We start from the raw sequence: 91,900 nt of genomic DNA on the forward strand, positions 1-91,900 counted from the left end.
ACATGGAAATGTAAAAACTAAAAAGGCCAAAACGCGCATAACAGCTAGCTTTTGGCCTTTTTTTAATAAATTTTACTGCGAAACTCAAGATTTTAGAGCTGTTTGCAATTGAAAATACATAAAATTAAAAAAATGAAGATTTTATCTATATTTATTGTTTTTGTCTGATATTAATATTACGATTAAAAATTATTGATAAATTAAAATGTTTTAAATAAAAATAGAATGATGAATTATATTTTGAAGATGCTATCAAAATTAGAAATAATAATTAATTTAAAATAGATATTGTTGAAAGATGTCGAAAATGTTAAAATGTACAAGTATATTGGAGGAGTGATTGTGAGTAATAAGATTAAAGGTTCATTGTTATTAGTGTTAGCGGCAATGATTTGGGGCAGCTCTTTTATTGTGATGAAAAGTGCTGTAGATTTTTTAACGCCTAATGTGTTACTTTTTATTAGATTTTCATTAGCTACAGTAATCATGAGTATCATGTTTTATAAATATATTAAAGATATAAAATTAAAGGATCTTAAAGGTGGAATGATTACTGGTACATGTCTATTTTTAGCTTATTTGGTGCAAACATTGGGCTTGACTATGACAACTCCTGGTAAAAATGCATTTTTAACAGCTGTGTATTGTGCAATCGTACCATTTTTGGTTTGGATATTTTATCATAAACGACCTGATAATTATAATTTTATAGCGGCTGTACTATGTGTTTTAGGTGTTGGTTTAGTTTCTTTAGATGGTGATTTGTCCATTAATATGGGGGATCTATTGACACTTATAGGAGGTCTTTTTTATGCGTTTCATATTCTTGCAATCAAGAAATATTCTAAAGAGATGCATCCGATAAAACTGACAACTTTACAGTTTGCAATGACAGCAGTATTAGCTTTTCTAGGAGCTTTGTTCTTTGAGGATATTTCACTGATCAAACAAATTGATAGCAGTATTATTATGCAGATTGGTTATTTAGCTTTTTTTGCTACAGCAGTTACCTTGCTTTGTCAAAATGTTGGTCAACATTTAGTTAGTGAATGTAATGCTGCAATATTGTTAAGTTTAGAATCAGTATTTGGTGTCTTTTTTTCAGTTTTATTTTATGGGGAAGTATTAACATTAAAAGTATTTTTAGGATTTATTATAATTTTTGTTGCAATTATTGTTTCAGAGACAAAATTATCCTTTTTAAAGATAAAAGCCAGGGGAGGTGAATTAAATGTTTAAAAAAATTGTAAGTTTTATTATTGCTGGATTATGTTTACTTGCTTTAATTACTCCGCTACGGGCTCTTGAAAATAGTGAGGATATTGGTTTAACAGCACAATATGCAGTTGCCATCGATGCTAAAAGTGGATTAGTACTCTACAACAAGAATATGGATGAACGGATGTATCCTGCTAGCATGACAAAAGTTATGACGACGATCGTTGCTATTGAGATGATCAAAGATTTTAATGCAACGACCGTAATCACTCAAAGTGATATTGATACTGTTTGGGAAACAGGGGCTTCATCAGCTAATTTTGAAATAGGTGAAACAGTTACATATAATGATTTGCTGCTGGGGGCGATTTTACCAAGCGGTGCCGATGCTACAAGAGCATTAGCAAATAATTTATGCGGTAGCCAAGAAGAGTTTGTTAATAAAATGAATGAGTTGGCTGAAAAATTAGAGTTAAAAGATACTCATTTTGTTAATACGACAGGAATTCATGATGAAAATCATTATACAACCGCCCATGATATGGCGCTAATTGTTAAGTATGCTGTTGAAAATGAACAATTTAGAGAAATATATTCAAAACGCTTTGCTACTTCTTCAAATGGTTTACATCAATGGGTGAATAAGTCGATATATAATGCTAATAGAAGTCATATTGATACTAGCAGTATTTTAGGTTGTAAAAGTGGTTATACAGATGCTGCTAAAAACTGTTTATCAAGTTTGGATATAGTGGGTAATAATGAAATTATTACTATCGTAGGTAAGTCAATTAATAATGATCTTAAACCTCGTGCTGCAGTACAAGATACTTTGGATATTGTAAATTATGTTAGTCAAAATTATTCAATGCAGTCAATTTTAGCTAAGGGAACGCAAGTTAAAAATTTAGATGTAGAAGTAGCAAAGGACAATCAAAAGATCGTGATTGAAAATCAAAATGATGTTTCTGCTTTTTTACCTAATGATTTTAATAAAGATGATTTAAAATATAAGTATTCTTTTGAAAAGCTTGAAGCTCCTTTAGAAAAAGGAACTAAAGTTGGTAATTTAAGCATTTATTATGGTGATTATTTATTGTATCAAGAAGAGTATTTTAATGATATAATGATTGAACGTGATGCTGTAGGGGATGTTAAAGGGAAAATAATAGATTTTATTTTTCCTTATGGATTAGCAATCTTTTTAGTAATTCTTTATTTCTTTATATCTAAAATAAAAAAATATCAAAAAGTAACAGTTAAGTAGTGCTGTTACTATTTTAATATGATATATTTTAAATAGAATTATTAAAAAAATCGTTATTTTAGAATGGATAAAAATGAGAAAATGTTATCGTTGTGGTAGTGAAATGTTAGAAGAATATGGTTTGAAAATAAGCTCATTAATGGCGTGAGTCGCACTAGTATTGTTATCTAAAGGCCAGGAAATTATGACTGAGGAATTTGGTAAAGTAAAAGTAGCAGTTTGCCCTAAAAGTGGGGAAATATCATTATATATTGATAATTATAAGATATTAGAAGAAAAATAAGAGTAATTGAAATGTTTAAAAATGATATCAATAGAGAATGATTGATTCGAATATTGAAATAATAAATATTAATGATAATAGTCTTGAAATGTTAGAAAAAGACAGTCTTTATACTTCAAAAATCAAATTTATAGATGTCTATAACGAATGTTGAATATTATAGTGGTACGATTGATTTTTTAACAATGTAGGTAATCTTGAGATATAAGAAATATAAATGAAGAATATAGGTAAACTTTTAACATTATTTGATAATCTTTTTAAAGAAAATTATGTTTGATTATTTCTAGAAATATTAATGAAAAAATAGCTAAAAATATATGAAAAATAATTAATGATAGATAAATTGTTGAAGAATTATCACTGTGTTATCAAGAAAAGTATAAGCAATGGTAAACAAAAATTCAGGGAACTATTGCTAAATATCAAAATCTTGAGAAATGTCAAATTCATCTAAATATACTATAGATCATTTAAAATTAAGTGGATGAACAACCAAATAATAAAGGATTGAAATTATTGTTATTGCAATCCTTTTTAGTAGTATTATATATTTTTATCTTTATATAAAAAGAAGCTATAACTAATTTATTAATTATAGCTTCTTATAAATTTATTCATTTACATTTTCAAATGCTTGAGGAATTAATGGTGCAGGTTTTTTTATTCGATGGTCATAAATAAGAATCGTTAAAAGACTGCAAATAACGATAATTCCAATAAACACAATGATTTCATAACTTATTGAAACATTAGGCATACTGATAACTTTTCTAAAGCCATCAACACTATAAGTGAAAGGAACAAATGGATGAATAGCTTTAAAAATTGCTGAGGATGTTTCCAATGGATACGTACCTGCAGAACCACCCAAGTTGATTACCATAAAAACAAGTAAAATAAATTCACCAATTTTTCCACAGACAATACTTAATAAAGTTACTAAAGCCATCGATGCAGCACCAACAATAACCGCAAAGATAAATGTCATTAATAATTGCTGTGGAGCAAAATCACAAAATAACATCAAAGATCCAATCATTATAATTGCTGCGATAGTAGAAATAGTAAACCAGACAGTTGCTTTAGATAACCAGTACTTTAAGCCGCTTTCAGCTTTTTCAATATCATTAAATAATGGATACATTAAGGTAAATGCCATACAGGCAACATATAGTCCAACACTCATCATATATGGAGCCATACCGTGACCATTATTTTCAACTGTAGATATTTCTTGATGAGATAGTTTTACTGGTGTTGATAACATGTCAAATGTGTCATCACTGCTTTTAATTTCACTGACTTGTTTAGCACCATCACCTAATGATGAAGCCAATGTAGTAGTTCCGTCTTTCAAAGTTAGTAAACCATTATTTAAAGTATTTGAACCTTCATATAATTGATCAGCTCCAGAAGTAATTTGCTTAGCACCATCAGCTAACTGCTTACTACCATTAAAAATAGTTGGATTATTATTAATTAATGTATTGGTTCCAGCTAATAATTGATTAGAACCAGTTTTAGCACTATTTACACCATTGCTATAAGCAGTAAAACCATTACTTAAAGTTGTTGTTCCTTGATTAAGTGCTAAACTTCCCTGATAGATTGAGCTAGCTCCGTTAATTAAAGTATTTGATGTTATTTGGTCACCTAATCCCGCCTGAACTGTTTTTAAACCAGTATATAATTGTTTAATTGCCTGATTGGCACCTGGTAAAGCCTGAGCAGAACCGCCAGCAAGAGAACTAACAGTAAGTTGTAGATTATTAAATACAGTATCGGTAGTAATTTTAGCTGTTTTTACATTAGTGACTGCTTTTATATTGGCTTCATTAATATTTTGATCATTTTTTATACTTGAAATAATGTTATCAATCGTTTCTTGATCAAGTGTCTTACCAGCGTTGCTAGTTAAAGCGTTTTGTAAGGCTTGATTATAAGCATTGTTTATTTCTGTTATTGATGTTTGAGCACTGTCTAAAGTGTTATCGATGTTATTAAGATAGTCCTTTACATTAAGATTACTACTGTCGTTACTAGTTGTTTTAAGACTTTGATTTAATGCTTGAATACCATAATTTAAAGTTTCTAAAGCCGTTTTACCAGTTACTGGATTAGGAGTTATTAAAGCATTGATACCAGCTTCTGTTTCACTATTTAGTTGGTTATCTAGCGTTGCTTTAGCATTTGTAAGAGCAGTCTCTAACTGTTTGCTACCTTCTTTTAATTGTTCAACACCAGCATCGAGCTGATCAATACCACCGGATATGGCTTGAGTGTTGCTGTTTAATGTATCTAAACCGCTATTTAAATCTTTGACACCATTATTAACAGAGTTGACACCATCAAGATAAGAAGAAAGTCCATAACTTAGTGATGTTGCGCCATCGCTAAAAATCAGAGTACTATCAGCTAATGTTTTTAAATTTGTTGTAATTAAATTATTACCATCAATTAGTTGATTAGCACCATCATTTATTTGATTTGAACCATCAGCAGCTTCATTCATACCATTACCAATATTATTAATTTGTTCAAAAATAGTTTTAGCATATGTTTTAGTAACAGTTGCAGATACCTCATCCTTAATTTTTGTCACTGCAGAATCATCCATTTTTGAGGCAATATAACTTGTTCCTGGATTTGTTATATATGTCAAAATCATTTTTTTAGGCTCTTTTTCTAATAATGTTGTTGCATTTTTAGAAAAATCACGAGGAATAGTAATTATCATATAATAATCACCATCTTTTAGCCCCTGATTAGCTTTAGTGGCACTAACTAAGTTAAAATTCATGGAATCATTTTTTTCAAGATTATTAGCTAATTCTTTTCCTACATCTAAAACAGTTTGATTATATGTTACTTTTTGATCTTCGTTTACGACAGCTACAGGAATACTGCTTGTATTGCCATAGGGATCCCATATCGAACCAAGAAAAATCCCTGAATATATACTTGGAATTGCAATAATTGCTATTGCGACAATGATTAACCATCGGTTTTTTAAAAACGTTGACCATTCTTTTTTTATCATAAATTTTCTCCTTCCATTAGATTTTAATTTATTCTTGAAATCTAAATTATTAATGGATATAATTTATCCATGGATAAAGTTTATCTATTAACAAATACATATTTTAGCTATGTAGATATACTTTGTCAATTAATTTATAAATTATTTTTACAGAAATTAATTTATAAATTATTTTTACAGAAACTATTTTATTTATGATACAATAGATATAAAATATCACTAATAAAAATGAAATGATCAAGAAAGATAAATGTTAATGAAAAAAATAATAATATTTATTAAGTTAGAGGGCTAAAATGATGAAAGTTAAAAATAGTGTCGAACAGGCAATATGCTTATTAATAATGATTGCGCATAGTGATGAAGGAATACCGCTTAAAAGTTATAATATTTCTGAGAGTTTGGGAGTTTCCGACTCTTATCTAAAAAAAATTATTCGCCAATTAGTAGTAGCAGGTTTAATTTCTTCTGAAGCTGGTAAAAAGGGTGGAGTGTCTTTAAAAATGCCTCCAGAAAAAATAACTTTGTTAGATATATTTGAAGCAATTGAGGGGAAAGAACCGTTTGCCAAAGCAACAGGATTAGTTGAACGGGTATTTTTAAATGAATTAAAAGAAGTAAAAGAACAGAAGCAGGCAATGATTTTAGAGGCATTTAATCAAGCTGAATTAAGTTACAAGGAAAAGTTGAAAACAATTACATTAAAAATGGCAATGGTAGAAAGAAAAAAAGATTCTTGAAAATTTATTATATATATTAAAATATTTGAATTATGTAAAATTGAGAAGAGCTATATACAAAAAGTATATAGTTTTTTTTAAAAATTTAGTTGTAACTATTGAAATTACAATAAAAATGTTATATATTATAGTTGTAATAACAAACATTACAACAAATAAAATCTAGGAGGAAATTAAAATGAAAATAGCTGTTGTTTGTGCAAACGGGAAAGCCGGTAAATTGATCGTAAAAGAAGCAGTAGAAAGAGGTTTAGATGTTACTGCTATTGCAAGAGGGACTAATGAAAGTGTAGCGCAGAATTATATTGAAAAAGATTTATTCGCTCTAACGAAAGAAGATTTAGCGGATTTTGATATTATTATTGATGCCTTTGGAGCTTGGAGTGAAGAAAAACTGCCACTTCATAGCACTTCATTAAAGAAATTATGTGATTTGGTTAGTAATACCGATAAACGTCTTTTAGTTGTTGGAGGTGCTGGTAGTTTGTATGTAAATCCTGAACATACAATGCAGGTTATGGATGGCCCTGATTTCCCAGATATTTTTAAGCCATTGGCACATGCTCAAGGAAAAGCATTAGATGAATTAAGAAAAAGAACTGATGTTAAATGGACATTTGTAAGTCCAGCAGGTGATTTTCAACCTGAAGGAAAAAGAACTGGAAAATATATTCTTGGTGGCGAAGAATTGATATTAAATGCTAAAGGAGAAAGTACTATTAGCTATGCAGATTATGCAATTGCTATGGTTGATGAAGCTATAGAAGGAACGCATATTCAAGAAAGAATCAGTGTTGTCAGTGAATAAGATATATAAGAGCTTATAAGAAATCATGGACTTTTGACAAATCAGGAGATAAAAATGTTACAAGAAGAGCGCTTGGATTATTTAATTAGATATTTGTTAGAAAAAGAGCAAAATTATATTTTAGATATTCCGGGTCCAGAAATAGAGAAGGAAATTTTTTGCGAGCACTTATGAAAGTAAAATTGTGATTAAAAAAGCGAATAAGTATAGAGGTAGCGTTTAATAGTATATAAATGCTACCTCTAATTTTTGATTTTTATGATAGAATATTGGTAAAAAGTTATCATAAATCTTGACTTTAGAATTAAATATCGGATAAAAAGAGTGTTTTATGTGCTTATAATCGGCAATTTTTGAAGCGCTTTTTGTACTTTCTGTATTGTGTTTTTAGATATGTTTTCTAATATTTTAAAATTTTTTTGATTTTCTTTTTTGTTCTGTATTTTTTCTTGAGATCAATGCCTAGTTTTTTACCTCTATCATCTGTGATTTCATCACGATAGATGAACTGATATATATTTTTATCGAGGTTGATGCATTGATAATTCTTGGTGATATTTAGCATCATATATTAATTAAAAACAGATTATTGTAGATAACCTTTCATCTAATGAACTAATTTCAAAAGTATTAAAGTATATTATGAAAAAGCTAATCGAAAATGTGGAATTGATTCAGAGGAATGAAACAATATATTCATACTATTTTGAGTTTACAACACAATGACAAAAATATCTGAATACAAAAAACTATGGCAATATATCATGGCAGCAAAGTTAGAAATGTGGCTATGAAATTAGCCGGCAAAGCAGACAAAAGTAAAGATAGGTAAAACACAATGTCATAGTAAATAAAGATGCGATAGAATGTAATTTAATTTTATTGGATTCTTGTATTTTTATTATTGTGTGCAATGAATATAACACTCCAGTAATTATAAAATACCCTTTTTGGAAGATGAAAGCTAAAAATAAACATGCTGTATATGGGTGTATCAATTATCAGAATGTTTTTTGTCTAGTTTTAATTGAAAAACAGTCTATTTGTATTCAAGAAGATATTGGTAAAGCACATCAAGATTAAATAATATATATTATTAAAAATCTTATGGAAATAGTTTTAAACTAATAAGAAAATTATCCTGCAACAAAAAACGCATAAAGGCAAAATATATGCTATAATGTATTACGGAGTTGATTAGATGATTAATACAATTATATTTGATTTAGATGGAACATTGGTTAACTCATTAGGAGATTTAGCTGATACAACCAATTTATTATTAAAAAAGAGAGGGTATCCTACTTTTGAACTTGAGCAATATCGTTATTTTGTAGGAAATGGAGTAGCTAAATTAATTGAAAGAGCGCTGCCATTAGAACATAAAAATGAAGTAAAAGACATCAAGCAGGAATTTGATGAGATTTATGCACAAAACTGTTTAAATAAAACGAAACCCTATCCGGGTATTATTGAGCTATTGAATTATTTAAAAAATAATGATTATAATTTAGCTATTGTAACTAACAAGCCTCAAGTTCATGCTTCTAAAATTGCTAAGACATTATTTCCTGATTGTTTTAAATATATCTTTGGAAATAGTGAGATGCATCCTAAAAAACCCGATCCTTGTTTAACTAATCTTGTCATTAATTTATTTGATGTCAAAAAAGATCAGGTTGTTTATATTGGTGATAGTGATGTCGATATCCAAACAGCAAAAAATACTAAAGTTAAATCGATTGGAGCTGCGTGGGGATTTAGAGGGGCCCAGGAATTAACAAAATGTGGCGCAGATCAGATAGTTTATCATGCTAATGAAATATTGGAGGTGCTCGATGATTGGAGTAAGTAGTTGTTTAGCAGGAGTTAAATGTACTTATCGTGGAGATGATAATTTAATTGAAATCATAAAAGAAATGGTTGATCGTAAAAAAGCAGTTATAATTTGTCCGGAGGTATTAGGAGGATTGGGAATTCCTAGAAACCCTTGCGAAATCAGAAAAGATCGAGTCGTTGATATAACTGGTGAAGACAGGACAAAAGAATATGAATTAGGGGCTAAAAAGGCTTTAGAGATTTTAAAAAGGCATGATGTTGATGTTGTTTTACTTAAAGCTAATAGTCCTAGTTGTGGAAAGAATAAGATATATGATGGCAGTTTTAGTCATACTTTAATTAACGGTGATGGAATTACTTGCCAATTGTTGGAGAAGCATGGCATAATAGTATTTAATGAGGATAAAATTGATGAATTTTTTAAATTTATAGAAAGAAGGAGAGTAGAAAATGGGACATATTTTAAAAGTTGATCCTGTATTTAAAGAAATGATATGGGGAGGACATAAACTAAAAGATATTTATGGCTATGATATTCCAAGTAATCATACAGGGGAATGCTGGGCGATATCAGCGCATCAAAACGGTGACTGTACAATGGCTAATAGTGAATTTGCAGGTAAAAAATTATCTGAACTATGGGCTGAACATCGAGAATTATTCGGTAATATCGAAGGTGATCAATTTCCGTTGTTAGTTAAAATTATTGATGCCTGCAATGATCTATCAGTACAGGTTCATCCTAATGATGAATATGCGGCAGTTCATGAAAATTCTTTAGGTAAGACAGAATGCTGGTATGTTTTAGGAACTGATGAAAATACCCAAATGGTAATGGGACATCATGCTAAGACTAAAGAAGAATTTGTAGCAGCAATTGAAAATGATGATTATGATAATTTATTAAATAAGTTTGGAATCAAAGAAGGCGATTTTTTCTACATTCCTGCTGGAACGATTCATGCAATTTGTAGTGGTTCGTTAATTTATGAAGCACAGCAGTCATCAGATATCACATATCGTGTATATGATTATCATCGTAAAGATGCTAATGGTAATGAGCGGCAATTACATGTACAGCAGTCAATTGATGTAACACAAGTACCATATCAGCCATATACAAATGATAATCAAGTAGTTACAGCAATTGAAAACGGAACTGTTACAAAATTAATTGCTAGTGAATTTTTTACAGTTAATAAATATGACTTAACAGGTAAAAATACAATTATTAATGATAAACCATTTCAATTAGTGACAGTAATCAAAGGTGAAGGAAAAATTGCTGGTAGTGATGTAAAAATCGGTGATAATTTTATTGTGTGTGCTGATCAAAAAGAAGTTGATTATGATGGTAATATGTCAGTGATGATCTGCACATTATAGTGTAATTAATATGAATCAAGGATAATGAAGTAGAGCTGTTGTTCTACTTCATTTTATTAATGACAGAAAAAATAGTTTATGATAGAATGTATACAATTTAAAAGAAATGAGGTAGATTATGGCACATATAAAGTTTAAGTTTGATGTTTTAAATGCTTTTTGTAATGAAGCTTTTGAAAAATTTGGATTCACTCCAGAAGAAAGTAAGGTTATTACCGATGTCTTGTTATTATCAGACATTTATGGAATTGAATCACATGGAATGCAGAGACTTTCAAGATATCATAAAGGAATTGAAAAAGGAATGATCAAGGTTGATGCTAAGCCGGAAATAGTTTTTGAAACGCCTGTTTCGGCAGTAATTGATGGAAATGCGGGGATGGGTCAGTTAATAAGTAAATTTGCAATGGAAAAATGTATTGAAAAAGCTAAGAATGTAGGAATAGCAGTTGTAAGTGTTAGAAATTCTAATCATTATGGAATTGCGGGATATTATGCTAAGATGGCTTGTGACCAGGGGATGATAGGAATGTCTTTTACGAATTCTGAAGCTATCATGGTTCCAACTTTTGCGCGTAAAGCAATGTTAGGATCAAATCCCATTGCTTTAGCTATGCCTGCTAAACCATATCCGTTTTTTTTCGATGCTTCGACAACCGTTGTAACAAGAGGAAAACTGGAAATGTATCGAAAGGCTGAAAAACAGCTGCCTCAAGGATGGGCTTTGGATAAAGATGGTAATCCTTCAACTGATGCACCTGATGTTTTGACTAATATTGCTGATAAAGTTGGTGGCGGTATTATGCCTCTTGGTGGTTCTACAGAACAATTAGGAAGCCATAAAGGATATGGATATGGTATGTTTTGTGAAATTTTTTGTTCTATTTTATCTCAAGGATTGACATCAAATCATACACATACCGATGGTATTGGTGGAACTTGTCATGGTTTTATTGCTATAGATCCAAAAATATTTGGTGATCCTCAAGATATTGAGGCGCATTTTTCAACTTTTTTACAGGAATTAAGGGATGCCCCTAAAGCAGCTGGACAGACACGGATTTATACTCATGGTCAAAAAGAAGTTGAAGCGGTTAAAGATCGGATGGAAAATGGGATTGCAGTTGATGTAAAAACGGTCTTGGAAATGAAAGATTTATCTAATTTTGTTGGTGTTGATTTTGAAAAATATTTTGGTAAATTAGATATTGATGATGCAAATTATAAAACAGTTTATTAAGGAGGAAATTTATGGAATTTAAGTGTGTACATTGTAATATTAATATTACAAATATTGAAAAGAGTGTTTCGTTTTATCAAAAGGCTTTAGGGCTTAAAGTGGAAAGAACAAAAGAAGCTAGTGATGGAAGTTTTATTCTTACTTATTTAGGAGATGGAATAAGTAATTTTCAAATTGAGTTAACCTGGTTAAAAGATCATCCCCAGGCATATGATCTAGGAGAAAATGAAAGTCATATTTGTTTTGAAGTTGATGATTATGAAAAAGCCTATCAATTACATAAAGAGATGGGATGTATTTGTTTTGAAAATAAAGCGATGGGATTATACTTTATTAATGATCCTGATGATTATTGGATTGAAATTTTACCAAAAAAATAATGCTTATTCTATAACGGATAAGCATTTTTATTTTTTACTTTTTTAAATAACTGATCATATTCTGGCTTGATTTTCTTTAAACTAACAGGTTTACCATCTTTGTTAATAAAACAATGTTTTGAAGTGCCCGTTGTACAAAGAATATTATTTTGATTATAAATTTCATAACTACAAGCAAAACGAACACTGCTGTATTCATCAATTTTTACTTTAATAGTAGCGATATCATCAAAATACATCATTTGCAAGTATTTACAAGATACTTCTAATACGGGAGAAATAATGCCTTCTTTCTCCATTGTTTTATAAGTTAAACCGATTTGGTTCATAAAATCAATTCGCGCTTCTTCAAACCAGCGAATATAATTTGAATGATGAATGATGCCCATTTGATCAGTTTCATAGTATTTAGCAAGATGCTGGTATGGTTTAATGTTCATGGTCTTCTCCTAAGATAAAGATTTCACCTGGGTGATGAATCTTAATAATATTATGATATTGGTTTAGTGGTTCATAGTCAAGATAATCGAGCATTTTATTGATATCATTACCAAAATGCATTGGTAAAACATATTTAGTTTTAATATTTTTCAAGATATGATTCATGCCCCACCAGGTTGTTTCTTCAAGACGAGGATCTAAAGGAATCATCATTAGATCAAAATTTATATTAACCAGTTTGGCAATTTCTTTTTTAAAAGTAACGGCCTGGTATTCATTATCAGTTTCTGGTTCTCCCAGCCAATGCCACCAGTGCAAATCACCAGCATGATATAAATATTTGTTTTCAACTTTGACTACAAAGGCAACTCCTTCATCGGTTGAAAGTAGTGTTTGAAGATGAAGATCATCGATTTTATAAGTTTTATGAGGATATACTTTGATGCCTTTATTATCAATTTCATGATCAATAATATAAGTAATATTAGGATGATCAAGATCATAAATAACAGGATTATAATGATCATAATGTAAATGGGAAACAAAGACGTATAAAGCTTTATTTGAATCTAATTTAGGAAGCTTTCCTTTAAAGTAATCAAATAATAAAATATGTTTTTCTAATTCCACAATAAAACCACTATTATATAAATAAGTAATTTTCATATCTTAGCTCCTATACAACAAAAGGGAGTAATTATTCTCCCTCATCATAGTTTGCAACATTGTGATAGATTTGGTCAACATCATCACAATCATTTAAATTATTCATTAAGCGTTCAAATAATTCCATGTCTTCACCAGCAAGTTCTACAGTATCTTGAGGTAAAGTTTGAATTTCATCGATGTCAAAATCAACATCAGCTTTAATTCCTTCGATTGCTTCTTTGATTTTGTTTAAATCAGTTGGCTCACCAATAATTTTAATCGAACCATCATCTTCACTAATAATATCTTTTGCATCAATTTCAGCCATAACTAAAGCATCTAAAACAGTTTCTTCATCTAATCCCTTAAAACTAACAACACTAATGACATCATATAAATAAGTAACTGATCCTTCATTTCCTAATTTAGCTTTAGATTTAGTAAAGGCAGGACGTACTTGTGAAATTGTACGATTAATATTATCTGTTAAACATTTAACGATTATTGTAGCGCCACCGTTAGCATATCCTTCAAATACTTTTTCTTCATAATTTTCAGTAACACCACTTTTTACTTTATCAATTGCTCTTTTAATGACATCAGCAGGTACTTGTTCTTTTTTGGCTTTTTCAATCATTCGTCTTAAAGCTAAGTTACCATCTGGTTCAGGACCTCCAGCTTTAGCAATCAAGTAAATTTCTTTTCCATAGCGTGAATATAATTTAGCTTTTTTTGCTGCTGTTTTTGCCATTGCAACTTTACGCACTTCATGTGCTCTACCCATAAATAATTCCTCCTTAAAGTGATAAATCCTTTTAAATTATACACTTATCGATTAATATTATCAAGTATACTTTTTATTACTTATAATCATCTAAAGTGGAATTTAACACTTTACTTTAGATAATTAAAGTTTATTAGCACCATTTATTTTAAAAGATCATAGATTATGCTATAATCTAGGCATTATACAAGGAGATAAACGATGGAAACTACTGTAATTATTGGTGCTGGAGCAAGTGGATTGATATGTGGCCATGAATTAGCTGATCATCATGCTAATGTAATTATTCTTGAACAGTCGAATAAATCTGGAAGAAAGATCTTAGCTAGCGGTAATGGTCGCTGTAATCTTTCTAATACTAATTTAGATATGCGTTTCTATAACACAAATGATAAACGAATTGAAAAAATTATTCATGATTTTGATGCTAAGACTTATTTTGATCAAATTGGAGTATTAACTAGACAGGTTGGGACATTATTGTATCCCCGTTCAAATCAGAGTTTAACAATAAAGAATGCGTTGATGAATAATTTTGATCAAGTTGCTTTGATTGAAGAGTGCCAGGCTTTAAAAATAATCAAAAAACAAAAAGGATATCTTGTTAAAAGTACTAAAGGTAATTATGAATGTGATAATGTTGTTATTGCAACAGGTTCACCAGCTTCTTGTTTATCAGGAGAAAATAATTATGATTTGGTTAAGGACCTTGATTTAAAGATGATAAAGTTGTATCCTAGTCTAGTTCAAGTAAAAACTAAGCCGGCATACATGCAATTAAAGGGGGTACGAGTCAAATGTAAAGCTAGTTTATATCTCGATAATAAATTAATTGAAAGTCAATCTGGTGAAGTTCTGTTTACTGATCAAGGATTATCAGGGATTTGTATTATGCAGTTATCAAGGTTATTGCCAGGTAATTGTAATAATGCTGTAATAAGTTTGGATTTATTAGAAGATCTTGACGATAAAGAAGTTAAAATTTTATTGAAACAGCGCTTAGAGAAATATGGTAATTATTATCTTGAAGGAATATTTAATGATAAATTAGCCAAAGTATTAAAAAATGTAAAAAATTTAAAAGATGTTCATTTTAAAGTATTAGGAACATATGGTTATCAAAAAGCTCAAGTAATGCGAGGCGGTGTAAGCCTTGAGGAAATCGATGAAAATTTAGAAAGTTTGAAATATCCGGGAATTTATCTTGCAGGAGAAATATTAGATGTAGATGGCGACTGTGGCGGTTATAATCTGCATTTTGCGTTTGCTTCAGGATATCATATCGCTAAAACAATATTAAGTAAGGGAAGATACGATGATTAGAATTAATAATTTGAATGTTTCATTAGACACTAAAGATTATCGACAGGTAATCTCACAGCAATTAAATATTTCCAAGAATAAAATTAAAAATGTAAAGTTAGTAAAACAGGCTATTGATGCAAGAAGAAAGAATAAAGTTCATTTTGTCTGTAGTTTTGAATTTGAAATTGATAATGAGGAAATGGTAAAAAAAAAATATCCTAAATTACAGCTTAGCCAAGTAAAGCCATACCATTATCCAGTTTTAAAAGCTAATGATGAACATATTGTAGTGATAGGTAGTGGACCGGCGGGTTTATTTTGTGCGTATAACTTAGCCCGAGCTAAACAAAAAGTGACTTTGATCGAAAGAGGCAGCAAGGTAGATAAAAGAAAAGAAGATATTGATAATTTCTTTAAAACTGGTAAACTGCTTTTAAATAGTAATGTTCAATTTGGTGAAGGTGGTGCCGGAACTTTTAGTGATGGAAAACTTACCACAGGTGTCAAAGATAAAAGAAAACAATTTATTTTAGAAACTTTTGTAGCTCATGGTGCTAATGAAGATATTTTATATATGAATAAGCCGCATGTAGGTACAGACTATTTGATCAATGTTGTTAAAAGTATGCGTGAAAAGATAATTGAAAATGGGGGTACAGTATTATTTGATAGTCAGCTTGTTGATATCGAAATAAAAGATCAGCACTTAGTAAATATTAAAGTACGCCAGCAAGATCAAATCATGACGATGAAGCCAGACCGCTTAGTTTTAGCGATTGGGCATAGTGCTCGTGATACTTATGAAATGTTGTATCAAAGAGGATTGAAAATGGAACCGAAAGCTTTTGCTGTAGGACTTAGAATCGAACACCTGCAATCATTTATTAATGAACATCAATATGGTAAATATGCAAATCATCCTAAATTAAAAGCCGCAGATTATAAATTGGCTGTTAAAACAAGCAGCGGCCGGGGTGTTTATACATTTTGTATGTGTCCTGGAGGACGAGTTATTAATTCAAGTAGCGAATCAGGGGGTGTAGTAGTAAACGGAATGAGCAACCAGGCTCGTGATGATACTAATGCCAATAGTGCTATCTTAGTAACGGTGGGACCCGATGATTTTAAAGATGATCATCCGTTATCTGGAGTTACCTATCAACGTGAGTTAGAGCATAAAGCCTTTATACTTGGCGGTAGTAATTATCATATTCCTGTGATGAAAGTAGAAGATTATTTAATGAAACAAGTCAATGAAAGTACTGTTAAGTGCAGTGTTTTACCAGGCGTGAAAGAAGCAGATTTAAACGCTTTGTTTAGTCCCGAGATAAATGCTTCTTTAAAAGAAGGTTTAGAATTAATGAATCAAAAATTTTCTGGGTTTACAAGTAATGCAATTCTTTCTGGAGTAGAATCACGTAGTTCAGCACCGGTTCGATTTTATCGCGATGAATCATATCAAAGTAACATCAAAGGAATCTATCCAATCGGTGAGGGAGCTGGTTATGCTGGTGGAATCATGTCTAGTGCATTAGATGGATTAAAATGTAGTGAATTAATTTTAAAAGGGGAGAAAGAAAAATGTCAGTCATAGAAATTGCGATTATTGGAATTGGATTAGCGATGGATGCTTTTGCAGTCTCAATTTGTAAGGGACTTGCGATGAAGAAGATGAGTTATCGAAAAGCGGTTATAATTGCTTTATTTTTTGGCGGGTTTCAGGCACTGATGCCAGCAATAGGATATGTTTTAGGAACTACTTTTGCTTCTAAGATTGCAGCGATCGATCATTGGATTGCTTTTATCTTATTAGGATTAATTGGTGTGAATATGATCAAAGAGGCTTTAGGTAAAGAAGATGATGAGTGTTTAGATGATACTTTACGCTTTGGAGATTTGATCATGCTGTCGATTGCGACAAGTATCGATGCTTTAGCAGTAGGAATTACATTTTCTTTTTTTAATGTTTCAATTGTTTTATCATCTTCAATTATTGGTTTTATTACTTTTATTATTTGTATAATTGGAGTAAAAGTTGGAAATGTTTTTGGGGAAAAATATAAAAGTAAGGCTGAATTAACAGGTGGTATCTTGTTGATTGTTATGGGCTGTAAGATTTTGATTGATCACTTATTCTTTTAGGAAGGTCGAAAAATGGTATGAAATTCGAAATATTGAAAAAAAGACGTGAACATCATGCAATGCGTCCCACTAGACAGATTGCACTTAGTTTTTTAGCAGTAATTTTTATTGGATCGATTTTATTAAGTTTGCCGATTTGTAATAATGGAAGTCCGACATCATATTTAAATAATTTATTTATTGCGACCTCAGCAACATGTGTTACGGGATTAGTACCAGTTGTAATAAGTGAACAATTTAATTTGTTAGGACAATTGATCATTATTATTTTGATTCAAATTGGTGGTTTAGGTTTTTTAACATTTTTAAATTTACTTTTAATAATGGTCAACAAAAAGATTTCTTTGACTAATAAAATAGTTTTACAAGAAGCTCTTAATCAACCATCTTTAAATGCAATTCCTAAATTTGTAAAAAATGTAATCAAATATACTTTTATGATCGAAGGAATAGGTGCCGCTTTATTGTGCTTTGTTTTCGTTCCTGATTATGGCTTAGTTAAAGGAGTATATTTTGCTTTTTTTCATGCTGTTTCAGCATTTTGCAATGCCGGATTTGATGTTTTAGGAAGTAATTCGTTGATCGGTTATCAAAGTAATGTAATAATCAATATTGTTATTCCAGCTTTAATAATTATGGGTGGTTTAGGTTTTATTGTTTGGTTTGATGTAGCTAAAACAATAAAAAAAGAGCGTCATAAACCATCTAAATTTAACTTCCATCATTTATTTAAAAATTTCAGCCTACATACTAAGCTAGTCTTAGTAATGACTGCTATTCTATTAATTGCGGGAATGATCTTATTTTATTTATGTGAATTTTATAATCCTTATACTCTTGGTAAATTAAAGTTTTTAGATCAATTACAGGTGTCTTTTTTCCAATCGGCAACATTACGAACAGCAGGGTTTGCAACTGTAGATATAGCAAGTTTATATCCGTATACTAAATTCATGATGTGTATTCTCATGTTTATTGGTGGTTCACCTGCTGGTACAGCGGGCGGAATTAAAACAGTAACTTTTGCAATCAGTATTTTAATGGTCTATAATATATATCATGGTAGAAAAGAAGTAGCTGTGTTTGCTAGAAGAATTCCTAAACGTTTAATTATTCGGTCATTTGCGGTTATTACAATTGGGATTTCACTAGTATTAATGAGTATCTTTATTTTAAGCATTAGTGAAAATGCTCCATTTATTGATATTATGTTTGAAGCTATTTCAGCTTTTGCAACTGTAGGATTAAGTGCATCATTAACACCATCGCTTACAGTAATAGGCAAAGTGATAATTATTATTTTGATGTATATTGGTAGAATTGGACCAATTACTTTAATAATTTCATTTGCTAGAAAATCTTATATTAATGCAGGAAAAAAAGAAGTAAGATATACAGATGGTAATGTCTTGTTAGGTTAGGAGTAGAAAAAATGAAAAGTAAACAATATGCAGTATTAGGTTTAGGGGTGTTTGGATCAACTGTTGCAACAACATTGGCACAATATAATTGTGAAGTTATTGCAATCGATATAGATGAATCATGTGTCGAAAGAATTGCAGATGAAGTTACTAAAGCAGTTGTTGCTGATACTACAGATATTGAGCAATTGCGGGCATTAGGTTTAGATGATATTGATGTTGCTATTATAGCCATTGGTACTCATTTAGAAGAATCTGTTTTAACAACGATGAATGTAAAAGATCTGGGAGTTCCATATGTAATTGCCAAGGCAAAAAATAAGCAGTTTTCTAAAATATTAGAAAAAGTAGGGGCTGATAGGGTAATCAGAGCTGAAAAGGATATGGGAATCAAAGTGGCTAAATCATTACTTAGAAAAAATATTGTTGATTTAGTTGAATTAGATAAAGATTATTCTTTTGTTGAAATAAATGCACCAGTTGAATGGATCGGTAAAAGTGTTCAAGATTTAGATATTAGAAAAGCGTTTCATATGAATGTTATTGGGGTAAAAGATAGTACTGATAATATGACATTAAATATTGGGGCTAATTATATTGTGAAAAACGGAGATCGTTTTTTAGTTATTGGAAAAACTGTAGAATTGGAACGGTTTGATTATTTTATAAAATAGAAAAAATGGATAATAAATATTTACTAGAAAGTATGGAAATTTTGATTAATTTCCATACTTTTATTAAATAGGAATAGAATAATTTCGCTATAAATTCATTAAATAATAAATAATATTTAAGTATTTGTTAATTATCTTGTATTTTAGCTAAAATATGATAAACTTCTTTTGATGTCGTTGAGAAAATCTTAAAAATGAGCTACAATGGATGTATTAGGGGGTATCTTTAGATGAAGATTATTATTTTGGGTGCCGGTAAAGTAGGAAAAACGTTAACCCAATATATGGCTAATGAAGATCATGATATTATTGTTATTGATCAAAATGCAGCTAAGATCAATGATGTTGTAAATCAGTATGATGTAATTGGAGTTGTTGGAAATGGCGGGTCATATGATATTTTAATGGAAGCAAATGCTGATGAGGCAGATTTGATCATTTGTGTAACCGCTTCTGATGAATTAAATATTTTAGCTGGTTTAATGGCAAGAAGAATGGGAACGAAGCATACAATAGCCAGAGTTAGAAATCCAGATTATTCTAAGCAGCGTGATTTTATGAGAAATCAATTAGGATTTTCATTGATTATTAATCCAGAACTAGAAGCTGCAAATGAAATTAGAAGAACATTATCTTTTCCATCAGCAGTAAAAGTTGAAACTTTTGCTAGGGGAAAAGTTGAACTTGCTGAGTTTAATGTTGGTGAAGATAGTCAGCTTAATAATATCCAATTAAGTAAATTAAATAATATTTCTAGAGCTAATATTTTAATATGTGCAGTAAGTCGAGATGATGAAGTAATTATTCCTGATGGTAATTATGTGATTAAAACTGGCGATCATTTATATATCACGGGTGCTCATCGTGATTTAACGAGATTTTGTTTAGATATTGGAATCATTACTAAGCAAATAAAAAAAGTAATGATCATTGGTGGGGGAAAGATTGCATTTTATCTAGCTAAGCAATTGAGTGTTTTAGGAATACGTGTGAAAATAATTGAAAATAATATAGAAAATTGCAAGATATTAGCTAAAAAACTACCTTTTGTTACAGTTATTAATGCAGATGGTAGTGATGAAGAAATATTAGTTGAAGAAGGAATTGAAAATATTGATGCATTTTTAGCTTTAACAGGATTAGATGAGGAGAATTTAGTTTTATCTTTATATGCTAAAAAATTATATCATAAAAAAACAGTAGCTAAAGTTACCAGAATGGATTATGCAGGATTAGTTAATAGTCTTAACGGTTGATACGATTATTTCACCAAAAAGTGCTATTGCTGCTCAAATCATTCGTTATGTAAGAGCTAAAGTTAATAAAGATGATGATTCCAGCGTCAAAACTTTATATAAGATCGTTAATGGAGAAGTCGAAGCAAGTGAGTTTGTAGTTACTAATAAAATTTCTTTTTTAGGTAAGACGTTGAATGAATTAAAATTAAAAAATCATATTTTAGTAGCAGCTATTTCTAGGGGCAATGAAATGATCGTTCCTAAAGGGGGAACTACAATTGAATTAGGTGATCATGTAATTATTATATCTCGTGATGAAAAATTAAAAACATTAAATGATATTATAAGGAGATGATCAAGTGAATAAAAGAATGATTATTTTTACATTAGGAAAGTTATTACAAATAACTGGTTTACTAATGTATATACCAGTAATAGTTGCGATAATATATCAAGAAACTGAGGGAATAAGTTTTGCGGTTCTTGGTGCTTTGATCTTTTGTTTAGGAACAATTATTTCATATAAACGCCCAACAAAAAAAATATCTATGCCCGTGAAGGATTTGTCATAGTTGCTTTAAGCTGGATCATTATTTCAATTTTTGGTGCTTTACCATTTTGTTTGACTGGAGAAATTCCTTCATTTATTGATGCCCTTTTTGAGATGGTATCGGGCTTTACGACGACTGGTTCTTCGATCTTATCAGACATTGAGGCTTTAAGTCATGCAAGTTTATTTTGGCGCAGCTTTTCGCATTGGCTTGGTGGGATGGGAATTTTGGTTTTTGTGATTGCTTTTGTGCCTATTTCTTCGGGTCGTTCTTTACATATTTTAAGAGCTGAAGTTCCTGGACCGGTAGTTGGTAAGCTGGTTTCTAAAATTCGTTTAACGGCAAGAATTTTATATATTATCTATGCTGTTTTGACATTAATAGAGACTGTTTTATTGATGTTTGGAGGAATGCCATTATTTGATAGTCTTTTAAATTCATTTGGAACAGCTGGAACAGGTGGATTTGCAATCAAAAATGCCAGTATTGCAGCTTATGATAGTGCGTATATTGATATTGTGATTACAGTTTTTATGATTTTATTTGGAATTAATTTCAATTTGATTTATTTTGTAATCATTGGAAAAATCAAAGAAGTATTTAAGAGTGAGGAATTGCGCTGTTATCTTTTAATTATTATTGGTGCAACGGTTTTGATTACAATTAATATCTTACCAATGTATAAGTCAGTTTTATCAGCGTTGCGTTATTCGAGTTTTACAGTAGGTTCAATTATTACAACAACAGGATTTGTAACAGCTGATTATGGTAAATGGCCGATGTTTTCACAAATGATCATTATTATTTTAATGTTTATTGGTGCTTGTTCAGGATCAACTGGTGGGGGAATAAAAGTATCAAGAATCATTATTTGTTTGAAAAATGCTAAAAAAGAATTGAAACAATTATTGCATCCCCATAGTATTCAAACAGTTAAATTTGAAAATCAGTCAATAGATGATCATGTAATTGCCAATATTCATTCATATTTGGTTTTATATTTAGTTATCTTTGCAATATCATTGTTGATCTTAACAATCTTTAATTTGGATTTTAAAAGTGCGTTTTCAGCAGTTGCAACTTGCTTAAATAATGTGGGACCAGGTTTTGATGTGGTTGGGCCTGTAAGTAATTTTTCGTCATTATCAGATATCTCAAAACTTGTCTTATCTTTTGATATGTTGGCAGGTCGATTAGAAATTTTTCCAATTTTATTATTATTTGCCCCATCACAGTGGCGTAGATAGCATAAAAAATAATAAATTGTGTAGACTATAAAGAGGTGATTTGATGAAAAAAGAAGAACTTGTAATCAAAAATGCTCTTCGATTAACAAGAGAAGCAGATAAACATCTTTCTGTCTATGCAACTAAAAATAATGATTGTATTAAAATAAAACATATTATTAAGGATAAAGAAGAATTTGATATTCGCTGGCCTTTTGAAGAAGATATAGATCGGATTTTATATTGTAAATCATATCAGCGTTATGTCGATAAAACGCAGGCTTTATCCTTTTTTCGTAATGCTCATATTTCTAAACGTTCGATTCATGTTCAATGGGTCAGTCGGATTGCAAGACAGATAGGTAGAGGTCTAAGCTTGAATTTGGATTTAATTGAGGCAGCTGCTTTAGGTCATGATTTAGGTCATGCACCTTATGGTCATGTGGGAGAAAAAGCATTGAATGAAATTTTACAAGAAAAGGGTTATGGCTATTTTGCTCATAATGCAAATAGTGTACGAAATATTTTGTTTATTGAAAGAAAGGGAACAGGATATAATGTCTCGTTACAAGTTTTAGATGCTATTTTATGTCATAATGGTGAGATGTTATCAAAAAAATATATACCTGATACAAATAAAACAGTTAAACAATTTTGGCAGGAGTATGATGATTGCTGGCATAAGTGTGATACAAGTAAAAAAATTCGTCCAATGACATTAGAGGGCTGTGTGGTTAGAGTCTCTGATGTTATTTCATATATTGGTAAAGATATTGAAGACGCTATTCGGGTCGGAATCATTAAGCAAAGTGATCTACCTAAAGAGGTTACTGATGTTTTGGGTTTTGATAATAAATCGATGATCAATCGCTTGATTGGAGATTTAGTAATTCATAGTTATGAATTGCCCTATTTACGCTTTTCCAATGAAATTTTTGAGGCATTAAAAAGTTTATTAAATTTTTTAACAGTAAAAGTCCATCAACATCCTGTTTTAGTAAAAGAAAATGCTAAACTTATTAGAATAATTAAACAATTATATGACGTTTATTATGAAGAATTAACAGATCCATTAAATAAAGATTGTAAAATAAAAGCATTTGTTGCTAAGATGTCATCACAGTATCAACGTAATGATCCTGCTTTGATCGTTGCTGACTATTTATCAATGATGACAGATTCTTATGTTTTAAATGAATATGAAACAATTTTTTTACCAATTCAGCATAATAAAATAATATAAATTATTTTATTTGTATTATCTTTTTTAAATTCGTAGTATAATAATTTTATAAGGAGGAGTTACTATGAAACTAATTATTGCAATCATTAATTCTGATGACAGTTCAGCTGTTCAAGGAGCCCTTACGGAAAAGGGATATTTTGTTACTAAATTATCTACAACTGGGGGATTTTTAAAAAAAGGGAATACAACATTTTTTGTTGGAACTAATGATGATAAAGTTGAAGACTGTATTTCGATAATTAAAGCTAATGCTAAAAAACGAGTTGAAAAAGAACCAACTATTCCTCCAACTGAAATGGGAGAGTTTTTTACACCAATCATGGTAGATGTTCTAGTCGGTGGAGCAACTGTATTCGTACTTAATATTGATCAGTTTGAAAAATTCTAAAAAAGAAGTAGCGATGCTACTTCTTTTAGCATATAATGTTTTAAGGTGATAATAATGGAGTATAGGTTAATAAAAGAAAATGAAATAGAAGCAGTAATTAAATTGGTTTGGCAAGCTGCTCAAGAATTTATCTTTACTAATTTAGAAAGTAAGGGATCAAAAGAATTTGATCAGCTAAATACAAAAGAATTTTATTTAGATAAGTCTAATCTTACATATATTTGTTTAAACGATAATAAAATTATTGGTATGGTTAGTTTAAGTAACGGAAAGCATTTAAGTTTATTGTTCGTAGATAAACGATATCAAAAAAAGGGAATTGGTAAAAGATTAGTAGAAATAGTTGATAATTTAGTTTTAGGTGATCTTAAAGTTAATGCTAGTATTTATGCTAAATCATTTTATGAACAGATTGGATTTAAATTAGCAGGCAGTTTGGAAAAAAAAGATGGTATATTATATTATCCAATGATTAAAATTAGAAATGTTGAAAAACGTTTTTGCAATTATGATGAAGTTGTAGATTTTATTAGTAGTCAGAAAAATCGAGTTTACAGTCTGGATAATTTTAAACAGTACATGGAAGATTTAGGTAACCCGCAATTGATTTTAGATTGTGTTCACATTGGGGGAACTAATGGCAAAGGCTCAACAACTAATTATATTAAAGAAGTATTAAAACAGGCAGGTTATAAAATTGCCACTTTTACATCTCCAGCTTTATATTCAAGATTAGATATTATAAGAATCAATGATCAATTTATTGATGAACAGACGATGGTCAACTATTCTAATCGTTATGTTGATTTATGGTTAAAGTATGAGATTTCTATGTTTGAAATTGAAGTATTTATTGCGATTATGTATTTTATTGAACAAAAAGTAGATTTTGCGTTATTTGAAGTTGGATTAGGTGGTTTATTAGATGCAACGAATATTATTATGCCTAAATTAGCGATTAATACTAATATTGGTTTAGATCATGTCGATTATTTAGGTTACGATTACCAAAGTATTGCTTTGAATAAAGCAGGAATCATTAAAGATGGGATAGATTATTTAACTGGTGAAACAAAAGCTGAATGTTTAGCTGTATTTAATGATGTATGTCGCAAACATCATAGTAAACTGTTGACATTACAGCCAATTACAAATATTTTAGATAGTAACAATGTTAGTTATCGTTATCGTGGTTATGATATTATTTTAGATACACCAGCTTTATATCAAGTATATAATAGCGCTTTGGCGTTTGAATCATTATGGTATTTAAAAGAATATGGAATTGTTACTTTTAGTGATGATGATTTGTTACAGGGAATGTATAATGCGCACTGGGCTGGACGATTTGAAATCATCAATATTGAACCACTTATTATTATTGATGGTGCTCATAATAAGGAAGGAATTGATGCTTTTTATGAATGTGCTAAAAAATATGACAATATCAAAATAATTTTTAGTGCGCTTCGTGATAAAGATTATAAGCATATGATTGAAAAACTTTTACAGTTGACTGATGATATTACAATTTGTGAGTTTGAACACGTTAGAGCTAGTAATGCTAAAACTCTTGCTAGTGGTTTTGATGTTAAGATTGAACCTAATTATAAGGTGGCGATTGATGAGGCATTTGCTCATACGGGAACAGTGTTTGTTACAGGATCGCTATATTTTATTTCTAAAGTCAGGGAATATATTATGAATAAGTCAAGATAGAAATTTATAAAATTAATTTAAAATATGAAAATAAAGATGGTTTTAAGTTAAATTTAATAGTTTATATCATTATTTTTCATAGTAAGATAAGTATATAATATATTTTTAGTATATAATAACAAATTTTTAATTTTAATAAAAAACATTGACTATATTAATTAGAAATGGGATAATAACTTATGTAAGGATTGTTACTATTTAATTAGGCGAGACCTCAAAATATTTAAAATATTTTGAAGCTCGCTTTTTTGCATTTGTAAAAAATTTTATTTTAACAATGTTTATGGGAGGATTTAAAAAAAAGGAGGTATGTCTAATAAACATAATTTGGATTATTTATTACAAAAATATTATAAAAAAGGAGAAATAAAAGTGAAAAGGACTAAAGTTTTAAAAAGATTTTTTTGTTTTATGCTTAGTATTTTAGTTGTAACATTTCTTTTTCCAACTAAAATTAATGCAGTCCAAATTATTAATTGGGCTAGAATGGAAGGTGTTGTAGCAACTAGTGATTGTGCTGATGGTGATTTGACACCAGATAAAGCTATTGATGGTGAAGTAACAGAAAGAAAATCAAGGTGGTCAAGTAAAAATATTTGGACAACTGATAATCCAGCTGAGTACAATCATACAGCTTGTCATGATCATTGGTTACAACTTGAATTTCCTGGTGAAGTAAATATTCATAGTGTTAAAATTTATTGGGAACTTACTAATGCTGAGATTTATTCAATTGAGTCTTCATTAGATGGGGAAAATTGGGAAACAGTTAAACAATTTAATGAAACACCAGATGCAGTTCAAACAATTGAATTTGATGAGGTTGTTTCTTTAAAATACCTTCGTCTTCATACTGAAAAAATGGATATTACAGATACCGTAAATCCAATTCATCCATATTATCAAAATGTTTCATTATATGAAATGGAAGTTTATGGTGAAGCACCAGCTACAAAAGAAATTAATTTATCGATGATGAAAAATGTAGTTGCAACTAGTGATTGTTCAACTGGAACATATGCGCCAGAATTAACAATTGATGGGGATGCATCATTTAAATCAAAGTGGTCTTCTGAAAATATTTGGACAACTGATAATCCAGCTGAGTACAATCATACAGCTTGTCATGATCATTGGTTACAACTTGAATTTCCAGAAGTTGTTAAAGCTAATTCTGTAACTATACGATGGGAAAAAGCAAATGCAGAAATATATTATTTAGAATCTTCAATGGATGGCGAAAATTGGGAAACAATTAGAAAATTCACAGAAATGCCATCGCCTCTTCCAGAAGGAATTGATCCTGTCACTGCACCAGAAACGCCAGTGAATCAAGAAATTATTTTTGAAAATACGATACAATTAAAATATATTCGTTTAAGAACAGAAAAAATAAATATCGATGGTGATGTTAATATTTATTATCCATATCATCAAAATATAGTTATTTATGAATTTGAGGTTTATGGTGATGATCCAGATTTTGAAATTAGCGCAGTTGCTGCTGATGTAGAAGCACCATATATTATCAATAATCCAGATGGAACAAGAAAATTATCTATGCCAGAAGTACCAGAAGGTTATGAAATCGAATTGATGGGTGCTGATTATGAACAAGTTATTGGTGATGATGGAACTATTTATCAAACAATTGAAGATAAAACAATTACGCTTGGCTACGTTGTTAAAAAAGAGCATCGTAGTGTAGAAACGTCAGCTTTTGAAATTTTTGTACCAGCATCTGTTTCACCGTTGACTAATACCCCAAACGCTAAACCATTAGTATCACCAGAGTTAGCTGAGTGGCGAGGAAGTGTAGGAAATTTTGAAATAACTGAAAATTCGCAAATTATACTAGGTGATGATTGTCTTTATAAAACAGCTTTAGAATTTAGTAGTGATTATGAAGATATTACAGGAAGAAAATTACCAATTATAAAAGGAAAAGAATCAGATGTTAAAAAAGGAGATTTTTATTTAAATATTTCTAATGAAAAAAATGGACTTGGTAAAGAAGGATATTTTTGTAAAATCACAAATAATGTTCATCTTTATGGAGAAGATTCAACAGGAGTTTATTGGGGAACAAGAAGTATTTTACAAATTCTTAAACAAAATGGAACAAGTATTCCTCAAGGAGAAATTCGTGATTATCCAAAATATGAGATTCGTGGATTTGGAATTGATGTAGGACGTCAAACAATATCATTGAATATGTTAAAGGAAATTGCAAAAACAATGTCTTGGTATAAGATGAATGATTTACATATTCATTTAAATGATAATGAAATTTTAGGTTATTCTGGGAAAGTTGATTCTGTAGAAAATGCATTAACTGCATATTCTGGGTTCCGTTTAGAATCAGATATTCAAAATAGCAAGGGTGTCAAATTAACGTCAGAAGATATGTATTATACAAAAGAGGATTTTAAAAACTTTATTCAAGATTCACGTGGTATTGGTGTTAATATTGTTCCAGAAATTGATAGTCCTGCACATTCATTAGCATTTACTAAAGTATTTCCTGAGTATGCATTTACTTCTGATCCATCACATGTAGATCAGATTGATTTAAGTATACCTGGTGCTGTTGATTTAATGAAATCACTTTATAGTGAATATATCGATGGTGATGATCCAGTATTTGATAATGAGACAACTGTTCATATTGGAATGGATGAATATTTTGGAAATGGCGAACATTATCGCCAATATGGAAATACTTTAATTGATTTACTGGGTCAAAGAACAGTGCGTACATGGGGAAGTTTGAGTTATATTAAAGGTGCGACAAAAATAAATCCTGAAAATGTTCAAATGAATATTTGGCATACTATGTGGGCAAAACCAAATGCAATGTATGATTTGGGTTATGGACTAATTAATTCACAAAATGGAAAACTATATATTATTCCTGGTGGTGGCTGGGATTATCTAGATGATGAAAGAATTTATAATGAATGGACGCCTAATATTTTTGTTGACTCACAAAATAGTAATATTACTTATGAAATACCTTCATATTCTAAACAAATGTTAGGTGGGTCATATACGATGTGGCATGATATGAGTGGTAATATAGATTTTGGTTTATCAGAATATGATTCTTTTGATAGATTTGTAAAGCCACTTGCTGTTATTTGTGAAAAGTTATGGTCAGAGGGTCAAGATAAGACTTATGATGAAATAAAAAGTTTGTCAGAAATATTAGGGCTTGCACCAAATAGTAACCCTTATAATACAGTAACTTCAAAAACATTTACAAAACTTCAATATGATTTTGAGGATTTTGATTGTAAAGATAGTTCTGGAAATGACTATAATGCTATTACAAATAACGCAGAAATTGTAGCAGGAAAAAGAGGAAATGCTTTAGATCTTACAGGAAATAAAACTGTAACAACTCCTCTTAATACAATTGGTCCAGATAGTTTGATTTCGTTCTGGGTTAAACGTAATGAAAATTCAAGTGATAATGAACAGATTTTATTTGAAACAACAACACCATATGGAAAAGAAAATTCAAATGAAAAATTCCATGAATATCAATTTAAAGCCGTACAAAAAGATACTGGTAAAGTTGGATTCTCTCGAGAATATTATGATTATTCATTTGATTATACGCTCCCAAAAGGAGAATGGGTTTACTTAACAGTTGAATGTATTCAAAATATGACAAAATTATATGTTAATGGGGAATTAGTTGATACTTTAGGTAATAATAGTACACAAGAAACATATGCAACATTTTCATTTCCACTACATCAAATAGGCTCTAAAACAAAAGGATTTGAAGGAATGATTGACAAGTTAACTGTAACTGATGGCACATCACCAAAAGTTGCAGATACAACGCATCTTAGTGTAAAGCTACAAGAAGCAAAGGCTATTCAGCCAGATAATTATAGCGTAGATAGTTTTAATAATCTGCAATCAGTAATTGTAAATGCAGAAAAGGTATTAAATGATAATGCTGTTGATATTTTACAAAGTGACATAGATACACAAATTGAAATGTTAGAAAAAGCTATTGAAGGTTTGGTTGAAAAAGTTGATGAAACAAATAAATCAGCTTTACAAATTGCTATTGAAATGGCTGAAAATGCGGATCTAGAAAAAGTTGTACCAGCAGTTGTAGAAGAATTCAATGAAGCGCTTGCAAATGCTAAAACAGTATATGATGATGTTAAGGCAACGCAAGAAGAAGTAGATAATGCTTTTGATCGACTAGCTAATGTAATGCATATGTTACAGTTCTTCAAAGGTGATAAAACAGCTTTACAAAAACTGGTAGATCAAATTAATGGTTTAGAAACAAGTAAATATATTGAATCAACATGGAATGCTATGGTACCAGCATTAGATAGAGCAAATGATGTTTTAGCTAATGTTAATGCTATGCAAGAAGAAGTAGATGAAGTATATACAGAATTAGTAAAAGCGTTCTTGGATTTAAGATTAAAACCAAATAAAGACTTATTACAAGAGTTGATTAATAAAGCAAATGGATTAAATGCTGCAAGTTATAGTGCTAAGACATGGGATGTCGTAGCTAATGCATTAGAAGAAGCAGTTAATGTCTTAAATGATAGTGAAGCCAGTCAAGTACAAGTAGACAATGCTAAAGATGTTTTAACAAAGGCCATCGCTGGATTACAGACGGTAAATACTGTAAAATCAAGTGATACGACAACAAGTGTTAAAACTGGGGATAATGGATTAATTGGAATATTTGCTAGTTTATCTATTTTGAGTTTTGCTGGCTTAAGTTTATTAAGAAGAAAAGAGCAATATTAAATTTAAGATTTTATTAGTAAAATCGTGAGGCTTAATAACCTCACGATTTTTTAAGTGTGCCACGCATGGCATAAGACTAGATGGTGAAAGTCCATTGTGGGGGTTTCGTACTACCAACCACTAGCCAAAGATAAGGTATCCATCGTAAGATGCGAACGGGAGGAAGTTGGAGGCAAAGTCCTGACCCAAGGAATACGAACTATTTTAGGCATATGCTTACTGGATAAGGCTACTTAACAAACTAAAGTCCAATAGTACGATGGAGTAAGTGGTGTAAAGATAGTGGGTGCGTGGAATGAAAGTATTATGTCTTACTGTGGGAGGTCCTAGGAACATGATGAAAACGTAGTCATGGTGGAAACTGATAAGAACAAGATACAGAAACCTACAGAAATTAGATATCAACAAAAACAAGGTATGGGAATGGGCAAATACAAGAAAAAGCTACTGGAGAATATCCAATAGCTTCATACTCGCTAGAACACTAACCAATGATAGATTAAAATCATGGGGATATATAAGTGCTTTAGACTATTACAATTCTATAAACTTATGAAACACCGTATAGGGAACCCTACGTATGGTGTCGTGAAAGGGGCGAAAGATTTTAATTCTTAGCCTCTATTCTATTATTATTATTTGTTTTATATTTTGCTTTAATGACTAAATAACTTGATGTAGGCAATGATTTGTAGTATTATTTCAATTGTATACATTTTTGTATATAATTTAGAAAAAGGGGGAGTCTACTTTTTAGTAGCAATCGCATGTACGGTCATTGATCGGAATTAACGCCTGTGGACTAGAAATGAGGATGAAGCAGGAAAGATTGTAAATAAGTAGCAATCAGATTATGATTCAGATTATTTGCGGATTTATTTTAGTTTTGATCGGTATATTAGTATTTTGGAAATATCCGATTAAAAGTGACACTAAGTCACTTACGCTGGCGGCCTTATTTATTGTATTGGCAGCTGTATTAAAAAGATTATCAATTATGATACCGTTATTTGGTTTTGAGAGTTTAAAAATCTCTATTGAAGTTATTCCAATGCTGTTAGCGGGAATAATGTTAGCACCTGGTTATTGTTATATTATTGGAATTGCGGTAGATTTAGTTGGTTTAATTGTAACACCAACAGGTTTTCCATTCTTAGGATTTACACTAAGTGCTGTACTGCAAACGTTGATACCATCAATGGTGGTAGTAACTGTAAAAGAAAATCATACGCATCATTTAGAGAAAATTATTCAAGTGATTTTAGTATTTTTAGCACTTGGGGCATGCAGTTATGTTTTTAGCTTGGATCAGGTAACTATTTCTAAGAATGTTATAAATATTACACTTAACTATAAAATTATTATTAGTGTTATTTGTATTGTGATGATAAGTGTTTTATTTATAGTAATGTATTATTATAAAAGAAAGTTAAATGAATCAGACTATCATTTGTTTAATTTATGGCTTATTTCTGTGGTACTTGTTGAGATGGTAATTACATTTTGTTTAACGCCATACTGGCTGCAAGTGATGTATGGGATCCCGTTTACACTATCTTTGTTTATTCGCGTGATCAAAGAGTGTATTATGATTCCGGTTGATATTATTTTAGGATATAGTGTTTTAAGAGTATTGAAACGTTTTAGAGTCTTTTAATTAAGACTCTTTTTTGTTTATTTCTAGAAAAATTGGAAAAAATATTGTGAGGTGAAATTAATGAATACATCTAAATATAATCAGATTGCTGAAGATTTAAAGCCCCAAAAGTATGTAGGAAAGCATTGCTTAAGTGCTTTTATTTATGGAGGAATAATTGGAATTATTGGTCAAGGTTTATTAGAATTTTATATGATGATTTTTGATATTAATGAAAAAGAAGCAACACCGATGATGATTATTACAATTGTTTTAATAGCTGCTATTTTAACAGGATTAGGTATTTATGATCGTTTAGGTAAAAAAGCGGGAGCAGGAACCTTTATTCCAATTACTGGCTTTGCTAATAGTATGACATCAAGTGCTTTAGAAGCAAAAAGTGAAGGACTGGTAACTGGAATTGGGGCTAATATGTTCAAATTGGGTGGAACGGTAATAACATTTGGAATTGTGGCATCATTTTTTTTAGGAGGAATCCGTTATGTCATCAGTCTTATCTGGTAGTTCAATGACCTTAAAGAATGTTTATATTCGTTCGATTGGTACTACTTGTGGTATTGATGAATTTAATGGTCCTTTAGGTGATTATTTTGATCGGCATTATCCTGATTTTCATTTTGGAAATGATTCTTATGAACAAGCAGAAATTGCAATGTTGCAAGATGCTATAAGTATCGCTTTAAAAAAAGGAAAGTTGAAAAAAGAAGATATTAATGTATATTTAGGTGGTGATTTAAATAATCAAGTTACAGCTAGTAATTATACAGCTAAGGATTTTCAAAGGCCTTTTATGGCAATGTATGGAGCCTGTGCTACGATGGGGTTAGTTGTAAATACGGCATCAATGTTAATTGAAAATCATAGTTTCCATAATGCTAATTGTTTTGTTTGCAGCCATAATGCAACTGCAGAAAGACAATTTCGTTATCCAGTTGAATATGGAGTTCAACGCAAAGAAACAATGACAACTACGGCTACAGGAGCTGTGAGTGTCATTCTTGATAATAATCCTAGTTCAATTAGAGTTGAAGCTTTGACGATTGGTCGGGTCATTGATCTAGATCAAAGTGATCCTAATGATATGGGAAGAGCAATGGCACCAGCTGCTTTTGATACTTTATGTAATCATTTAACTGATTTAAATCGTCAAGCTAATTATTATGATTTAATCGTTACTGGAGATCTATCTAATTATGGTAAGACGATTATGAAAGAGTTAATGAAAGAAAATCATATTAGCTATAAAGAATATGATGATTGCGGCAGTCTTTTGTATAGCAGTGATCAGGATGTTAACCAAGGTGGTAGTGGGCCATCATGTAGTGCTTTGGTTACATTTGGATATTTATATCAAAAAATGTTAAAGCATAAGTATAAACGCATTCTTGTTATTACTACAGGAGCCTTATTATCACCAGTAATGACTAATCAAAAACAAAGTATTCCTTGTATTGGCCATGCTTTTAGTTTGGAGGTCGTAGAATAATGAATTATCTTTTAGCATTTATTTTTTGTGGCTTAGTTTGTGTAGTGGCTCAACTTATTTATGAGTATACTAAACTAACTCCTGGTCACATTACAAGTATGTTCGTGGTTATTGGAGCTTTTTTAGATTTATTTCACATTTACGATAAACTAGTTGAAATTTTTCATGCTGGAGCATTGCTTCCTATCACTAGTTTTGGACACTCATTAATGCATGGAGCATTAGCAGCAACAAAAGAATACGGTTTTTTTGGTCTTGCGTTAGGTATTTTTGACTTAACTGCAGCTGGAATCAGCAGTGCTATATTATTTGCTTTTTTAGTTGCTGTGTGTACTAAACCAAAATCATAATGAAGAATCCTTCTTTTGATTTTAATACCCGAACACTTGATTTTGAAAATGAAGAAGTAACAATTAATTATGTATCGAGCCTTTGTTCTGATGATTTAATTGCGTATTTAGTAGAAGGAATCATAAATCATCGCGGAGAAACTTTAAAAGACTGCTTAAATAATGGTGATGTTAAAGAGGAACCTGATCTTGAAAAAGCTCAATATGCCATGCTTACTGGTTGTGCGGTAGTAAGTTATCGCAATACACAATATGTATTAGATACAAGACACTTTCCAAGTCGGTCGGTAGAAGAACCAGAAACAGAAAAAAGTGTTAGAGGATCTAAAGATGGTTTTAATGAATCATTGCTTACATGTGCAGGATTAATTCGCCGTAGGATTAGGACAATTGATTTAGTGATGAATAAACAAACAATTGGTAAAAACAATCCTTTAGATATTTGTTTATGTTATTTAAATAATCAGGTTGATCAAGGAATGCTGCAAACTATTTTAGATCGGATCAAAGAAATTAAAAATGAGGATTTAGTTATGTCAGATCGGGCAGTTGAAGAGATGATCTTAGATCAGGGTTATAATCCTTTTCCACTAGTTCGTTATAGTGAACGACCAGATGTTGTAGCAACTCATATTTTACATGGTCATATTGCCATAATTTGTGATACATCTTCATCAGTTATGATGATACCAACGACTATATTTGAGATTTTAGAGCATGTAGAAGAACACCGTCAAACACCAATTATTGGGACTTTTATTCGGTTAATTCGTTTTAGTGCGGTATTATTATCGATTTATTTAGTTCCTTTATGGTTATTATTGACAAATGATGGAAATCTAGATTTGATATTTTTAGGTCAGGTACTATTAGTAGAACTTGCAATTGAATTACTTAGAATTGCAACGATTCATACGCCAACGTCATTATCTAATGCGATGGGGATGATTGCAGCGGTATTGTTGGGACAGTTTGCAATTGATCTTGGTATCTTCAGTGAAGAGATTTTACTTTTTTGTGCTATAGGTGATGTTGGTGGTTTTGCAACCCCTAATTATGAGCTATCGCTTACAAATAAGTATTTAAAGATCTTTCTAATTATTTTTGCTGGCTTTTTAAACTGGATCGGTTTTATTATTTTTCATATTATTTTAATTGGATATTTAGTTAGTTTAAAACCGTTAGGTACTTCTTATTTGTATCCTCTTTATCCTTTTGATGGTAAAGAGATGCTAAACTTTATTATTCGTAAACCAAAAAGTAAAAAAGGATCATAAAAACCTCAATTATTTGTAAGATTGAGGTTTTTTTGTTGAAAAAAGAATTCTTCTAATGCAGTAATTTATGTGTTATAATAACTAATGCATAATTAGGAGGTTTCATCATGGAATATCAAGTAGTAATTGAAGATTTTCAAGGTCCATTAGATTTATTATTACATCTTATCAAAGAAAAAGAAATGGATCTAGAATCATTGGAATTATCAGTTATAGCAGATCAATATTTACAATATATCCATGCCATGGATCCATCCTTATTAGAAGTAATGTCAGAGTATTTAGTTATGGCAGCTGATTTAATTGAAATGAAAAGTAAAATGCTTATTCCTAAAGAAAAAGTAATAATTAATGATGAATATCAAGAAGATCCTCGAGATGCATTAATAAGACGCTTGATTGAGTATAAGCGTTATAAAGATGTTCTTGATGAGATCCGTGAAAAATATGAGCAGCGTCAAAATATTATTATTAAACCAGCTGAGTCAATGGAGGAATATATTATCGATACTAGTTCAATGATTCCTGAAGGTTTAGAAGTATATGATTTAATGAAGGCAATGCAAAAAATGTTTCAACGTAAAGCAATGATGAAACCATTGGATACGCATATTGCCAAAAAGGATATTTCAATTGATGAAAGAACTGAACAGATTAGAGATTATTTTAAAACAAGGGTAAATAAAAAAGTGAAATTTGAAGATTTATTTGATCGTCATGATCGCTTCTATTTCATTGTTACTTTTATTGCTGTTTTGGTTTTAGCTAAGGATAAAGAAGTAGAAATAATTCAGGATGGGTTATTTGCAGATATATATGTAGAGGGGAAAGTTTAATGGAAGAAACGAATTATTTAGATATTATAGAAGGTATGTTATATCTTGCTGGTGATGATGGTATGGATATTAAACAGATTGCTGGAGTATTAGAAATAAGTAAAAAAGATGCTGTACTATTAATGGATAAATTTATGGAAAGATATGAAAAAAAGGAGCTAAAAGGAATTGTTTTAGTTAATTTTGGGGGACGTTATAAATTAGCTACTAATAGTGAATATTTTGCTTATTATCAAAAAATGGTGGAACAAAGTAGTGCTAATCTTTCTAATGCAGCTTTAGAGACTTTAGCGATTATTGCTTACAATCAGCCTATTACTAGAGTGGGAATTGAAGATATTCGTGGAGTAGGTTGTGATACGATGATTCGTAAATTAGCAGCTAAAGCATTAATTAAGGAAGTTGGACGTGAAGATAGCCCAGGAATGCCAATTTTATATGGTGTCACTGATGAATTCATGGATACGTTTGGTTTGACTTCGTTAGATGAATTACCTGATTTAGCGGATATTATAGAAGTTGATGAACAAGAAGATATTTTTGCAACAAAATATCATGAAGATACTAATGAAAAAATAGAGGGAAATAATGAAAGCCATTAAACATTTTAAAACGATAACTAAACATAAATATTATGTAATGAAATTATGTTTTCGTTTTGGTTTATATAAGCAAGGATTAAAACATGATTTATCAAAATATTCTTGGAGCGAATTTTCTACTGGTGCTAAATATTATTTAGGTTATAAATCACCTAATAGTAATGAAAGGGATACTATTGGTTATAGCAGTGCCTGGCTACATCATAAAGGGCGAAATAAACATCATTGGGAATATTGGATTGATTTTACTAGTCAAGGTATTATTGCAATTGAAATGCCAATTAAATATGTAGTTGAAATGTTTTGTGATCGAGTGGCGGCAACAATGGTTTATCGTGGTAAAGATTTTGATTTTACAGCACCGCTTGATTATTATAATAAAACAAGGTTTTATTATGTAATCAATGAAAATACTGATCGAATAATTAAGGATATGCTGGAACATTTAGCAAATTCTAATCTTGATGAAACAATAAAATATATTAAAGAAACATATTTAAATAGTAAATAAAAAAGAGCATTATCCAATGCCATTTTAGTTTAAAAGTGACATTGAAGGGAGGGGCTACATAAGGAAGTAGCTTCTCCCTTCGGCTTTGTAATCAGCCAGAGTGATTGAATTGTAGGGAAAATTCAAATCATAACGGAGGATTACAGCAATGGCAAAATCAATTTTTGAAGAAATGGGTGGCACTTATCATGAAGAAAACGGGTATCTTATTCCTGACCTTACCTTACCCACCGAAGAAGAAAAGCCCATCGGGATATGGGGACAGCGGCATTTACGGTATATCAAGGAGCATAAGCGGTTGTTCTATGTCAATCTGCTGACAAGCGGCAAGTTAAACAGTTATCTTGCTGAGATAAATGTGCAGGCAGAGGAATTGTTCTTTCGGCTGGTAAAGCAGCTTGCCGAAAAAGAAGGCATAACGGAAGAACTCAAAAGCACCAACCCGATGACTTGGATTGGTGCGATGAATAACATACAGGCAAGAACAAGAGAAATCGTTTATACAGACATCATTTACACATAATCACACTTCGGAAGCGGTATGGGGTTACTCATGCCGCTTCTTTCCTATCTGCACAGTAGAATTTTTCACAAATCTGTGGTATAATCGTTCCATATCTGAGAGACAACTCGGTATTGTAAAGGAGATATAAGATGAATATCAGGAAAGCAATAATAGATGATTTATCAAGAGTAGCTGAAATATATGTATTTAATAATAGGATAAATTTTTTCCCTATATTCAAAGATGAAAGTTTTTCTTTTGGTGAGTTGCAAGTCGTTTCATTGGTGGATAATTACTTCAAAAAAGAAGAAATTATTGAAAACATATATGTATATGATAACGGATTGATAAAAGGTTTTATTCAAATGAATGGAACAGAGATTTGTAAATTGTATGTAGATACGTTTTTTCAAAACGAGGGAATTGGCAATGAGCTAATTGAATTTGCAATTAAAGAACTCCACGCAAATAATTTATGGGCATTAGAAAAAAATGTTAGAGCAATTTCTTTTTACCAAAGGCATGGCTTTCATTTGACAGGTCAGAAAAAGTTTGAAGAAGATACCACCGAATATCTTGTTAAGTTAGAAAGATAAATTCGGATTTGCGGAGGATGCCTTTATGAAAAAGCTAATCATATACATACACGGAAAAGGTGGCAGCGCAGAGGAAGCAGAGCATTATAAATCGCTCTTTAGGGGCTGTGATGTAATTGGTCTTGACTATGCTGCACAGTCACCTTGGGACGCAAAAAAGGAGTTTCCGAGCCTTTTTGACTCGATATGCGGAGATCACGAATCGGTAACGGTCATCGCTAATAGCATCGGCGCTTATTTTACGATGATTTCCTTGAATGACAAGCGAATAAAGAAAGCGTTTTTCATCTCTCCCGTTGTGAATATGGAAAAGCTGATTACGGATATGATGATGTGGGCAAATGTAACCGAGGATGAACTCCGTGAAAAAGGCGAAATTGAAACAACCTTTGGTGAGACTCTTTCATGGAAATATCTCTGCTATGTAAGAGAGCATCCTGCAAGGTGGACTATTCCAACCCATATTTTGTACGGTGAAAAAGATAATTTAACATCGTATGAAACAATATCCGAATTTGTAAATCAGAGTAATGCGACATTGACTGTCATGAAAAATGGAGAGCATTGGTTTCACACAGAGGAACAGATGAAATATCTTGATAACTGGATAGAACAGTTTGCTTGATAAATGATAATTTACGGGGCGTGTATATGTTTGATAAAGTGAGTAGAGCACTTACAAGAGAAGATATAGCGGAAATCGAAGTGAATCTGGGATTTGCATTACCAGAGGATTTTGTAGAACACTATCTGTCCTATAATGGAGGAATACCAACAAAGCCGTTTTTCTATTCTGAAGAGGAAGATATTGAAACAGAGGTTCAAGTTTTTTTGCCATTAAAACATCGTTATTGTGACATTTCTATAGGAACAGCGGAGGAAAAATATATATTGCTCAAAGGGAAATCCCCATTGATGACCTCTTATTTTCCCTTTGCCAATGACTATGGTTCTAATCCGATTTGCGTTAATTTGGAGGATGGAGGAGTCTATATTGTGTATATGGATTTGGGAAAATTGGAGGATAGATGCTTCCGTCGTATTGCAGAGAGTTTTCGTGATTTTGTAGAATCCTTATCTGTTGTTTAGCGAATTAATTTAACTAACTTTTTTCAAATTAAATTAGACAGTATTAAATGTAAAATCATCACGATTAATTAAATTTGTTATACTATTTTAGACAATATCCGCACTTTATTTTATACTTTAACAGTAACAAAAATGCAGCTTTACACTGCATTTTCATATATTAATTTTAATCCTTCTGCAATCATTACACCATCAATTATGCTGTGCATGATATTTCCAATCCTTTCACTGTTCCAAAAAATATCATCTAACGTACTTAATGGACTTGATACATTTATCTCTGGTATACCAATCCAACGCTCTTGTCCCAGCTGAATTAAATATATGTCATACCTGCTCTTTCTTCCGCTTATACTGAATGATGTTATTTCATTGATTTTTTTTATATTTCTTATTTCACATTTCCATACCTGCTTTTTATATCTGCAGTTATATCTTATTGTTTTATCCGATTTCATTTGCTGCCTCCATTACTGTTTCATTATCGATTACCATTTTCTCTCTGGCTGCTCCTATTATTAAACAGTGGGTCAATAAATTATTCAGCTTTCTTGATGATCCCTGGCTTGCATTTGATAATGCCTTGAGCGCATCTGGCATTATCAGCGGCTGTGTTCTTCCTGCTTTTTTTAGCTTTTCAACCACATACCTTTCGATATCTTTCTCATTCATTCCAGAAGTTTCATACTGAATTACAATTCGCTGTTTCAATGCTTCATGCACAGCTCTGTTGACAGTGTGATTTAATACTGGTGTTCCTGTCAGAATCAGAATCACATAACTGCTCGAATCAAAATTAAAATTCAAAAGCATTATCAGATCGTTCAGGATCTCTGTTTTCAAAAACTGACCCTCATCTAATATTATGACCGGCACGATCCTTTTCTCATCGACCATCTTTTTTATATGTGCCTGGATGTTTCTGAAATTATCTATTTTTTTATGCTGTGGTTCCAGCCCAAGCTGACTGCTCAGCTCACGATAAAATTCAATCGTTGTCAATGTAGACATTGGCATATAGATAACCTTATACAGTCCTGGGTTTAGTGTCTCACTGAATTTTTTCATGATAAATGTCTTGCCAGTTCCACTGCGTCCTGTGAAAAGTCCAATTCCTCGAACATCTTTCAGATAGTTAAGCCGACCAAGTGCTTCTTTAAAATCATTTGTAGATATTTCTATATCAGGCTGTCCTTTTTCAAACGGATTGAATTCAAGTCCGTAATAAATCTTAAAATCCTTCATCATGAATCCTCCTGTGCAAATAATGGTTTATTTCTTTTTATTCTGGAATTGTCAACCTTTCTGACTTCAAAGATTTCTATATAACTGTCATTTTCATATATATAAACGTTGCTTAAATCCGGTTTGTATTTAACTGTTATTCTTGTGCCGATATATTCCTGTTTTGTTTCATAAATTCTGGTATTGAGTCTGATTGTTGCATCATTGGCTACCTTTCTGGTAACCGTATGATAAAATATCTTTTCAAGTAAATTTGAATCGATTCTCCTGATTAAGTTTGAATCATCCATAAATACATTCAATGGTGTTTGACCGTTTAATGATGCATGTGGAGAATTGTTTTTTTGATTGACATATATACCAAAAGCAGCATCTATATCCTCGATACTTTTAAACTGGCTGAAATCAGTATTGTACATCCACTGTTCCTTTACTGATTTAAAGGCCCGCTCCACCTTTCCTTTCTGGTTGCCATGAAAGATTTTTGCACGACTTATCTGAATCTGCAGCTGAGCACAGATAAGTGGCAGCTGTTCATTCTTGTACGGTGTGCCGTTGTCAGTAAAAATTCTTTTTGGTATGCCGTATTTAGTTACAGCTCTCTTTAATACGGTTTGAACATTTACTGCATTGTCTTCGAGAAAAAATCCATAACCAACAATCATCCTTGAATGATCATCAATAATCATGATCAGATATGTTCTGAGCTTATGCCCGCTGTCATCGTTAATATAGGAACAGTAAGTAGTATCCATCTGCCACATGTCATTGGAATGTTCCATTTCAAAGGCCCGCATATCTTCAACAGGTATTCGGTTAAGTTCGGGTTTTGAGGCAATAAATCTTGATACTGTTGAAAGTGATACATCTTTTTTCAATATATCGCCATCTTCTATCAGTTTTAGATAAATGGAAGTGGCGGTCATCCTGGAGTTGTTTGCTTTCATATCAATGATTTTATTTTTTACATCTTTGGTCAGTTTGCGTGAATGCCCCTTGTCTTCACGTGTTTTTGGCATCAGCCCATTAAATCCCTCCCTGCGGTACAGGTCATACCAGTACCGTACAGTCTGGAAAGAGAATTCTTTAGAAGTGCCGTCAGGATACCGAAACGGAGTAGACGTAATTCTTTTGTAGTACTGCAGCGCAGAACGGTCAGGATATGTTTCATTAAGAACGGGAACGATCAGTTCATACCTGAAAAGTGCAATTTGAATGTTTAAATCTTCTTTTTTACTGTTATTCATATAGAATACACCTCCTGACCTAACCATATAACAGAGTGGAGGCATATTCAAAGGAAGGGGTATGGGAAAAAGAAATCATGTAAAAATGATCATATTTTTAGTTGAAATATGCTGCATAAACATAACATGATATTCTGAAAAATAATTTATTATGAAATCAAAACATTCAAAGTCACACCTACCAAAAAAAGCCAAAAAAGAAGTGAGACGTTCTTTGTGAAATTTAATATAAAAGGCAATAATTTTTTTGACCAGTTCTCTAGAAAAACCAGTTATTTTAGAAATAACAGAAGCAGAATCACTGACATTGCGATAGGACTGGATTATTTTTATTATACAGGGATTGGACAAAATCCGGTAAGGAATGATAATACTGGGCAAAAGAGCATGAGTACAGTTACAGCTTTCGCATTTGATTCTAACGATAGAAATTAAAATAGTATTGTCAGAATCAAGAGTTAAATAACGGGGATAGACAGCATGTCTGTGAAAATGACCAGTAGAACCGCATGTACATTTGATTTTAGTAAGAGCAAGAGATGAAATATCAAGGTCATATGAATCTTGAGAATAATTGTTGAAATTGAAGGTTTGAAATGTTATCATAATCTTGTACAAAACATACGTTTTGTTTTTTGGGAAAAGAAAGGCAGGAAGGCGAACCGATGACCCTTTCTTTTTTCGTATGTTTAACTCCTTTATATAATAATAAAACAGTTAGAATAACTTGCATATAATTTTATCAAATTATTCTAACTGTTTTGTTGCATTTATTAATTTTAATTGACTGGATGGTATTGTTTTTATTTTATATAATGTGCTAATCAACAACAAAGCCAAACGGCGTATCACCGAGATTGACGGGATAATCCAAAAGCTATACGAGGATAACGCTACTGGCAGGATAAGCGATGAACGGTTTGCTACGATGTCAATGTCTTTGGAAGATGAGCAAAGCAGATTGAAAGACAGTATCCCTGAAATGGAAAGCTACCTCGAAAACGCTAAAATCCAAACCGAGGGCTTACAGCGGTTTATTGACAAGGCAAAGCGGGTAACGCAGCTAACCGAGCTTACACCCGAACTTGTACACGAGTTCATACAGAAAATCGTGGTATCCAAACCTGAATACAAAGACGGTAAGCATTATCAAGGCGTGGAAATCTACTACAACGACGTTGGAATTATCCGAGAGCCGTCTCCCGAAGAAATGGAAGAATACTTTCCCGAGCATTTGAAACGAAAAGCCGCCAAAGCGGCGAAAACGGCATAGCCGCAGGCTATACCGCTCCAAACACAACAATATTTTATTTGAGATACAAAGCCGTTGGGGCACCTTCCTTACGGAGGGTGCCCCAAGTTTTGCTCTTTTTATTTTAAAGAAAATTATCTCAATTATATAAAGTTAGCACAATATAAACTGATTACTGATATTTTTGTATTCATTAATAGATAGTGAAGGAGTATCAATAGGTAATAAACGCTTTATTGTCTTAGAATCATTAAATGATAATTTAATGTTTTTGCATCCTACGAGCATTAAAAGCATTAGTAAATATATTAAATATTTAATAAATTTTTTCATAAACTCCCACCAAATAATCTATTTAAATCGTGCTTTTTTTGAATAGTGTGTATGCAATAAATGATGTGCTTTTTCGCTATTTGGTTCTCCTAAGAAATCAGCGTATAATTTTTGAATTTGTGAGTTCTTATGAGATTTACGAACTGGTAATGATAAATCTTCATCATATAAAGCTTTAGCACGAGCTTGTTTCCAATCGAAACCACTATTACGAGTTAAAGCATTAATGTAAGATTGTCCACCACCGTTGACGCAGCCACCTGGGCAGCCCATAATTTCAATAAATTGATATTTAGAAGTACCATTTTTAATTTCTTCTAACAATGGTTTAGCTAAAGTCATACTATGAGCAACTGCCACATTTACTGTTAAGTCACCAATTTTTATACAAGCTTCTTTAACACCTTCTTCACCACGTACAGCATGATATTCTATAGAAGATAGATCTTCTTTTGTTAAAACATCAGCAACTGTTCTTAAAGCAGCTTCCATAACTCCACCGCTGGCTCCAAAGATAACGCCAGCACCAGTGTATTCACCAAACATATCTTGGTCGAAGTCTTCATCTTTTAAGTCACGGAAGTTAATACCAAACATTTTGATTAATTTACCTAATTCTCTAGTTGTTAATACTGCATCAACATCTTTTAAACCATCAGTTAAGTTTTCTTCACGTTCTTTTTCACCTTTTTTAGCAACACAAGGCATGACAGAAACAACATAGATATCTTTAGGATCGATATTGTTAGCTTCAGCATAATATGATTTAATCATTGCTCCTAACATCATGTGTGGTGATTTACAACTAGATAAATGGTCTAATAATTCATGATATTCATGTTCAATATAATTGACCCATCCTGGACTACAAGAAGTAATCATTGGTAAGACACCATTATTTTGAACTCGACTAATAAATTCATGTCCTTCTTCCATGATTGTTAAATCAGCCCCAAAATTAGTATCATATACTTTATCAAAGCCCATTAATTTTAATGCATGAACCATTTTACCAGTAACACGAGTTCCAATTGGCATACCAAATTCTTCACCTAAACTTGCTCTAACAGCAGGAGCTGTTTGTACAATTACATGTTTAGTTGGATCGTTTAAAGCAAAAATTACATTATGAACTTCTTCTTTTTCATGTAAAGCTCCAACTGGACACACATTGATACATTGACCACATTGCATACAGTTAACATCATTTAAACTTTTATCATATACTGGTCCTACTTTAGTTTTGAATCCTCGATTCATAAAGCCAAGAATTCCTAAACCTTGATGTTTTGCACAAGTTTCTACGCATCGTCCACATAGAACACATTTTGAAGTGTTACGCACAACTCCTGGTGATACTTCATCAAAAGTCGGCGTCGTTTTTTCACCAGCAAAAGCATCTTCACGAACTCCTAATTCTTGACATAATCTTTGTAACTCGCAGTTTGTATTACGAATACAAGATAAGCAGTCTTTAGAGTGATTTGAAACAATTAATTCAACTACATGTCTTCTAGCATTTAAGGCTCTTTGAGAATTAGTTTTTACTACTAATCCTTCTCTAACTGGATAAACACAGGCAGCACATAATGTTTTAGCTCCTTCAACTTCAACTTGGCAGACACGACAAGCTCCAGTACCAGTTACATCTTTTAAATAACATAAAGTAGGGATATGGATTCCGTTATTTTTGGCTGCTTCTAAGATCGTTTGCCCTTCATAAGCCTCTACTTCACGGTTATTAATCGTCATTTTTATTTTCGACATTCCTTACACCTACTTTCTTTCAATTACTTTAAAGTGACAAGCTTTGATACATTGACCACATTTAATACATTTTTCTTGATCAATAACATATGGAACTTTTCCTAGTTCACCATGAATAGCTCCGACTGGACATTGTTTAGAACAAAGACCGCATTTACGGCATTTTTCTTCATCAATGACATATTGTAGTAATTCTTTACAAACTCCAGCTGGACATCTTTTATCAACAATATGAGCAATATACTCATCTCTAAATTGATTGATTGTTGAAAGAACAGGATTTGGCGCTGTTTGTCCAAGACCGCATAATGCTGTATCTTTAATTGTTGAAGCCAATAATTCAAGTTCATCAAGAGTTTCCATTGTTCCTTTACCATCACAGATTTGTTCAAGCAGTTCTAACATTCTCTTTGTACCAACTCGACATGGCGTACATTTACCACATGATTCATCAACGATAAAATCCATATAGAAACGGGCAACGTCAACCATACAGTTATCTTCATCTAATACAATCATTCCTCCAGATCCCATCATAGAACCTAGTCTAACTAATTCATCAAAACCGATAGGCGTATCCAATTGTTCTTCAGTTAAGCATCCTCCTGATGGACCTCCAGTTTGAACAGCTTTAAAACGTTTATTATTTGGACATCCACCACCAATTTCATAAATAACTTCACGTAAAGTTGTTCCCATTGGAACTTCAACTAATCCAGTATTAACAATTTTTCCTCCTAAAGCAAATACTTTTGTTCCTGGAGATGTTTCTGTACCAATTGATCTAAACCAGTCAGCACCATGTTGAATAATCTGGGCAATATTTGCATAAGTTTCAACATTGTTGATGATTGTTGGTTTACCCCAAACTCCTTTATGAGCAGGGAATGGAGGTTTAGGATTTGGCATACCACGTTCACCTTCAATTGATTTAATTAAGGCTGTTTCTTCACCGCAGACAAATGCTCCAGCTCCTAAACGAATTTCAAGTTCAAAATCAAAACCACTATCAAAAATATTTTTACCTAACAATCCTAATTCACGTGCTTGACCAATGGCTGTTTTTAAACGTTCAACTGCAATAGGGTATTCAGCACGGATATAAATATAACCATGATTGGCACCAATTGCATAACCTGCAATTGCCATTGCTTCAATAACGCTATGAGGGTTACCTTCAAGGATTGAACGGTCCATGAATGCACCTGGATCTCCTTCATCCGCATTACAAATAACATATTTTTCATCACCAGGTTCATTTAAAGCAAATTGCCATTTAACGCCTGTAGGGAAACCACCTCCACCACGACCGCGTAATCCACTGGCTTTAATAACATCAACGACTTCTTGAGGAGTCATTTCCTGTAAAACTTTTGCTAAAGCAAAATATCCATCTTTTCCAATATATTCATTAATATTTTCAGGATCGATCACACCACAGTTATGAAGAGCGATTCTTTTTTGCTTGTTATAAAATTTAGTATCACTAATATCATGAATTTCTCTAGTATCTTCATCAGATTCATTTAACATTAAACGATGAACAGGACGTCCTTTATAGAAATGTTCCATAACAATTTCTTTTACGTCTTCAGGTTTTACACTTTTATAAATGATATTATCTGGATAAATAGAAATATTAGGACCAACTCCACATAATCCTAAACATCCTGTTCTTAAAACTTCAACTTCATTTTCAAGCCCAAGAGCTTTAATTTCTTTTTCAAATTCTGTAATTAGTTCACCAGAATTACCGATTGTACAACCAGTCCCGGCACAAACTAATACTTGGGTTCTTTTTGCTGGCATCTTACAACCTCCTATTTCTTATAATGTCCGACCGTATATTCGTCGATAATTTCATCATTTTTTAGATGTCGAACAGCAATTTCTTTGGCTTTTTTTGCATCAACTAAGACATAAGTCGTTTTGTTATCATCACGGTCAAACACTTCGACGATTGGTTCTAGTGTACACATTCCAATACAGCCAGTCTGTAATACAGTAGCTGGTAGATCTTGATTAGCAACTTCTTCTACTAATGTATTTAAAACTGGTCTAGCTCCGGCTGCTATTCCACAAGTTGCCATTCCCACAACAACTCGATATTTTTGTTTATCATCACTACGCATTGCCATATTGTTTTTGGCAGCGTCACGTATTTTCATTAAATCTTCTAAGGATTTCATTTGTGTAATCCCTCCTTTATATAATTTTTTAACCAGATAATCACTTCTGGTAGATTGATTGCGACACCATCAAGAATCTGTTTTATTTCTTTAGTGTCTAAAATGAATTCAAAATCATCACTTGTATATTTAAATAGATAGTCAATCTTATCATCAGCTTGGATTAAAGTAATAATGGTATCCACAAGATTGCCCATTGGTGGGGTATCGATATGATCTTTAACGAATTCACCATAAATTGTGGTTCCTTCGTTAATAGCTGATGTAATTGAAAATTTCCCACCTGTAGCTTCAATATTTTCTTTAAACATCGGAATTCCTAAGCCTACTTTACGAGTCGTTCTTGTCGTGTAGAAAGGATCAATTACTTTTTTTACTGTTTCTTGATCCATACCACAGCCATTATCGATAATTTGAATACTGATGATGTTTAATTTACTACTATCATGTATAAAAACTTTAATTAAATTTGCTTTGGCTTTAATTGAGTTATAGGCAATATCAAGAATATTCATTGCAATTTCCTGCATCTGTTATTTCCTCCATAATTGATAAAACTTATCTTTATCAATTTGATTGATCGGTTCATTGATTGATTCCAAATTATGAGCATCACTGTTAAAAAATATATAATCATCTTTAAGATGCGAACATAATGCTCTTAGTTCTTTTAATTCTTTAATACTAGTAACTTCAATTCCATCATAATTTAAATCGATAGGAATATCATGATAAACTTCATAAATTCCAAATTTTTTTGCCATGACATGAGCTAGAATGGCAATACCATCAAATTCATGAATTTTATTAATGATTTGATAAACATCTAAATCTAAAGAACTGATCAATAAATTATTTTCAACATCAATGATTTCATCATTACTATCAAATATATATTGATTTCCATAATAATCAGGCTGATTATTAACTTTAATTAAGTGTTCATCAATCCATTTTTGGATGATCTTTAAATCTGTATTTTTAAGGAAATAAGCTAAGATATGAATTTCTTCTTTGCTTTGGAGTTCAACCCCATGAACATAATCGATCTTTCCTTTTAAAATATCATGATTGATGATCTCTTCTAAATAAAACTGCTGTTTTAAAGAATTATGATCAGTAATAGCAATTAGCTCTAATCCTTTGATATAAGCCATGTTAAAAATATTATTAATTGTCATCGTGTCATCACTGCATGGTGATAATGCTGAGTGAATATGCAAATCATAATACATTTTATAAACCCAACGAAATTAAATCTTTAGCAACTAAAAAAGCATCGTTTTCACTAATGAATAATGGAATTTCAAGTTCAGTAGCTTTTATGATCGTATCTTCATCAGGGTAACTATTTTGGACAAAAATAATTCCCGCAAAATCATTTAATTGCGCAACAGCAATTACATTGATATGTTTTTGAACCGTTAACCATAAAGAACCTTCTTTGCCATTAGCCATAACAAAACTTAACAAATCACCAATATATACATTTTCAACCACATTTGTTAAGGGAACATGATTAATTTGTTTTATGTTTAATTTTAATACTTCTTTTATTTCCATTAAATCACCTTCTTTTGACTCGGCATAAAGAATCATCAACTTCACCACTGGCAATTCTCGATGCTAGACCACGACAGTTTGCAAATCCACAACTGCCACAATCAAATTGCGGTAATGTCTCTAAGATAGCATTAACCTTATTAAACCATGCTAAGCGTTCTTTAAAATTCTTTTCATCACTATTAATTGTGTGGGTCTTTTGATAATCGGTCTTTTCTAGAATAGCAACATCTTTATGACATTGGCTAATCATGCTTTCGATATTAAAACATCCTTCAAATGGATTTGACCAAAGATAATAACCGCCAATGCATCCTTGATAACAATTAAATAAAGCAATCAAGTCAGCATGTTTTAGCTGGTCAAATTCAATTAAATCTAAAACCTTTTTAATTTGTGGTAGACCTTCAACACTAATTACAGATAAATCTCTATTACCAAAGAGATCACTGACAATGCTTTTTACCCCGTATTTATTTATTTCGATGTCTGATTGTTCTTTATCTTTAAGCTTATTGATTTGTGGAAACATCTGAGAGATGCTTAAAGCATAATCGATATTTGATGTTTCATTACCAAAAGGATTTTTAGCTAAAGTTAATTTTCCAACACATTCACATAATGAATAAATACCAATATTTTTATCCTTATATTTAGCTCTTAATTTTTTTGCAGCAATTTCAATTGGATAATCATATGGTAATAAATGATCAATAAGGGTAGGATAATCATTTTTAATTAATTTATTGATAGTCGGGCAAAAAGACGTGAGCATAACTTTATGTTTACCAACACTATCTTTTAAAGCTTGTTTATATAAGGTTCCTTCAATATCGCTATATTGAACAACTTCATCAAAACCAAACTTTTTTATTGCATGAGCAATATTTTTAATTTCTTGATAAGTTTTTAAATCTGATAAAATTGCAGTTGGAATCAAAGCAATATTGTAATCATGTTTTTTTAAAGCTTTTTGTAAATCAACTTGTTTAACTCTTAATACTTTCTGGTCACATGCCTGAATACAGATATCACAATTAATACATTTATCTTTATCGATAATTACTTGTTCATTTACAATTGAAATAGCATCCATGGGACATGTTTTAACACATTTAATGCACTTTTTGCAGCTGTTGCCTAGATAGCTGATTACTGGTTTCATTGAAATGTCATTTTGATATGTGTTCCTTCACTTGAAGAAGTTATTTCAAATGAAGAAGCAACACTTTTCATATTGTAAAGTCCCATTCCGGCACCAAATCCTAGCTCTCTAGCTTTAGGAGAAGCTGTAGAGTAACCAGGTGTTTGGGCTAAATCAAGATTTTCAATTCCTGGACCGATATCATCAAAAGATAGATGAACAATACCATCATCATCGATTTCAAAAGTAACCGTACCGCCATTGGAATGAATTGCAATGTTTATTTCTGCTTCATAACAGGCAATTGCTACAGCTTTTAAGATTTTGCGATCTATTCCTAAGGCTTTTAAAGTTCTTTTGATGTCGCTGGAAGCTTTTCCAGCATCCTGGTAATTATCTTTTTCTACTTGATAAGTTTTGATCATCGTCGCATTCCCGCTTCATATAATTTACCACAGGCTTCAAACATTGTTTCATCTGTTTGGAAAAGATTGATATGCAAATTTTTAGCCATATCAACGATTGACATATCTAAAGGTTTTCCTCTAACGAAAAGAATCGTTTCAATATCTAAAACTTCTGCGGTACGTAATGACTGCACATTGGCAAGACCAGTTATAAATAAAATATCCGCTGTTTCATTTTTCAATAATGCTAGGGCATCTGACATTAAATCTGTAGAAAAGCCCTTATCATAATTTCGGTTATAAATATCTTTATCGTCGATATAAATTTCTTTAGCCTTTAAAATATCAACGATCTCTTTAACTAACATGGGGCTTCTTCTTTCAAATAATCTAGAACTAACATTTTTAAATCTTCTAATTGTTTAGAACATCCAAAAACTGTTCCGTCAACACTGACTACTGGGGCAAGCCCACAAGCACCTACACAACGTGTTGCATCAATTGAAAATAAGCCATCTGGACTAGTTGAGTTTACTTCGCATCCCGTCATTTCACAAAGTAAATCTAGAATAGTTTGGGAACCATTGACATAGCAGGCTGTTCCTAAGCAAACAGAGATAATATGTTTTCCTTTAGGTTCAGTTGTAAATTGTGAATAAAAGGTTACGACCCCATAAACTTTTGATACTGATACATTGATTGCTGCAGCAATTTTTTCCATTGCTTCAAATGGAATATAGCCAAGTTCATCTTGAACTTCATGCAGCATCAATTTCATTGGACCTTTTTTATCTTTATGTTTTTCAACAATTTCGTCAATTTTATCCAAATACTCTTGTTTCAACTTCTTCATTTTTACACCTCTTTCTTTTTATCGTATGTTATAATTATAACATGTTTTGAAACCGCTTTAAATAGCATAAATTATAAAAGTCCCATATATTTGACAGTTATAATAAATAGACAAAAAAGTATATATTTAGAATAATCAAACACAATTTACTATTTATATGTTAAAATAAATTCATAAGGAGAAAGTAATATGATGAATTTATTACATTTAAAATACGTAATTGAAGTGGCTAAAGCTGGCTCGATAAGTAAAGCTGCCAATAATCTCTATATGAATCAACCGCACTTAAGTAAAACGATCAAAGATTTAGAAGAAAATATGCAAATAATTATTTTTGAAAGAACTTCTAAAGGAGTTGTTCCAACTAAAAAAGGGGCTGAATTTATTGAACGAGCTAAAAGCATTATTATGCAGGTTGATGAAATGGAGGCGATGTATCATAGCTATGATGATAAATCGATTCATTTAGATATATGTGTACCAAGAGCTAGTTATATTGCAAATGCATTTACTAATTATTTATCAATGATAAATCTGAAAGATAAAAATATTAAAGTAAATTATCGTGAAACTAATTCTTTTGAAACGATCAAAGAGGTTTATGAAGGAGATGCGAATATTGGAATTATTCGTTTTTTTGAAGATGAAAAAAATTATTTTATTAATTTATTAAAGACTAAAGAGCTCGAATATGAAGAAATTCATCAGTTTAACTATCAATTGCTTGTTTCAAATGATAATCCTTTAGCTTATAAAGAAAAAATCAGTTTAAATGATTTAAATAATCAGATTGAAATTACGCACGGGGATATCTCATTACCTTCACTGCCTTTAGTGGCAGCAAATTGTAATGATAAAACAAGACAGGCTAAAAAACAGATAACTATTTATGAAAGAGGTATTCAGTTTGAACTGCTTAACCGTCTGCCTCATACATACATGTGGGTTTCACCTATTCCTCAAGAAATTTTGATTCGTTATAATTTAAAAACAAAAATTTGTCAGGATAATAGTACTACTTGTTATGATTTCTTGATCAATCGTAAAGGATATCGAATCTCTAAGGAAGACCAGGGATTTATCAATGAGATAAAACATAGTTTTAATAGAGATATTATTTAGGTATACGAAAAAAGGAATAGGGCTATTCCTTTTTTGTCACTTCGAAGTTAAATTTGTAAGCGCTATAATCAAATAGTGGAGGTGCTTATTAATGCAAAGATTTACATTACCTAGAGATTTATATCATGGAAAAGGTTCTTTAGAAGCATTAAAAACTTTTGAAGGTAAAAAAGCGATTGTTTGTGTAGGCGGTGGAAGTATGAAACGTAATGGTTTTCTAGATCGTGCCGTTGACTATTTAAAAGAAGCAGGGATGGAAGTTAAGTTATTCGAAGGAATTGAACCAGATCCATCAGTAGAAACAGTGATGAAAGGTGCAGCCGTAATGGAAGAATTTCAGCCTGACTGGATCGTTGCTATGGGTGGAGGTTCTCCGATCGATGCAGCTAAAGCAATGTGGATCAAATACGAATATCCAGAAATTACTTTTGAAGAAATGTGTAAAGTATTTGGGATTCCTAAATTACGTCAAAAAGCACATTTTTGTGCAATTCCTTCAACTAGTGGAACTGCTACGGAAGTAACTGCATTTTCAATCATTACAGATTACAATAAAGGGGTAAAATATCCAATTGCCGATTTTGAAATTACACCTGATGTTGCTATCGTAGATCCTGATTTAGCAGAAACGATGCCAGTTAAATTAGTAGCTCATACAGGTATGGATGCGATGACTCATGCAATTGAAGCATATGTATCTACTGCAAACTGTAACTATACTGATCCGCTTGCAATTCATGCAATTGAAATGATTCAGGCAAATTTAGTTAAATCTTATAACGGAGATATGGCATGTCGTGATGATATGCATGATGCTCAATGTTTAGCGGGACAAGCGTTTTCTAATGCTTTATTAGGAATTGTTCATTCAATGGCACATAAGACAGGTGCAGCTTTTGTTGATCAAGGTGGTCATATCATTCATGGGGCTGCTAATGCGATGTATTTACCTAAAGTAATTGCATTTAACGCTAAAGATGAAACAGCAAAAAAACGTTATGGTGTAATTGCCGATTATATGCATTTAGGTGGAAATAGTGATGATGAAAAAGTAGCATTATTGATTGCATATTTACGCAAGATGAATGATGATTTAAATATTCCACATTCAATCAATCACTATGGAGCAGATGGTCTACCTGCTGAGGTAGGGTTTGTACCTGAAGATGTTTTCTTAGCTCGAGTTGAAAATATTGCCGCTCTAGCAATTGAAGATGCATGTACAGGATCAAATCCAAGAATTCCAACTCAAGAAGAGATGGTAAAATTATTAAAAGCTTGCTATTATGATAGCGAAATTGATTTTTAAATTTTAAAAACTAGACAAGGAGGCAAGGGACCTTGTCTTTTTTTTATCTTATGTTAAAATGCTTTTGATAGGGAGGTAAGGAAATGAGTTTATATATCACAAGACATGGGGAAACTGATTATAATGTTAAAAATTTAGTTTGCGGTATCAGTGATGCTAGATTGACTGAAAAAGGAATTGAACAAGCTAAAAAGCTAGCGGTGTCGTTACAGTCAGTAAATTATCGCTATCTCTACGTTTCACCGTTACAAAGGGCAGTTGACACAGCAAATTTAGCTAATGTTCGACAATTAGAAATGATCGTTGAACCGCGTATCATTGAAATTAATTTTGGAAAATATGAAGGAATACATCGTAAAGATGAAGGTTTTTTAAATAATAAACATAATTTAGCGTTTCGTTATCCAGGTGGTGAATCATTTATTGAATTGTGTAAACGAGTCTATGAATTTCTTGATGAAATAAAAAATCAGGCAGTTGATAATGATGTTTTATTAGTTTGTCATGGTGCAGTTTGTCGGGCTGTTCATAGTTATTTTAATGATATGACCAATGATGATATTTTTAATTATCAAACTGATAATTGTGAATTATTGAAGTATGATTATTAATTGAATATTTTGAAATATGATTAGAAAGAATTTGTTGAAGAATAGAAATAAGGAAGTGTTGGATAATAAATCAACGCTTCTTTTTTTATCGTAAATATAAAAAAATCTGTTACAAGATACGTGAAATCTGTTACAAGATACGTGTTTTATCATGATGGCTAAAAGTTAAAAAATGTTGTTATTAACGATAAAAACTTGTTGTAATTTTTGTAAAAAAAAGTTACAAATATTCTAACTTTATAGTAAAAAAGAGGTTATGATAAAATATTTTATATAAATAGTTTTGAAAGGAGGATAGGTCTAAAAGGATAAGATTTATTATTGTTACTATGTTTAAATAATGAGCTATTAAATAAATTTGTAAATGAAAAAAGTTAAACGTAGTAATATTGGATGATTAAAAAATTAAGGATTTATTGTGGGAATGGGATGTTAATAAATAATATGGTATTAAAAAAGAAGGGAAGTGGAGAAATAATGCAGCACATTAAAAAAATATTTATTATGATCGTTAGTGCTTTTTTATTAATGACATCGATTACGAGCGGTATTGTAACGATTAAAGCACAAGATGATGTTGATCAATATGCGCTTATGCGTGAAAAATTTCACGATATGGCGGTTGGCGGCAGCTATGATATTAATGATCCAGATGTAAAACCGATGTTACAGTCTATTAATGATACAGCACAGTTGTATTGGGATAATATGAATAAAAATCCTATCTCTAATGCAATAAAAGGAAATTATATGAATGCTGAGGATACGGCTTTGGATCCTAATTTAGATCCATCGAATGATTATATTTTTCCTGAGTATCCGCTAGGTAAACGCCGTAGTGGCAGCAATGCGTATATTAATGCAAATTCAATTCAATTTACATATCAATATCTTAGAGCTATGGCTTTAGCATATGAGACCAAAGGCTGTGCATTATATAAAAATGAAGATATGTTTGAAAGCATTAAAATGGCATTAGAATTCATGAATGAATATCATTATAATCAAGAATTCAAACAAGGCAGTAAAACAGTCCCTTATGGTAACTGGTTTTCTTGGCGTTTAGGAGCTCCGGTTTATTTAGGAGAAACATTACTTCTTTTATATGATGATTTGGATAAAGAGACGATTGATAAATACGCTGCAACAATGGCGGAATTTGTTAACTGGACATCTTTTACAGGAGCAAATTCAACATGGAATGAACGTGTGAGTATGTATACTGGTTTATTAACAGAAGATTCATCATATATGAGTCATATTCAATCAGTAATGCCAACGGTATTAAAATATACAGAGCAGGGTGATGGATCTTTCCCTGACGGTTACTATGAAGATGGAACATTTATTCAGCATACAACTTTTCCTTATAATGGTGGATATGGATTGATGTGTCTAACAGATACAGCATATTTAATATACATGCTTTCAGGAACAGATTGGGATCTAGGAGAAGATAGTGCGAATATTGTATATGACTGGGTCTTAGATTCATATGAACCAATGGTTTATAATGGTTTAAGTATGGATGCTTTTCGTGGTAGAGAAATTACAAGAACTGATACTACGCAGCCTCGTGGGGCATTGATCATTGCAAATGCGATGTTAATGTTATGTCAAAATGCGCCAGAAAATATTCAAAATCAATTTAAAGGCTGTATCAAACAGTGGTTTGGCAATGAATTTATGATTGAACAAATGAATGCTAGTGCTGATACCCCTTGGTATAAATTCCCATTAGATACAGTAGTTAAAGTAAATAACATTTTAGATGATAATAATATCATACCAATAAGTTTTGATGGAACGACTTATCAAATGAATAATGGTGCTCGGACGATCCATTGGTCAAAAGAGGGCTGGGCTTATACGATTGCCATGGCTTCACCAACTATTAAAACTTATGAAGGTGGCGATTCTAATAATAAAGGATGGTATATTGGAAATGGTGCTACTTACTTATATACAAATGATCTAGAACGGAGTGAAGGAGTCGAAAAGGCAACCAAAGACTGGTATCGCATTCCTGGAGCAACTTCAGTATATGGCAGAAATCAAGGATCACAATATAATCTCAATGCCTTTGCTGGTGGTGTAAGTGATGGTGTATATGGTGTATCAGGAATGGATCTAGCTATGACAACGCATAATTTAAAAGCTAAAAAGTCATGGTTTATGTTTGATGATGAAGTTGTTGCTTTAGGAAGCAATATTAGTGGACAATATGATGTAGAAACAACACTTGAAAATTATAAAATTGATGATAACAATAGAACATATTATGTAGATGGTAATGAGCAGACAATGAGCATGGATGGTATAGAAACTGCTTATAGTAATGTAAAAACATTTAATATGCAAGGGAATGTTGAAGATTCTGAAATCGGATTTTATTTCCCTAATAGTTTAGACATCAATGTAAAAAGTGAAACTAGATCAGGAACATGGTCATCTTTAGGAGAATATAATCGCGATACGACGACATATAATGCCGATTATTTTACTGTTTGGACAGATCATAGTGAAAATGGAAATGGCGCTGCTGATGGATCATATGCATATGTATTATTACCAGGAAAGTCAGTCAGTGAAACAGCTGCATATGCTTCAAATAGTGATATTGAAATTATTCGTCAAGATGATAAAGTGCATGCAGTATATGAAAAGAGTTTAGGAACATTAGGTGTTAATTTTTGGCAGGATGGATATAATTCAGTTGATTTAGGTGATGTTAAAAATTATGTAACAAGTGATAGTGCGGCCTCAGTTATGATCAATGATACTGATAATGGTTTGAATGTTTCTGTTACCGATACGACTCAACAAAATAGTGATTATATAACTTTAGAAATTAATCGTGAGGTACAGGGAGTAGTTAGTGCTGATGAAGGCATTGAAGTTATCCAAATGGCACCAACGACGATTATTAAAGTTAATGTTAAAAATGCAGATGGTAAATGTTTCCAGGTTGCCTTTTCACATGATGATGTGGATTTAAAACCGACTTCGATTACTGATGTTTATATGGATGATGATGCTTTAGTAGTAGCTGTAAATCGTGAAATAAATGCTAAAAGCTATTTGATTCACTATGGTAATGAAAGTGGTAAATATCCAAATGTTTTAGAAACTGATGATTTAACAACACGGATCTATGGATTAACACCAGGTGCTACTTATTATTTGAATGTTCAAGCTAAAAATGGTGAAAATATTAGTGAATTCGGAAGCGAAGTTTCTTTTACGACAACTGCTACAACTTCATTTTTTGATGAATTTGAAACAATGGATAAGATGTTGAGTCATACATCAAATTGGGATTTTGATTCGGCAAATGCGGGACAAAATGGGCAGGCAAATAATTTTGAAAGTGATACTACTCGAATCAAACGTATTGGTTCAGATAGAAATAGTGTTGAGTCGATCGTTTATATGCTGCCAGGACTTCAAGATTTTACTTTAGAAGTATATGGTTATGATAATTCGATCGGAACGATCAACATGTATACATCACAGGATGGTAATACGTGGCAAGAACAAGCTTATCGTACTTCGCCAGCTGTCAATACTAAAAATGGCTGGTTTAAACAAAATTTATCGACACCAGAGAGTGGAATTAATGAAGATGCTAATTATCTTAAAATTGAGGTTTGTAATCATCCAACTAAAGTATGGGCACCACAATTTACTAGGTTTGATGCTACGATGAAAAATGCTAGTGATCTTAAACTATTAAAAGATTCAATGCAAAATGACAGTAAAATATATTTAACTAGTGATGTTGATTTTACAACTTATTTAGATGACGATGTAGTAAAGGCTATCAGTGATGATGCTGAATTGTTATATAGTTATACAAATATTAAAGATGGGACGATCACAGCTTACGTTAAGGACGGTGGCAATGTTGATATTTCGATATCAAATAATGGTATCGATTATACCTCATTAACTGTTGCAAAAGAGGCAGTAGATACTAATGATGGTTATACAAAAATAAATATTACTATTCCAGAATTAGCAGAAAATATTGATTATTTAAAAATAACAGCATCAAAAGATAGTATGATTTCAGATGTTACTTTGAGTTATGTGCCTGAAAATGCTGATGTCCAGCAAATTCGATTCGTTGATAAAAGTATCGATGGAGTTATTGATTATGATGTAGTTCCAGCAGTTAAAACAGCACCAATGAATGCCCAAAGTACGCTTATTTATAATTCAAATAATGATAGTGTTGTTACATTTAAAAATGGTACATTACAGTTTATGAAACAAGGTAGTGCTACAGTTGAGCTGCAAGTCAAGGGAACTGATGTATCAGCTGTTTTACCAGTTACAGTATATAAAGATATGGCTTTAAAAAAGGCAGTAACAGCAAGTTCTTCAACAGCTGGTTATGCAGTTACTAATGCTGTTGATGGTGATATGGATATTACAAGATGGCAATCTAATTCGCAAGGGAAAGAATGGATCCAGGTAGATTTAAAAAAAGAAACATCTTTTGATGCAATTGATCTTAAATGGTATGCAAATGGTGAAAGTTATGATATTTTGGTTTCTAATGATGGAACAAATTGGAAAAATATTAAATCAGAAACAGAAGCTAAATATGGTCAGTACGTTCGTTATGATTTTGATGAATCAGAAACAGCACGTTATGTAAAGATTCAAGGTGTAAGCGAATCACAATATTCATTATTTGCTTTTAGAGTTCTACAAAGAACTGGAAGTGAAAATGATGTTGAATTAGAACCATGGAATCTAGCGCTTAATAAACCGGCCTATAGTAGCGGTTTACATCCAAGCGATGGAACTGGAAAAGCTGAAAAATATGCTGTAGATGGAAGTACTGCAACCCGCTGGGCTTCAAGAAGAACAAATGATGAATGGTTTTATGTAGATTTAGAATCAGATTGTATTATTCAAGCAGTCAATATATTATGGGAAGTTGCTTCAGCAAAAGAGTTTAAATTACAAATATCTGAGGATGGTGAAACTTGGATCGACATGGCCCATATTAGCAATAATAGTGTGCAAAATGATTGGACAAAACATGTATTTTCTCAAGATTATGTTGGTAGATATGTCCGGATGCAGGGGATTTTAGCTAATACCGGATATGGATATTCTATTTATGAATTCCAGGTAATGGGAACAACAGTTGATGATCCTAGTGTTCAAGATATCAATAATATCTCATTTGTAGATAATAAAATGAGCATGTTGAAGGGACAAACAACGACCCTTGTAATTACAACTGATCCTGAAAATGTAACGGCTTCTAGTATTGCTTGGGAATCATCAGATCCAAGCTTAGTATCTGTCAACAATAATGGTAAGATTACGATCAAAGGTGAATCAGGAAAGGCAATAATAACGGCATATTCGATTAAAGATCCGACTGTTAAAGCTGAATGTACGATCAATATTACACCTAGTGCCGGAAAAGTAATTAAAGTTGAAGGTTTATCTTTATTGAATACGGTCAATACATTATTTTTAGGAGATATTCATCAATTAAGTGCAAATATTACGCCAGAAAATGCAACACATCAATATATTATCTGGTCAAGCAGTGATGAATCAGTTATTAAAATAGATGCTGATGGAAAATTAAGTGCTGTTGGAATGGGAATAGCTACAATTAGTGCTAAGACAACAGCAGGAGTAAATGTTGAAATAACGATTACAGTTAAAGAAGCTCAAGTTGATAAAGATTCATTACAAGAAATTTATGATAAAAATAAAGATAAAGTAAGTGAAACTTATACTCCTGCAAGCTGGCAAGGATTCAGTGAAGCAATGGAACAGGCAAAAAATGTTTTAGAAAACGAAAGTGTTAGTCAAGAAGAAGTTGATCAAGTTTTAGCTGATTTGATGACTGCTGTTGAAGAATTGGTGAAAAAAGCTGATAAACGCGGATTAGAAATAGCTGTTGAAGCAGCTGATGAAATTACAGATAAAGATTTAGAAGCAGTAGTTCCTGCTGTAGTAAATGAATTTAAAGCAGCTTTACAAGAAGCTAAAGCAATCTTAGAAGATGAAAATGTTAGTCAAGAAACAGTAAGTGCATCATTTGATCGCTTAGCAACAGCAATTCAAATGTTGGATTTTATTAAAGGCGATAAAGCATTATTAGAGATTTTAGTAGTTGAGGCAGCTAAATTAGATAGTAGTGATTATACTGATGAATCATGGGCTGTTGTAGCTGATGCGCTAGCTAAAGCTAATGAAGTACTTGCTGATGAAAATGCATTGCAAGATGAAGTAGATGCAGCAAAAAATGCTTTACAAAATGCTATAACAAGATTAGTGGAAAAAGTAGATAAGACATTATTAGAAGCTTTCTACAATAAAGTAAAAGATAGTGAAGAAAGTAAATATTTAGCATCATCATGGTCAGGATTCAAAGAAGCTTTAAATAGTGCTAAAAATGTATTAGAAAATGATGAAGCAACTCAAGAACAAGTGGATGCTGCATATAATGTGCTAGTTAAAGCCTATTTAGATTTAAGACTAAAACCAAATAAAGATTTATTACAAGAACTAATTGATCAAGCAAAACGATTAAATCGAGCAAATTATAGTTTAGCTAGTTATAAGGTGATGTTAGAAGCATTATCAGATGCTCAAGCAATATACGCTAATGAAGAAGCAACAGAAGCTGAGGTAATAGCAGTTCAAAACGATCTAGCAAAAGCAATCGACAGTTTAATAGAACAAAGTAATGAAGATACATTAAGTATTAAAACTGGTGATAATAGTTTTGTATATGGTTCATTAGGATCAATGATGCTAATGGCAGTGGCGATTGTTTTATTGAAAAAAAGAGAATCTTAGATCAAAAATATAAATAAGGAAGTTTTAAGAATAAGCTTAATTCTTCCTTTTTTGTTATTTTAAAGTGCTAAAGAAACAATGTTATAGTAGAAAGATTATTAAGTTTTAGTTTGTTTAATAAAGTCTAAGATTTATAATTTTATTAATCAGATAACCATAGAAATATTAAGAGATAGATATAATGGAACTAAAGAATCATGAATAGCTATAATTAAAACTATAATAAAAAAATTTCATAATTTGTTTTAAAGATACAGAAATAGCATATTTTTGACATTTATAAATAGAAGACTTATAATAAAATTAAATAAATAAACGGGGAGCATTTGCTGAGAGTAAGCTTTAGACTTAGACCCATAACCTGATTTGGATAATGCCAACGTAGGGAAACAGTAATTTTGATTGTTTGCAGAAGGTTCTTTCAGGTGCCTCTGTTTTTTTATTAAAGGAGGACGGAAATTGAATTATACAACACAGATGGATGCAGCGAGAAAAGGAATGATAACACCAGAAATGAAAATTGTTGCTGCCAAAGAAAACCTTGATATTGAGTTATTAAGAGAAAAGATAGCTTTGAGAGAAGTTATTATCCCATGCAACAAAGTTCATCATGCTCTTTGTCCCAATGGAATCGGAGCTATATTAAAAACAAAAATCAATGTAAATTTAGGAACTTCAAGAGATTTAGTTGATTTAGAGATGGAATATGAAAAAGTAGAGATGGCTGTAAAGATGGGGGCAGAAGCCATTATGGATTTGAGTTCTTTTGGAGATACGCAAAAGTTTAGAAAATTTTTAGTCGAAAAATGTCCAGCGATGCTAGGAACAGTACCCATTTATGATGCCGTAGTTTATTATCATAAACCACTTATGCAGATTACAAGTAAAGAATGGATCGATATTGTAAGAATGCATGCTCAAGATGGTGTAGATTTTATGACGATTCATTGTGGAATCAATCGAAATACTGCTAAACGTTTTAAAGAAAATAAACGTTTAATGAATATTGTTTCTCGTGGCGGTTCGATTATTTTTGCCTGGATGGAAATGACAGGAAAAGAAAATCCTTTCTATGAATATTTTGATGAAATTTTAGATATTTGTGAACAATATGATGTGACTTTGAGCTTGGGTGATGCCTGTCGACCAGGCTGTATCGAAGATGCTAGTGATGCCAGTCAAATTGAAGAATTAATTGTTTTGGGTGAGTTGACAAAACGGGCTTGGCAGAAAAATGTCCAAGTCATGATTGAAGGGCCAGGACATATGCCGCTTAATCAAATTCAAGCGAATATGGAAATTCAAAAAACATTGTGTCATGGCGCTCCATTTTATGTCTTGGGACCAATCGTAACAGATATAGCACCTGGTTATGATCATATTACCAGTGCAATCGGTGGGGCAGTAGCAGCAGCCAATGGCGCTTCATTTTTATGCTATGTGACACCAGCAGAACATTTAAGATTACCTGATATAAATGATGTTAAAGAAGGAATAATTGCTAGTAAAATAGCGGCTCATGCAGCTGATATTGCTAAAGGGATACCACATGCGATGGATATTGATCGTCAAATGAGTGAAGCAAGAAAAAAACTAGATTGGGAAAAAATGTTCACATTGGCAATCGATCCTGATAAAGCTATAGCCTACCGTCAATCTTCAAAACCAGAAAAAGAAGATACTTGCAGTATGTGTGGGAATTTTTGTGCAGTAAAAAATATGAATAGAATATTAGATGGAGAAAATATTTCTATATTTGATGAATAGGAGAAAATTATGTTTAAAGAAATGTTAGATAATGTCAGAATAAAAAAACCACTAATTCATAATATTACGAATTATGTAACAGTGAATGATGTAGCAAATATGGTCTTAGCTTGTGGGGCAAGTCCTATCATGGCAGATGATGAAAATGAAGTAGCAGAAATTACCAGCATCTGCACAGGATTGAATATTAATATTGGAACATTAAATTCTAGAACGATCTTATCTATGAAAAAAGCGGGACAGAAAGCAAATGAATTGTCACATCCGGTTTTATTGGATCCAGTCGGCGTAGGAGCAAGTCAGCTTAGAACAAAGACAGCTTTTGAATTGATTGATAATGTTTCTTTTAGTGTTATTAGAGGAAACATTTCTGAAATCAAAGTTTTAGCTTATCGCCAAGGAAGCGTTCATGGCGTTGATGCAAATGTTGAGGATGCTGTTAGTGAAGAAAATTTAGATAATTGTATTGCATTTATTAAAAAATTTGCTCAGCAGGTTCAAGCGATTGTTGCGGTGACAGGAGCAATAGATTTAGTTAGTGATGGAACAACTTGCTATGTTATTAGAAATGGAACAAAGGAAATGAGTGCTATAACGGGGACGGGCTGTCAGCTGTCAGCTTTAACAACAGCTTTTATTTGTGCTAATCAAAATCATATTTTAGAAGCAACAGCAGCAGCTGTTTGTACAATGGGATTAGCCGGTGAAATTGCCCAAACAAAGATGCAAGATCACGAAGGGAATGCATCTTATCGAAATCGAATCATTGATGCTGTTTATCATATGACGGGTGATGTTTTAGCAAAAGGAGCAAAATATGAAATTAGATAAGCAGGATTTATTATTATATGCTGTAACTGATCGCAGCTGGTTGAAAGATAGATCTCTTGCTAGTCAGGTAGAAGATGCTTTAAAAGGCGGAGTAACATTTTTACAGCTTAGAGAAAAAGATTTAGATGATAAAACTTTTAAAGATGAGGCATTGCAGATCAAAGCATTATGCCAAAAATATCATGTACCATTTATTATTAACGATAATGTTGAATTGGCTAAGGAAATTGATGCTGATGGTGTACATATAGGACAAGATGATTGTGAATTGAAAAAAGCAAGAGAAATTTTAGGTAAGAATAAGATCATTGGTGTTTCGGTTCATGATTTAAAAGAAGCAAGAATAGCTTATGAAAATGGTGCTGATTATTTAGGTGTAGGTGCAGTTTTTTCAACTAATACTAAAAAGGATGCTTCAGCAGTTTCGTTTACAACTTTAAAAGAAATTTGTACAAATATCGATATTCCTGTTGTAGCTATTGGTGGTATTAATGATGATAATATTATTCAATTAACAGGTAGTGGAATAGATGGGGTTGCTGTTATTAGTGCTATTTTTGCCCAAGATGATATAAAAGAAGCAGCAAAAAAACTAAAAGAAAAGATCAGTCGACTAGTTCATAAAACCTTGCCGGCTTGTCTAACGATTGCGGGGAGCGATAGCAGTGGTGGTGCTGGCATTCAGGCTGATGTGAAAACAATGCTGGTAAATCGGGTTTATGCTATGTCCGCTTTAACAGCTCTAACAGCTCAAAATACGACTGGTGTTACTGGTATTTATGAGGTATCAGGTGAATTTTTAGAACAACAGTTAGATAGCATTTTTACAGATATTTATCCCGAAGCTGTGAAAATTGGCATGGTGTCAAGTCAAACTTTGATTATTTCGATTGCAAAGAAGTTAAAAGAATATAATGCTCGAAATATCGTTATTGATCCCGTTATGATAGCGACTAGTGGTGCTAAATTGATCGATGATGAAGCAATTGATACTTTAAAAGAATATTTGTTACCTATGGCTACTGTTTTAACACCGAATATTCCTGAAGCAGAAATTTTAGCAGATATGAAAATTAAAAACGAGCAGGAAATGGTGGAAGCTGCTGCTTTAATTGGTGAAAAATATGGCTGTGCAGTTTTGGTTAAAGGTGGTCATGCTATTAATGATGCTAATGATTTGTTGTATCAAAAAGGAAATTATCAATGGTTTAAAGAAAAACGTATTGATAATTTCAATACACATGGAACAGGTTGTACTTTATCAAGTGCAATAGCAGCAAACTTAGCAAAAGGGGATAGTTTAGAAAAATCTATAGAAAAAGCAAAAAAATATATATCAAAAGCATTAGCAGCTATGCTTGATTTAGGAAGTGGTTCGGGACCAATGGATCATGGTTTTGTTTTAGATAAATGATAGTTTATAAAAAATGTATATGATGATAAATCGTAAAACTATATCAAAAATAATATAAAGAAAAATAAAAGATTGCAAAGATGTTTATCATCATGTATGAATATCTAGTCAATAAGAAATATTGATATAAAATTTTTTGGAAGAAAAAGAAAATTTAATAACAATAAGTTATTAAAAAGTTTCTTTTTTTATAGTGATGCATGGAATATACGTTTTTAGTCTTTAAAAGGGTTTGTAACCCTTTTAATGTTAATTGATGTATAATTTTAAATCATCTGTAAATTAGTAATAATTAAATTAATTTTTAAAATAATATCTGGTTTATGTAGTAAAAATATGTTCATAAATGGAAAATTTATTATATGTTAATTTAATAATGATTTTTATCATAGCTAATGTTATAATACCTAAGGATAATTTATGGAGGTAAATATGAATATTATTGAATTAATCAAAGTTATAATTTTAGGTATAGTAGAAGGGATTACAGAATGGCTGCCAATTAGTAGTACTGGACATATGATTTTAGTGGATGAGTTTATAAAATTAGATGTTAGTGCTGATTTTTTAGAGATGTTTTTAGTTGTGATTCAATTAGGAGCAATACTTGCTGTTGTATTTTTGTACTGGCAAAAATTACTTCCGTTTGATTATAAAAATAATTGGAAAATAAAAAAAGATACTTTTTCAATGTGGTTTAAAATAATCATAGCTTGTATTCCTGCAGCGGTAGTAGGGATATTATTTGATGATCAGTTAAATGAATTATTTTACAATCCACCAACTGTTGCGATTGCTTTAATTGTTTTTGGAATCTTATTTATTATTATCGAAAATTATAATAAAGGAAGAAAAGCAAAAATCAATTCATTAAGTGAAATAACTTATAATACAGCATTGATTATCGGGATATTTCAATTAATTGCAGCAGTTTTTCCTGGTACTTCTCGTTCTGGAGCAACTATTGTTGGGGCTTTGTTGATTGGAGTTAGTCGTACAGTAGCTGCTGAATTTACTTTCTTTTTAGCGGTACCAGTTATGTTTGGTGCAAGTTTATTAAAGTTAGTTAAATTCGGATTCGCTTTTACTGCTAGTGAATTAGTTTTATTGATTATTGGTATGTTAGTAGCTTTTGTTGTCAGTATGATAACGATCAAGTTTTTAATGAGTTATATTAAAAAACATGATTTTAAAGTGTTTGGATGGTATCGAATTATTTTAGGAATTATTGTTTTGATTTATTTTATGATTTTCTAAGTAAAAGTACACATATAAATTTTATATGTGTATTTTTTAGCTAAAATATTATTTTATGCTATAATTTAAGATGAGGTGATTAATGTCGTTTAACTATGATATCTTACATTTGTATGATGATGCTAAAAGTGAAAAATGAAACAAATTTATTCAATAGTAGTATTTTTTGATATTTTAGGTTTTAATCTAGTTTTAATGATATAAAAAAGCATCAAAAATATCTATGTTTTAGCGAAAATTAATGAGCCGTTCAATCAGTGATTTTTAATATTTATTAGCTGTTAAGGATTTTTTAATAAATATAAAAAAAGATTATCTTAAAAAAATAATTGTTGAAGGTAAGAAAAATAGCAACGTTTCAATAAAAGCAAAATATGGCTGACTAGAAAAAAGTGTTTTAAAGAAATTGATTATTTAAGAAATAATAAAGAGATCATATTATAAAATATCTTTATTTATGTTACAATTATAAAAGATTAAAGGAAAATGTTGATCTGAAAAAATTATTCTATTTTAATAGTTATAAGATTCGTAATGTTTAATTTTTAAGATTTAAAAATATCTTATGCTAATAATATCTTTATAAAAATCAAACAGAACAGCGGCTTATAAGTTATTTTGATTAAGAATTTTTTTTAGAAAAAAGCAAAAAATAATAGCTTGCAATACTTAACGGTTTGAAAGGAAAAGCGGGCAGAAAGGAGAGATAGCGATTATGAAAATTTTATTATGCTGCATGGCAGGGGTTACTTCTAATATGTTTGCATCAGCATTAAAGGATGAAGCAGCTAAAAGAGATTTGGAAATTATTGTTTGGGCTGCGGCTCAAACAGCGGTTGAATATTCTATTGAACAAGCTGATTTGATATTAGTAACTCCACAACTAGCAGGTTCATTAAAGAAATTTAAGGATTTAGCAGTACCAGGGACGCCAGTAAGTCTTATTAGTGAAGAAGATTTTAGAACTTTTAATGCTAAAAAGGTTTTAGATGATGTTCTTTCGTTATAATGTTAAAAAATAATTTTGTTGTTAAAGAACTATAAATTGTTATTTGTAGTTCTTTTTTAATGTATATTATAGAAAGTGGATTTGTTTTAACGGTAATGAATTTCTATACTAATATTGAGGTCGCTTTTTTATTTTGTGTAATGGTTAATGAACTTTAACAAAAGGAATATTAATTTATCATGAAACAGCATCAAATAAAAATTCCAAAACAAAAATGTATGTGTTAGCTATAATATTAAATTATTGGATAAAAAAGCCAAAATAATCTTGCAGGATTGCATATTATGTGGTCAATACAGCGGTTTGTCCTCAAAAAAGCAATTTCTATTAGTGGCTATGATATACAACACAAATAGAGCAGATTAAAAAACCGACTAGATTTTCATGAGGTTTTAGAAGAAGTATTAGACAGTTTCAAGATAAAAAGATTTTAAAGCTGGTCTTCTTAGCTATACGGAGGATGTATCATTTGTTGTTTTAGATTCACAAAAAGAAAAAATTGAACATCTAGCTATCAGCTTATTAAGAAAAATAAAACTTTTTATTAATTTATTTAGTCCTTTAGCAAGGCAAAATAATATTGATAATTATTTTTTATGCTCCAATCGCTATTGTCATTCTAGCGAGAAATAAAAAAATTGTTATTATTCATTGATAAGCAACAAATTATGCATGAATTTTGGTATATTATATGCTAGTCTTTAATAAAATATATATAATAGGAAGAATTGTAGTTGTTGATAATTTTGAAAAATACATTTCATGATATGCGATTGTAAGATTAGGAATTTTTAATACATGAGGTGAGAAATTAAGGAGGGGTGAAAAATGAATAAAGTGATTTTTATTTTCTCGATTTTCTTTTTTAAAAGAAACAAATAGTATTATAAATAGGGTTACTGGTAATGTTTGTAATTTAGTTAAAATCAATAACTAAAGCTGGTTCATGAACTATCGCTTCAGATCGGAAAATTATAGGAAATGATGTAGAAGAAATCCGAGCACAAACAAGTTAGAAAAGCAAATAATTTAGGTAATAAGTTCATAGAAAAGGATAACGAAATAAAATATGACCATTAAACAATAAATTGTCAGAAGAAAACATTTTTAACATAACAGATCAGGGACACTCATACTAAGATTTATATTACACCCCAAGTAATTTTCAACAATAACTTGGTTTTATAATGCATTAATTTCTATTATTTGGGGTTTTGTATTGATAGTATTAGATAAAAATGTAAAAAGTATATTGGAAATAAGACTAACTGTTTGTATGTTGCTTTTCAATTTTTTTACATTTTAATAACTAAGATCTATTTTATCTCAGTAATGAATATATAGGCTATAGTCACCTGATTTTTTTGTATCTTTTTAAATTACGTAAAATTTGTTCCTGTTTAATCTTCTTACGTTCATAAAAGGCTATTTGTTCGTCTTTGTTAGGTATGTTACTGTTATGTAGTATTTTTAATGCTTTATCACATTTTCTTAAATTATTTACCGCTTCTATTTGTTTTCTATTTTTCAAAATATCACCTTTATAAAATCTTTGACAATTTTTATATTTATAATCTTCATAGATCTATATAAATTGAGCGAAATATACTGTTATTTTATTGTCAAATAAGTGTGGAAGAGTTAAAGAAAATATAATTGAATTTTGTATGAAATTTGAGATTATCCGCATAAACACAATATTTTCAAAGAATTCGAAGTTACAAAACTCACTCATTTTACCATTTGACGCTTACATTTGAAAAACACAGCTTATACTATTTCTTCCTCTTGATGAACCCACACAGAAAATAAAAAGTTCTGTCAAGAATAGCCACTGTTAAGTGGTACGAAGCATTCTTGATCAGACTTTTTAGTTTTATTTCCACTTTCTATAACCCTCATTTTAATATTATGTATCATTTAGACTTGTTCTTTTAGTAGAAAGTATCTTGTTTTTCATCATATATAAAGCAATTATCCAAATCATATAATTTAATCTTAAAACAAATAGCTGTATCAGGAAAAAATCCCAATAACTTATTTTGAAAATTTTTATGTCTATTTTTCATATGGAGAATTTCATTTCCAGATAATATTATTAAATCTCCTTCTACTTTTTTTACATAATCAAAAAGTATTTACCGCTTCCTTCTCTTGTTGTGTTCCCGCTCTCTATAACCCATTCAATATAACAATCTTGAAAAAATTTATTTTTACAAAAATATGACTCTATATTTTTTTGTAATAGTATTGCCATAATCAATAATATTAACTGTTAAATAGAAATTGTTATTTTCAAATGTGATATCCTTAAAATAATACTTGTTTATATTATTATAAATACAAGCATTGGAAAATACCTCACTAATTGTTGTTTTTAGAAATAATTGTATCTTATCTTTATCAAATCATTCACAACAGTATTGAATTCATCTTCTCTATGTAGAATATAATGTTTAATATCTTTTTATTGTTCTTTATATTTTTATCCGTTCATATTATTCACAATGCCGGTTAGTTTATAATAAAAATTTTTAGACATAAAAATCTCACATATTTTATTAATCGTGAGTAATGTGAGATTATAATTATTATTTTATTTATCTTGAATCGTAATTTCTGTATTTGTTTCACCGTCCGAATTCTTTATGTTACCGTCAGCTTCAAGGCCATTTTCTTCTAATTCGCTTTTATTTATATCTATCTCCTGATTTGATTGATCAGATTCATGTTTATATTTGATCCAAATGTCGCCATTTTCATCAACATACTGTTCTCCAGTTATTTCTCTTTCCTGATTATTTTCATCAGTAAAAATTACTTTAATTGTATTTTTGACGGTATTACTAATTTTACCATCAGTTGCCGCATCAACTGTACTAATTCCACCTAATATCAAAATACATACAGCAATACTAAATGCCGCTTTTTTTAGTTTTATTTTTTTCATAGTTCTATTCCTTTCATAAAGATCATAAGCAATGCGATCATTAACCATAGTTTTAATTTTATCAGTATCAATTTGTTTCATTTACTCTTTCCTCCTTAGCTTCTTTCTGATTCGATATAATTTTATTTTCAGATTATTGATTTTTTGCTTTTTCATTTTAGCAATCTCCCTGATTTTATATCCTTCAATATAATAAAGATGAAATATTTCTTTTTCTTGATCAGTCAATTGCTGTATTTTTTCTTCGATGATCAACATTTGATCAAATTCATATTCTTGATATCCTTGATTATTTAATATTTGATCATCATATTCAATTTCCTGCTTATTTTGTTTTAATCTATTATAAGTACAGTTTCTAGCAATCGTTGACAAATATGATTTCATATTCGTTTGAATCTTATTTTGATTCTTCCAGAAAAGATAAAATGTATCAGCAATAATTTCTTCGATATCATGATATGATAATGTATCTCCAGCAATATTATAAACAACGGTAAATACATAATGACTGTATTCTTCAATAATCAAATCAATGTTTAATTCAACATTATTCTTCAAATTGATACCTCCTCTTTGAATCGATTCATTATATAGACAACAAATATTTTATAAAGGTTACAAAAAAAGAAAAGCTGTTTTCAACTTTTCTTAATTATTTATCTATTTTTAATTTTTTTAATTATTTGAATAATTGGTAAATTTGCTAGTGCTAAACCGTAAACAATTAATAATTGTTCAATGTTTAATGTTTGAACTTTAAATGTTGTTTGTAAAAACGGCATTGTAACAACTAAAGTAATCAAAATAAAACCAATCAAAAAAGCTCCTTGTAAAAATATATTATTGAAAAAGCCTTTTTTAAATATAACTGGTTTTTTTGACTTACAATTATAACCATGTACTAATCTTGATAAACAAAGCGTAGCAAAAGCCATGGTGCTAGCTAATACGGTATTACCATCTTGATATCCAATCGTAAATGCTAGCATTGTCATTAAAGCAATCACAAAGCCTTCAATTCCCACATCGATTAAAAACGGTTTGGTTAAAATTGATTCATTTATCGGTCTTGGTTTTTCTTTCATAACCTCTTTACTGTGAGGTTCCATTCCTAAAGCAATCGCTGGTAAACTATCAGTAAGTAAATTAATAAATAATAAATGTACTGGCGCAAAAGGTACTGGTAAAGCCATGATCGAAGCATATAAAACAGCTAAGATTCCGCCAAAATTTCCTGATAGTAAAAATTGAATTGCATCTTTGATATGACTATAAACATTTCGCCCGTTTTCAATGGCTTTAACGATTGTTGCAAAATTATCATCGGTCAAAACCATTGCAGCAGCATCTTTAGATACTTCACTTCCCGTGATTCCCATCGCAACACCAATATTCGCCTGTTTTAAAGCTGGAGCATCATTGACGCCATCGCCAGTCATTGCAACAATATTTCCTCTTTCTTGCCAGGCTTTAACAATTCGAATCTTATGTTCTGGTGAAACTCGTGCATAAACACGTTTATCTGCAACAAACTGTTTTAACTGTTCATCAGTTAAATGATCGATCATACTTCCTTCAACTGCTTGCGAATCATCAGTTAAAATTCCGATTCTTTTAGCAATAGCCATTGCTGTAATTTTATGATCACCAGTAATCATAATTGGAGTAATTCCGGCTTGAATACATTCTTCAACTGCTTTAGCACTTTCTACTCGTGGCGGATCCATCATGGAAATTAGACCTAGAAAAATCAAATCATTTTCATCTTCAAGCATCAAAGCTTTCTCTTGATCAAATTTACGATAAGTGATTGCTAAAACGCGCAATCCATTTTTAGAAAACTCCATATTCATGTCATTAATTTTCTTGATATCATCTGCGGTGATTTCTAAAATTTGACCATTTTTACGAATATATTTAACTCTTTTGATTAAAACATCAACTGCTCCTTTAGTAATCATGGTATAACCATCTTTTAAAAGATGCAGAGTTGACATCATTTTACGATCACTATCAAAAGGTAATTCACTTAAGCGTGGATAAGCATCTCTAACTCGTTTAGCTGGTACATTTAAACTATCACTAAGATTGATCAGTGCTGTTTCCGTAGGATCACCTATTTCTTGACCATCAGTATTTGTCGAATCGTTACACAAAATACTTAAACGCATTAGATCTTTATGCAATGGATTAGAAGGATCAATATCTTTAGCTAAAATCCTTTTTTCTTCAATATAATAATCTTCGACTGTCATTTTATTTTGAGTTAAGGTTCCTGTTTTATCTGAACAAATAACAGAAACACTGCCTAAACCTTCTACGGCTTGCAGCTTACGAATAATTGCCCCTTCTTTAGCCATTTTTTGCGTTCCAAAAGATAGTACGATCGTTACGATCGAACTCAAAGCTTCAGGAATTGCTGCCACCGCTAATGCTATTGCAAACATAAAAGCGTTACCAATATTACCACCTTGTAAGATGTTTAAAACAAATAATAACGCACAAAATGCCATAATAATAATTGATAATTTTTTACCAAAATTATCTAAGTTTATTTGTAAAGGTGTTTTTTTATCAGAAGTACTTTTTAATAATTGGGCAATTTTTCCTACTTCTGTTTCCATCGCTATTTCTGTAACTAAAAAACTGCCGCGACCATAAGTCACAAAACTTCCAGAATACACCATATTAACACGATCACCTAAAGGTACTTCGCCTTCAATAACAGCCGTCGATTTTTCTACTGCCAAACTTTCTCCAGTTAAAGCACTTTCATCAACTTTCATACTTTTATTTTCAATAATTCTTCCATCAGCCGGTATATAATCACCAGCTTCCAAGTAGACTTCATCTCCGATCGTTACCTCTTTACTAGGAATTTCAATAATTTTATTATTGCGTAACACTTTAGCATTAGGTGCTGATAATTCTTTAAGACTATTTAATGATTGATTCGCTTTTACAGTTTGGACTGTTCCCAAGACTGCATTGATTGTAATTACGATCAAAATTACTAAAGCACTTTCAAAATCTCCTAAAAAGCCAGATACTAAGGCTGCTATGATAAGTATAATGACCAAAAAATCTTGAAACTGCTCGATAAAAATCATCGGTATACTTTTTGGTTTAGTTTCAATTAGTTCGTTTAAACCATATTTTTCTTGATTCCTTTTAACTTGTTCATCATTAAGCGGTTTTAATGAACCATTGATTTCTTTTCTAATTTCCGATATTGATTTGTTGTAATATGCTTTCATCTATTTCCCTCCTCTATTCGTATACAATAAAAGCGAGTCCTTTATTGCATACTAAAAATGCAATAAAAGTCTCGCTATTTCATTACGTTCCGGATGATTTGATCATCGTATTGACGAAAGCGTAAACACTATGTGTTAGCTACTCCCTTTTATGTTCTTATATGATAACTAGATTGATAAAAAAAGTCAATTCTTTTATTTATATAATACAACTTTTAACGAATTCTTAACAATCTCTAAATGATAACAGCCTTTAGCATATCTTTCTCCATCAATATTAACATCTTGATTTGTTTTAATATCTAATACTTTTAACTTATTATGATAATATAACTTTCCTTTTTCCAGCTGACCCGTAAATAATAAAAACAAATAGTATGGAATTGATCTTTTCTTTAAACTAGAAACTAAATTAATATCGATTAAACCATCTTGAATATCAGCATTTTTACCAATTCTAAACCCACCGCCAAAATACTTACCATTGCAAAAAGCTCCAACAATTAAACTTCCTTCATAGATTTTCTTATCATTTTGATAAAGCGTCGTAGGATATAAGCGATATTTTGACATCCTTCTAACTAGAACATTTACATACTGCAAAGTTTTTGGTAAATATTTGATTCGGCGATAATTATGAACATTATTAGCTATATCGCTGTCAAAAGCACAACAAAATACATTAATACAATAGATATCGTTAGCTTTGATTAAATCAATTGGCTGGGCCTTTAAATGTAATGACATTTCTAAAAGCTCATAGGGGTCATTAGTATTGGCAATTGTCCGAATAAAATCATTTCCTGTTCCAGCAGGAATAATAACTAATTCATTATCACTGCCAATCAATCCTTGAACAACTTCATGAACTATACCATCTCCACCAACTGCATAAATACGATGATTATATTTTTGATAGCTTTTTGCAATTTCAGTCGCATGGCGCGGATATTTTGTATACTTTATCTCATAGTCATATCCTTTCATCAAAGAATTGATCATTGCTTCTATTTTAAGACTTTGTGTATTTGGTTTTATTATAAAAATATGTTTTTGTTCCATAAAGATATCACCTTCTTCATTTTAACAGATTTTTCCTTATATAAGCTATATTTTATTTAATTAAAAAAGCATAAATGTGGATCAGATTGTAATAATTTATTTAAGAGGTGATCAGATGATCTATATTATTAATATCATCCTTGGGGGAATATTTGTATATTATGATATTTATCATATCGATAGTAATCTGATTAAATGGTTGATCAGTTTTAATTGTTTTATTTATCTAGTTATAAAAAAAGTTAGTCCACCTGCTATTTTAGCTAGTGCTTTGGCATTTATCGGTGATTATTTTTTGTTATTTACAAATCATTATTTAATTGGTATTAGTTTATTTATTATGGTTCAATTGACGTATATGTATCTGATAAAATATGTTAATTATTTTCCTTTTGTTTTTTTAGGTCTTATTTTAATAAACCCTTTAATTAGTTTGGCACTTATATATTTAGGTTTTAGTTTATTGAATCTATATCAGAGTTTTAAAACTTATAAAAAGCTTTTTATTGCTGTTTTTCTTTTATTATGTTGTGATATTATTATTGCACTTGTATATCTAAAACTTATCGATTCTGTTTTTGCTATTATGATCTGGATCTTTTATCTGCCTAGTCAGTTATTTTATATTTATAGTCAAACTTTTTTTCAAAAATCTTTTTTTTGATATTTATTTTTAGATTTAATAGTGTTATACTTATCGAGTACTGTCCTCATAGTGAAATGGATATCACGTAACCCTCCGGAGGTTAAGTTGTAGGTTCGATTCCTACTGAGGATGCCAATATAAATAGTAATGAGATTTTAAATTTACTAAAACCCTTGACTTAGAGCCAAATTAGTTAAGGGTTTTTATTTCGTTATTTGTTTTCGACACTTTTAAATTATAAAAACATTATTTATCACTTTAGCCTTATGTTCTTTGCTAATGTGAGTGTTATACATAGTGGTATTGAAATCAGTATGTCGCATCAATTCTTATGCAGTCTTAATGTCAACATCATTCATTACCAATGCTGTAGTAAATGAATGAAATTAAAGTTTATGTATAATATTGTAAGATTCAGAATGTTTTGACATAGTAATCTTGATACGTTTAGACATGGAGATGACCCCATGGTGATATGCAGATACTCATAAAAGTAAGAAATAATTTTAGTAATTAGAAATCAAAACACCCAGTATCACTATATGTGATACTCGTGTGTGTTATCATTTATTTTAAAGTATTGATTTTAAAAAGAAATATTGTAGAACATATTCGTAGAAAATAATTTATATATTTGTAAAGCATAAGTTACTTTATTCTTACATATACTAATACATGAAGATAATTTAATCTTCTGCATTATTACAACTAAATAGAGCATGTTCGAGGATAGAAAGATGGCTATCACGCATAGCAATATGTAAAGTGTAGGGGTAACTCGATGAGATGTGGGAACAATCGCCCCACCGAATATGTTCTAAAAGATTCAGCTCTCTAGTTATTATTTAGAGGACGTTTATTTTTATGAATGATTGGATAAATGAAAAAGGGAGTATTACTTAATATTGATCAAAATTATATAAAATGATATAAAAATTTGGTCTAAGAGTTTATAATGTTGATTATCCCATTATTTTAAGTAAAAAATACAAAATCAAATTAATAAATATAATAAAACAGTTAAAATAATTTGATTATTATAATTAATTTATAAAAAAGCATTTCAAAAATAAATAATTTAATCTAAAAAAGTTATCTAACATAATTCGCTAATCAACATTTGCATTTTCATAACAATATTGGCTGTAAAGTTTCAAATATAAAGTATTATCTGAGACATTACGTCTCTTTTCATAGCAGTACTGTTGATAATCAGTTGTTTGAAGTACCAGTTATATACTGTTATAACGACAAGTATCTTCATTCTGTTCTATCTATAGCTTTTATCATACCTCATTCATCATATTCCATATACTTTGTACTTCAGATTTTTTCTTTAGAAATGTTTTCTTCATTGAATGTTGAAAAATCGTTAACATGTTTCAGATATCTGTTTTTTCACTTTACCAGCGGATAGAAAATATAGAATATTCTAAGTGTTATGTTTTTATGTTGTTGTTTTATGTAGAAAGAAAATCTTTATATATTTAAGTTACAAGGGAACCATATTAATAAATTGACATGCGTTAGTTGGTGTAGTACAATGTATTACGAAAAGAGGGGTGGATTATATGAGTTTCTCAATTAGGTTGAATGATGAAGAAGAAAAATTATTTAGAAGTTATGCAAGTTTTCATGGATGCTCTTTAGGTGAAGCTTTAAAAAAAGCTTTACTTGAAAAAATTGAAGATGAATATGATGTTGCATTAGCAGAGCAAGCACATAAAGAATATTTAAATAATTCAACTACTTATTCTATGGATGAAGTAAAAAAGGAATTAGGATTATGAGATATGATGTTGTTTTTTCTAAAACTGCATTAAAACAGCTCAAGAAAATGGATAATTACACAAAGTTAATGCTAGTAAATTGGATTGAAAAAAATCTAGGTAATTGTGAAGATCCCCGTATTCTTGGGAAAGCATTAAAAGGTAATTTAAAAAATCAATGGAGATATAGAGTAGGGGATTATCGTATTTTATGTGAAATAGAAGATAATAAACTTATTATACTTGTTATTAATGTTGGTTATAGAAGAGAAATCTATGAATAGATTTTTTTCTTTTAAAAACATTTAGGTAGTGTGCCTTTATTATGTTCTATAGAAACAACTTGCATAAAAACTAAAAAGTATGCATACAAAAAAATGCATCCATAAAAGATAAAATAGTTAAGAGAAGTTAAGATTTTTATATATAAGGGAAAATATTACTATCAGCTTATAACTGTTGAATTGGTTCTTAATTTCTATTAATTGGGCTGCAACTTTATGAAATAAAGTTACATTCTTTTACAAAACGATAATTATGCACACAAAAATATATTTTTTAATCTTACTCAAAAAACCTCCTAGTTACTAGGTGATTTTTATAATGTCTTGAGCTTTTATTATATCTTGATTATGCCTAAAAGATGCAGCATAAATCCAAATAAACTTTTTTATTTAAAAAATAAGATTATCTGTATACCACTGGGTTTAAGAGATTTTAAAGAAAAAAATATCAGCCAATTTACAACGATTTTACAACAAATGAAAGAGCCTTAAATATCATGACTTATGGTAAGTTATATAGAGTTATGGAAGAATGACGCTTGCAATACAGCGTCTTTTTCTATGTTGTGAAGCATACAGCTTTTCATTTCTGCTTGTTTATTCAATACTTATTAGAGCATGATTTGTCAAGAGCCTGTTGCGTTAATAATACTGAAAGCATTTTTTACAAGCTATGTGAAAATAAGTATTTTGCCAAAGCAGAAATACCGCATATATAGTAAAAAGTGTAATTATAGTAATTTATAGGATTGACAATATTTATATATTTTGTATAATCTATTTATATAAATAATTTATATAAATAGATTATGAAAGGCTGGAGATAAACGATGCCAAAACAAAGAATCACAAAAGAAATGGTTGTTAATGCTGCTTTTGAAATTGCTAGAAGTAGCGGAATGGAACAAGTTATGGTAAAAAATATTGCTGATAAAATAGGCTGTTCTGTTCAACCGATTTATAGTTACTGTAAAAATATGGACGGGTTACGTCAAGACGTAATAAAACAAGTCAATGATTTTATACAAGAATATGTACTAAATAATATTGACGAAAATGATTTGTTCCGTAGTTCAGGACATTCATACATTCAGTTGGCTAAAGACGAACCTAATTTGTTTAAAATCTTTATTTTACACCAGCGTAATGGGATTTCCTCGTTAGAAGATTTGTATCAATCTGAAACGAATCCTAATATTGCTAAAGATATTTCTGATAAACTGAACATTAGTCTATCGAAAGCAAAGCAACTGCATTTGAATATGCTTATTTATACAATTGGTATTGGTACTATTTTTTCTGTAACAATGCCAGGGATTTCGACAGATGAAATCTACACGCAACAAGAAATTGCCTATAAAGCATTCTTAAAGCAGGCATTAGATTGTGAAGAATGATAATGAAGAAAAAGAAAATAATCATTATATTATTTTGCATAATAATTTTAATTTACATAGGCATAAGACTTGTGTCAAACATATTAGTTAATCACGCAAATAGTATTAGTGTTTCAAGTCTTAATATGGAAAATGTTAATGGTACATATATTGGTGAATACTTCTGTATTCCAGTTTATATCAAAGTAAAAGTGATAGTAAAAAATCAATCATTGGGCATAGATACTGTATCTGGTGCAACAGTGAGTAGTAAATGTATTTTGAAAGCAGTAGAAAATGTGATAGAAAGAGGAAATGATTAAATATGAATAAGATTGTAGTCCTTTATAAATCTAAATACGGAGCAACGAAAAAGTATGCTATCCTGTTACAGGACGAATTATCTTGCGACATTTATAGCATTACTGATTATAAAAAAATTCCATTTGAAAGTTATGATTGTATCATATTTGCTGGTGCAATTTATGCTGGTGGAATAGCAGGTTTAAATATCTTGCGAAAAATCCACAAAAATATAAAGCATAAAAAAATCATTATATTATGTGTAGGTGCGTCTCCCTTCGACGAGAAAGCAATCGAAGAAGTCAAAACATGTAATTTAAAAGAAGATTTGAAAGGTGTTCCCTTTTTCTATGCAAGAGGTGCATGGAATGAAAGTATCATGACTTTTAAAGACCGTATTATGTGTAAAATGTTACAAAAGATGATTGCCAAACAAGATATAGATTCTTCTGAATCATGGATGAAAGAATTACTGTGTTCACAAGGAAAAGTATGTGATTGGACAGATAAGGAAAATCTATTACCGATTCTCGAATATATTAGAGAAAAATAACAGGAGGTTTGAAGCGTGGGAAAATACTAATCATAGAGTTTAATGAGAATGAAGAATTGATTTCTTCAAATTTTTCTCATAAGCCTGTTCACTACGCTTAATTTGTATGCTCATGCGTCAGAGGACGGAGCAAACCGAGAAATGTGGAGTCTGATAGCATGATTTACAACGATTTGTACAACTTTTGAGCGTGAGAATATGTGAGATTACGTGCAGCTGCACGGTGGCTTAGTCCAAAGAGAAAAGCCGATACCCCTTGAAAAACAAGAAAATATCGGCAATTCGAGGACTTATGAAAAGATACTTAAAATTTTAGTCTGTTTTTTATGTAAAAAGTTTTTGAAATTACAAAATTTTATGTAAATATCAAAGAAATAAAAAGGTAATCGAAAATACAGATCAAACATTATTATACGAGAAAAGATATTAAAATTTATTACTTTACGCATTAAATTGAATACTTTTTCTTTAAGATGCGTTATAATAGGAACAAATGAGGTGAAAATAGTGGAAATAGCATTAAAAACAGATTCAAGAAAAGTAAAGCCAGGTGATACGTTTATTGCCATTGTCAATGTTGTAAGAGATGGTCATGATTATATTGAACAGGCAATTAAAAATGGTGCTGTTAAAGTAATTGTTGAACATGGAAATTACAGTGTTGAAACTGTAGTGGTTGAAAATACACGAGAATATTTAAAAGAATATCTTTATAAAAATTATTATCCTTTAATTAAAGATATGAAATTAATTGGAATAACAGGAACTAATGGTAAAACAACGACATGTTTAATGATCTATCAAATTTTAAAGATGTTAAAGCAAAATGCAGCTTATATGGGTACAGTTGGTTTTTATTATGGTAATGTCAAACAAAAAATGGTAAATACAACACCAGATGTTGATGTATTGTATAGTATGTTATTAGAGGCTAAAGAAGCAGGTGTTGATTATTTTGTCATGGAAGTAAGCTCCCATGCTTTGGATAAAGAAAGAATTTATGGTTTAGAGTTTGATGAGGTGGCTTTTACTAACTTGACTCAAGATCACTTAGATTATCATAAGACGTTAGAGAATTATGCTAATGCTAAAAGAAAATTGTTTACAAAAACAAGAAAAAATAAAATTGCGATTATTAATGGTGATGATCCTCATTGTCAACATTTTATCTTACCAGAAAATAATAACATTATTATTAGCGAAAAAGCTGGTGATTTAATAATTAATGAAATGAAATTTTCTCATTTAGGAACAACTTTTAAATTTTCATATTTAAATAAAAAATATGAAGCTGTATTGAATATGGTTGGTAGATATAATATCTATAATTATTTGATTGCACTGCTTTTAGTGAATAAATTAGGATTTGATATTGAAAATATTTTATCATTAAACGAGGGTTTAAAAGCACCATCAGGACGAATGGAATTAATTAAATATGGAACTAACAGTATTTTTGTAGACTATGCTCATACTCCAGATGCGGTTAAAAATGTTTTAATTAGTGCTCAGGAATTCAAAAGTGGCAGAATAATTACGATAATAGGCTGTGGTGGCAATAGAGATGCTTTAAAGCGTCCTATCATGGGTAAAATAGCGGTTGAAAATAGTGATTATGTTATTTTTACTAGTGATAATCCGCGAAAAGAAGAACCAGAAGCGATTTTAAATGATATCGTTACTGATTTATCTGCTGATAATTTTGAAGTTATTGTTGATCGTAGAAAAGCAATAACTAAAGGTATGACTATGCTTAAACATAATGATATCTTGATGGTCTTAGGTAAAGGACATGAAGATTATCAGGAAACTAAAGACGGTAGACATCATTTTAGTGATCAAGAAGAAGTATCAAAGTATATTGTTGAACATCTATCTACTTAAAATAAATGATTATTATGAAGTTTATGATTTATGGAAAAACACAGCTAGTGTGGGATCAAAAGTTTTTAATACGTAATCCTGATACAATAGTTGTGTAAATAAATGTGTAAGTCCAAACAGGTAAAGAACTTGCACGTTTTTATTTTGCTATATTTGCTGTATCTATAATTAGTGGAAATTGAGCAAAAGAAACAGAGGGTATTACAATGGTATTAAGTTAAGAAAAAACTAAATATCATTGAATTAAGATAAGGTGATTGTTAAAGCTAAGACAATCACCTTTTCTGTTATTTCTAAATTGGAGTTTAAAAACAGTGATTTTAAACGTACTCAAAATGAACTATTAAACAGCTTAAAAAATTTTTGTTGTTATTCTAAAATTGAGTGCTATGATAAATCATGTCAGGACGTTCTATAATTTAAAGACTTACATGATTTGGGTTTTATAGCACGTTTGAATGATCTTTCTGGTCGCTGCGGGACCAGAAATTTTTTTATTCTGGAAACAAGTTCTTTTTCTTTCAGTTTATTTCTTAGATAAAGTCTTATGTTGATTACTGCTTCAGAAACGTTATACATTAACAATGTTGCATTGATTTCCTGCTGTATCAGCTTCCTGTTTTTCGCATAGAAATATACAAGTCCCATCGTATATTTTATCTTATTAAAAGCCATCTTTTCTTTCCAGCAATAATGATACAGTCCTTTAAAATCTTCAAATTGAGATTCATCTTCTGATAGATTTGTAATAATTGTTTCATAGGTATCATCTGTTATTTTAAAGCGTACAATTCTAAAAGATAATTCATAAAAATCCTGAGTTGGTCCCAGAAAATCAAATCTGGAAGTTGTTGGGATAAAGACATATTTATCTTTATCAGCTTTTATTTCTCTGGTTTGAAGTTTGTCATGATACCGTTTTTACTTTCGATATCTTTAACTCTGATTGCAAATTTAAGGTTGTTTTTGCATAAATGAGCCAAAAGATTATAGTTTTCATAACCCCGGTCTGCTGTAAAAATAGAATTATGAGGATAATTCTTATGATTGATAATCGAGATAATGCATCAGGCTCACTTTTTTTGCTTGTAGCATCAATACTCCAAACATAAAAAATATGATTAAGACAGTCATATAAAGCATTGAAATGATATTGACAGGATGGCTTTCGACCATCCACATAGTGTACTTTGGTATCATCCATGAAAGGAATATTAATATCAGAGCCATCCTGTGCAAAAATGTAATAACCATTAATCGTTTTATAGTTATCAAAACTGCGAAGGAAAAGATTATTGATACGCTTAAAGATATCCGGGTCTAATAATTTACGTCTTTGACACATAGCCGAAGGTGTAGGAATATCATCGCAGCAGGAGAAAAAATAGTAGTAGAGTAATTAGAGAAACTCAAAATACAATCAATTAAAGTACGAGCAGATAATAAGCGATTACGAGTAAAATCAGAGACTGGATCATTGCAATAACATTGGATGTTCTCAAGAGTGAAGTTGATCGGATCATTTAAAAAATTTCTGATCTGATCAGGTGAAAAGTAGATATTTGGTTTGAATAGTTTCATCATAAGTAATACCTCCTAAAATATCACAGCTACTAAAAAGAGCTAGTAATGAATAGTAGGATATTCATTACTAGCCACATGATTCTTATTGTTTGTCAATAGTAAATTGAACAAAAATAAAAAAGACTCTATAATTTACATTAAAGAGTCTTTTTCAAGTTTTAATGCTTAACTTAATGATATTGCCTGATAAAGGACTTTTTTATTATTATTTTTAATCTTTATGGCAACGTTGCCGATATTCTTCCATCATCAATTTAAAGATATCGCCATTTGAAGGTGGGGTATAAGTAACTGCATTAGCCCCAGCGTCAATAACTTCCTGAATAGTTGCAACTGATGGTCCACCGGTTGCAATAATTGGAAAATCTGCTGATATCTTTCGAAGTTCTTTTACGATTGTAGCAGTATTTTTTCCTCCAGAAACATTGACGATCGTTGCTCCTGAATGCAGCATTCTTTCTTCTAAGTCTTCATCTAAAGATACAATTGATAAGACAACAGGAATGTCAACATAGTCAGATAATTCTTGAATAAATTCAGTCTTAGTTGGGGCATTTAATACTACAGCCGTAGCGCCGTGTAATTCAGCGTCTAAAGCAATTTCACGAACTCGTGGGCCAGCAGTCGTTCCGCCACCTACGCCAGCGAAAACGGGTCTTTGTGAGACGTCGATAATTGCATTAGTGATCTGCATTGTTGGGGTAAAGGGGTATACTGCAATTACAGCATCGGCATTGCAGTTAGAAATTACAGCAACATCAGTTGAAAATAATAATGATTTTATTCTTTTGCCATTGATTACGATCCCGCTAGCTTTACGGATACATTCAGGAACAATAATCGTATGACTACGTAATCTTGTATTTATTTTAGGAGCTTCTTTTTTCATCGTGATCATCCTTTCTGATGTATTATAGCATTTAAATATTAACTAATTGTTACAAAATGACTAATATTGCTAAATTATAACATAGTTAAATTTAAATATATATAGTAAAAAAATAATGAATAAACATAATAAAAAACGGGAATAATATATTACGTATCCTAATGGGATATTCAATATATTTTAAGATATCTTTTTCAAAGATACAATTAAATCATTGGAGGAACTATGATGGAAATTGATTACAAACTTATTGGCAAAAGGATAAGAGAAGAGCGGATTTCTCAAAATCTTTCTCAACAGACACTAGCTGAGATTTCAAACATTTCTCCGACAAATATTTCACATATTGAACGTGGAGCAACTAAATTAAGTTTGCCAACTTTGGTTAGTATTGCAAATGCATTAGCAGTTTCTGCTGATTTTTTGCTATGTGATAGTTTAATTGAAGCTGAGAGAATATATATTGATGAAGTCAATGAGCTTTTGTCAGATTGTAATCCCAATGAATTAAAATTGATTATTGATATTATGAAATCCATAAAAACTTCGTTGCGACATTATAATAAGGGGAACAAAACATAAACACTTTTTAGATTAAAAGTGTTTTTTTAGTTTATTAAGATGAGTTTTTATTGTACAATATCATTCGAGGTGTAAAAGATGAAACAATACTTAGAAATGTGTAAATATGTTTTAGAAAATGGAGAAGATCGTGATGATCGTACGGGTACAGGAACGAGAAGTGTCTTTGGGTATCAGACACGTTACGATTTAAGAGATGGTTTTCCTTTGATGACAACGAAAAAAATGTTTATTAGACCTATTGCTGAAGAATTGTTATGGTTTATTAAAGGCGATACTAATATTAAGTATTTGGTTGATCGTAATGTTAAAATCTGGAATGATTGGCCATATGAGACTTACAAAAAATCTGCTGATTATCAAGGGGAAACACTTGAAGAATTTGTTGATAAAATCAAAAAGTTACCAGAAGATGATTCTTTTGTTTTAAAATACGGAGATTTAGGACCGGTGTATGGGGCCCAATGGCGTAATTTTAATTACGAAGGCGTAGACCAGTTAGCTAAATTAGTGGATAGTTTAAAAAATAATCCTTTTTCAAGAAGACATATTATATGTGCTTGGAATCCTGCACAAGTTGATAATATGGCTTTACCGCCATGCCATGCTTTTTTACAATTTTATGTTAGTGCTGATAAAAAGTATTTATCTTGTCAATTATATCAACGCAGCGCGGATATTTTTTTAGGAGTGCCTTTTAATATTGCTTCCTATGCTTTAATGACGGAGATGCTTGCTAAAACCTGTGGTTATGAAGCTAAGGAATTTGTGCATACGATTGGCGATGCGCATATTTATAAAGATCATATCGATGTAATCAAAGAACAGATTTTAAGAGAACCATTGCCTAAATGCAAACTTGTTTTAAATCCGGAAGTTAAATCTATTTTTGATTATCGAATTGAAGATATTAAAATTGAAGACTATCAAAGTTATGGTAGATTAGTTGGAAAGGTAAGTGTATAATGATTAGTATTATTGTAGCGACAGATGAAGATTTATTAATTGGTAAGAAGGATTCCATTAATGGAATACCTTGGAATGTTCCTGAAGATCTTAAACATTTTAAAGCAACAACTGTTAATAAGACGATTTTGATGGGACTTACTACATATAAGGCAATTGGTAGACCGTTGCCTAATCGTAAAACGATCGTTGTTAGTTTGGAACCTTTTGAAGATGATCGTGTTGAAATTCGCAATTCTTTAGAAGAAGTGATCGAAGAATATCGTCAAAGTGGTGAAGATTTGTTCATTTCTGGAGGTGCTTCGATATATCGTCAATGTTTACCAATCGCTGATCAATTGTTGATATCAAGAATTCCTGGTAAGCATACAGGTGAAACATATTTTCCTAATTTTGATGAATATGATTATCATCTAGTAGAACAAAAAGCTTTTGAAACATTTACTTTACAAATATATAAGCGAGGTAGTAAATAATGAAAAGAATTATCATGATCGTAATTAGAGTTATTTTAAAACTGCCTTACTGGTGGGGATATAAAGTAAATAAGTATAAGCATATTGAAAATTATACTCTTCAAGAACGTTATGGCTTTATTCACCGTGTCGTAGCAATTATCAGTAAAAAAGCTCGAGTTGAACTTGAGTGTTATGGTCTAGAAAATTTACCAGACCGATCAGGGTATTTGTTGGCGCCTAATCATCAGGGGCTATATGATCCACTAGCAATTTTTCAAACTCATGAAAGACCGATTAGGGCAATCGTAAAAAAGGAACTGGCATCAACGATTTTAGTTAAAGACGTTATTAAAATGCTTGAATATGTTCCTATGGATCGTAATAATGTTCGTGATAGTGCTAGAGTAATTAAATATGTTTCTAATGAGGTTGCTAAGGGGGAAAATTTCTTTGTTTTTCCTGAAGGGACGAGAAGTAAAAATGGAAATAATATTTTAGAGTTTAAAGGGGGAACTTTTAAGATTGCGGTAAAGGCAAAAGCTCCTATTGTTCCAGTAGCTATGATTGATTGTTATAAGGTTTTCGATAATAACACCATAAAAAAAACAACGGCTAAGATTCATTATTTAAAACCTTTGTATTATGATGAATATAAAGATTTACATACAAATGAAATTGCTAAAATTGTTCATGATCGAATTGAAGCTTGTATTAAAGAACACACAAAGGGATAGAAAATCCCTTTGTGTGTTATAATTATATTGATTAAGAATTATATGGGGAGTTTAATATGATATTTGAAGTAAATGGAATAGAACTGTTTTATGAAGTTAAAGGAAAAGGAAGAAATTTAATATTAGTTCATGGTAATGGCGAAGATCATCATATTTTTGATGATCTGGTTGCGGTTTTAAAAGATGATTTTAAATGTTATTGTATTGATAGTCGTGGCCATGGAAAAAGTTCTAAAGTTAAAGTATATAGTTATCAAGCAATGGCTGATGATATCATGGCATTTATAAACTGTTTAGGGTTAAAAGATGTTATTTATTATGGCTTCAGTGATGGTGGAATCGTCGGTTTACTTGTTGCAAGTCAAAGTGATTTAATTAGTGATTTGATTATCAGTGGGGCAAATATAGAGCCTCAAGGTTTAAAAAAGCACATTTACTGGCAAATGAAAATAATTTATGCATTAAAGAAAGACCCTAAAATTAAAATGATGTTAGAACAGCCTCATATTAGTCATCATCTTTTACATAAAATAAAAGCTAGAACTTTAGTTCTAGCAGGTAGTAATGATATGATCAAAGAAGGACATACCTTTAATATTGCTCATCATATTAGTGGTAGTCAATTATTGATCTTGCCTAAAGAAAATCATAGCAGTTATGTTGTTAATAGTACTAAATTAGCACCAATTATTAAAGCTTTTGTAAAGAATTAAAAATATTTTCTAATCTGAGCTGTTTGTCTTTTGAAAAGATGGCATTAGGATCATTTAAATGCTGGACTAACAAGTCCGCATTTTTTATTAATTCACTATATGCATCATCTTTTTTTTCTTTAAAGGAATGATTTTTAATGGCTGTAACGATAAGGATGATTTCATCATCTGTGAATAATTTACTATTAGTCAAGATATTTCTAGCCAGCATACTGCTTCGATTGGCATGGTTGAAATGAGAATTAAATTTATAGGCAGCTAGATCATGAAGAATTCCGATAATAGCTGCTAATTCTAAATCAAGTTTTTCCATCTTGGCTAAAAAAACAGCCATATTAGCAACGTTAGATAAATGCTCGATAGCTTCTTGACGATTACTTTTTAAACATTCTGTATCTAAAATATGATATACTTCATCTTTTATAACATAATAGCGATTCATCGTCTTAACCCCTTTGGATATAAATTTTTTATCTGATTGTTACTTTCTTTATAAAAAGACAGTGGATAACCATCAACTAAAATCAAACCATAGCCTTTTTGGTTAGTTCCTAATAAAGTTTCCCCATGAAGATATTTAGTTATCTCTTTGTCATCAGCTTTATAATCATAATAACGCTTTACATCATTTTTAGTTAATGTTAAAGCTAAAGAGTGACTTGGTTCAAAACGTCTTTTTTTACATTCGCCCAAATATAAACCAGTTCTTAGGACTCTGATACCTTTTAATTCAGGAAATTGTGGTAATATAGCATAAATATGATTATTTGAGTTGTATAGTAAAGGTGGTATCTTTACCTTCAAGTTGTCAAGATAGAATTTGTTGATTAAATCAAGCTGTTCTTTATTAATGTTTGGTTTTAATAATTTGATTTTGCCGATTTTACTTTCTTCATCGTGTTTTTTTAGTAAGGCAATAAACTGTCCTTCACCTTTGTTTAGATGAGGATACATTCTTACAACTTTGTCATTTTGATAACCTGAAGTCATGCCCGGTTGTTTTTTTATTGCTAATAATTCCATGTTTAATTGTTTGACCATGTAATCGACTTGTTCTTCGTTTTCTTCTAAAGAGTATGTACAAGTTGAATAAATTAAAATACCATCATTTTTCAACATTTTATAGGCACTATCAATGAGTTTTCTTTGAATATAAGCACATTCATTTATTTTATCGATCGACCAGGTTTTAATAGCTTGATCAAGTTTGCGAAACATTCCTTCACCAGAGCAGGGAGCATCAAGAATGATCTTATCAAAAAAATTATTAAAATGTTTCTCTAATTTTACCGGATCACAATTAGTAACAATTGTATTTTTAATTCCGAAACGTTCAATATTTTCTGATAAAATGCCCGCTCTTAGTTTATTGATGTCGTTAGCGATCATAAGTCCTTGATCACTTAATTGATTTGCGGTAAAACAGGTTTTACCGCCTGGCGCTGCGCACATATCTAAAACGTAATCATCTTCTTTAAAATCAACGCAATTAGCTACAGCCATTGCACTAGGTTCCTGGATATAATAAAGTCCACAATTGAAATAAGGGTGTTTACCAACGGGATAGTTATCATAGTCAAAGAAATAGGCATTTTTGATATACGGATGCGGGGTCAAGAAGCGTTGCTCTAAATGAGAAATGACATCTTTTTTTAAAGGATTTAGATAAAAACTTTTTACAGGTTTTTGTAGTAACGCTTTTTCGAAGTTTTCATAGTCATCTTGTAAAAGTTTTTTCATTCGTTGTTTAAATAGTTTGTCCATAGTTTACCTTCTGTTAATCATCAAGATAACAGACAAGCAAATGCTTGTCTGTTATTTTGAAAGTTCATTAGTAAGATTTGCTAGACGATTAGCAAGTCTGCTTAATTCCTGGATTGGTAATTCAAGATATAAATCTATATCAATTTTTTTGATAGCTTCTTCAAATTTGGCGTTTTCTTGTAATCCAATCAAAGTTTCAGTAGTTGCATCTAGCGAATTAGTTATTTCATTAAGTTCATCTAAAATTTTATCATGTTCCATAATTATTACTCCATCTATTTATAAATTTATCTTGTCAAATTACTATTAAAAAAATACGTTATTTTAATTAATTCGTCAATACTATTTGTTAAATTTAATATATTTTAGTTTTTATTTTAATAATATTAATAAATATTTTAAAATAAATAAACAAATATTTAAATTTCCTATTGATTTTATAATTAAAATTATTTATAATAGCTATTGGTAGTTGCCCAAGTGGCGAAATTGGTAGACGCAACGGACTCAAAATCCGTCGGTAGCGATACTGTACCGGTTCGAGTCCGGTCTTGGGCACCATTTGTAAAATAGTCAATGTTATGTTGACTTTTTTTATTTACTTATATAAGAAAATTTTTACTCATGAGAATGTAAAGTGGTTTCTCTTTACAATTGCATTATGACATATTTTGATGGCTAATTTTGTCGAATTATGGCTAAAAGTTATATTTTTTGCAATATTTAATCAAAATCATGAAAAATGATAAATATTTGTTGTATTAAAATGTTGAAAAAACAAATAATGCTATTATAAGAGGAATTTTAAATAAAAAAGGTGATGAAAATCATCACTTAAAGTTTTTTGAACATATTTTGTTGTTTTTGTTTATCGGATAATTCGACCCGTAAGTAAATTTCCTTAACAAATTTTTGTTGCTCACTAGGACTAAGACGATTAAACAGATTTATGAGTTCATGGTTGGTTATGTAAATTTGTGATTTGTTTTGAGCAAATTGTTGATCACCAATATATGCTAAAAAGCCAGAATCGTTAAGAATATCATAAAAACTCATTTGAAAAGCATGAGCTATTTTTACGATTGCTGGAATTGACATATTATAAGAGATACCTTTATTACCATGTTCAATATTGCTAATAGATGAAGCAGATATTCCTGATAGATATTCGAGTTTTGCTTGTGACCAGCCTTTTGATAGACGAATACTTTTAATGTATTTGCCAATTAAAGTTGTATCAATATTATTCATAAAGCCCCCTCCTTTATAATATGATTATATCGTATTTAAACGTCGATAACCGCCAAAATTATGTAGACTCATGCGGACTATTATTTGATAAATGAAAACTTTTTATAAAATAAATGAAAACTTTTTATAAAATATATTGACATAATTAAATTTATTGTATACAATAGTTCTAACAACATCTGGTATAAATACTGTGAAAAGAAATAGTAGATATTGGAAATAGAATAGAGAACTCTTGTTTGGTGGAAAAGAGTCTATTAGATAATATTGAATTCATCTTGGAGTAGAGGACTGAATCATTTGTAGTAGGTTTCTCCGGTGACACCCGTTAACGTGTAAGAGTATGTACTAATAGCTATTAGCGTACTTGATGAGATTGATATAGTAATGTATTGATGAACTAAGGTGGTATCACGAAGCATAGGCTCTCGTCCTTTTAGGAAGAGAGCTTTTATTTATATACAGGGTTGAAATAAATAATAAAGGGGAATAAAAAAATGATTATTGTAATGAAAATGACGGCAACAGATAAAGATGTCGAAAAAGTATCAAAAATTGTCACTGATAAGGGGTTAAGAGTTAGCGTTGTTCATGGAACTGGACAATCAATAATTGGTATTATTGGTGATACGACACGAGTTGATCCACGAGCTATTGAAGTAGATGAAGCAGTAGATCATGTAATGCGTGTATCAGAGCCTTATAAACTAGCAAACCGGGCATTTCATCCAGATGATACGATCATCGATGTATCAGGAGTTAAAGTCGGTGGTGAAAATCTAGCGTTGATTGCAGGACCTTGTTCGGTAGAAAGTGAAGAACAGGTAATTGAAGTTGCTAAAGCTGTAAAAGCAGCCGGAGCTAATATTTTACGTGGTGGAGCTTTCAAACCAAGAACCTCACCATATGCATTTCAGGGAATGGGTTCTTCAGGACTGGATATTTTGGTAGCTGCTAAAAAAGCAACAGGTCTGCCAATCTGTTCAGAATTAATGGATGCACAGTATCTTGACGAA

The 91,900-nt window shown here is 30.9% G+C and carries 85 protein-coding genes, 2 tRNA genes, 1 pseudogene and 1 other annotated feature; of the genes and pseudogenes, 60 read left to right on the forward strand and 28 right to left on the reverse strand.

Annotation, left to right across the window (positions count from 1 at the left end; translation table 11 throughout):
• Positions 1-342: 342 nt before the first annotated feature.
• Together BR82_RS0101870 and BR82_RS0101875 are read left to right on the forward strand one after the other, a co-directional pair.
• Positions 343-1,239 carry a DMT family transporter gene (locus tag BR82_RS0101870; RefSeq protein ID WP_051592714.1) on the forward strand — a complete coding sequence of 299 codons (897 nt, stop codon included), beginning with the start codon at positions 343-345 and terminating at the stop codon, positions 1,237-1,239.
• On the forward strand, positions 1,232-2,485 hold the full coding sequence (locus BR82_RS0101875) for a D-alanyl-D-alanine carboxypeptidase family protein (RefSeq protein WP_027088780.1): 1,254 nt from the start codon (positions 1,232-1,234) through the stop codon (positions 2,483-2,485). Before BR82_RS0101870 ends, BR82_RS0101875 begins: the two co-directional genes overlap by 8 nt.
• 896 nt (positions 2,486-3,381) lie before the next feature.
• Here the strand turns inward: BR82_RS0101875 and BR82_RS0101885 are convergent.
• A complete protein-coding gene (locus BR82_RS0101885; RefSeq protein WP_027088781.1) occupies positions 3,382-5,811 on the reverse strand; it encodes a YhgE/Pip domain-containing protein in 2,430 nt (809 codons plus the stop codon).
• A 296-nt stretch (positions 5,812-6,107) separates the two neighbouring features.
• Between BR82_RS0101885 and BR82_RS0101890 the strand changes: the two genes are divergently transcribed.
• From BR82_RS0101890 to BR82_RS0101930, 8 genes are all read left to right on the forward strand, one after another.
• Entirely contained in the window at positions 6,108-6,551 is a 444-nt protein-coding gene (locus BR82_RS0101890) for an Rrf2 family transcriptional regulator (protein ID WP_240474492.1), read from the forward strand.
• A gap of 178 nt (positions 6,552-6,729) precedes the next feature.
• Positions 6,730-7,359 (forward strand): NAD(P)-dependent oxidoreductase, encoded by a 630-nt coding sequence (locus BR82_RS0101895; protein WP_027088783.1) that lies wholly within the window; start codon positions 6,730-6,732, stop codon positions 7,357-7,359.
• A 957-nt stretch (positions 7,360-8,316) separates the two neighbouring features.
• A complete protein-coding gene (locus BR82_RS17795; protein ID WP_261794239.1) occupies positions 8,317-8,442 on the forward strand; it encodes a hypothetical protein in 126 nt (41 codons plus the stop codon).
• A 118-nt stretch (positions 8,443-8,560) separates the two neighbouring features.
• A complete protein-coding gene (locus tag BR82_RS0101910) occupies positions 8,561-9,214 on the forward strand; it encodes an HAD family hydrolase (RefSeq protein ID WP_027088784.1) in 654 nt (217 codons plus the stop codon).
• Positions 9,198-9,671, forward strand: coding sequence for a 2-thiouracil desulfurase family protein (locus tag BR82_RS0101915; protein ID WP_027088785.1), 474 nt, complete (start codon positions 9,198-9,200; stop codon positions 9,669-9,671). Before BR82_RS0101910 ends, BR82_RS0101915 begins: the two co-directional genes overlap by 17 nt.
• Complete coding sequence (locus BR82_RS0101920; protein ID WP_027088786.1) at positions 9,649-10,584, forward strand: type I phosphomannose isomerase catalytic subunit; 936 nt, start codon at positions 9,649-9,651, stop codon at positions 10,582-10,584. Before BR82_RS0101915 ends, BR82_RS0101920 begins: the two co-directional genes overlap by 23 nt.
• A 118-nt stretch (positions 10,585-10,702) precedes the next feature.
• Positions 10,703-11,824 carry an Ldh family oxidoreductase gene (locus BR82_RS0101925; protein WP_027088787.1) on the forward strand — a complete coding sequence of 374 codons (1,122 nt, stop codon included), beginning with the start codon at positions 10,703-10,705 and terminating at the stop codon, positions 11,822-11,824.
• 11 nt (positions 11,825-11,835) lie between these two features.
• Positions 11,836-12,204: a VOC family protein gene (locus BR82_RS0101930; RefSeq protein WP_024720987.1), complete on the forward strand. Its 369-nt coding sequence runs from the start codon at positions 11,836-11,838 to the stop codon at positions 12,202-12,204.
• Positions 12,205-12,212: 8 nt separating this feature from the next.
• Here the strand turns inward: BR82_RS0101930 and BR82_RS15000 are convergent, their stop codons facing one another.
• The 3 genes from BR82_RS15000 to BR82_RS0101945 are packed head-to-tail and all read right to left on the reverse strand — an operon-like array spanning position 12,213 to position 14,077.
• The gene (locus tag BR82_RS15000; protein WP_024720986.1) at positions 12,213-12,644 is read right to left on the reverse strand and encodes an acyl-CoA thioesterase; all 432 of its coding nucleotides are present in this window, start codon (positions 12,642-12,644) and stop codon (positions 12,213-12,215) included.
• Positions 12,634-13,311 (reverse strand): MBL fold metallo-hydrolase, encoded by a 678-nt coding sequence (locus BR82_RS0101940; protein ID WP_027088788.1) that lies wholly within the window; start codon positions 13,309-13,311, stop codon positions 12,634-12,636. Before BR82_RS0101940 ends, BR82_RS15000 begins: the two co-directional genes overlap by 11 nt.
• A 31-nt stretch (positions 13,312-13,342) precedes the next feature.
• Positions 13,343-14,077 (reverse strand): YebC/PmpR family DNA-binding transcriptional regulator, encoded by a 735-nt coding sequence (locus BR82_RS0101945; protein ID WP_027088789.1) that lies wholly within the window; start codon positions 14,075-14,077, stop codon positions 13,343-13,345.
• Positions 14,078-14,278: 201 nt separating this feature from the next.
• On the opposite strand from BR82_RS0101945, the gene BR82_RS0101950 reads away from it, so the two are divergent.
• The 25 genes from BR82_RS0101950 to BR82_RS16245 all read left to right on the forward strand — a co-directional run bounded on the left by BR82_RS0101950 (position 14,279) and on the right by BR82_RS16245 (position 39,693).
• The gene (locus BR82_RS0101950) at positions 14,279-15,400 is read left to right on the forward strand and encodes an aminoacetone oxidase family FAD-binding enzyme (RefSeq protein ID WP_027088790.1); all 1,122 of its coding nucleotides are present in this window, start codon (positions 14,279-14,281) and stop codon (positions 15,398-15,400) included.
• A complete protein-coding gene (locus BR82_RS0101955) occupies positions 15,393-16,976 on the forward strand; it encodes an NAD(P)/FAD-dependent oxidoreductase (protein WP_027088791.1) in 1,584 nt (527 codons plus the stop codon). The genes BR82_RS0101950 and BR82_RS0101955 overlap by 8 nt, the downstream gene beginning before the upstream one ends.
• Positions 16,964-17,524, forward strand: coding sequence for a manganese efflux pump MntP (locus BR82_RS0101960; RefSeq protein ID WP_027088792.1), 561 nt, complete (start codon positions 16,964-16,966; stop codon positions 17,522-17,524). Before BR82_RS0101955 ends, BR82_RS0101960 begins: the two co-directional genes overlap by 13 nt.
• 17 nt (positions 17,525-17,541) lie before the next feature.
• Positions 17,542-18,945 carry a TrkH family potassium uptake protein gene (locus BR82_RS0101965; RefSeq protein ID WP_027088793.1) on the forward strand — a complete coding sequence of 468 codons (1,404 nt, stop codon included), beginning with the start codon at positions 17,542-17,544 and terminating at the stop codon, positions 18,943-18,945.
• Between the two features lie 11 nt (positions 18,946-18,956).
• Positions 18,957-19,619: a potassium channel family protein gene (locus BR82_RS0101970; RefSeq protein WP_027088794.1), complete on the forward strand. Its 663-nt coding sequence runs from the start codon at positions 18,957-18,959 to the stop codon at positions 19,617-19,619.
• A gap of 230 nt (positions 19,620-19,849) precedes the next feature.
• Positions 19,850-20,875, forward strand: coding sequence for a Trk system potassium transporter TrkA (gene trkA / locus BR82_RS15005; RefSeq protein WP_240474493.1), 1,026 nt, complete (start codon positions 19,850-19,852; stop codon positions 20,873-20,875).
• 172 nt (positions 20,876-21,047) lie between these two features.
• The gene (locus tag BR82_RS17595) at positions 21,048-21,212 is read left to right on the forward strand and encodes a TrkA C-terminal domain-containing protein (protein ID WP_240474494.1); all 165 of its coding nucleotides are present in this window, start codon (positions 21,048-21,050) and stop codon (positions 21,210-21,212) included.
• 4 nt (positions 21,213-21,216) lie between these two features.
• Positions 21,217-21,429 (forward strand): hypothetical protein, encoded by a 213-nt coding sequence (locus BR82_RS17600; RefSeq protein WP_240474495.1) that lies wholly within the window; start codon positions 21,217-21,219, stop codon positions 21,427-21,429.
• A gap of 20 nt (positions 21,430-21,449) precedes the next feature.
• Entirely contained in the window at positions 21,450-22,655 is a 1,206-nt protein-coding gene (locus tag BR82_RS15010; protein WP_335324198.1) for a TrkH family potassium uptake protein, read from the forward strand.
• Between the two features lie 43 nt (positions 22,656-22,698).
• A complete protein-coding gene (locus BR82_RS0101985; protein ID WP_027088795.1) occupies positions 22,699-23,877 on the forward strand; it encodes a deoxyguanosinetriphosphate triphosphohydrolase family protein in 1,179 nt (392 codons plus the stop codon).
• Between the two features lie 64 nt (positions 23,878-23,941).
• On the forward strand, positions 23,942-24,268 hold the full coding sequence (locus BR82_RS0101990) for a cyclic-di-AMP receptor (protein ID WP_027088796.1): 327 nt from the start codon (positions 23,942-23,944) through the stop codon (positions 24,266-24,268).
• A gap of 54 nt (positions 24,269-24,322) precedes the next feature.
• A complete protein-coding gene (locus tag BR82_RS0101995) occupies positions 24,323-25,987 on the forward strand; it encodes a GNAT family N-acetyltransferase (protein ID WP_027088797.1) in 1,665 nt (554 codons plus the stop codon).
• Between the two features lie 372 nt (positions 25,988-26,359).
• Positions 26,360-30,784 (forward strand): discoidin domain-containing protein, encoded by a 4,425-nt coding sequence (locus BR82_RS0102000; protein ID WP_161635114.1) that lies wholly within the window; start codon positions 26,360-26,362, stop codon positions 30,782-30,784.
• An 853-nt stretch (positions 30,785-31,637) separates the two neighbouring features.
• On the forward strand, positions 31,638-32,441 hold the full coding sequence (locus BR82_RS0102010) for a folate family ECF transporter S component (RefSeq protein WP_027088799.1): 804 nt from the start codon (positions 31,638-31,640) through the stop codon (positions 32,439-32,441).
• Positions 32,442-32,501: 60 nt separating this feature from the next.
• Positions 32,502-32,945 carry a stage V sporulation protein AC gene (spoVAC, locus tag BR82_RS0102015; RefSeq protein WP_027088800.1) on the forward strand — a complete coding sequence of 148 codons (444 nt, stop codon included), beginning with the start codon at positions 32,502-32,504 and terminating at the stop codon, positions 32,943-32,945.
• Positions 32,923-33,927: a stage V sporulation protein AD gene (locus tag BR82_RS0102020; protein WP_027088801.1), complete on the forward strand. Its 1,005-nt coding sequence runs from the start codon at positions 32,923-32,925 to the stop codon at positions 33,925-33,927. Before spoVAC ends, BR82_RS0102020 begins: the two co-directional genes overlap by 23 nt.
• Positions 33,927-34,277, forward strand: a complete 351-nt coding sequence (gene spoVAE, locus BR82_RS0102025; RefSeq protein ID WP_027088802.1) for a stage V sporulation protein AE — start codon at positions 33,927-33,929, stop codon at positions 34,275-34,277. Before BR82_RS0102020 ends, spoVAE begins: the two co-directional genes overlap by 1 nt.
• On the forward strand, positions 34,277-35,554 hold the full coding sequence (locus BR82_RS0102030; protein ID WP_240474496.1) for a spore germination protein: 1,278 nt from the start codon (positions 34,277-34,279) through the stop codon (positions 35,552-35,554). Before spoVAE ends, BR82_RS0102030 begins: the two co-directional genes overlap by 1 nt.
• 107 nt (positions 35,555-35,661) lie before the next feature.
• Complete coding sequence (locus tag BR82_RS0102035) at positions 35,662-36,390, forward strand: segregation/condensation protein A (RefSeq protein WP_034863948.1); 729 nt, start codon at positions 35,662-35,664, stop codon at positions 36,388-36,390.
• The gene (scpB, locus tag BR82_RS0102040; RefSeq protein ID WP_027088805.1) at positions 36,390-36,992 is read left to right on the forward strand and encodes an SMC-Scp complex subunit ScpB; all 603 of its coding nucleotides are present in this window, start codon (positions 36,390-36,392) and stop codon (positions 36,990-36,992) included. The genes BR82_RS0102035 and scpB overlap by 1 nt, the downstream gene beginning before the upstream one ends.
• Positions 36,979-37,503, forward strand: coding sequence for a DUF5662 family protein (locus BR82_RS0102045; protein WP_027088806.1), 525 nt, complete (start codon positions 36,979-36,981; stop codon positions 37,501-37,503). The genes scpB and BR82_RS0102045 overlap by 14 nt, the downstream gene beginning before the upstream one ends.
• Positions 37,504-37,651: 148 nt before the next feature.
• A complete protein-coding gene (locus tag BR82_RS0102050) occupies positions 37,652-38,026 on the forward strand; it encodes a TnpV protein (RefSeq protein ID WP_027088807.1) in 375 nt (124 codons plus the stop codon).
• Positions 38,027-38,157: 131 nt separating this feature from the next.
• The gene (locus BR82_RS0102055) at positions 38,158-38,604 is read left to right on the forward strand and encodes a GNAT family N-acetyltransferase (RefSeq protein ID WP_027088808.1); all 447 of its coding nucleotides are present in this window, start codon (positions 38,158-38,160) and stop codon (positions 38,602-38,604) included.
• Positions 38,605-38,629: 25 nt separating this feature from the next.
• Positions 38,630-39,229, forward strand: a complete 600-nt coding sequence (locus tag BR82_RS0102060; protein WP_027088809.1) for an alpha/beta hydrolase — start codon at positions 38,630-38,632, stop codon at positions 39,227-39,229.
• Between the two features lie 26 nt (positions 39,230-39,255).
• Positions 39,256-39,693 (forward strand): SMI1/KNR4 family protein, encoded by a 438-nt coding sequence (locus BR82_RS16245; RefSeq protein ID WP_027088810.1) that lies wholly within the window; start codon positions 39,256-39,258, stop codon positions 39,691-39,693.
• Between the two features lie 140 nt (positions 39,694-39,833).
• Here the strand turns inward: BR82_RS16245 and BR82_RS0102070 are convergent, their stop codons facing one another.
• From BR82_RS0102070 to BR82_RS17900, 4 genes are all read right to left on the reverse strand, one after another.
• A complete protein-coding gene (locus BR82_RS0102070) occupies positions 39,834-40,151 on the reverse strand; it encodes a DUF6618 family protein (protein ID WP_027088811.1) in 318 nt (105 codons plus the stop codon).
• A complete protein-coding gene (locus BR82_RS0102075; RefSeq protein WP_034863951.1) occupies positions 40,138-40,938 on the reverse strand; it encodes an ExeA family protein in 801 nt (266 codons plus the stop codon). Before BR82_RS0102075 ends, BR82_RS0102070 begins: the two co-directional genes overlap by 14 nt.
• Complete coding sequence (locus BR82_RS0102080; RefSeq protein WP_027088813.1) at positions 40,938-42,185, reverse strand: DDE-type integrase/transposase/recombinase; 1,248 nt, start codon at positions 42,183-42,185, stop codon at positions 40,938-40,940. Before BR82_RS0102080 ends, BR82_RS0102075 begins: the two co-directional genes overlap by 1 nt.
• Before the next feature lie 75 nt (positions 42,186-42,260).
• Positions 42,261-42,791, reverse strand: a complete 531-nt coding sequence (locus BR82_RS17900; RefSeq protein ID WP_222704623.1) for a DUF6431 domain-containing protein — start codon at positions 42,789-42,791, stop codon at positions 42,261-42,263.
• A 334-nt stretch (positions 42,792-43,125) separates the two neighbouring features.
• Here BR82_RS17900 and BR82_RS15020 point away from each other — a divergent pair, with 334 nt between their 5' ends.
• Positions 43,126-43,458, forward strand: coding sequence for a DUF4368 domain-containing protein (locus tag BR82_RS15020; RefSeq protein ID WP_205618720.1), 333 nt, complete (start codon positions 43,126-43,128; stop codon positions 43,456-43,458).
• A gap of 330 nt (positions 43,459-43,788) precedes the next feature.
• On the opposite strand, the gene BR82_RS0102090 is transcribed toward BR82_RS15020, so the two are convergent.
• The 10 genes from BR82_RS0102090 to BR82_RS0102135 are packed head-to-tail and all read right to left on the reverse strand — an operon-like array spanning position 43,789 to position 51,693.
• Complete coding sequence (locus BR82_RS0102090) at positions 43,789-45,537, reverse strand: NADH-dependent [FeFe] hydrogenase, group A6 (protein WP_027088814.1); 1,749 nt, start codon at positions 45,535-45,537, stop codon at positions 43,789-43,791.
• A gap of 9 nt (positions 45,538-45,546) precedes the next feature.
• Positions 45,547-47,346: an NADH-quinone oxidoreductase subunit NuoF gene (locus BR82_RS0102095; protein ID WP_027088815.1), complete on the reverse strand. Its 1,800-nt coding sequence runs from the start codon at positions 47,344-47,346 to the stop codon at positions 45,547-45,549.
• Between the two features lie 11 nt (positions 47,347-47,357).
• Positions 47,358-47,726 (reverse strand): (2Fe-2S) ferredoxin domain-containing protein, encoded by a 369-nt coding sequence (locus BR82_RS0102100; RefSeq protein WP_027088816.1) that lies wholly within the window; start codon positions 47,724-47,726, stop codon positions 47,358-47,360.
• A complete protein-coding gene (locus BR82_RS0102105) occupies positions 47,723-48,256 on the reverse strand; it encodes an ATP-binding protein (protein WP_027088817.1) in 534 nt (177 codons plus the stop codon). Before BR82_RS0102105 ends, BR82_RS0102100 begins: the two co-directional genes overlap by 4 nt.
• Before the next feature lie 3 nt (positions 48,257-48,259).
• Complete coding sequence (locus BR82_RS0102110) at positions 48,260-48,961, reverse strand: PHP domain-containing protein (RefSeq protein WP_027088818.1); 702 nt, start codon at positions 48,959-48,961, stop codon at positions 48,260-48,262.
• Position 48,962: 1 nt separating this feature from the next.
• Complete coding sequence (locus BR82_RS0102115) at positions 48,963-49,325, reverse strand: hypothetical protein (RefSeq protein WP_240474497.1); 363 nt, start codon at positions 49,323-49,325, stop codon at positions 48,963-48,965.
• Positions 49,294-50,454 (reverse strand): [Fe-Fe] hydrogenase large subunit C-terminal domain-containing protein, encoded by a 1,161-nt coding sequence (locus tag BR82_RS0102120; protein ID WP_027088820.1) that lies wholly within the window; start codon positions 50,452-50,454, stop codon positions 49,294-49,296. The genes BR82_RS0102115 and BR82_RS0102120 overlap by 32 nt, the downstream gene beginning before the upstream one ends.
• A complete protein-coding gene (locus BR82_RS0102125; RefSeq protein WP_027088821.1) occupies positions 50,451-50,858 on the reverse strand; it encodes an ATP-binding protein in 408 nt (135 codons plus the stop codon). Before BR82_RS0102125 ends, BR82_RS0102120 begins: the two co-directional genes overlap by 4 nt.
• Positions 50,855-51,208, reverse strand: coding sequence for a hypothetical protein (locus BR82_RS0102130; protein ID WP_027088822.1), 354 nt, complete (start codon positions 51,206-51,208; stop codon positions 50,855-50,857). The genes BR82_RS0102125 and BR82_RS0102130 overlap by 4 nt, the downstream gene beginning before the upstream one ends.
• Positions 51,202-51,693 carry an NADH-quinone oxidoreductase subunit NuoE family protein gene (locus BR82_RS0102135; RefSeq protein WP_027088823.1) on the reverse strand — a complete coding sequence of 164 codons (492 nt, stop codon included), beginning with the start codon at positions 51,691-51,693 and terminating at the stop codon, positions 51,202-51,204. The genes BR82_RS0102130 and BR82_RS0102135 overlap by 7 nt, the downstream gene beginning before the upstream one ends.
• Before the next feature lie 189 nt (positions 51,694-51,882).
• Here BR82_RS0102135 and BR82_RS0102140 point away from each other — a divergent pair, with 189 nt between their 5' ends.
• From BR82_RS0102140 to BR82_RS0102180, 9 genes are all read left to right on the forward strand, one after another.
• On the forward strand, positions 51,883-52,815 hold the full coding sequence (locus BR82_RS0102140) for a LysR family transcriptional regulator (protein ID WP_227052806.1): 933 nt from the start codon (positions 51,883-51,885) through the stop codon (positions 52,813-52,815).
• A 91-nt stretch (positions 52,816-52,906) separates the two neighbouring features.
• Entirely contained in the window at positions 52,907-54,124 is a 1,218-nt protein-coding gene (locus BR82_RS0102145) for an iron-containing alcohol dehydrogenase (protein ID WP_024720957.1), read from the forward strand.
• A gap of 83 nt (positions 54,125-54,207) precedes the next feature.
• Entirely contained in the window at positions 54,208-54,735 is a 528-nt protein-coding gene (locus BR82_RS0102150; RefSeq protein ID WP_024720956.1) for a histidine phosphatase family protein, read from the forward strand.
• Positions 54,736-55,164: 429 nt separating this feature from the next.
• Positions 55,165-61,578: a polysaccharide lyase family 8 super-sandwich domain-containing protein gene (locus tag BR82_RS0102155; protein ID WP_161635115.1), complete on the forward strand. Its 6,414-nt coding sequence runs from the start codon at positions 55,165-55,167 to the stop codon at positions 61,576-61,578.
• Between the two features lie 459 nt (positions 61,579-62,037).
• Positions 62,038-63,345 (forward strand): phosphomethylpyrimidine synthase ThiC, encoded by a 1,308-nt coding sequence (thiC, locus tag BR82_RS0102160; RefSeq protein ID WP_027088826.1) that lies wholly within the window; start codon positions 62,038-62,040, stop codon positions 63,343-63,345.
• A gap of 9 nt (positions 63,346-63,354) precedes the next feature.
• On the forward strand, positions 63,355-64,176 hold the full coding sequence (gene thiM, locus BR82_RS0102165; protein ID WP_027088827.1) for a hydroxyethylthiazole kinase: 822 nt from the start codon (positions 63,355-63,357) through the stop codon (positions 64,174-64,176).
• Positions 64,163-65,590 carry a bifunctional hydroxymethylpyrimidine kinase/phosphomethylpyrimidine kinase gene (thiD, locus tag BR82_RS17970; protein ID WP_027088828.1) on the forward strand — a complete coding sequence of 476 codons (1,428 nt, stop codon included), beginning with the start codon at positions 64,163-64,165 and terminating at the stop codon, positions 65,588-65,590. Before thiM ends, thiD begins: the two co-directional genes overlap by 14 nt.
• A 432-nt stretch (positions 65,591-66,022) precedes the next feature.
• A complete protein-coding gene (locus tag BR82_RS0102175; RefSeq protein ID WP_027088829.1) occupies positions 66,023-66,847 on the forward strand; it encodes an undecaprenyl-diphosphate phosphatase in 825 nt (274 codons plus the stop codon).
• Positions 66,848-67,562: 715 nt separating this feature from the next.
• Positions 67,563-67,856, forward strand: coding sequence for a PTS sugar transporter subunit IIB (locus BR82_RS0102180; RefSeq protein WP_024720951.1), 294 nt, complete (start codon positions 67,563-67,565; stop codon positions 67,854-67,856).
• 1,351 nt (positions 67,857-69,207) lie between these two features.
• Here BR82_RS0102180 and BR82_RS0102185 read toward each other — a convergent pair.
• From BR82_RS0102185 to BR82_RS0102210, 5 genes are all read right to left on the reverse strand, one after another.
• Positions 69,208-69,387: a hypothetical protein gene (locus BR82_RS0102185; protein WP_027088831.1), complete on the reverse strand. Its 180-nt coding sequence runs from the start codon at positions 69,385-69,387 to the stop codon at positions 69,208-69,210.
• 1,065 nt (positions 69,388-70,452) lie between these two features.
• A complete protein-coding gene (locus tag BR82_RS0102195; RefSeq protein WP_027088832.1) occupies positions 70,453-70,887 on the reverse strand; it encodes a hypothetical protein in 435 nt (144 codons plus the stop codon).
• The gene (locus BR82_RS0102200; protein WP_027088833.1) at positions 70,888-71,367 is read right to left on the reverse strand and encodes an RNA polymerase sigma factor; all 480 of its coding nucleotides are present in this window, start codon (positions 71,365-71,367) and stop codon (positions 70,888-70,890) included.
• A gap of 98 nt (positions 71,368-71,465) precedes the next feature.
• Positions 71,466-74,066 carry a cation-translocating P-type ATPase gene (locus tag BR82_RS0102205; RefSeq protein ID WP_027088834.1) on the reverse strand — a complete coding sequence of 867 codons (2,601 nt, stop codon included), beginning with the start codon at positions 74,064-74,066 and terminating at the stop codon, positions 71,466-71,468.
• A gap of 195 nt (positions 74,067-74,261) precedes the next feature.
• Positions 74,262-75,128, reverse strand: coding sequence for a diacylglycerol/lipid kinase family protein (locus tag BR82_RS0102210; protein ID WP_027088835.1), 867 nt, complete (start codon positions 75,126-75,128; stop codon positions 74,262-74,264).
• A 115-nt stretch (positions 75,129-75,243) separates the two neighbouring features.
• On the opposite strand from BR82_RS0102210, the gene BR82_RS0102215 reads away from it, so the two are divergent.
• The 8 genes from BR82_RS0102215 (at position 75,244) to BR82_RS0102250 (ending at position 81,943) form a co-directional block, all read left to right on the forward strand.
• Positions 75,244-75,792: a hypothetical protein gene (locus BR82_RS0102215; RefSeq protein WP_027088836.1), complete on the forward strand. Its 549-nt coding sequence runs from the start codon at positions 75,244-75,246 to the stop codon at positions 75,790-75,792.
• Between the two features lie 42 nt (positions 75,793-75,834).
• Positions 75,835-75,909: transfer RNA gene (locus BR82_RS0102220), tRNA-Arg, on the forward strand.
• A gap of 1,436 nt (positions 75,910-77,345) precedes the next feature.
• Positions 77,346-77,564 (forward strand): type II toxin-antitoxin system RelB family antitoxin, encoded by a 219-nt coding sequence (gene relB / locus BR82_RS0102225; RefSeq protein ID WP_024720944.1) that lies wholly within the window; start codon positions 77,346-77,348, stop codon positions 77,562-77,564.
• Entirely contained in the window at positions 77,561-77,827 is a 267-nt protein-coding gene (locus BR82_RS0102230) for a type II toxin-antitoxin system RelE family toxin (protein ID WP_027088837.1), read from the forward strand. Before relB ends, BR82_RS0102230 begins: the two co-directional genes overlap by 4 nt.
• A gap of 830 nt (positions 77,828-78,657) precedes the next feature.
• Positions 78,658-79,224, forward strand: a complete 567-nt coding sequence (locus BR82_RS0102235) for a TetR/AcrR family transcriptional regulator (protein WP_027088838.1) — start codon at positions 78,658-78,660, stop codon at positions 79,222-79,224.
• A gap of 71 nt (positions 79,225-79,295) precedes the next feature.
• Positions 79,296-79,526 (forward strand): FMN-binding protein, encoded by a 231-nt coding sequence (locus BR82_RS0102240; protein WP_240474498.1) that lies wholly within the window; start codon positions 79,296-79,298, stop codon positions 79,524-79,526.
• 2 nt (positions 79,527-79,528) lie between these two features.
• The gene (locus tag BR82_RS0102245) at positions 79,529-80,059 is read left to right on the forward strand and encodes a flavodoxin domain-containing protein (protein WP_027088840.1); all 531 of its coding nucleotides are present in this window, start codon (positions 79,529-79,531) and stop codon (positions 80,057-80,059) included.
• Between the two features lie 498 nt (positions 80,060-80,557).
• Positions 80,558-81,943, forward strand: a complete 1,386-nt coding sequence (locus tag BR82_RS0102250; RefSeq protein WP_261794240.1) for a UDP-N-acetylmuramoyl-L-alanyl-D-glutamate--2,6-diaminopimelate ligase — start codon at positions 80,558-80,560, stop codon at positions 81,941-81,943.
• A gap of 1,795 nt (positions 81,944-83,738) precedes the next feature.
• On the opposite strand, the gene BR82_RS0102265 is transcribed toward BR82_RS0102250, so the two are convergent.
• Positions 83,739-84,416: a beta/alpha barrel domain-containing protein gene (locus tag BR82_RS0102265; protein WP_034863959.1), complete on the reverse strand. Its 678-nt coding sequence runs from the start codon at positions 84,414-84,416 to the stop codon at positions 83,739-83,741.
• A 228-nt stretch (positions 84,417-84,644) separates the two neighbouring features.
• Between BR82_RS0102265 and BR82_RS0102270 the strand changes: the two genes are divergently transcribed.
• From BR82_RS0102270 to BR82_RS0102290, 5 genes are all read left to right on the forward strand, one after another.
• Complete coding sequence (locus BR82_RS0102270) at positions 84,645-84,998, forward strand: helix-turn-helix domain-containing protein (protein ID WP_027088845.1); 354 nt, start codon at positions 84,645-84,647, stop codon at positions 84,996-84,998.
• A gap of 78 nt (positions 84,999-85,076) precedes the next feature.
• Positions 85,077-85,964: a thymidylate synthase gene (thyA, locus tag BR82_RS0102275; protein ID WP_027088846.1), complete on the forward strand. Its 888-nt coding sequence runs from the start codon at positions 85,077-85,079 to the stop codon at positions 85,962-85,964.
• Positions 85,964-86,440, forward strand: a complete 477-nt coding sequence (locus tag BR82_RS0102280) for a dihydrofolate reductase (RefSeq protein ID WP_027088847.1) — start codon at positions 85,964-85,966, stop codon at positions 86,438-86,440. Before thyA ends, BR82_RS0102280 begins: the two co-directional genes overlap by 1 nt.
• Positions 86,440-87,156 carry a lysophospholipid acyltransferase family protein gene (locus BR82_RS0102285; protein WP_027088848.1) on the forward strand — a complete coding sequence of 239 codons (717 nt, stop codon included), beginning with the start codon at positions 86,440-86,442 and terminating at the stop codon, positions 87,154-87,156. Before BR82_RS0102280 ends, BR82_RS0102285 begins: the two co-directional genes overlap by 1 nt.
• A 56-nt stretch (positions 87,157-87,212) precedes the next feature.
• A complete protein-coding gene (locus tag BR82_RS0102290) occupies positions 87,213-87,869 on the forward strand; it encodes an alpha/beta fold hydrolase (RefSeq protein WP_027088849.1) in 657 nt (218 codons plus the stop codon).
• On the opposite strand, the gene BR82_RS0102295 is transcribed toward BR82_RS0102290, so the two are convergent.
• Genes BR82_RS0102295 through BR82_RS0102305 form a run of 3 tightly spaced genes read right to left on the reverse strand, consistent with a single transcriptional unit; the run spans position 87,847 to position 89,894 of the window.
• Complete coding sequence (locus tag BR82_RS0102295) at positions 87,847-88,311, reverse strand: HD domain-containing protein (RefSeq protein WP_027088850.1); 465 nt, start codon at positions 88,309-88,311, stop codon at positions 87,847-87,849. The two genes, BR82_RS0102290 and BR82_RS0102295, sit on opposite strands and share 23 nt — an antisense overlap.
• Positions 88,308-89,633 (reverse strand): RsmF rRNA methyltransferase first C-terminal domain-containing protein, encoded by a 1,326-nt coding sequence (locus tag BR82_RS0102300; protein ID WP_027088851.1) that lies wholly within the window; start codon positions 89,631-89,633, stop codon positions 88,308-88,310. Before BR82_RS0102300 ends, BR82_RS0102295 begins: the two co-directional genes overlap by 4 nt.
• Before the next feature lie 51 nt (positions 89,634-89,684).
• Positions 89,685-89,894, reverse strand: coding sequence for a hypothetical protein (locus BR82_RS0102305; RefSeq protein ID WP_187116131.1), 210 nt, complete (start codon positions 89,892-89,894; stop codon positions 89,685-89,687).
• Between the two features lie 213 nt (positions 89,895-90,107).
• Here BR82_RS0102305 and BR82_RS0102310 point away from each other — a divergent pair.
• A tRNA-Leu gene (locus tag BR82_RS0102310) sits at positions 90,108-90,194 on the forward strand.
• 273 nt (positions 90,195-90,467) lie between these two features.
• On the opposite strand, the gene BR82_RS0102315 is transcribed toward BR82_RS0102310, so the two are convergent.
• The gene (locus BR82_RS0102315) at positions 90,468-90,884 is read right to left on the reverse strand and encodes a helix-turn-helix domain-containing protein (RefSeq protein WP_027088853.1); all 417 of its coding nucleotides are present in this window, start codon (positions 90,882-90,884) and stop codon (positions 90,468-90,470) included.
• 184 nt (positions 90,885-91,068) lie between these two features.
• Positions 91,069-91,323, forward strand: a binding site (T-box leader).
• A gap of 58 nt (positions 91,324-91,381) precedes the next feature.
• Between BR82_RS0102315 and BR82_RS0102320 the strand changes: the two are divergent.
• Positions 91,382-91,900, forward strand: a pseudogene (locus BR82_RS0102320) (3-deoxy-7-phosphoheptulonate synthase); the annotation flags it as partial.

The organism is Thomasclavelia saccharogumia DSM 17460, from assembly GCF_000686665.1.
In the GTDB taxonomy this organism is placed as follows: domain Bacteria; phylum Bacillota_I; class Bacilli_A; order Erysipelotrichales; family Coprobacillaceae; genus Thomasclavelia; species Thomasclavelia saccharogumia.

Bases quoted from the DNA above. Each gene is read 5' to 3' on its own strand.
- BR82_RS0101875 (WP_027088780.1), top strand. From the start codon at position 1,232: ATGTTTAAAAAAATTGTAAGTTTTATTATTGCTGGATTATGTTTACTT.
- BR82_RS0101885 (WP_027088781.1), bottom strand. From the start codon at position 5,811: ATGATAAAAAAAGAATGGTCAACGTTTTTAAAAAACCGATGGTTAATC.
- BR82_RS0101890 (WP_240474492.1), top strand. From the start codon at position 6,108: ATGATGAAAGTTAAAAATAGTGTCGAACAGGCAATATGCTTATTAATA.
- BR82_RS0101895 (WP_027088783.1), top strand. From the start codon at position 6,730: ATGAAAATAGCTGTTGTTTGTGCAAACGGGAAAGCCGGTAAATTGATC.
- BR82_RS17795 (WP_261794239.1), top strand. From the start codon at position 8,317: ATGAAAGCTAAAAATAAACATGCTGTATATGGGTGTATCAATTATCAG.
- BR82_RS0101910 (WP_027088784.1), top strand. From the start codon at position 8,561: ATGATTAATACAATTATATTTGATTTAGATGGAACATTGGTTAACTCA.
- BR82_RS0101915 (WP_027088785.1), top strand. From the start codon at position 9,198: ATGATTGGAGTAAGTAGTTGTTTAGCAGGAGTTAAATGTACTTATCGT.
- BR82_RS0101920 (WP_027088786.1), top strand. From the start codon at position 9,649: ATGGGACATATTTTAAAAGTTGATCCTGTATTTAAAGAAATGATATGG.
- BR82_RS0101925 (WP_027088787.1), top strand. From the start codon at position 10,703: ATGGCACATATAAAGTTTAAGTTTGATGTTTTAAATGCTTTTTGTAAT.
- BR82_RS0101930 (WP_024720987.1), top strand. From the start codon at position 11,836: ATGGAATTTAAGTGTGTACATTGTAATATTAATATTACAAATATTGAA.
- BR82_RS15000 (WP_024720986.1), bottom strand. From the start codon at position 12,644: ATGAACATTAAACCATACCAGCATCTTGCTAAATACTATGAAACTGAT.
- BR82_RS0101940 (WP_027088788.1), bottom strand. From the start codon at position 13,311: ATGAAAATTACTTATTTATATAATAGTGGTTTTATTGTGGAATTAGAA.
- BR82_RS0101945 (WP_027088789.1), bottom strand. From the start codon at position 14,077: ATGGGTAGAGCACATGAAGTGCGTAAAGTTGCAATGGCAAAAACAGCA.
- BR82_RS0101950 (WP_027088790.1), top strand. From the start codon at position 14,279: ATGGAAACTACTGTAATTATTGGTGCTGGAGCAAGTGGATTGATATGT.
- BR82_RS0101955 (WP_027088791.1), top strand. From the start codon at position 15,393: ATGATTAGAATTAATAATTTGAATGTTTCATTAGACACTAAAGATTAT.
- BR82_RS0101960 (WP_027088792.1), top strand. From the start codon at position 16,964: ATGTCAGTCATAGAAATTGCGATTATTGGAATTGGATTAGCGATGGAT.
- BR82_RS0101965 (WP_027088793.1), top strand. From the start codon at position 17,542: ATGAAATTCGAAATATTGAAAAAAAGACGTGAACATCATGCAATGCGT.
- BR82_RS0101970 (WP_027088794.1), top strand. From the start codon at position 18,957: ATGAAAAGTAAACAATATGCAGTATTAGGTTTAGGGGTGTTTGGATCA.
- trkA (WP_240474493.1), top strand. From the start codon at position 19,850: ATGAAGATTATTATTTTGGGTGCCGGTAAAGTAGGAAAAACGTTAACC.
- BR82_RS0101985 (WP_027088795.1), top strand. From the start codon at position 22,699: ATGAAAAAAGAAGAACTTGTAATCAAAAATGCTCTTCGATTAACAAGA.
- BR82_RS0101990 (WP_027088796.1), top strand. From the start codon at position 23,942: ATGAAACTAATTATTGCAATCATTAATTCTGATGACAGTTCAGCTGTT.
- BR82_RS0101995 (WP_027088797.1), top strand. From the start codon at position 24,323: ATGGAGTATAGGTTAATAAAAGAAAATGAAATAGAAGCAGTAATTAAA.
- BR82_RS0102010 (WP_027088799.1), top strand. From the start codon at position 31,638: ATGATTCAGATTATTTGCGGATTTATTTTAGTTTTGATCGGTATATTA.
- spoVAC (WP_027088800.1), top strand. From the start codon at position 32,502: ATGAATACATCTAAATATAATCAGATTGCTGAAGATTTAAAGCCCCAA.
- BR82_RS0102020 (WP_027088801.1), top strand. From the start codon at position 32,923: ATGTCATCAGTCTTATCTGGTAGTTCAATGACCTTAAAGAATGTTTAT.
- spoVAE (WP_027088802.1), top strand. From the start codon at position 33,927: ATGAATTATCTTTTAGCATTTATTTTTTGTGGCTTAGTTTGTGTAGTG.
- BR82_RS0102030 (WP_240474496.1), top strand. From the start codon at position 34,277: ATGAAGAATCCTTCTTTTGATTTTAATACCCGAACACTTGATTTTGAA.
- BR82_RS0102035 (WP_034863948.1), top strand. From the start codon at position 35,662: ATGGAATATCAAGTAGTAATTGAAGATTTTCAAGGTCCATTAGATTTA.
- scpB (WP_027088805.1), top strand. From the start codon at position 36,390: ATGGAAGAAACGAATTATTTAGATATTATAGAAGGTATGTTATATCTT.
- BR82_RS0102045 (WP_027088806.1), top strand. From the start codon at position 36,979: ATGAAAGCCATTAAACATTTTAAAACGATAACTAAACATAAATATTAT.
- BR82_RS0102050 (WP_027088807.1), top strand. From the start codon at position 37,652: ATGGCAAAATCAATTTTTGAAGAAATGGGTGGCACTTATCATGAAGAA.
- BR82_RS0102055 (WP_027088808.1), top strand. From the start codon at position 38,158: ATGAATATCAGGAAAGCAATAATAGATGATTTATCAAGAGTAGCTGAA.
- BR82_RS0102060 (WP_027088809.1), top strand. From the start codon at position 38,630: ATGAAAAAGCTAATCATATACATACACGGAAAAGGTGGCAGCGCAGAG.
- BR82_RS16245 (WP_027088810.1), top strand. From the start codon at position 39,256: ATGTTTGATAAAGTGAGTAGAGCACTTACAAGAGAAGATATAGCGGAA.
- BR82_RS0102070 (WP_027088811.1), bottom strand. From the start codon at position 40,151: ATGAAATCGGATAAAACAATAAGATATAACTGCAGATATAAAAAGCAG.
- BR82_RS0102075 (WP_034863951.1), bottom strand. From the start codon at position 40,938: ATGAAGGATTTTAAGATTTATTACGGACTTGAATTCAATCCGTTTGAA.
- BR82_RS0102080 (WP_027088813.1), bottom strand. From the start codon at position 42,185: ATGAATAACAGTAAAAAAGAAGATTTAAACATTCAAATTGCACTTTTC.
- BR82_RS17900 (WP_222704623.1), bottom strand. From the start codon at position 42,791: ATGATAACATTTCAAACCTTCAATTTCAACAATTATTCTCAAGATTCA.
- BR82_RS0102090 (WP_027088814.1), bottom strand. From the start codon at position 45,537: ATGTCGAAAATAAAAATGACGATTAATAACCGTGAAGTAGAGGCTTAT.
- BR82_RS0102095 (WP_027088815.1), bottom strand. From the start codon at position 47,346: ATGCCAGCAAAAAGAACCCAAGTATTAGTTTGTGCCGGGACTGGTTGT.
- BR82_RS0102100 (WP_027088816.1), bottom strand. From the start codon at position 47,726: ATGAAATCCTTAGAAGATTTAATGAAAATACGTGACGCTGCCAAAAAC.
- BR82_RS0102105 (WP_027088817.1), bottom strand. From the start codon at position 48,256: ATGCAGGAAATTGCAATGAATATTCTTGATATTGCCTATAACTCAATT.
- BR82_RS0102110 (WP_027088818.1), bottom strand. From the start codon at position 48,961: ATGTATTATGATTTGCATATTCACTCAGCATTATCACCATGCAGTGAT.
- BR82_RS0102115 (WP_240474497.1), bottom strand. From the start codon at position 49,325: ATGATTCTTTATGCCGAGTCAAAAGAAGGTGATTTAATGGAAATAAAA.
- BR82_RS0102120 (WP_027088820.1), bottom strand. From the start codon at position 50,454: ATGAAACCAGTAATCAGCTATCTAGGCAACAGCTGCAAAAAGTGCATT.
- BR82_RS0102125 (WP_027088821.1), bottom strand. From the start codon at position 50,858: ATGATCAAAACTTATCAAGTAGAAAAAGATAATTACCAGGATGCTGGA.
- BR82_RS0102130 (WP_027088822.1), bottom strand. From the start codon at position 51,208: ATGTTAGTTAAAGAGATCGTTGATATTTTAAAGGCTAAAGAAATTTAT.
- BR82_RS0102135 (WP_027088823.1), bottom strand. From the start codon at position 51,693: ATGAAGAAGTTGAAACAAGAGTATTTGGATAAAATTGACGAAATTGTT.
- BR82_RS0102140 (WP_227052806.1), top strand. From the start codon at position 51,883: ATGATGAATTTATTACATTTAAAATACGTAATTGAAGTGGCTAAAGCT.
- BR82_RS0102145 (WP_024720957.1), top strand. From the start codon at position 52,907: ATGCAAAGATTTACATTACCTAGAGATTTATATCATGGAAAAGGTTCT.
- BR82_RS0102150 (WP_024720956.1), top strand. From the start codon at position 54,208: ATGAGTTTATATATCACAAGACATGGGGAAACTGATTATAATGTTAAA.
- BR82_RS0102155 (WP_161635115.1), top strand. From the start codon at position 55,165: ATGTTAATAAATAATATGGTATTAAAAAAGAAGGGAAGTGGAGAAATA.
- thiM (WP_027088827.1), top strand. From the start codon at position 63,355: ATGTTTAAAGAAATGTTAGATAATGTCAGAATAAAAAAACCACTAATT.
- thiD (WP_027088828.1), top strand. From the start codon at position 64,163: ATGAAATTAGATAAGCAGGATTTATTATTATATGCTGTAACTGATCGC.
- BR82_RS0102175 (WP_027088829.1), top strand. From the start codon at position 66,023: ATGAATATTATTGAATTAATCAAAGTTATAATTTTAGGTATAGTAGAA.
- BR82_RS0102180 (WP_024720951.1), top strand. From the start codon at position 67,563: ATGAAAATTTTATTATGCTGCATGGCAGGGGTTACTTCTAATATGTTT.
- BR82_RS0102195 (WP_027088832.1), bottom strand. From the start codon at position 70,887: ATGAAACAAATTGATACTGATAAAATTAAAACTATGGTTAATGATCGC.
- BR82_RS0102205 (WP_027088834.1), bottom strand. From the start codon at position 74,066: ATGAAAGCATATTACAACAAATCAATATCGGAAATTAGAAAAGAAATC.
- BR82_RS0102210 (WP_027088835.1), bottom strand. From the start codon at position 75,128: ATGGAACAAAAACATATTTTTATAATAAAACCAAATACACAAAGTCTT.
- BR82_RS0102215 (WP_027088836.1), top strand. From the start codon at position 75,244: ATGATCTATATTATTAATATCATCCTTGGGGGAATATTTGTATATTAT.
- relB (WP_024720944.1), top strand. From the start codon at position 77,346: ATGAGTTTCTCAATTAGGTTGAATGATGAAGAAGAAAAATTATTTAGA.
- BR82_RS0102230 (WP_027088837.1), top strand. From the start codon at position 77,561: ATGAGATATGATGTTGTTTTTTCTAAAACTGCATTAAAACAGCTCAAG.
- BR82_RS0102235 (WP_027088838.1), top strand. From the start codon at position 78,658: ATGCCAAAACAAAGAATCACAAAAGAAATGGTTGTTAATGCTGCTTTT.
- BR82_RS0102245 (WP_027088840.1), top strand. From the start codon at position 79,529: ATGAATAAGATTGTAGTCCTTTATAAATCTAAATACGGAGCAACGAAA.
- BR82_RS0102265 (WP_034863959.1), bottom strand. From the start codon at position 84,416: ATGAAAAAAGAAGCTCCTAAAATAAATACAAGATTACGTAGTCATACG.
- BR82_RS0102270 (WP_027088845.1), top strand. From the start codon at position 84,645: ATGGAAATTGATTACAAACTTATTGGCAAAAGGATAAGAGAAGAGCGG.
- thyA (WP_027088846.1), top strand. From the start codon at position 85,077: ATGAAACAATACTTAGAAATGTGTAAATATGTTTTAGAAAATGGAGAA.
- BR82_RS0102280 (WP_027088847.1), top strand. From the start codon at position 85,964: ATGATTAGTATTATTGTAGCGACAGATGAAGATTTATTAATTGGTAAG.
- BR82_RS0102285 (WP_027088848.1), top strand. From the start codon at position 86,440: ATGAAAAGAATTATCATGATCGTAATTAGAGTTATTTTAAAACTGCCT.
- BR82_RS0102290 (WP_027088849.1), top strand. From the start codon at position 87,213: ATGATATTTGAAGTAAATGGAATAGAACTGTTTTATGAAGTTAAAGGA.
- BR82_RS0102295 (WP_027088850.1), bottom strand. From the start codon at position 88,311: ATGAATCGCTATTATGTTATAAAAGATGAAGTATATCATATTTTAGAT.
- BR82_RS0102300 (WP_027088851.1), bottom strand. From the start codon at position 89,633: ATGGACAAACTATTTAAACAACGAATGAAAAAACTTTTACAAGATGAC.
- BR82_RS0102305 (WP_187116131.1), bottom strand. From the start codon at position 89,894: ATGGAACATGATAAAATTTTAGATGAACTTAATGAAATAACTAATTCG.
- BR82_RS0102315 (WP_027088853.1), bottom strand. From the start codon at position 90,884: ATGAATAATATTGATACAACTTTAATTGGCAAATACATTAAAAGTATT.